Origin of the sequence: Granulicella tundricola MP5ACTX9 (genome assembly GCF_000178975.2) — a bacterium.
Taxonomy (GTDB): domain Bacteria; phylum Acidobacteriota; class Terriglobia; order Terriglobales; family Acidobacteriaceae; genus Edaphobacter; species Edaphobacter tundricola.
The window spans coordinates 3,557,418-3,672,217 of the sequence record NC_015064.1 but is presented as its reverse complement, the minus strand read 5'-3'; the positions used below and the strand labels follow the sequence as shown (position 1 = coordinate 3,672,217).

Sequence of the window (114,800 nt, the reverse complement as noted above, 5' to 3'; positions counted from 1 at the left end):
GCTCCATCCAGATAGCCCGAAAACATCTCTTTGGCCTGTGTGCAATCGAACGGCGTCATTTGGTCCTCTCTGCAAGGACGCGGCCCAAGCCGTCCTGGACCAGGATTTCTTTGAGTGCGGAGCGTCCGCGGGTGAGGCGGCTCTTTACCGTGCCGGCGGGAACTTCAAGGATCTCCGCAATCTCGTCATAGGAGAAGCCTTCCATCTCTCGCAGGACAACGACCGTGCGGAAGGCCTCCGGAAGTTTGCGGAGGGACTCTTCCACGCGGGCACGAAGCTGCGTGTTGACGGCCTGCTCGTAGGGCGAGCCGGCCTGATCGGCGAGGGTGGCGCTGAGGCAAAGGCCTTCGTCGAGATCTTCCTGGGAGCCGGAGGTCAAGGGAGCGTCAATGGTCAGCTCCTGCTTTTTATGGCGGGACCACCAGCGACGCTGGTTGGAGGCCTCATGCAGGGCGATGCGGTAGAGCCAGGTGCGGAGGCTGGCTTCACCATTGAAGGTGCGGATGCTGCGGAAGACCTTGATGAAGACTTCCTGGGTGATGTCGGCTGCGTCTGCTGGATCTTTGAGGCTGCGGGCGATGAGCGAGTAAAGCGGCTGCCCGTACTGGGCGATCAGAACGCCGAACGCCTCTTCAGAGCCTGACTTCAGGGCAGCGACCAGCGCTGCGTCCTCGGTCCTGACTCCTACTGCGCTCGCGAGATGATTCACCAGTGTGCCCGCCTGCATATCGGGTGCCCTTTACCTTATCTGTCGTGAAGACAACGTGCAACTGCGAACGGGCGAGACCGGAAAACTGGGGAAACTGCGCCGCCGGCGGCTGAGTGCTCGCTCACTCATGAAGACTTAGACACCGGGGAGCATCACGATGTTCCCCAAGTTGTAGAGGCTTAACATTGACGTAAAGTGGCCTGGTCCCGCAGAATAGAGGAAGTGGGCCTGTGGCGCAGCTGGGAGCGCGCTTCCATGGCATGGAAGAGGTCATCGGTTCGATCCCGATCAGGTCCACCAAACAACCCCTTATAAATCAAGCATATGCCGGGAGGCGTTCAGTCCCTCCTCTCAGTGACTTTGTGTCATTTTGTGTCACGCGCGTTGCAGGATTGCGCCGACCGTGTACGGCACCACCGGCCTTGGCCGGTTTTTTCCGCTTCAAACCCACGGTCCCACGCAATTCTTCATTGATCGAATTGATGGTGGACTGTACGCTTTCCGGAATCTCCTGCATATAGACATCGGTTGTTGTAGCCGTCCGTGAGTGACGCAGCACGCCTTGGACATCCTTCACCGTGCCTTTCTTCTGGGCCAGTGTCGCGATCGTTCTGCGAATGACCTGGAAGGTGAGCTTCGGCAAATTGAGGTCACGCGCAAGCTTGTGGAGCACTCGCTTGCGGTAGTTGCCGGTATCCATAAAGCCACCGTCTCGGTTCGCGAAGATGAACTCTTCAGGCGAAAGGTTTCGTGACTTTCTTTCCCCTTTCGCAAACTCATCCCTCGCTTGCTGTTCGCACTCCAGACGCCATGTCTCAAGGTCGTCAGCAAGCTCTTGCGGCAGGTGAATGACCGAGAGACTCTTCTTCGTCTTTCCCCAATCACGGATCTTGCCTTTGTAGACAGTCTCCGCAATGGTGAGCGTCGTTGCCGGATAGTCGAAACGCTTCCAGCGGAACGCAAATAGTTCGCTTGGGCGAAGTGCGTTCGTCATGTCGAGCTCAAGTATCAAACGATCCCTTAGCTTCAACTTCGAGAGCGCCAAGCGCAATTGATCCCAAGTCAACGTTGTCGTATCCGTGGGACGTAGTTGCGCCGGTACCTTGACCTTGCGTGCAGGGTCCTTCACAAGGAAGTCTTGATCGACTGCCTCAGCGAAGATGTCCCGGAGATAAGCACGCATTTGCAAGACGCGATCCTTGGAGCAGGTTGCGGCCAGCTTGTTGAGGTGAAGTTGCAAGCTGAACTTGTCGAAGTTGGCCAGCGGGATTTCGCCGAGAGGATCGACGAGGTCGAGCTGGATAAGGAGCTTCTTTGTTTCGGCTGTGTCTGGTTTCCAGACGGCCTCTTTGAGGGGGATGAACCGATTCGTCACGAACCAACCGAAGGTCACGGTACCGTCGTTCATGATTCGAGTTGGGGAACCGGTCTGGCCCAGTTGTTTTGTTATTTCGCGTTCCAGCGCGTGACGGGCTTCCGTCTTGTTCATCCTGGATTTCAGCCCGAGATTGACTGGAATACGAACGGACTTCTGCTCATTTGTGGCAGGATCGTTCACTACCTTGCGGTAATACCCGTACCACTGCTTGCCGCGAGTTGTGACATAACCACGTTGGTTGGTTACAGCCATGCTTTCCTCTTTTTTTGTGGCGGGAAAGAACAGGGCCTATCCTCATTTTATCGCCGCGTTCCGCGGGGATAAAGAGAATAGGCCTACCAATTCGCCACTCTGCAAGTTCATTGGCCGCGCCAGAGAGAATGCCTCCAGGCACTAACCTGTGCGCCTACGCATCGCACTCAAACGCTCGCGCTCGTCGATGAAGGCCTCGATGCCGCTATGCCGATAACGCAGCGTTCCATCGCCCATCCGAATCACCGGAAGGTATGGCTTCTTGCGAGAGGAGTGATCCCAAACCCAGTCCGTGCTCACGTGCAGACGCCCCGCCACTTCCTCCGCGGTAAGAAGAGGATCTGGATCGGTAGCGCGTGTAGGAGGTTTCCGTTCGGTGCGGCTCGACGGCGGCACCTCGAAGAGTTGATGTTGATCGTCTGCGGTCGACTGTTTCAGTAATGGCATCTCGGCCCCCATCGCTTGGTGTTTGGGTGAACGACGTGCGTTCTGTGACACCAGAGTGACGCGGCCTCTCGCTTGCGTCCAATACTTCTTGGTTATAGCGAATCGACGAAAAGTTATAGCGTGCCGAGGTCTTCCGAGCGAGAAACCCTTTTCGCTTGACTTGGTCACGCCCGCGTGACTTATTGACAGAGTTGGCTCACTTACAAAACTATGAATTTACTGACGCGTTTTGCACAGCTGCAGTTCTGGTTTTGGAAGCTCTTTTATCCCCAATCGGAGTGGTGCGGGCCATGTCTGAATCCGTTGAGCTTAGACACTTGAAGTACATCGTCGCCGTCGCTGAAACAGGCAACTTTACGCGAGCCGCACAGCGGCTCTATGTCTCCCAGCCTGCACTCAGCAAACAGATCAAGGACATCGAGGAGGAGATCGGCTTCCAGATCTTCCTGAGAACTCCAGACGGAGTATTCCCGACTCCAGTTGGACAGATGATCGTTGACTACGCTGTCGCCACTCTCTACGGACACAACTATGTTTTCAGAATGGCGAAGGAGATTTATCTCGGGAACGTACCCAATCTCAGAGTGGGCTTCTCTTCCTTCGTCAACGCCCGTCATCTCCACACTTTTCGGACCAGCTACGCACGCCATTTTCCAAAGTGCGTCCTTCAGCTTTCAGGCGGCGACACGGTGAACATCTTGCAGCGTGTCGAACGTGGAGATTTAGATTGTGCGATCTTGAATCTCCCAGTCGTCGGGTCGCACTGGCAGGTCGTCCCGCTAGCGAGTTCGCCTATCGTCGTATGTATGCGCACGGATGATCCGCTCACAGAAAAGAGTATTGTGACCGTCTCAGATCTCTCCGAGAGACTGACTGTCTTTCGCGATCCAGAGGGGCATCCCTCGGCGCACGCAAGGCTGACCCAGATGCTTACTGAAGCAGGGATTGCGCTTCATATTTCTTGCTCAGCCGCTACGCCGCACGACATCCAACTGCTCGTGCGCGATGGTTTTGGCCTAGCTCTGGTGAGCGAAGACACTCTTTTGGAATCGGACATAACAACGCGTCGAATCGCTGGGGTTTCGTGGACTTGTGACACCGCATTTGTCTATCAACCTGCTGCTGTGCATCCAGCGCTATCGTTCGTCGAGAAGTTCATTGTCGGTACTGGCAAGAGGCTTCTCAGGAAAGAAGTAATGTCTGAGCGTCCTCAGCTCTCTTTGAGCTTCGATCGCTCTGCCTAGTCGTCCGCTATAGCTAGAAGGAATAGCGATTCGAGCAATAGGTATTGGACTCTTCGAGAAGTCAGACTTAGCCTCCGATTCATGACGGCGAACGATAAGCCGTTCGGAGGGTTCGATGCCAATCTCAATCCAGCGTCAGTTCGCCCACCACAGGCCAACTCTGACACGTTTCAACAACCTTGTCCTTCGGGCACTGCGCTCAGCAGCGCCCTTCTTCCTCACGCTCTTCGTCGTAAGCGCCGCGCACGCACAAGGGACGATGGATTTCTCTGGGGCTCAAACGCTCATGGGGACGTTCAAGACCTTTGCGATGTACGCGGGTGCAGTGATCTGTCTTGGAGGTCTGATCTTCGCCGGTATCCGGATGATGAGCGGACGCTTTCAGGACGCTATCCCAGGACTCTTCGGTGCGCTATTCGGTGCCGGAGTACTCGGTTGGGGCGCCGGCTGGATTGGCTCTCTAACCGGACAGTCGATGTAGGAGGTGCATCGACTATGGCTCGCCGTGGAGAACCGTCACCAATCAACCAGGCGCTGAATCGGCCCCGAGCCAAGCTCGGATTGGACCTCTCAGCATGGATGGCGATCGTATTCGTCTGCGTGACGGTTTTCCTCGTCGGATTTCGACTCCTCGCCATGCTCGCGTTTCCAACGCTCGCAGTCTGCGCATGGCTGATTGTGCGCAAGCACCCGAAGATGTTCCAACTGTGGGGCCTGAGCCTCAACCAGAAGAGCTATTATGACCCGCGCAAAGACTGAACAACTTCAATCTGTTCCGTGGTTCGCGAAGGCGGGAGCCGCCTGCAGCATCTTGCCGCTCTCGCGTTTCGTCAGCGATCACATCTTCGCGATCAAGAGCGGAGGCTATGGCTGCCTGTTTGAGCTCACGGGGATGGACGAGGAGTGCCTTACCAATCAGGAACTTGATTCGCACCTGCGCACGATCGAAGGCGCACTTCGTTCCATGCCTGAAGGTGCGTGCCTCTATCAATACAGCCGGGTGATGTCGGGCTTCGTGATTCCGAAACAGGAAGAGTACCCGCACCTGATGACGCACGTTATGGTCAACGAGCGCATTCGATTCCTCGAACAGGAAGCGGGCTTCCGCCGAATGGACCTGCACTGGTGCCTCACCATTGAGCCGTCGAAGAGCCAGGGGTTCGAGCGAACACCCAAGCAACAGGAGTTCGCCACCACGCGAATGCTGGTCGAATTGGAGAAGACCGCGACACTGCTCGCCGGGAATCTCAGCAGCCTGCTCGGCCTGAAGCTGGTTACGAAGCAGGCTACATTTCAGTTCTTCAGCTATCTCTTCAATCTTGAAGACTGGGCGGAGCAAGACGTTCTTCGCGCCGACGAAGGGCTGGATCGTCAGATCGTCAAGAGCCCGGTGCATTGGGAGAGCGACCATCTGCGTATCGGCAAGCGATTTGTGCAGATGTTCTCGCTGAAGACAACACCGGAAGCGTCGCGTCCATGCCTGTTCTCCGATGTTGCGAAGCTCGATTGCGACAGCATCCTTTGCACGACGTGGCGACCCAAGTCCACGACGGCTGCACGTGGCGAAATCGACCGACAAGAGAAGTTCATTGAGTTCTTCAAAGTCGGCGTGCTGACTCGCGTTATGAGTGGCCGCGACGTTGCTTCGCTTGATCGCGGTGCGGGAGCCAAGGCAGCCAGCACACAAGTCGATGATCTCGGTGAGGTGATTAGGTCTCTCGATAAGAAGGCGCAGGGCGAGTATTCGCTTCGGCTGCTGGTCGCAGCACGGACGCGGAATGACCTGCTCGCCATCGCACCAGCCGTACACCGCGTCTTCGTCGAGTCGCGCTCGCAGGTCATGGAAGAGACGCTGGGCAATCTCTCCGCGTTCTATGCCATGTTCCCCGGCAATGCGAAGTTCAATGTCTTCCCGATGTGGCTGGCAGAAGACCACAACGCCCGCCTTGCATCGGTCTTCGCACCGAGTCTCGGCCATCCCCACTCGGAAGATCTCGACAAAGAATACCTCAACGTCTTTGAAACCCGCACGGGCACGCCATTCTTCCAGGATGCCTACGTCGATGGTGTCCGGGTGCAACTCATCATCGGGCCTACGGGCAGTGGCAAGTCGGTTCACGGCAACATGGCTATCGCGCACGAGCAGAAGTACAACGGCTTCACCTACATCTTTGACATCGGTGGCAGCTACGAAAGCGTGGTCGAGTTGTACGGCGGCAGGGTGGACAAGGTTGGAAAAGATGGACCGCGCGTCAACCCTTTCACGTTGGAGCCGACCGAAAGCAACATCCAGTTCTTGTACAGCTTCGTGAAGTTGCTGTTAGTGAACGGTGGAGCGGAGCTTGAGCCGGAGGACGACGATGTGATCCACAAGGCGGTGCAGGATATGTACCTGCTCGATGCCTGCAATCGCCGTCTCTCGAATCTTTATCTGCCGAAGCAGCTTGGCCGCTATCTGGCGAAGTGGATTGGTCGTGGCGTCTACGCCAACATCTTCGACAACGTCGAAGATGGCCTCTCGCTCTCACGCATTCAGTGTTTTGACTTCCAAGGGATCAACCAGCACTACGGCGATCTGATCGAGCCGCTGATGGTCTATCTGCTTCGCCGGATCAACGATGTGCTCTTCAACCCTGCCAATCTTGGCGTGCCGAAGCACATCCTGATCGAAGAGCTGTTCTCCAGCATGAAGAACAAGCAGCTTCTTGATGCTGCTCTCGCGTCCATCAAGACCGTCCGCAAGAACCTCGGCGGCGTGACGATGATCGGCCAGACCGCCGAAGACCTCGGTGCGAATGCCGATTCCATCGTCAATTCCTGCACCTCGTTCCTCTTCCTCAAAGATGCGACGTTCAACCGGAAGCGTTATGCCGAGCTGTTCAAGATGAATGAGCAGCAGCTCGCTCTCTTCGAGAGCTTGCAGGATCGCGAAGGTCTGTACATGAGGCGTGACGGCTTGACCAAGGTCATCCGCCTGAATCTCGACAAGCGTAGTTACGCCACGTTCTCCACCAAACCGAAGGATCGGGTACGCCGGTCCAAACTCATCGCCAAATACGGTCTTGCCGAGGGCATCGCTCGCTTTGCCCAGGGCGAGGTCGAGTAACCGCAGAAAGGACATTGCCGTGAAACCTCCTATCCCTCTTCTCGTCTCGACAGGTCTGTTGTTGGCCACAGTTCCGCTGCGGGCTGCTACGACCCCGCATCCGCTCCTTCCCAATGCTCCGAAGACCGTGACGGTTTCGGAGTCGCAGACTCCGCCAGTCATCCGGGCTGGTCTGCTCCAGTCCACACTGATCGTGTTGCCTGCCGAGGAGAAGGTCGCCAACGTCTTCGCCGGAGACACGGTCGATTGGGTGTTCGATGGCGGCCACGTTGCTTCCCGCTTCGTCAGCGTGAAGCCGAAGGTGGCGAACGGAACGACGGATGTCCACGTCGTCAGCGACCACGGCAACGAATACACGCTCCAGTTGCGCGAGGTGTCGAACGACGATGATCCGCACTTCGATTCCAAGGTGCTGATCGAGCCGACTGACAAGCCCGCCAAAGACAAGCTCGTCGAGCTGCCGGTCTTCGTACCCGCAGCGGAACTGGATAAGGCCAAGCAGGACGCTGCGGCTGCCAAGGCTGCACAGCTTGCGGAACTCAAAGCCGAAGAGACGAAGTCCGAGCAGTATCGGAGCCAATACCCCAGCTCACTCCACTTCGACTTCGCCTGGGATGAAAAGAAAGGCAAAGAGCTTGGCCTGCAACAGATCTGGCATGACGACAAGTTCACCTACCTGCGCGGGCAGTTTCAGGAAACTCCGGCCCTGTACGAGGTCAAGGAAGGTAAACCGTCGCTCATCAACTTTGACTTTGCGAACGGACTCTACACCGTTCCGAAGCAGTTGGAGAATGGCTATCTCGAAATCGGTAAGCAGAAGGTGGAGTTCCACCGGAACGGTGGAGGTCACTAGCCATGATGGAACCGAACGAAACGAAGTCCGTTGCTACCGTCCCTGAGCAGCCAGAGGCCAAGACTCCTCTGCGTAAGAGTATGCCCGTCGTGGTCGCTCTGGTTGTCATCGTGGGTCTGATCGGTATCGCGAACGTCTCCAGTCTCATGAGCGGCAACAAGAAGGTCGCGCCCCAGAGTGCGCTCACCATGAGCCCCACCACTCCCAACGCCCAGCAGGTGTCGAGCTTCGAGACGCAGCAGCAGAACCAGGCGAAGCACGATGCGGAGGAGTTGCAACGCCAGCAGGCACTCGCCAAAGCGATGCAAGAACTCCAGCAGGAGCAGTCCGTGCCCGGCCCTGAGTCGGCAGGAACTCCTCCGATGACGGCGGCACAACGGGAGCAGATATACGGCAGTAGTCCCAACGCGCCGCAGCAGACTTCGAATATGTCCGAAGCGCAGGCCGAGGCCAAGCAGAAACGACTTGCCGTTCAGAAGCAGGCACAGGACGCGCAGAATAGTGACACGGTCGCCATCGACTTCTCTCATGAGGGCGCATCTCCTCTGACAGCCGTCAAGGCCGCCGGCCTTCAGGCTACGGACAAGGAGTCCGGGGAGGAAATCGCGGGTAAGCCGCAGTCGAAAGAAGCTGCATCGACTGCGCCGGCGAAGAGTGATCCCATGTCGTCGTACAGCTTCGACCAGTACGACGGGGAGCTCTATCGCATCTTCGAAGGCACAGTTCTCGAAGGAGTCGTCACCAACCACATCGACGGTGGCCTCTCCGGCCCTATCCTCGTGATGCTGACGACGGACTACTACTCGCACGATCATCAGCAGTTGCTCATGCCCCAGGGCACGCGCCTGATCGGCTCCGTGCAAGCTGTCGGCAATGCCCAGCAGCGGAAGATGTTCGTAACCTTCCACCGTGCCGTTTGCCCGGATGGTTTCTCACTCGACTTCGACAAGTATGTCGGTCTTGACCAGATCGGTACGACAGGCCTTGCGACCAGGGTCGATCACGGCTACCTGATGGCTTTTGGCGCGGCGGCAGCTATCGGTGGACTCGGTGGCCTGGCACAGATTGGGAACAACGCCAGCATTCTCACGCCGTCGGCACAAATCCGTGAGGGTATCTCCGAGCAGTCAGCAGCCGAAGGCGAGCAGGTACTCAACCACTTCCTGAACCGTCTGCCGGTCATCACGCTGAAGGAAGGATCGCGTGCCCGTGTCTATATTGGCCGCGACATCCTGATTCCGTCTTACGCGGAACATCGCGTCAATCCCACGCTGTAGCGAAAGGAGGAGTCATGAAGCTCGCCCGCTCGTACCAACTGCTCGCCGTTGGAATTGCAGTGTGCCTGGGAGGAACGCTGTTCGTCGGCATGGGTGGCGCATCTTCACTGGCACGAGCAGGCGAGGCCTCGCTTGAGTTTGTCGGTAACCTCATCGAAAGCGGTCACGAACTGGCTCTTTCGGAACGCCTCGATCCGACGTATCCACACTGCTTCTGACAACCCACGATTTGGAGTGATTATGAAGATCCAACTCAAACATCCGCGCAGATGGCTCATCGGAGGAGCTCTCCTCCTGCTGACAGCTACTCCGAGCTTCGCGCTCTTCGGCATCGGTGACATCGTCTTTGACCCGACCAGCTACGCCAGTCTCGTCTCCCAACTGACGACGATCGAATCCCAGTACAAGATGCTCCAGAACAACATCGAGCACTTCAGCCTGAAGCAGCAGTGGCAAACCACGCTGACTGCGCTCAAAAACGTGAACGTCGCCAATATGTTTGGCGAGACGAATGGCATGACGGTCGCGTTCAACACCAATTCGTCGTCCGCATCGACGACGGCATGGAAGACAGCTACGACGCCGGTCAGCTCCAACGTCACAACCTACTTCTCCGGCCAGACTGTGGGAAGTCCGCAGATGTCGCAGCTTGCCATGGTTGAGATGTCCGACTCTATCTCGCCGGATTGCATCACGGCGGTTGGCGCATACCGCGCCGCCCGCACGCAGAATACAACAGCGAACAGCAGCCTGATGGCGAACCAGCTTGATGGCACCAGTACAACGAACAGCGAGGTCCAGCAGTTGAATCTGCTGAATGCTGCCGAAGCTCAGAAGATGAGCGAGATGCAGAACCAAGGCGCGATGCAGGCTTGCCTCGCGTCGCAGATGGCGGTTCAGAACATGGAGCGCCGGAACGCGGCTGCTACCGACCTCAATACCGCTGCCTTCGTCCAGCAGCAGCGCTCCACCAACGATGTGAGTGCCAGTAACGAAAGCAACACATGGCAGACCTATCTGCCGTAATGGAGACTCATGCTGAAACTCCTGAACACGAAGTTCCTCCTTGCAATCCTTGCGGCGCTGGCGGTGATCGCTGGCGCTGCGATCTACCAACGCCGTGAAGCGGAAAGGCGAAAACAGGCTGACATCGAGTTTCGTCAGCGTGTGGAAGCCGCTAAGAAGAAGCACAACGCCGCCGCCGGCAATGAAGGCAAGACCTGGACCACCTATATCCCCTAAACCAACCGGGAGATCACTATGAGCGTCGCCGTCCTCGCACAAGCATTACCGACCGCAAGTTCGGGTATGAACTGGCTCTACCAGTTCACGAATAACCTTACTAATCTGACCACGCAGAACGGCGGCGCATTAACGCAATTAGGCATCACGGAACTGAGTGCCATCGCATTCTTCCAGCTTGTCAGCATGGTGGTGAACTGGAATACGAGTGCGATGACGCTTCGCTTCCATACGCACCAGGTTCGCGCGGGGGACATGACGAACTTCCTCATGAAGCTGATTATCTGCAGCCTGCTTATCAACTACTGGGTGACCCCGTTCCCCGGAGCCAGCTTCGGGATCAATCATTTCTTTTCGTACATCGCTCAGGCGATGGTTGCCGCATTCGATCAGAACTCGCTCGACCAGTTGCTTCAGCTTCTCAAGACGGCTGGTGATGGCACGGCGATGCCGTCCTTCACCGCGCCGGTTCAGATCCTCTGCTATGTACTCGTCCAGATCATGCTTGGACTCGCATCGGCCATCCTGTTCGTTATCAATTGCAGTGCGTTCATCCTGTACGGCGTGACCGCGTTATTCGGTCCCGTCTTCGTACCGCTCCTCATGACGCAAACCTTTCGTGCGAAATTCTTTCACTTCCTCGATGTCCTCATCAGCTTCGCCATGATTCGAGCAGTGGCCGCCGCCTTCATCTACGTTTGGGCTGGGTTCATGAACGGCTTCCTGCAGCAGACCTTCAATGGCAACTATTCGATGGAAATGTGGATCGCGAATCTTATCCCTTGCTTGATGGTTTTCGTCGCGTTCATCATCAATATGTTGTTCATTCCGAGTATGACGCAGGCCATCTTTGGCGGAGCTGCTGGCATGGCTGACGGTGTAGTCAAAGTTGGCGGGACCATAGCGTCAATCGCGAAGGTAGCCGGAGGAGCGTGACCACATGTTGAGATTCGTACTTGATGTTCTTCTACTTCGGAATTTGATCCAGTCCCGCACTGCAAGGATGTTGTTTCTAATCTTCATCCTTGGTGCGCTGGTTGCCGGATGTATCTATGCCTTCGTCGTGTTTCAAGCCATCTCGGAAAGGAGCAACAGCTCTCATGTCAGCACATACCGCCCACATTGAATCGTCGCTTACGCCGGAGCAGGCATTACTCACTGACCGCATCGGCAACGAGGTCTATTCGTCTCACTACGCGGAGCGCAAAACGTACCGCTTCATCATCGGCTGCGGAGCCGTCCTTCTCTGCGGATCGATGTGGTTGAACCTCTCGCTCGCACATCGCCCTGTTGCGAATCGATATGTGCGTATTGATGAGATGGGCCGTGCGCAGGCGATCCAATACAGCGACCTGAATTACAGCCCGCGAGAGGGCGAAGTCCGCACCTATCTGACCGATTGGGCCAACTACCGCTTCACCATCAGTCGTGACCTGATTGCGAAGAAGTATCCGCTGAACTACTACTTCCTGTCGCAGCCCCTAGCGGCGCAGCTCATGGGCTCGGACAACCAGAGCCATCTGGTTTCTCAGGTCACGAGCGGGCAGGTCGAATCGAGTGACGTGCAAGTGCGGAATGTCACGATCACATCTATGTCGGAGGAGACCGTCCAGGGCGCGCGTGTGGACCGCGGAACGGCGCTCATCACGCTGGACAAGATCTACTCAGAGCACACATCCCACGAGCCGCGAACGGAACATTGGCTGCTGTCCGCGACCTACTACCTGAACCCGAAGCAGGTCAGCGACCAGGCGAAGATTTTTCCGCAGTATGAGTTCGTCAACCCGCTAGGATTGACCATTACCGAGTTCCACGAAAACCGTGTCTCGGTCGACATCCAGGCTCCCGGCACAACCGCTGCGAATCCCAACGCGATTGTGCAGCGGACAACAGGAGGGGCGCGATGAGCTTTCAGCTCATACTTCCGTTCTTTCCTGAGGAGCTTCGTGCTCTTTTGTTGGACCCGTCGATCTCGGACTTGATGATCAATGGGACGACGGGAGTGTTCGCGGATCGGGCTGGAGTGGTCGAGCACATCCCGCTCGCTTCGGAATACACGAACGATCGCCTGCAAGCGGCCATCGAGCGTGTTGCCCGCATCCTGGGGCAGGACCTCACAAGCCAGAATCCCATTCTTAACACGCGCTTGCCTGATGGCTCTCGCGTGGCTGTAGTTGGTTCGCCTTCGTCCATCAACGGCCCCACCCTTACCGTCCGCAAATTCAACCGCTGGTACACCACCGATGAGTTGGTTCAAGCTGGCAGCTTTCCATCCATTGTGCGTGATGATGTCGTGAACCTCATCCTCAAGCGGAAGAACGGCATCATCAGCGGCGGAACCGGTTCCGGCAAGTCCACGTTGATGAAGGCGCTACTCGACCATGTACCAATGTACGAACGTCTCGTAGTCATCGAGCAACCGGCGGAGTTGAAGGTGGCTCATCCCAATGCCGTTCGATGGGAGGCCGTCGCGGCGATTCCAGGCCAAGTCGCCATCTCTCCGAGCCAGCTCGTAGCCGCTGCTCTTCGCCATCGTCCTGACCGCATCATCATGGGCGAGATTCGGGATGAATCGGGCTATGACTTGCTGCAAGCCATGAACACCGGCCACGGCGGGACGATGGCGACTCTCCATGCAGATTCGGCCGTGGATGCCCTCGACAGGCTTGCAGACATGGCGCTGAGCGCCAGGACGAATTTGGACCAGACATTCGTCAGGTCACAGACCGGAAGAGCGGTCGACTTCGTTCTACATTGCGAGCGCGATCACAAGGGCCGCCGCCGCGTCCGGGAGCTGATTACCGTCTCCGGATACAGTCACGCCGAACAGCGTTTCCTGACGGAGGACATCTATCGTGCTGCCGACGCCTAGCGCAAAGACTTCCAGCTAGAGAACCAAACCCGAATCCGAGGTCACTCCAATGGTCTTTCAAGCGGCTCATGCAGCTGCACAGCCCAACTCGTTTCCAAAAGCGCCCAGCGTGGCATTCCGGGCTTGCCGGACGCAGCGGTATGGGTGCTCAATGCCGTCCCCGAAGGCGCTCCGTGCCATGGAGATGTCGGCTGGCATAGTGGGCATTCTGCGCGCCGGGAATCGGTTGAGTGACTTGGGTGCATTGGAGTTCCTTCCGTCCCGTATCCCGTCCTCTGCTCGGGTTCACGCTTCGGGGCCAAACCGGCGCCCTGCGGCTCGGCGTCGTTCTGCTTCGACTGCGTCGCCCCGGCGGGGTCTCGGTTCCTCCCAAAAGAAGTTTGAAAGCCGCAGCAAAGAACGCTGCTCAAACTTCTTTCGGGCCCCGCCAAGAAAGCACTCCTTGGCACTTGGGAGCCGGGCCCACTCGCTCGCTTCGCGAAGGGTGACCCGAGCAGCTTACGGGAATAAACACGAAACGGAGATCACCACCATGTACTCAAACAAAGTCACCCTCATCGGATTCCTCGGCAACGACGCAGAAGTTCGCACCAACAACGATCGCAGCCTCACCACTCTCTCGCTGGCAACCAAGAGCTCCTACAAGAAGGACGGCAAGTACATCGAGCACACCGAATGGCACCGTTGCGTTGTCTTCGGCAAGCTCGGAGAGTTTGCCGCCACGCTCAAGAAAGGCGCACACATCCTCGTAGAAGGCGAACTGCGCAGCCGCAAGTACGAGAGCACGAAGACCAACTCGGAGCAGACCACCTGGGAGATCCGGGTGGACTCGATTCTCAAGCTGGATCGCGCGGCCAAGGCCGCCGTGGAAGACAGCGAAGAAACCCTCGAGGAAGAGGCCGCATAGGCCCTTCCTCTTTTCCGGGAAGTCCGGCATCGAGCCGGACTTCTTCGGCTGCTAAAGCCCTTGTGATCGCACTCGCAATGAACTGACTGGAGGTGAAGCCCATGAACGAAGTCGCCAAAGACTTTCTCGTCCGTTGCTTCGCTCCGGACTCGACCATTGCTCTCCTGCTTCGCACGGAGAGCCCCGCAAAGACGCAGCAGCGTGTCGTCACGCTGGAGCAAGCACTCGGGCCTCGTTACCTTAGCTGGCTCGCTCATGAGAACCATGCAGGAGCCAACGTCTATGTCGCTGCCAATCCGCTTCGCTGTGGCAGTCGCCGCCGCACGAAGGAAAGCATCGATTCCGTCCGTCATCTGTATCTCGATATCGACGAAGACGGCGACGCCCGTCTTGCTGCGCTGCGGGCGTCGGATTCGGTGCCTCCGGCCACCGCTGTTCTTTCTACATCCCCACATAAGCACCAGGCCCTATGGCGCGTAGATGGGTTCAACTTCGAGCAGCAGGAAGCTGCTCTCAAGCAGCTCGCCATTGCCTTCGGCGGCGATCCTGCTTGTACCGACTGCAACCGGGTGCTTCGTATCCCCGGCTTTCTCAATCGGAAGTATTCTCCCGCTCACTGCGTGACGGTCGAATACGGCTCAGAGGCTATCTTGTCATCCGCAGACTTTCGTCTGCCAGATGTTCCCGCTGTGACCTCGCTCTCGCTTCGCAGTACCGCTCGGTCAGCCGCTTCGCATAAGGACACTCGTTCAGAGCAGGATTGGGCATGGATCAGCGCCCAGATTGCTCAGGGTAAGGACGCCGGCAAACTGACACACGAGCTGGCTTCGCGACGCCCGGACAAGCCCAATCCTCTTTACTACGCACAACGCACCGTGGACATGGCTTCTGCCCGCCAGTGGTTCCTTAAAGGTGCTCCTCTCGACGACGTAATCACGATGCTCTGTGATCGTCGTTGTTTCGAACTTCCTGCCGCGCTTTGCTCTGCTCGCACGCGGGAGATTGCGACCACTGCGCAACGCATGGCCGCACGTCACAACGTCGCCTAACTTCAACCACCAAGGAGAACGCAATGCCACTACTCGAAGTCGTACAAACCCGCCAGATCAGCGCTTCGGTTCGACTCACTGATTCCACCGCAACCCAGGTCGATCAATATGCCGCCTTCATCCGCGCTTCGGCGGACGATGTCGTCGAACAAGCACTCGCGTATGTGTTTTCTAAAGACCGCGACTTCCAGGATTTTCTGAAGACGCCTGATGCGCGGAAAATCACGCCCACTCTCCGCATCCGTAAACCGGCGGCCAATGAGGTAGCGGAAGCCGCTGGAAAGAAGCAGCCTTCCGCGGCCTCTTTGCCAGCACAAGCACCTGCATCTTTGGCGGGATCGAAGGCATGATCCCGCAGTTACATCTTTGGCAGAGCCACAACGGTGCTGCGCACCGGAACAAGATTGACACTCCATCCCTTCCAGGGTTTCGTAAACCGCGCAACAGCGAGCCTGTAGGCGACCTCGTTGCAAACAAGCAAGTTACATAAATCTAGTTGCTTATAGGAGACCGCAAGGCTCCTATAAGCAACTTCGGGGCAGACGACATGGAAACGGAAACCCAAGGTTCCCATATCAATTTAGAGACGCGGATTCGCCGGTCCAAAGGCAGGACCGGTCGGACGATCAGTGCCACAGCCAAGGTCACGCGCGACGAGCAGAACGAGATGGAAGCGGCGGCCATGCAAAGAGGTCAGAGCCTCAGCGAGTGGTGCCGTGAGGTGCTTCTAGCAGCGGCCAGAGGCGAGACCATCACGCCGATCTTTACTGAGATCGTGGCTATCCGTCAGCTCCTCAACTCAACTTTGCGGAACGTGGCCTGCGGCGAGGTGATGACACCGCAGGCGTTCCAGACCGAGTTGCAAGGCATTCGTTCCAGCAAGCACAAGGCCGCAGTTGAAGTCATGCAACAGTACGCCAGAACGGAGGTAGCACAATGAATAGCAATCAGCAGTGGGGTCGCAAAGAGACCATTGTTTGGCCGCCGCACGCTCCCGTCTATACCTTCAGCGCGTTGGCGTTGGGTGTTTTCGCAACGCTGTTTTTCGTGTGGCAGTTTCTCCGCTTTACGGAGACGCCGTTGCGCCGGACATATACCCCGACCTATATACAGTCGCTCATCGGTGCGACGTTCAAGCAGCATGGCAAGTATCGGCTGCTCTACGTTGGGGGCGGCAAAGCCGCGCCCCGTCTGGCGCTACCAGCCGACTTCGTTCCCGGCGAAACCAGGCTGCCCAACGGTGCTGTCTTTCCTGTTGAATTGTCCGAGGCAACACGGCAGCAGGGTTACACGGTTCTCTATAGAGGGCCGGAGAAGGACTACAACGATGCCGCGCTGAGCCGGTGGCTTCGCAGTGTGTATTTTGACGGGCAAGGGTTGCTCGATATCTATGCAACCTCGTTAGGGGAAGGTCTTCTTGTCCTGGTGATCGCTCTCGCGTTCGCCGGACGCGCGGATGTGAAACGGTTCCGCGAGTTGAAGTACGGACGCCATCTGAAGGGGCCGGTAATGGTTTCCCCGTCCGAGTTCAACAAGGCGCTGAAGGCCGATGGCTTGGCCATCGAGACTTCTAAAAAGCCGTGGTATCTCCGCAAGCCGATACAGCTCCGCATCCCCAAAAGCGCGGAAGCGAAGCACATTCAGATCATGGGCGACACCGGGACCGGCAAGTCGACACTGATAAAACAGCTCCTCCAGCAGGTTGCCGACAGGGGTGAAATCGCCATCGTCTATGACCCGGCAGGAGAGTTCACGGAGAGCTTTTACAAGGAGAGCCGAAAGGATCTGATCTTGAATCCGCTTGACGCACGGGCACCTTACTGGACACCGTCCAGCGAGCTACGGAATCCCGCCGAGGCGCGGACTATCGCGGCTTCCATGTACCAGCCACGAGAGGAAAAACGGGGCGAGTTCTTTACGGACACGCCGCAGAAGATCTTCGCCCATCTCCTGAAGTACAAGCCTTCGCCCGAAGAATTGGTTGCATGGATGTCGAATGAGGATGAGATCGACCGGCGTTTGAAAGGCACCGAGCTTGCGAACTTCGCACCCAAGGATGCGCCTCAGCAGCGGAGTGGTGTACTTGGCTCGCTCGGCCTTGTGGCCGACAGCTTGCGCCTTCTGCCCACTTTCGAAGAAGCCCAGGGCCGGGAGTGGTGCGCTACGGAATGGGCCGACAAACGTGAAGGCTGGATCTTCCTTACGTCCACGGAAGCCGAGCAGGAGGCGCTTCGTCCGTTGCACTCACTTTGGATCGACTTGCTGGTGTTGCGTCTCCTGACCAGGCCGAAGCCGGGACAGAAAAAGGTATGGCTGGTGATCGACGAGCTTGCCAGCCTCCAGCGTCTTCCGCAGTTCCATACCGCGCTGACCAAGGGCCGCAAGAGTGACAATCCCATCGTCTTTGGCTACCAGGGAAAAGCCCAGCTCGAAACCATCTACGGCCATCTTGCCGAGGTGATGCTCTCACAGCCGACGACGAAATTCATCCTCCGCACGGCTGAGCCGAACGCGGCGAAGTGGGCAGCGGAAATGATCGGCGAGGTCGAGATCGAGCGCGTCCGGGAGACGGTTGCAGACGGTAAGCGCCAGGGAAAGAGCTTCACCCTCGACAGGCAGATCGAGCCGCTGGTGATGAAGTCTGAGGTGGAAGGTCTGCCCGACCTCCATACCTTTGTGAAGATCAACAACTATGTCTCACGCTTTTCGTTTCCACCCATGAGCCTTCCCAAGATCGCAGAGGCTTTGGTTCCGCGCGTGATTCCCCAACACAAGATGTGGTTCAACCCGCTCGCGCCGGTACCCGCCGCAACCGTGGCAGGTTTACAGGCTCCACCATCGGTCGTGGAGCCTGCCATCAGCCCCGAGGCGACCGCGCCCCGCAATGGCGCTCCGATCAAAGAAGCCGAGGCCCTCGTTCCAAAGCTGGAGCTTCCCAAGGCCGTGGCTCCTTCGCCGCAAGTCCAAACTTCGTCCATCTCGCACAACCTGTAGGCTGCCATGCTCACCATCTCGAAAGCCATCAGCTCCGCCCAGGCGCAGACGTATCACAAACTGGAGTACACCAGTGATGCGCAGAGCTATTACAAACAGGACGAGACGGTAAAAGGAGAGTGGCAGGGCAAACTTGCCGCTTCCCTTGGCCTGTCTGGAGAGGTGGCACCGTTGGAGTTCTCCCGTCTGACCGAGGGTATACACCCGCAGACCGAGGCGCAGATGGTGCGGCACCGAGAAGGACAGGAATACACAAACGCGGATGGTTCGGTGACCAAACCCGTCCAGCACCGGGCCGGATGGGATGCGACCTTCTCCGCTCCCAAGTCCGTTTCACTCACTGCCCTCGTTGGCGGCGACGAGCGCGTGACAGAGGCACACCGAGCTGCCGTGACGACCGCCCTGGAGGAGTTAGAGAAGTACACGCATGCGCGGATCGGCGGCAACAACCCCGCCGAAGTGACCGGGAAGTTCGTCGCCGCAAAGTTTGAACATGACACCGCGCGGCCCGTAAACGGCTATGCCGCACCGCAGCTCCATACCCACGCCATCATCTTTAATGTCACGCAACGGGAAGATGGTTCCACCCGTGCCATCCAGGAACGGACATTCTTCGAGTCGCAGAACTATGCGACCGCCGTGTACCAATCGGTGCTGACGCACCAGCTCCGCAAGTTAGGCTACGAAATTGAGCCGGGACAGAGCGGTGCACCCCAGATTCTGGGCTTCACACAGGCATACCTTGACGCCTCCAGTCCCCGTTCTCGGCAGATCAAAGAACAGATGGAACGTGTCGGATTCCAGGGACCGGAGGCAGCGCAGATCGCCGCCCATGCCACCCGTGACCGGAAACAAACCCTCACGCCTGCCGAAGTGCTGGCGGCCCATAAGGAGATGGCTAAAGACTTCGGTGACCAGCCGGAACGTGTGGTCGCCGACGCGCGCGAACGCGCCTTGACCCAGGCTCAGGAAATTAGCGTGCAGCCGGATTCCCGTGGGGCGGTTGCCTTCGCAAAGGAGAAGGTTTTCGAGCGCGAGGCTGTGGCCGATGAGCGGCTTATTATGCGCGAGGCCCTACGTCGTGGGATGGGTGAGGTCAGCTTTTCCGATGTGCAGAGCGAGTTCCAGCGGAGACAGGCGGAAGGCGAGTTCCGTTCCGTCCAAGGTCAAAAGTATGCTTCCGGTCGCAGCTTCACGACCCCTGAGACGATTGCCGACGAGCGAGCAAACGTGCAGCATGTCCTTAACGGACAGGGCGCATCGGCTCCCATGCTGTCCACAGCCGCAGCAGAGCGGCAGGCCACGTCTCGCGATTTCCTGAATGAGGCGCAGCAGACTGCTATCCGCGAGGTGCTGACCAGCACCGACCGGATACACGGTTTCCAGGGGCTAGCCGGAACCGGGAAGACGAGCACGCTGGCCGCTATCCGCGAGGGTGCGGAGCAGGGTAACTATAAGGTCGAAGGCTTCGCCCCGACCTCGAAAGCCGCAGGCCAGCTACGCGAAGCTGGGATCGAGGCCAACACGCTTCAGAGCTTCCTTGCCCGGCAGAAGGCCCCCGATTCCAGCAGACATCTCTATATGCTGGACGAATCCAGTCTCGCCAGCACCAAACAGATGCGGGCCTTTCTCGAAAAGATACACCCGCAGGATCGTGTTCTGGTCATTGGCGACACGCGCCAGCATCAGGGCGTCGATGCAGGACGACCCTTCCAGCAGATGCAGGAGGCGGGGATGCAGACTTCCAAGCTCGACACGATCATGCGGCAGAAAGACCCGGAGTTGCTGCGTGCTGTGCAGCACCTTGCCACCAACGAGACAGAGATGGGGATCGCTCTGCTCACCCAGCAGGGCCGTGTCACCGAGCTTGCCAATGCTTCGGAGCGCATCGCCGCTATCGCGCGAGATTACGCCGCCAAGCCGGAGAACACACTTATCGTTTCCCCGGACAACCGTAGCCGCCAACAGATCAATGAGGCCGTACGCGGGGAGTTGTTGAAAGCCGGCAAGCTGGCCGAGGATGGTCGGCAGTTCCTCACTCTGTCCCATCGTTCGGATATGACCGGCCCCGACCGCACCTGGGCGGCGATGTACCGCCCCGGAGATGTCGTCCAGTACGAACGCGGCAGCAAAGCCGAGGGGATCGAGCGCGGTAGCTTCGGTGTGGTGCGGTCGAGCGATGCGGCTACGAACCGCTTAACCGTGGAACTTCCCAATGGCGTCAACGTCGAGTACGACCCCAAGCGGGTCTATGGCGTGAACGTCTATCGCGAGACCAGCCGGGAATTCGCCACCGGTGACCGGCTCCAGTTCTCGGCTATTTATAAGGATCTGGGGATTTCGAACCGCGACATGGGAACTATTACTAGAATGGAGCCGGACCGACTCACCGTACTCATGGATGGGAAGGAACAGCGTTCTGTCAGCTTCAATCCCATTGAGTTTCGGCAGTTTGACCACGGCTATGCTGTCACCTCCCACAGCTCTCAGGGACTTACCACAGATCGAGTGATCGCCAATATCGATACCGAATCCAGCCGCAGCCTCATCAACAACCGGCTCGCCTACGTCGCGATCTCCCGTGCCTCCGAAGACGCGAGGATTTATACGAACGACGCTGCAACGCTGGGCCAACGGCTCGCTACCGATGTGACCAAGACCGCCGCTCTCGACTTCACAGCCAAGCCCGAGCCGCGCGCAACGCAGGAGGCTTCGAAGGCCCGGACCGTCGCGGTGCATGAGTACAAGAACTCTGATTCGCGGCTCGCCGCTGTCGCCACTGAGTACGTGAGCCGCCCTGAGCGTTCCGTTATCGTGGCGCTTGACCGCGCGGAGCGCGAGCAGCTGACCCAGCTCGTTCGCGCCGACCTCTACGCCCAAGGCAAACTTGGCCGCGACGCTCAGGCTATTTCAGTTCTGATCGAGAAAGCGACGGGAAACAAGATGCGCGTCGACAGCTACCAGCCCGGCGAAAAAATCCAGTACAAGACCGGCAGCCCCGGTCTTAATGGCATCCCTCACGAAAGCCAGGCCACCGTAGTCTCCACGACCTCGCGCGGTAATCTTCTCTCCATTCGCTTTGATGCCACGCGGGAAGAGGTTTCCTACAATCCCGGACAACTCCGAACCGCAACGCGCGAGAGCCGTGTTTACCAAGAGGCAACACGCGAGGTAGCGGAAGGTGAGCGAGTCCGCTTCACTCGCTATGACAAGGACATGGGTGTGCGCTCCGGTGACCTTGGGACTGTCACCCGCATCGGCGAAGACCACGCCATGAGGGTAAAGATGGATTCCGGCAAGATCGCCGAAGTTCCTCCTGAAAAGGCACAGCACATCGACTACGGTTACGTCGTCGATTCTTTGAAGGACGTTCGCGCAGAACGTGTGATCGCAACTGGCGATGGACTCACCCAACAGGCGTTCCAAGCAGCGTCCTCCAAAGCGGATCTCGCTCTATACACCAGCCCGCCGCAGCAAGAATTCGCTTCTTCCAAGGAAATCGCAGTTACAGAATTCGCCCAGCCCACCAAGCAGCAGAATGATTTCGGAATCGGCTTCTAGTCTAAGGATTTCTTTCCAAAGAGGGGCTCTTCCATCAGATGCACGCTTAGGGACATTCTGCGATCCTGGTCGCATTCGAAAGCAACAGGACTTCCTGATCCCAACCTCCTCAATGAGCGCATTGGCGATTTCGCACTCATCGATATTGCAGATGACGAGAAGAGCGTTTCTCATTACGTACGGGTATGGACGGGGCCGTCTTCGGTAATGCGAACACCTCATCCGCACATTCTGAAGCGACCGGGTTAGGGAAGCCAAGGATAGCTCGTGTAACCAGCAGCGCCCCCGCCGTAGAAAGTCGTTGGATCGGGTTCATTCAACGCGGCTTGGAGCTGTAGCCGCCTTGGTAGATCCGGGTTGGCTAGAAAAGCCCGACCGTATGCGATAGCGTCGGCGCGACCCGTCCGCAAGGCTTCCGCACCCCTCGGTCCGTCGTAACCACCATTCACAACGTAGAGACCTTTCCAAAGCGCTCTCAGATGAGTTGACAGGACAACAGCCTCCTCGCCGCTTCCGGTGCTGTCCTGCGCCTGCTCCACGACGTGGAGGTAGCCAAGCCCAAAGTCGTTGAGCATTCCCGCTGCAACGGAGAAGGTGTCGAGTGGATTATCGTCGCGCATGTCGTTGAAGTCGACGGTCGGAGAGATTCGCACACCCACCCGCTTGCTGTCCCAGACTTCGAGCACCCGTTCGACTGCTTGCGTGAGAAAGCGCGCTCGATTAGAAGCGGGGCCTCCGTAATCATCGGTTCGACGGTTCGTTCCCGTGCGGAGGAATTGATCGATCAAATATCCATTCGCCGCGTGGATCTCGACCCCGTCGAATCCAGCTTGCTTCGCGTTGCTGGCGGCACGCCGGTAGTCCGACAAGATCTCTTCGATCCCACTAGCGGTCAAAGCCACTGGCTCGGACACCTGAGCGGAACCCGTGGCAATGTGCGTGTGCGCGTTAGCACGGATTGCCGACGGAGCAACGGGCTGAGCATTATTTGGCAACAAGGACGAATGAGAGATTCGGCCGACATGCCACAACTGAAGGAAGATTCGGCCTCCGCTATGGTGAACGGAATCGACGATTCGGCTCCACGCCCGCACTTGGTCTGTGGAATGAATCCCCGGAGTGTTGCTGTAGCCTTTGCCCATCGGAGAGATCTGCGTCGCCTCGGTCACGATGAGTCCAGCCGAAGCTCGCTGCGAATAATAGGTCGCCGCAAATTCGCTTGGCACGCCGTTGTCGTCCGCGCGGGTACGCGTAAGAGGGGCCATGAAGACGCGGTTTGCCAGGAGCAAAGAGCCTAAATGAACTGGTTCGAAGAGGGTAGCCATGATTGCTCCAGTTGTTCGACAACTTAGTAGTTTGCTGTGATGGACCGCAGATGCAGAACCACGGTCCGGTTCGAAACTCCTGCTCGGTTCCTGCGCCGTAGTCAAAGTGGCGCAGGAACCTTTACTGGAAGGACCACCCTTACTTCGTGACAGCGCGGGCAGCCTGTTCGATCACATCGACCACAACGTCCGGGTAGGTGATAGGGATGGCATGCGATGAGTTCAGCTCAATGACAGTAGAGTGGGCTCGGTCAGCCTCAAACTTGAACTCTTCCTGGGGAATGACGGGATCGAGCAGAGGCCTGATTTGCCAGCTTGGCTTGCTCGTCCATGCAGCCGATGTCAGTACGTCGCTGAGGGCTGCCGCTGCGATGGGACGTTGTGTGGCGATCATCAGGGCAAGCAAGTCCTGAGGCACGTCGGCCGCAAGGAGGTAGCCATACTTGTCGGCTTTGACAAGTACGTTTGTTCCGGTGATGCCGTCGGGCAAAGTGTAGGCGATCAGATCGACGGAAGAGGCGAAGTCGCCGCCGGGAAACCGTTCGAGACAATCGTTTGTAGATTCTCCGACACCGGGCATAGGGGACCCCGCGTAAATAAGGGCCTTGACCTTTGGGTCGTCCCCGGCCTGGGTGATGACAGCCCCGCCGTACGCGTGGGAGACAAGAATGACGGGCCCTTCGATCGTGTCGAGCAAGCTCTGCAGGTAGGCAACGTCGACAAACAAGCCCCGCAAGGGATTGGAGAAGACCTTGACCGGGAAACCGCCGCGCTGAAGCCCTTGGATCACGCCATGAGTCCAGAGTGAGGAGTCTTCGACAGCGCCGTGCACAAGCACGACTGTCGGCTTAGATGAGTTCTGTTCTTTTTGCTTTTGAGTGTCCATGATGAGTTGTTCTCCCTGGTATTGCTCAGTTGTGTTTTGCCTGCTGCAGAGGGACAAAGTGCTAACAATCGGTATCTGGGTAGCGATCCAACGGCGCTTCGTCTCACAACGAAGCACCGTCTCTGGACCTCACTTCTGGGCAACCACCCCGAGCCGATAAACTTTAGGAGCGACGGAGAACAGCTCCTCAGCCTTCTCCACGAGCTCCTGCCCCGCCTCGCCATTCAAATGAGCTTCGCGGGCAGCTTCATCGTCGAAGGTGTCGAAGACACGATAGACCCCAGCTTCACCTTCGACCTTGGCAGCATGCCAGGACAGCGTTCCAGGTTCTTTTCTCACCAGACTGGCCTCCTTCTCCAGAAACGCCTCGACTTCTGATTCCTTCCCCGGTTTAGCCTTCAACTCAACAAGCAATGCGAACTTTGCCATTTCGATATTCCTTTCTTGATCAGCGGTGTGGTTGATGGTTCCGTCAGAACGAGGCTCTAGGCTTCCGACTGAAATGCCGGATCGAGTTCCGTATGGGAGATGTGATCCAGGTAATTGCTCATCGTCTTGAGTGCGACCCCGATCAGAACCTCAAGCACCTGATCCTTTCGATATCCGGCGGCCAGAAAGTTATCCATGACCTGCTCGCTCACGTGTCCGCGTTCCGTGACGATCTCCTTGGTGAGCGCGACAAGCGCCTGTAGCTTCGGATCGGACACGGGCTCGTTTGCCCTCACCGCCGAAACGACCTCGGCCGGAGCATGCAAGAAGGCCTTCAGCACCGTGCTGTGCGCCGCGATGCAATAACCGCAGCGATTCTCAACGCTGGCGGAGAGCAGGATGATCTGGCGCTCCACTGCGTTAAGGCTGCCCTTGTCAAAGGCTTTCTCCAGCGCCATGTAGCCTTCGAGCAAGACCGGAGAGTTTGCGAACACTCCAAAGAGGTTCGGAATGAACTTGAAGGACTTCTGGACGTTTTCCAGGAGCGGACGAGACTTCTCGGGGGCGGTTTCAAGGTCAACGGGACTGAAGAGGGCGACTTGCGTATTCATGGTCGTAATCCTTTCGTAAAACAGAGCAAAGACAGACAGGTCTGTCTACAATGCAGGAATAGTATAGACAGACTGGTCTGTCTTCTGTCAACATGAATCTGATGAATTCGCAAAAACAATCCGAGCCGCGGGAGAGGATCCTTGAAGCTGCCGATCGCCTCTTCTACACAGAGGGGGTCCGAGCCACCGGGACCGAAAAGATCATGTCCGTCTCCGAGGTCGCAAAAGCGACCTTCTACCGGCATTTCCCGAGCAAAGATGACCTGGTGACCGCTTACCTTGAATATCGCGACCGATCCTTCTTTGAGTATCTCGATAGTCCTGCGCCCCCGGAAGACATCCATGAAGCCTTAGCCAGGATCGAACGCGTAGTCAATCGCGTCGACATCATCGGATGCCCGTTCCTTCGGATCGCATCCGAGTACCCAGATTTTGACCACCCCTTCCACCGGATAGCGGTCGAACACGAAAACAAGTTTCTTGCCTATCTCATCAATTTGCTGAAGCCCTACGCCTTCGACAAGAAAGTGGTGGCTGCTGCCTTGCTGAGCGTCGTTGATGGTGGCCTCACTACGAGAATGCTTTATGGGACTTCAAAGGAGGTTCCAATTCTCTCCCCGGCCGGGGCTGTCCTCAAGAGCTTTCAGGTCGCGCGAACCCAGCGCCGGGCCGGATAGATGCGCGAGCGCGATACGAGCCGGAGACACGAAAGCCACGACCCAACAACTTGGTAGAGTTGCCCACATGCAGGCCCTTGCCGGAGTCTGCCGCATTTGAGACGGATCGAATCTATCGCGCGGGGTAACGACAGTTCAGGAACTGCAATCTCCGCAGGTCACCCCATAGATTCTGAATCGAGAGGATAAAACCAATGGGAAACCGCTTCCATGAGCTTGCCTTCACTGACGTAGTCAAAGCGCACCAGCAGGAGCACGGCAGCCGTCGCCAGTATGAGCGTATGGCTCAAGGCGGTGCGACCGGCGGAAGCCTGGGCATCAGCGAAGAGACGTTCCTCTCGATGCGTGACAGCTTCTACATGGCCTCGGTGAGCGAGACCGGTTGGCCTTACATCCAGCATCGCGGCGGTGCGGCTGGCTTCGTCAAGGTTCTCGCGCCCGAGCTCATCGCCTTCGCGGACCTACGGGGTAACAAGCAGTACATCTCGCTAGGCAACCTGGAGCACGACGCGCGTGTAGCCCTGTTCTTTATGGACTACCCAAACCAGACGCGGCTGAAGATTCTCGGCCGCGTCGAGATTCACGAGAGCGACTCCGAATCAGCCACACTCATCAAGCGCCTCCGCCCCGCCGATCCGAAGGACATTCCGGAGCGCGCCATCCTCATACACGTCGAGGGCTTCGACTGGAACTGTCCTCAGCACATCACGCCGCGGTACACCGTTGAAGAGTTGCAGCCCGCTCTCCGCCCCTTGCAGGACCGCCTTGCCGCGCTCGAGGCTGAGAACGCAGGCCTTCGCGCCACGATCAAAACTGCCGCTGCGAGTAGAAACGTTTTGTAGTCCTTCGACGCCGCCTCGCATGTCGCTCAAGAGTTCAGTTCGTCTCAGGAGTGATGGGCGTCTATCATGGCGAGTGTCACTTAGAGCGATGCGAGGCGGGATTCGCTACAGTTCTGACAAGTCGGCTTACCGTCAGTTGATGATCGTTGATGAGAAGGGCGTTAATGAGATGGTCCGCCGCTTGATTCTCCCGTGTTACCAGGAGGATCGTAGAAGCAGGTTCGACAAGGAGGATCATCGCTATGCAGATACAGTCCGTTGGCATCGACCTGGGGAAGACGACCTTTCATCTTGTGGCATTGGGAGCGGCTGGCAAGCTGCTGGTGAAAAAAAAGTTTTCGAAGAAGCAGCTGTTGGCCTATACGGCCAACTTGCAGTCTTCCCTGATCGGTTTGGAAGCCTGCTCGGGAGCTCATTTCCTCGGCCGTGCCTTGCGGAGTCAGGGCCATGATGTTCGTCTGATCGCGGCGCAGTTTGTGAAGCCTTTCGTGAAGTCGAACAAGAACGACTTCGTTGATGCGGAAGCGATCGCTGAGGCGGTGGATCGCAAGAACATGCGCTTCGTCCCGATCAAGACAGATGACCAGCTGGATCTGCAGGCGATCCACCGTGTTCGTGACCGGCTGATCTCTCGACGGACGGCCGTGATCAACCAACTGCGCGCGTTCCTGCTTGAAAGAGGTCTGGTGTTTGCAAAGACGCCGGCGAAGCTCAAGGCTGCCATGGCCGACATCCTCGAGAACGCGGAAGCCGGCCTGACGCCATTGATGCGTAACCTGATCAACACGCTGTGGGATGAGTGGAAGACCGTCGAGCGGCAGGTCGAAGAACTCAATGACGAACTGGAGCGGATCTCCGCGGCAGATGCTGGCTGCACGCGCATCCGGCAGATCCCAGGCATCGGGCCGGTGGTTGCGACAGCCATCGTTGCTGCAATCGGCAACGGCGCTGCTTTCCGCAAGGGCCGCGAGTTCGCTGCGTGGCTGGGCGTTGTGCCGCGACAGTATTCGACTGGAGGCAAGGCGAAGCTGCTCGGCATCAGCAAGCGAGGCAACGTCTACCTGCGCAAGATCCTGATCCACGGCGCCCGAGCTGCCGTGCTGCGCATCCGGCGAGACCGTGCGCCCATCGGGGCCTGGCTAGACAAGCTGGACGCCAGGGCTCATAAGAACGTCGTCGTAGTCGCCATGGCCAACAAGCTCGCCCGTGTCGCCTGGGCGGTACTGTCGAGCGGCAACGAGTACAGGTCAACAACCGTGCCAGCCTGAGCAAGTGAGGAAAAGACGCCTTCGGCTTGGAAACGCTTCGCGTTCCCACTTTCCCTCACTCCGACGACGGATCTATAAACTTTCCCCACCGAAGTCTGCATAGGACAGCAAGGACGAAAGAACAGTCACAACGGCGTGTCTAAGAGCCTGATCCTGATAATGGTCTTCAACGACCGAGGCGTTTATAAGGCCACACACGCGCGCATCTCATCATGGCCAGGAGGAAGCATCTCCACTCAAAGGCCGAATACATTTGCGCAGACTTGTCTTCTCGCCCAAACTAACCCTTGCAGTCGCGCGGCGGACCATACATTATCGGGAGCGATCCTGCCCTGCTACTGGCGTCGCGTTCGGATGGTATTCTGCTTCTGTCGGAAGAGGCAGACTTGGTTTGGTAAGCCCAAGTCCTTTCGGAAACGAAATCTCTGGTCGTTTGCTTTCTGCAAATGATCCCCACGACGAACAACAGACGCTATGCGTCCATCTTGTTCGTCCGTGTGGTTCTGCAACCGACGAACCGCTCAGGTCGAACATCCTTAGGAGCGGTAATGCAAGACAATACCCAACACATATCTACGAGTGCCGTTGACGGAAAGAACATCGCCATTGTTGGAGGAGGACCTGGCGGGTTGACGCTGGCCCGACTGCTGCAACAGAGTGGCGCTAAGGTTGTGGTGTACGAGCGAGATCAAAGCCGCAGTGCACGCGTGCAGGGCAGCGCGTTAGACCTCCACGAAGGCTCCGGGCTGGCGGCACTAGAGGCTGCCGGTTTGATGGAAGCGTTCTGGGCCAACCACCGCCCTGATCTTGATCGACTTCGCCTTACCGACGCCAGAGGAACAGTTCTTCACGATCATGTTCGCCGCATGTCCGGTGATGGGAAGCGACCTGAGATTGAGCGCGGACCACTGCGCGATCTCTTGCTCGACTCGCTTCAGCCCGAGACGGTGCAATGGGATTGCAAGCTGGAGTATGCAGAGATGCGTGGTGACCAGGTACTCTTACGTTTCGCCGGCGGAAAGACGGCACTGGGCGACATCGCCATCGGAAGCGACGGTGCGAACTCTCGCCTGCGCAATCTGGTCACTCCGATCCAGCCGGAGTATGTAGGTGTATCGCTTGTGGAGGCGATGGTTCCTGCTGCAAAGCAAACCATACCGGAGTTGTGGAGTCTCCTCGGTGGGGCAGCGCTCATGGCTCTTGGAGGCGAAAGAACGATAGGCATGGGCACTAAGTCTGACGGTAGCGTGCTGGTGTACGCGGGATTGAAGACGAAAGACGATGTCTTGAGGGAGAGCCTTGAAGAGGCCACCAGCCCGGATAAGCGGGTCGCGTGGTTCCACGGCAACTTCGAGGGATGGAGTAAGTTATGGGAGCCTCTCTTCAGAGAGGCTGTATCAATGGTTTGGCGCCCGCTACTGACATGCCCATCCGATCAGCGTTGGGAGCCAAAGCCCAACGTCACATTAATCGGCGATGCGGCGCACGTCATGCCGCCCTACGCAGGAGAAGGCGTGAACATGGCGATGCTTGACGCGCTGGTGCTATCGAAGCTACTCCTTAGTGAAAGAAGTTCCTCTGAGGCGATTGCAAAGTACGAGGTACAGATGTTTGATCGGATGCGGCACATGACTGCGGACACGATGGCCAACACCGAGATGTTCTACGCGCCGGATGCTGCTGACCGTGTTGTAGCTCTGTTTCGGAGCTTTGCTCGCACTGAAGTCGTCCAACCTGCGCCGGAGGCCTAAGCAAACCCAGGGTAGAAATTTGGGACGTGTCTAGACGGATCGGTCCCTACAAGTCGGCTTGTCGTCAGCAATTCAGTCCCGCAAGACACTTGGCGAGTTTGGTAACACGCTCGGTCCCCCTTCCTGCACTTCTCCCCTTTACCGCCTGCGGCGCGCGCACTTCACACAAAAGTGTCTATTCAGACTGACCCGAATGGAAGTCGATTAGGAATGCGCATCCCTGGTCAGTTTGCGTCTGAACTCGGCATAGTCTGTCCGTGGCGGTTCTGCAGGGAAATCTACGTTACACATAAAGGGCGAATCTCGACCTTTCGCCTCCCACTCCGCTTTGAACGCTTAAAGAGGCTGAACATCCCCCTTTGCTGGTCAGCACGATGATCCGCGAAACAGGGCAGAGCCTCCTGAGGGCACCGATGACTTCAATGCCGCTGGCCTTTGGAAATCGGAGATCCATCAGTGTGACGTCGATTCAGGTATTGCACAGCTCGCATCCTCCATAATGCTGAGCGAAGGCGTCCCATTTGGGGATGCCCTCGAAGGCCGTGTTAATAAGATCGACCAGTTGTGTGGTTTCAGAAACGCGAAGTCTAACGGACGTGCTGAGCGAAGTTTCTTCGGAGTTCGGCTGCGGCTGGACACGGTAGTCCTTCATCTTCGGCAAACAGCCTCTCCATAGCAACTTCGAGTTGATGCAGCTTGGACATGCAAGACTCCGTGACCTACATCGCATGTTCGCCCTGTATTTGCCCAGCAAAGGCAAGTGTAGAGCGTTCTTCGCTCCGATGAAGTGTGACTGTATAGCGCGATTGCGAGGAATCCGCAGGCTCAAGCACGGAGTGCCGAGGCTTCCACGACCACTCTGGGGGCAGGAACGTTCGTACCCCAAAGTCGGCTACGGCAGGCTCTCAAATAAGTCGCGAGACTTTACCGAAAGTGCCTTCGCTAGCTTGACGATGTTCTCCAAGCCAACGTTCCGTTCGCCACGCTCAATGCCTCCGACGTAATTCCGGTGGAGACCCGCACGTTCCGCGAGTTCTTCCTGCGAATACCCGCGCTCTTCCCGTAGTGTCCGGATGGACTTTCCAAACAGGAACTTGGGAGAATGAGCAGGCACATATCCATGCTTCGTGCCTGACCACTATGAGTCTACACACGATGAGTGTGATATGCTCCGCTGGGGTCAGGATCACATGGAGTGCGAAACCATGATCGAGTGTAAGGAAGCTGCCGGCCGCATCGTCCGTTCGCTCAAGCTTTTCGAAGATGGGCCGTATGGACCGGAAATCGGTATTGAATTCGAAGACGGCAGCACGTTCACAGCGACGCTCCACGCCAGGCACGTTCTCGAAGGCAAACTTACCCGCGATGACGGAGGCGAACCCGTTATCTTGCACCAGTGTGTAACTCCACCAGTACGGTCAGCCTAGATCAACTTCGGCCGCGCAGCGTACGCGATTCATCGTACGCTCGCTTGCATGAGATCGACCACAAGTCGCGTAGTGGCTGGCGAAGTCATTCCATTCGGCATTCCGATCAATCGATGCGCCCTAGACGGACTAAGTCAAACCGCTCCAGCAACACGAATCAGTTGGGCGCCCGAAGCATGTAGGCCACAACAGTTCGGGCTCAATAGCGCAGGGGTATCAGACTGATTGACTTTGACAGGAACCCAAAGACAACGGTACTTAATCAGCCAACTTGAAAGGATAAGTAACGTCACCACGCGTGCAAATAGCCGTCGCGGTAGCTCAAGTTGACGGGCGTCTCGAACAGCCCTGAAAGCTTCTCTTCAGTGAGCATAACCTCCCTCGGGCCATCCGCGATCAAATGGCCCTCGCGCATCATCAATACGCGGTTGATCTCGGGAACGATATCCGCAATGTGGTGGGTCACAAGAATGATTCCCGTCCCCGTCTTGGCCAAATTCCGCATCGTCAGACGAAGCTCTGCTTGCGCTGCTAGATCAAGGGCGTTGGATGGTTCGTCGAGCAAGAGCACACGATCGCCTTCACTGGTGCCGCTCCCAACCAGCGCGCGCGCGATCACTACTCGCTTTTGCTGTCCGGCTGACAACTGCCCTAGTGGCCGGTCAGCCAGATAGGTTCCTCCTACATACTCCAACGCCTCTGCAGCTGCGGATCGCATGTCCGCTGTGACCGTAAGGTTTGGCCAGAGTGTGGATGACGAGAAGAAACCGGTCAGGACCACATCCATCGCTGACGTGTCCAACGCTGACTTTGGCGGAGTCTCACACGTAACGACACCAAGCCGGCGTCGTAGTTCTGCGACGTTCCAACGTGAAGGTCCGAAGATCTCCACGCTTGCACCCGGGAGTACGATCGGGTACAGTTCGCACGTCATCAATTTGATCAGCGTCGATTTGCCACATCCGTTCGGACCAAGAATCGCAATGTGTTCCCCGGGTGCGACACGCAGTGATATATCGTGCAGAACTATAGTCGCTCCGCGAGCGACTGACACATGTTCCAACTTGAGGAAGCTTTTGCTTGAAGTCACCGCGGCAATATCCTCCGGACGTCCTTATGAGTGTTTGCAAGGCGTCGTTGTGTCGGCGCTTACAAATGAGCCCTGCTCTGACCTGACTGAAAGCTCTGACTTGAAGTTGCGAGATCGTCGTCTTTGGTTTCTCGAATCCCGAGCAGTCCGAGAAAAGTCAGCGCCGCCGAAACCGAGAGATAATAGCCGACGTATCCGAGGCCATACGACTTGGCCAACCATGTGGCGCTGTACGGTGCAAGTGAAGCTCCCAAGATACCGGCAATGCTGAAAGCTAGAGAGCTACCCGTATAACGCAGGGACGTTGGAAAGATTTCGGAGATCACTGTTCCAAGCGGACCCCATGTCAGACCCATCAGAAAGAGCCCGATTCCCATCATCACAACGGTTCCACTGGTACCAGCAGTAAACAGCGGAGCCATGACGAATCCGAAACCACCGATGAGCAGCGTAACCCACATCATTACCCGACGCCGTCCGTGTTCTGCCAGTAACGCTGAAATCGGTATGCCTGCCGCGAAGAACAGGACATCGAACAACTGCATCAGAAGGAACTTACTACGGCTATAGCCGAGGGCCGTTGTTCCCCAGGACAAAGTGAAGATGGTCATGAGGTAGAAAAGAACGAACGTGGCGAGACACACGGTGATTCCAGCTAGAAGAGCTTTCCCATGCCTGCGAAACAAGGATGAAATCGGCAACCGTACCGGTTCCTTTTGCACCAGAGCTTCCTGGAATACTAGCGTTTCGGCGATCGTCAGCCTTACATAGAGACCGAGAAGTACCAAGACTGCGCTGGCCAAGAAGGGAAGGCGCCAGCCGAAGCCAAAGAATTGATCATTCGTGAGCCATCGCGAAAGCAGCAAAAACACTCCACCCGAGAGCAAGAAGCCCATCGGCGCGCCGAGTTGGGGAAACATGCCGTACCAGGCGCGCTTCTTGGCCGGCGCGTTCTCAATCGCCAACAGCACGGCACCACCCCACTCGCCACCCAGGCCGAGCCCTTGTCCAAAACGGCATAGCGCAAGGAGGAGTGACGCCAGAAAGCCAATCGAGCGATAGGTCGGCAACGCACCAATGGCGACGGTGGAGATTCCCATTGTGGAGAGCGCAACGACCAACGTTGTCTTGCGGCCAAAGCGATCGCCAAAGTGCCCAAAAATGGCTGCGCCAAGAGGCCGGGCCAAGAACGCAATCGCGAACGTAGCGAGCGAAGCTAGCATGGATGAAGCTGGGTCGTTTGCCGGAAAGAATAGCTTGGGAAACACGAGCACGGATGCCGTGCCATAAATGTAGAAATCAAAGAACTCGATCGTACTACCGATTAAGCTCGCGAATAAGATCTGACGTGGTGAGTTCGTCGACCTCCGCGATTGAATTTCACTCTTGAACATAGATGTCAGATGCGCTCGAACTCCGACCGGATCGACCACGAAACTCGTCACCGAAAGCTAGCCTTACGATTAGGCCCATTCCCAAAATCTTGTACCCGTTTCTCGTCCGTCGGAAACCATAAAGCTCTGTACTGATGCCGAGACCGATTCGCGAAGTCTCACTTTGTGAGGCGTGAACGCAGAGACTGTAGAGCCCCATAGGCGAGCAAAAACATGACGCAAGAGAAATTGCGCACCTCGTAGACGTGCCCCATCGCTTCATGGCTGTCCAGTTTCGGTTCTTTGGAATAGAGCAGGCCACAAGCTTTGCGTGGAAGGAGGGAGGCGCTTCGCTCCTCCCTGTCTCCAGCCGCTGAGCGTCTTCCACCACCCACCTCAGCGGGCCGTTCCCGCCCGCAACACCCACCCTCATAGGTCTTGTACGCTGACGCGCACGAATAAGGAAGCCAAACCTCGCTAAGGGGCTCTGCCCCGATCGCGCGGCGCAAGGGGTTTCCCCAGTCTTCCGCGCTGCGCTTGTGCAGACCTTCGCTGCGCTCGTCCTTTCCACTCCAGCTTCGCCTCCGTTCCAAGGATGGGAGAGACCCCTCCCCTTGCACCTTGCTACCCCCGCCTTCGCCAGGTGGCGTTCGGCATGTACATGCCGCGATTCAACGCGGACGTGCAACGGCAACAGCAACCGCAAAGGAGAGACACCATGACCGCCAACGCCATCGACAGCAAGAAGCCCACCACCAAACAGGAACTCATCGCCGCCAACGTCAAGCTCTTAATTGAGCAGTTGGAGGCAGGACACTCCGAAGCCCTTACCGACTACCTCACCGCCATGAGCCGTTTCCATAACTACAGCTTTGGGAATGTGCTGGAGATCGCGCGGCAGATGCCCACCGCCACCCGCGTGGCCGGATTTTGGGCATGGAAGAACCTTGGCCGCAGCGTCAACGCAGGAGCCAAGGGCATTCGCATTCTTGCCCCCATCGTCGGCGTTCGCCGCAAGAAGGCCGTGGAAGCGGAGAAGGACATCACCAAGCAGAACGAGCGTGTATTGGTGGATTTCCGGAACGCCTACGTCTTCGATATCTCGCAGACCAACGGCGTCGACCTCCCATCCATGCACGAGGTTTCCGGCGACCCCGGCGAGAACATTGAGCGCCTTGCCGCCTTTATCAAAGGCCAGGGCATTCAGTTGGTTTACAACCCGAAGATTGCCCCCGCGCTCGGCATGAGCTACGGCGGACGCATCGCCATCCTTCCCGGGCAAACTAAGGCCGAAGAATTCTCGACGCTGGTTCACGAAACCGCGCACGAAATGTTGCACAAGGCCGAACGCCGCACCGCCACCACCAAGACGGCGCGAGAGACGGAGGCCGAAGCCGTGGCCTTTGTCGTCGGCAAAGCCGTTGGACTGGTCAACGGAACCGCCTCCGCTGACTATATCCAGCTCTACCACGGCAACGCCTCGCTGTTGGCCGAGAGCTTGGAAGTCATCCAGCAGACCGCCAGCGTCATCCTCGGAGGCTTGGAGCCAGCCGTTGCCAGCGAGGAGACACCGCAGCAACAGGAGGAAGACCCGGAATTGCAGGAGGCTGCGTAATGGACACCATCCTCCGCATACTCAAGACCGCCGGAGGCTGGAACCACGGCCTCCACCTTCACATCGAGAACCCGCCCTTTATGGCTCTGGTAATCGAAGCCGGGGACGAGTCGGGGCCGTGCGGACTCCCCGCAATCTCTGTCTGCCACTACGGAGAACAGAACGGCGACGCCATGCTTTACCCGGAGATGTGTTTCGAGCTTGGACTCGCCGGGGGAGCGCACCTGAACCCTTACTACTGGCGCAATGACTACGTTGCCGTCGAGCAATGGAGCCGTTTCATTCAGTGCGGCATGTATGTCTACAACTCCGAACTCCACGACCAACACCAGAAGTTCGCCAAGCTGTGGGACAAGAACCTTCGAGAACAGCGCTTTCTAGAAGCCTTCGAGCGACAGCGCACCTAACCCAAGTTTCCCGCCTACGGAGCGGATACAGGGCAGCGTGTACGCTTCACGACCCCAACCCCCACAGCCCAAAGGAGAGCATTCCCATGCAAGACAGCAGCCCGTTCCAGTACATCGCCATCGACCAGCTTTTCGAGTCCAAGACCAATCCACGCCAGACCTTCGACCAGACCAAGTTGGAGGAACTTGCCGCCTCCATCAAGCACCATGGCCTGATTCAACCCATTGTCGTCAGACCCAAGGACAACGGGTTTGAAGTGGTCGCAGGGGCAAGGCGATACCGTGCCTCACTCTTAGCCGAGGAGTTCTCCGTTCCTGCACACATCAAGGAACTGAACGACGCCGAAGCGATCGAATGGCAGTTGGTCGAAAACTCGCAGCGCGTGGATGTTCACCCATATGAGGAGGCGCAGGGATTCCAGCGCTTGCTCGACGTTCCCGGCTACGACGTGGCCGCTCTTGTCGAGAAGTCCGGCAAGAGTGCAAGCCACATCTACGCACGGCTCAGCCTACTGCAACTCATCCCCAAGGTGGCCGAGGCGTTTGTGCAAGAGCGCATCACCGCCAGCCACGCCAACCTTATTGCTCGACTGCCGCAGGAGCATCAGGCCGATGCGTTCGAGAACTGCTGGCGCAAGGACTGGCAGGACAAGGAAGCGCACTTGCTCCCGGCGAAGCACCTGAGCGCATGGATTCAGAACAACCTCTATCTGAACCTTGCCGACGCACCGTTCGACCGCGAAGACCCGACCCTCAAACCCGAGGCCGGGGCTTGCGTCACCTGCCCACGCCGCAGCGGATTCAATACCAGCCTGTTTGCCGGCGTGCAGGGTGACCAGTGCCTGGACGGGGCGTGCTTTCAAGCCAAGGTGACGGCGCACATCGACCGCGAGGTTGCCACCCGTCCGGAGTTAGTGCAAATCGAAACCGCGTGGCGTTCCCCCAAGGAGCAGCGCTCAGGCACCCTCAACAAGAACCAGTACCGCGAACTTGCGGAACCGGATAACCCCGATGCTGAGCCGCCATGCCCGAACGCGAAGGCCGCCATCATCGTGTTCGGGAAGAACGTAGGCAGAACGGTCACTGTCTGCCTTGAGGACGAATGCGCAGTACATACCAACCACGCACACCACGCCGACGAAGACGTGGAACCGCCGCCCGTCATGGCCGAAGCGCCCGAAGAAGAGACGGAGGAAGAGGCTGCGCAACGGAAGGCCGAGCATGAACGCCAGATGGCGGAATACCACGCCGAGCAGGGGCGGAAGGAGGAAGAGCGCAAGGCCGAGTTTGAACGCCAGCAAAAGCAATACGAGGCCGACCAAGCCCGCCGCGAAAAACTGCGCAAGGCACGTCTCGCGACCTTCGAACGCATCGTCGAAGAGGCACCAGCAACCTTCAGCCCCGAACAGCAGCGAATGTTCCTTCGTCTGCTCGTCAACATCAACCCCTATGAGTTTCTCGAAGAGGTTGCGTCGCACTTCAGCGGCGAAGAGAACGAGGAGCGTTCGAAAGACCAGATCGTGTTGCATGCTCTTTCCAACACAGCCGACGGCAAGCTAAACGGCTTCGCCCTGCGCATCGTCCTTACCGAACACGTCGGCATTCCCCGCGAGAACGAACTCGACTTCCTCACCGAAGCCGAGAACGTCTTCGCTCCGAAGAAGCCGAAGGCCGTCAAGCCGAACAGAGCCCCGGCCAAGAAAGCCAAGCCCGTTGCCGTCAAAGCTGCGTCGAAGAACACCGATTCCGCCAAGAAAGCAGCGTAACGATTGCTCAACTCCGGCCCCGGATTCGTCCGGGGTCGTTCTCTCGTCTTTGTAAAAAGCGGCAGGGAGAACCCGCTTTGGTTTCTCCCTGCACCCTCATCCCGCTCTGTCTCCGGCCCTCGCTCGCCGGCTGCGCGGCAGGAGTCGAGTTCCTCCTCCTGCACCTTCCCCTTGATCTCTACTACCCGGAGGAACTGCTCATCGGCAAAGCAGGAGGGTCGGCGTGCGTATCACCGATGATCTGCTGAATTGGGTTACCTGCCACCTGCGGCAGAGAGGGCAGACGGTCTACGAGACGCAAGAGGCATAGCGTATAAGCCTCTCTACCGATCGACACATCAACATCCTGTTCCCGCTCTGCTGTATGAACCACCTGGTTACGCGCGTAATAGACCTTGCCAATCTCTTCAACGCATATGGCCCTGCGTGGGTGACCCTTCAAGAGCAGACCAGCCCTTCGCTTGAGACGCTCGCCACCGCCCGGAGCGTAGCTATCCGTGAGTAGGCTCTCCAATGCAACTGCCAACATCACTATGTCGTCGTCACCACTTGTGTATCGGAAAGACCTGCGGAAATAACGTAAGGACTGCATGATCTTCTTGAAGACCCTGTGCATCACTGTTTCCACAGAAGAAAGCACGTTCGATTGCCGGTAGCCCGCTTCAATAGCGTTGAGGGCCTTGCAAACCCGCTCCATGAGCGGTCTTCTGTGAACCCACGCCTTGAGGTTAATTCCAACATTCACGCTGCATAGCTCGGCGAGTTCGATAGTCCGAGCGTTCATGGGGATGCAGCGGCTCTCAAGTTTCTTTGCGCTGCCGGCCTTCGGCTCGAAGAGCAGGAAATGAAAAATGTCCTGAGTCTCCCAGTTGTTGTTTCTGGTGGAAGAAAAGAGCGTGTCAGCTTTCAGGACTGGAAAGCCCCCCTGAAGGGAAGCCAAACAGAACAAAAGCGAACTTGCCCTCTCCAGTTGCAGAATGATAAATCGGTGGTTCTCGTAGTAGTCATTCGAAAAAACGTGAGCCTTTACCGCCAAAAGTGTATTCCGCGTCAGCCACTTCGTCGGCCGGCTTCGCTCATAGTGCTCCATCGATTCGACGGGAATAGCCCGTTTGATTCCGAAGCTCTCGGCGGCCCGCTCAAGAAACTCAATCGTGCCTCCGAGAGAATTCGTTTGCGCTCTCGCGCAGACTTCTGCTTCGGTGACAAAGAACTCAAGACGCGCAGATGTAAACCGCTCCAAGAGGGCGATCCCCAAGAGACTGAATGAGTGCAGCGGGTAGAGGATCAGTCCTGGCTTGTGAATCCCGACAGTGCGAATGAGGGTAAGGGCCGATAAAACCGGGTCGACAACTTGAGGGTCTCGAATCCTGTCGTAAAAGATTTGGTCGAGTACTGAGCCCCCGATGAAAACCGAGTGTGCATAAAGCGTCTTGCGAAACCGCCAGCAGACTTCCTGAAGATGTTTCTCCACTCCGGCAAGAGAGGGAGGGTTATGGTCTTCAATCTCGAAGAACAGATCCTCCAGCGACCGGTATGGAGCCAACGCGGCGGACTTGCCTTTAAGGAACTGCAGCGATTTTCGGAAGGCTTTCGTCTCGATCGCCTTCTTCAACGTCTTGTTGTTGGGTAGCTTTACTGGCATGACGGGGATGTCTCCTTTCTGGTGACGAGGTCAGGCATGTCCCCGCACCTTATTGGCGATGTCAATGGCGTCCCTCGAAGGAGAGCTACCGAATAGACGCGCATACTCGCGGCTGAATTGCGTTGCGCTCTCATAGCCGACAGCGAATGCTGTAGAAGTCACATTCCCTTCACCGGCAATCAACATAGTCCGAGCGTGCAACAGCCGAACGCGCTTTTGATATTGGAGTGGACTTAGCGCCGTTACTGTCTTGAAATGACGATGGAACGCGGATGCACTCAGCGCGGCCATATCGGCAAGGGGTTTCACGCGGAGTGGCAGAGCGAAATTCTCTCTGATCCACTGAATGGCTAGACCGATCCTTGAGACCGTAGACTCGGGCGCCGCAATTTCCCGAAGCATCCAGCCCAGCGGCCCCTGTAAGACGCGGAAGAGAATCTCTCTCTCGTACGCCGGGGCTAACGCAGCAATCTCGGTCGGCTGGTCGAGGAGACGGAGCATCCGCAACCATGCATCCAGGAGCTCCGGTGTCACGGGAGCCACGGAGAAGCCGGAACTGCAGCGCCCTTCCGTTGCAGTTTTAGGCAGATCGCCGAGCAATTGAGCGAGACGAACGGGTTCAAGCGTGAGACTTACGGCAAGATAGGGCTCGCCATCTGCGGAGGGTTCAACCGCCCCCACCGCAGGCAGATCGACAGACATTACAAAGTATGTGGCCGGGTCATATCGGAAGCTTCGGTCTCCGACTGTCATCGTCTTATTCCCTGCAACAATGAGGTTGATCATCGGTTCGTAGACGGTGGCAAGACGATGTTCTGGAACCGCGCCTTTAACCATTGCAATGCGCGGAATCCCCGTTTCCGTTCGACGGTTCTCGGCTCGGGCAGCCAGCCTTCGCAGTTCGTTGAGCTGCATCTCCATAAATCCATCTTCTCGCATCGCGCACCGAGATTCCTCAACAAAGCAGGATTAGGCAGGTCTTAGGGAGGATTGTGCGAGCACCGAAGTGGTCCTGGCGGCTAACTTCCGTAAGAGGAAGCGAAGACAACAAAATGAGAATCGTCATCATCACCGGCGGAAGTCGTGGCATCGGAGCGGCAACAGCAATCGAGTGCGCTAAGCGAGGTTTGGGAGTCATCCTGACCTACAACGAGAACCAGGCAGCCGCTGAATCCGTCATCGAAAAGATCACCAAGGCCGAGGGAACTGCCCTGGCTCTAAAGCTAGATGTCGCCGAAAGTTCCACGTTTGGCTCGTTTCGTGATTCAGTTCGTGTCGCCTTGCAGTCGAAGTGGCAGCGAGACGACTTCGATTGCCTAGTCAACAATGCTGGCTATGGGGCGTTCAAGCCTATCGAAGCGGTGACAGAGGCGGACTTCATGGGATTGTTCAATGTCCACCTCAAAGGCCCGTTCTTTCTCACTCAGTCGCTCCTGCCACTCATGGCGGACAACGGAGACATCGTGAACGTGACGAGCGCGACCACGCGCGTTGCAACGGCTGGAGTGGCACCATATGCGAGTTTCAAGGGAGGTCTTGAGGTCCTGACTCGCTACATGGCAAAGGAGTTAGGTGCGCGCAGGATTCGCGCGAATGCAGTCTCTCCGGGGGCCATTCGAACCGATTTGGGTGGTGGTTTGAACGATGAGTTTGAGGCGATGCTTGCTGGACAAACCGCTCTGGGACGAGTTGGGGAGCCGCAGGATGTTGGCAGCGTCATCGCCAGTCTGCTAGCAGATGAAAATCGTTGGATTAATGGTCAGTCTATCGAGGTTGCAGGCGGCTACATGATCTAAGCCTGGCAGCGTTGCCCCCGCCATTGGAGGGGCAATGCTGCCCTAAGCCTCAAACGCTATGCGCTCTTTGCATCGATGAAAGTGAAGAGCGCGGCCAGCTTTCCTTGTTTAGCTACTCCGATGTCGATTCCGGTGATGCGTGTTGGCATCTCCTTGGGCGCAAAAGCCCAAGGAAGGCAAGCTACGCCATGTTGTGAACGTACGGGACCAGCCACGGAGAAGGTGATCCCGGAAAGCACTGGGCGAGCCACGCAATCGCTTTATCGATCTTCTCCGTTCCCTGATGTGCCGCCTCGGGATCGATAAAGATGGCATCCTCTGACCACAACTCAACGAGGAGAGCCCGACGAATCGCGCCGTCCTTCTCGTTTAAGATCTCAAGCAAATTGCGAACCAGAAGGTCTGTCACAACATCATTGCCATCAGCCATGTGGTCAAAGGCTCCTCTCGAGCAGGTACGTTCTAGGCGCTTTCCTTCGGGAAGTCTGTGAAGATGCTCAGTTCCTTCCACTCTTTCGCCGCTTCCATCTTCGCCAGATCGTTCTTTTCGATGGCATTGTAGGCGTCGCTTCCAACTATGAGGCGGAAGGGAGGATTCTGTTCTGACGCGATCTTCAAGAGAGCAGCGGCGGCGCGCTTGGGATCTCCGGGTTGTTTGCCATTGAAATCGCGTTGGAAGCGGGCCGTCTTGCCGACCGTTTCGTCGTACTCAGGTCGCCCTTCTTGAAGACTTGTGGAGGCGCCAGCAAAATCCGTCCGGAATCCGCCTGGCTCGACAAGCGTGACCTTTACGCCAAACGGCGCAACTTCCTTTGCCAGGGTCTCAGAGAACCCCTCCACGCCCCACTTCGCAGCAGCGTAGGGAGCACGACCGATTGGTCCCATGCGTCCAGCGATCGAGGTCACTTGGATAAAATGCCCGCTCTTCTGTTCGCGGAAGTGCGGGAGTGCAGCCTTTGACAAAATGATCGTCCCAAACAGATTCGTCTCAATCTGCTCTCGAAACTCGGCCAAGCTCGTGTCTTCAACAGGCGCGACATTGCCGTAGCCCGCATTGTTCACCAGAACATCGAGGCGACCGAATTTGGCAATCGTGCTCTGTACCGCTTCGTATGCTTGTGCTTCGTTGGTCACGTCCAAGGCAATGGGCAGCACATTTTCACCGTAAGTTTTCTGCAGGTCTTCGAGATCACTCACCTTTCGCGCAGTAGCCGCCACCTTGTGACCTGCTTCAAGAGCAGCGATTGCAAATTCTCGTCCGAGACCGCGGGAACTTCCTGTAATAAGCCATACCTGTGACATATCGTTCGTACGCCTCTATCCGTCGCGCTTGCACTTGCCAGCGACATCGTTATCGCTTGAATTCACCTTCGAACGCTATCTGCTCGAGAGGCAGGCGATCATTCGGGTGTTCCAGCTTTCTTAGGCCCTCGGGAAGTTTCTCTGGGTCACTCAGCCGGCCGATTGCATAAGCCGCCTCAACTTTGAAACCTTGTGGAACGTTGAGTTCCGTCATCGCCCGCTCCCGGTCGATGCCTCCCATTCCATGCGCGAACCAACCAAGTTTGCGTGCTTGCAATGCCATGTAGCCCGAAGCTGTACCGGCGTCGAATGAATGAGTGACGGAGGGGCTATCGGTTTCCGCCCCCGGCATTCTCATGATCGAGTTGGATACAAAGAAGACAAGCGCCGAAGCATCTTTCGCCCAGAGTTGATTGAAAGTGACGAGTAGATCGAGATGTTTGGCCCAGGCCGGGGTGTCCCGAAGAGCGTAGATGAATCGCCAGGGTTGGATGTTGTAGCAAGACGCCGCCCAACGCGCGGCATCCAGCATGGTGAGCAGTTCAGCCTCGGCGATTGCTTCCCCGGTGAAGGAGCGTGGTGACCAGCGGTCCAAGAACATTGGATCGATTGGGTACTCTGTGCTGCGTCCGTTTTCGGCGGTCATCTTCACTCCTGACATCCTGTTGCTGAGATTGGGCCGACAATTCCTAGGCCCGACAGACAAGTAGGCTTGCGTTGTTGCGCCTACTTGCTGGAGGTCACGACGGTCAATTCCAAGCTGCCTGCTTTGCCTGCGTACTCCATTGCGGGTTCCAGGTCGGGCAACGAAAAGACTCTTGGTTGGATTGGGTTCAGGTCCAGTTGGCCGGATCGGACCAACGACAGAAGGGGCAAGTACGCCCCTTGAGGGTGCATGAAGTTTCCGATGATCTCCCAGTTGTTGAACATCATCTGGAGGTAATTGATGGGAATCGGAACGGCGCTGCTCCCCATGAGCACGATGCGCCCCCAGCGATAGAGCGAACCAAGTGCCGCCAGCGTGGAATTAGGATCCTTGGCGTTTCCAACTTGATCGAAGGCTAAATGGGCGCCTCCGTTGGCGGCGCTTCGCAAAGCCTCAGTGTCCTTCGTCACATCGCCAGTGAGGACAACGGGAATCACTCGTTCGCCGCCAGCTTTGGCTAGCTTATCGAGCGTTTCCTTGCTGCGGCCGGCCGCGACCACGCGACTCGCGCCCATTGCAAGGGCGACGAGAGTTGCGGCGCTTCCGTAAGCACCACTGGCGCCGTTCACCACCACCGTCTCACCCGCTTGGAGTCTTCCCCGCGTCAAGCCTCCAAACGGAACGATGCAGCGGGTAATGGCGGTGAGTTGAGGGAAGTCATAATGGTCAAGACCGTTGATCGGAGTAACAACCTGAGCGGGTAGAAGAACGTACTCAGCCAGTGTCCCGTCCTTCCAAGAACTCTGGAGTGCATCTCCAATGCCTCCCGGGGAAGTTACTCCGATGAGAACCTGTCCGGGCTCGGGTACGTTCTCTCGTGCGACAAGGTGACTCGACGTCACGACTCGCTGGCCCTTCTTGAGGTGCCACACATCAGCACCGACAGCCTCAACCGTTCCGATAGCATTGCCACCCGGGGTGAAATCTTCTGGGGCACGATAGGCCGGCAGCTTGCCCTCCACGTAAGGCTTCAGATAGGACATCAGAGCTTGCGACTGGACACGAACCAGCACGCTTCCGGGGCGAACCTCCGGAATAGGAACATCAACGAAACTGAGTTTGTCGCCAAGGCGGTCAATCTTCCACGACTTCATCAGGCGTTCTCCTTCTTCTTGGCTGGCTCGAAATATTCGACAACCAGCCCATCGGGATGACGGGCCGTAAAGTTTCTCCCGCCCGTTACGGTCTGCGGTTCGTGAAGAATCTTCGCCCCGTTCGTTTTGAGCCAGCTAAAGCTTTCATCGAGCGAATCGACGTAGTAGACAGCGTTCACAAGGCGGAGCTCGTCGAGCATCTTTTGATCGGCAGCAAGGATAAGAACGCCCCCGACCTTTGCCGCCTCTACGTTCGTCTCGGCGATGTGCACTCGTCGCTCGCATTGAACACCTAGAAGGACTTGATAAAACTGAATCGCTGTCTCCCACTGGTTTCGCTCGGTGTAGATACGTATCGCTTGCTGCAGAATCCGCATTACATGCTCCTATCAGATGACCGGTCTAGTGTGGCTCCATCTCACTGAGACCACTTTGTTGATCATGATGCTAGCAACGAGGCACCATTCGGAATGCTTCGCTAGACCAGCGAAAAGCCACCATCGACTATCAGGTTTTCGGCGTTCACGAAGCTGCTCTCGTCGGAACCCAGAAACAGTACGGCCTTGGCGATTTCCTCGGGCTGTCCTGTACGTCCCGCCGGTGTCTTTGCTGAGGATTGCGCGGCATATTCTTTGATCTGATCGTCGTTCATGCCCAGTCCGTTATAGCCAGGGGTGATCACGACACCCGGGCTGATCGCGTTGACCCTTATCTTTCGGGACTTGAGATCGTTAGCCCATCCACGAGCGAAATTCCGCACAGCGGCCTTCGATGCGGAGTACATGCTGAAGGCTTCCATGCCTTTGCTCTCGGTAATGGATGAGTTCAGGATGATCGAACCGCCGTCGTTCATGATCGGCAACAGCTTTTGAACTGTGAAGACAACTCCCTTCACGTTCGTGTCGAAGATCTGGTAGTAGTGCTCTTCTGTTACATCTGCAATGGGAAGCACTGTTCCTGCACCCGCATTCGCAAAGAGAATGTCCAGCTTGACCTTCTGCGCCGTCAGTTCAGCAGCGAGGCGGGTGAGGTCGGCAATCTTAGATACGTCCCCTTGGATGCCAACACCAAGTGGGCCGATCTCATTGAGAGCACTGGTGAGAGCTTCCTGCCGACGTCCCGTAATGAAGACCTTCGCACCCTCCTGCGCCATCAGCTTGGCCGTTGCGAGTCCGATTCCGCTATTGCCGCCTGTAATCAAAGCCGTTTTACCACTGAGTCGTCCCATGTTCATTCCTTTCGATCGTCCGAAATCCTAACTGTGCTCTCTATGGATGAACGGCGCTTCCCGGTAGCGTGTCCAAACTTCCGCTTTTCAGCGTTCCGCGTCCAGCGGGCGGTTGATGGTCCTGAGAAAGGATGTGGCGGCGATCAAGCAGGGTAGGAGCCACCGAAGCGTAGTGAGACTGCTGGCGCTGACGCCGGTATTCGGTAGGGGTGGTGCGCGTGAGCCGCCTGAAGATCCTGGCGAAGTGTTGTTGAGTTTGAAATCCGCATTCGGCAGCGATATCGATAATGGGAGACTCTGATTCTTCGAGGAGAGTCTTCGCCTTACAGATTCGGAGCCGCAACAAGTACTGGTGAGGTGACGTACCAGTGGAACATTTGAATCGCTGCGAGAAGTACGCGGCACTCAAGCCTGCCTCGCGGGCTAATTCGGAGAGTGTGAGGTTACGGCTCAAGCGATCGCCGATGAAGGCGAGTACACGGCGGAATTGCGATGGAGAGAGGCCGTCTTCTGCTAGCTGAGCGGGAGGAACGCAAGCTGTAGCGACCGTTGCTTCTTCACTGGTTTCGTCGGTAATGAATGATTCGGCGCGGGGGTCGAGAAGGCGAATGCGTACACGTTTTCCATCCTGCTCGACCCAAGCCGGTCCTGGAAGCAGAGCGTTCGCGCCGGCGCGATGCACCATTGCAAGCCGCGACGGTCTGCGCGAGGCGTCGTGTATCAGGAAGAGCTTGCTCTTCTGGGCCGGCACAATGGAATTGGCGACCTGGTGATGTCTGCATTCGGCCATGCCTACCTCACTTCTGAGCTCACCGTTCCCCGTGGGAATCAACGGCTCTTATGTGAAGGTAGGCTTCATGCGGTTTGTCTAAAACCACACAAACTTGAGGAATTGCCTATAGATTTCTATAGGTTTGACCAGGTCAATCTCACTCTCCGCGGATCAGGCGAACGAAACGAACCCAGATCGAAGGTCGTGCGCTCTCTAGAAGAGAAGAACGGGGCACGCGGAGCAGCACCTCTGTGCCATCTCCGGGTGAAGCCTTGAATGTCAGATCAGCACTTAGGAAGCGTGCTCGTTCTCGCATCCCTGCTAAGCCAAAATGTCCGAGACGCCCCTCTTTGACGAACTCGGACGCTATACCAGCGCCATCATCTTTTACTCGGAGTTCGAATGCTTCTCCGTATGTCATGACGACATCGAGACGTTTGCCTTTGGAGTGTAAACAAGCGTTCGTAATCGCTTCGTACGCGATGCGATAGACCTCCTCACGCACGCACACGGACATCGCGGCAGGTTCACCATCTACGTTCAGAGCGGTAACGATCTTGCTCGACAACGCACAATCGTCCAGCGCATCTTGAATGAGAGTCTCAAGCGATTGCTGTTCGATAACGGGCGTCCGGAGAGACCGGAGTGCAGTCCTACCTTCCTCCATAGCATTTCCGAGCCAAGTCGATAACATCTGCACGCGGGGCTGTGCTTGATCGTGCTCGGACATCTGCACCAGTGCCGCATCCGCAAGCATCTTGCTCCCTTGAATCGTTTGCAGGAGCGTGTCATGGATATCGCGGGCAATTCTCGTCCGTTCAGCCAGTCGCTCATCATAGCGTGCCTGCGCTTCCCGGCGGATCTGACGACTTCTGAGTCGATACGCGAGGAGGATGACCAGCGAACCCAATGCAGCACAAACCGCAAGGAACGTTTTGGTCTGATACCAAGCGGGAAGGATGGTGAAAGAAAACTGGGCCTCCTTACGGCTCCAGTTCCCGTCTGCATCTCCGCTCACCACGCGGAAGGTGTAGTCTCCGGGACGCAGATCCGTATAGAACGCATCTCGTAACTTCGTCGAATCCTGCCACTCCTTATCGTGACCGTCGAGTCGACAACGAAACCTCACTCGCTCCGGTATCGCCAAAGCTGGGGCCGTGTATCTCAGGTCGACGTCACGCGTGAGGGCCGGCAATTTCATCCCGGAAACTGCTTCCTGTTCAACGTGCCGAGCCACAATAGCGTCGATCTCTGCGTTCGGTGCTGCTGCCACAAGCTGTGCGTGGCTGGGATCAATCTCCTGAACATCTGTCCCGTTCGCGAACCAGAGCCACCCGTCAGTCGATCGCGTTACGCGGGGAGCAAAATCCGCCCCATTGGGAAGGGCACCGTCGAAGATATCGAAGAGGTGCGATCGTACGCTGTATCGCGAATCAGATTCGAATTTTGAGAGTTCCGAGTTCGCAATCGTTACCAGGCCGCACTCGGAATACACCCAAAGATTTTCTGACTTGTCGAAGACGACCGAAAAGACGTGGTTGCAAGGCAATCCGTTCGATTTGTCGAGAAACCGAGAGTCTTGGCGGTTAAAGAGTTCAACGCCGCTGGACGTGCTGGCCCATTTAGAGCCATCTTTCGCGAAAGCGAAGGAAGTTCTCTGAATCTTTGTTTTGGGAGTCCATGTCTCGATGGAACCTTGCTGAAAGTGGATGAGAGGCGATCCATGCTTCCCACCATCAATGAAGAGTCCACCGGCCGGATCAGCAACGATGGCGTAAGGGTCAAATCTCAGAGGCTGAACTTGGAGCTGCCGCGACGTGGGAGAGAGGCGAAGGAGCACATATGGCCGTCTGCTAGCCAGCACCCACACATTATGTTCTGTATCTTCTTGGATCGAGACCACAGCGCCGGTTGCATGCCCTTCACTGTCAAGAACGCGCGTGAACCGACCCTTGTCAAAGACATAAAGGTCGGCATCGACTCCGACCCAGAGACGCGCCGCATGGTCTTCAAGAAGTGCTGTCACACGCTGTCCGGGTAGACCCGTCTTAGGAAAATAGTTGAAGGCCTTGCCATTGCGCAACGTGCTCAAGCTGCCCTTATTTCCGACCCAGACACCGCCTTGAGACGCGGCTGCAACCGAATGGACAGAGTCGCTACCCAAACCCTCCGTTGTCGAAAATGTCTTCACGAAGAGATTCCGAAATCGGTCCAAACCCTTCTTCGTTCCGACCCAGACATCTCCTTCGTTGTCCTCGAACAGGCTGGAGATGGTGTTACCACTCAGGCCGTCGCTCTCTCCAAAGTGGTCGATCCCGTCCTGTCTTATCCGGAAGAGTCCTTTATCGGAGGTGCCGACCCAAGCCGTTCCATCGCGGTCGACCAGTGTGGAGGTTACGCTCCAAGCGCTGCTCGATACGGGTTCGCTGTAGGCATCATGCCAGATGCCGTCCTTGAGGCTCTGCAAGCCGAGCCCCGACCCCGCCCTTGTGATGCCCACGAGGATGCTACCGTCCGCGCGAGGCGTGAGCGACTCGATCCCATTGGAGGTTTCCGCGGCGCTCAGTTCTGGATGAGGGTACTCTTGAAACACTCCCGAGTGACCACGGAGGAGACGGCTCCCGCTTGCGACCCACAAATCCCCTCTCGCGTCTGCTGCGAGAGCCTCTGCGTAGGGCAGCGTCACGCCGTCAGCAGCAGTTAGGCAATGAAACTTACTTCCCACAACTTCGCAGAGCGGCCCCGAGTTGGACCGCGAGCGCGTGAACCAGATCGTTCCGTGTACATCCTGACGGATGTTATTGACGTGCACATCGGGACCTTGGAGCTTCTCAACCTGACCACTACGCATGTGGAACAGGGATTGCCCCGTTCCGAACCAAAGACTTCCATCCTGAGCGGCTTGGAGCGCAAGAATGCTTCCACTCCCCACATGGACAAAACGAACGCCATCGTATTTGAGAAGGCCATTATCGGTCGCAATCCAGAGAAAGCCATCCGCTGTTTGCGTTACATCATTCACGGCACCATTGAAGGCGCCGTCGCGGATACGCCATGCTGTGTGCCCTAATTGCGAAAGCTGTGCGTCAGACTCAAGGGCCCTGCTCGTGACACCACCCGCAAGCAGGAGGGCCACCGCAATGAACTGAAGACTCTTCTTCACCGGCATTCAGATCTCCAATAGGCCACGCCGAAGCGCGATCATCACCGCGTGTGTACGATCATTCGCCTGCAATTTCTGCGAGATGTTCTTGATGTGAAAATTTACCGTCGCTTCGGCAATCTTTAGGTCAGAGGCTATCTGCTTGTTTCGCCGTCCATCGCGTATGAGCTTGAGCACATCAAGCTCACGATCCGTGAGCTTCTCATCACCAAAGCGCTCGGCCATTCGGGCCGCGAACTCATGTGGCACGTGTTTCGTTCCGCTGTAAACCGAACGAATCGTGACGACAAGTTCTTGCATGGGGAGACTTTTCAAGACATAGGCAGAGGCGCCCCCGCGCATCGCGCGGCGCACGTCGGCATCGTCCTCAGAGGTCGTCAGGATGATGACGCGTGCGTCCGGATTCAGCTGCCGTATTTCTGCCAAAGTCGCGAATCCGTCTGTTCCAGGGAGTCGCAGATCCAAGAGCGTTATGTCCGGCGCATGGCGTCTGTACTGCTCCAGTGCCTCAACCGCGTTGGAAGCAACTGTGGCAAGCTCCATGTCTGGTTGAAGGCTGAGCACCGCACGAAGGCCCTCGCGGAAGACCGGATGATCTTCTACGCTGAGAATTCGAATTCGGGGCATCTCGTCCATAGCAAGGTATTGGTTCAGCGTTACTTGCGTCGCATTCTCAGTTTATCGCCCGTTGAAAGACTCAGTAGCATCACGCTTGCATTTTCAAAGTTCTTGCCACCAACTCGTTGGACACCTGCCAGAGACGACTTGCCATGGCTGTATCAGACAAATATTTGCTGCCCTCGGCGATCTGGCAATCTTCCCAGTATTTGCCAGAAATCTGTTCGACGACGGGGCTTGCAACCAGCATGGATTGTGTTGCGGCACCTTGCTCCGGCGACTTGAAGAACAGTTGAGCGACAGAAAGAACCAGAGACAGGGGGAACGTCAAGTTTCGGTTGAGATCCGTGCCTTTGACCGCCCCAGGATGGAGCGAGTTCACCGCGATGCCGCGATCGCCTAGCCTGCGAGCCAGTTCGGTGGCGAAAATCGCTAGTGCAAGTTTGGACTGGCCGTAGAACTTCGAAGCGCTATAGTGCGTGTGACCATCGAGGTCGTCGAAGAGAATTCCATCCTTGGGGGCTTGATTCTTGCTGGCGCTACTGCTGACGACCACAACTCGGCCTGAATGGTCAGGAAGCTTCGGGACAAGGCGGTTAATCAAGTGGAAATGGGATAGGTAATTAACTAGAAATTGCATCTCGACCGATCCGCGCGTTTGCACGGTCGAGGCCCCTGTAATTCCTGCATTTGCCACAATCGCATCAACCTTTTCGTAGCGTTCAGCGATAGTATTTGCAGCACGTTCGACGGATCGGAGATCCGACTGATCGCAGGCAATAGCGGCAGCGGGACTTTTGAGCCGGGCACAGGCCCTTTGAGCGCTGTCGAGCGATCGAGCAACTCCTATGATACGAGCGCCCCGCGCGCTGAGCGCTCGTATCGTCTCGAGCCCGATACCCCCGCTACAGCCAGTTACGAGAATCGTCCGATCAGACAAATCCAGATTGGCAAGCACCACGTCGGCGGTCGACTTGGAGTCAAATGGGGTCTTGGTCATAGCAACCTCCTGCGGTCAGATATGGTTAGCGAGCTCTGTGCAGATCCGTAGTCCTGATGTCTATCTGCGCCGATCAGTATGATGACTGCCCACGCTGTTTGTTTGATGGCCACGAGGTTCTTCGAACGCGAAGTGGTGTGAGCTCGAAACAAACAGAAGGTCGAGTACCTCTCTTTATACATGTGACGCTGTTCGTGACGAGGACGCGTGCATAAACCTTTGGTTTCGTTTGTGTAGCAATCAGAGGGACTTTGACACGAGAACGTGTCTGAAGTGCCTAGATTGTGTCCAAAACTACCGCTAAGGTTGCGCACGCGTGCTTAAGCACCTTCTGTGTGACTAGAGCCGTGCTAGCGTAGCGCAAGATGCAAACAGAGCGCCAAAGGATTGCAAGAGGTCCTTGCGCTGGAGCCACCATGCTGAATCCTGAATCATCAGAAAACGAAGTGATGTTTCGTTCATTCAAAGACGCCCTGCCCAGCCGGCGCGAGATGATTGTCGGCGCCGTTGCTGCAGTGGTTGGACTTCGTTACGCGAAAGGCGAAACCCGGTGAAAAACAAACTCACACTCGTTGTACGTTTCCGGATTCCCGAGTCTCAAAAGGCAGAGTTCTTCTCGAAGATCCGCGAGGTCTTCACTCACATTGTGGAGGAGAACACCTTCATCGAAGCCTCTCTGGTGCAGGACATGCGGGACCCTGAAAGCATCCTCAATTACGAGGTCTGGGACGAGACGCCTGATTCCTTCATGAAGGGTCAAATGACAAAGTCCTACCGCGCAGCATTCGAGAAGATGATTGTCGATCTCAAGATCGAGCGGACCCCCGCTTGGTATTCAACGATTGACGACTGGAAGCGTGCGTAGGCTGCGGGGTTCTCATGAGCAACAGAACTCGAGTGATGTGGAACGGAACAGTCCGGGCTCTTCCGTTCAAGGAGCAGGTCGAGGCGGCGGCTATCGCCGGGTGTTCGGCAATTGCCGTCACACCTTCGGATTACAACAAGTGGGTCGGCGCCAGTCTCAGTACCCGGGATTTGTTGAAGATCGCGTCCGATGGCGGCGTGAAGATCACGCATTTAGATCCGTTTGTTCGCTGGACTGCGGACTGGAAACCCCATCTTGAGGGGATGGACTTTCCCATCGACATCGTCGGATTCGATGAGGACGACTTTTTTCGGATGGCAGAAGCGTTAGAGGTTGACTCGTTTACCGCTTGGAGCGGTTTCTCAGCCAATCGGTACTCGCTTCCCGAGATTGAGGACGCATTCGGATCTGTGTGTGTCCGAGCTGCCAAGAGCGGCCTTCGCTGCGACCTTGAGTTCATCCCGGTCTTCGGCGTTAGCTCGCTGAAGATGGCTTGGGACATTCTTCAGCAGGTAAAGGCAGACAACGCTGGTATTGTTTTCGACTTCTGGCATTACATGCGCAGCGGTCCCAATGAGGAATTACTTCGCAGCATACCCGGGGACAAGATCACGGCTGTGCAGTTGTGTGATGCGACGGCTGAAGTGCCTAAAGGAATGTCGCTTGCTTACGACGGCCTCAATCATCGCCTCACACCAGGTGATGGCGATTTTCCGATTGCTGCACTTGTTGAAACCCTGTATCAGATCGGTGGACTCAACAATGTGGGTGTCGAAGTATTCTCGCCTAAATATGACAAGTTGAGCGCCGAGCAGGTAGGCGAGATTACCCGCACCGTATTTGAGCAGTTCTTGCCCTAGCTGTCCGAACGGACGGCTCAGCCAAGCATCATGCCCCTGGAAGACCACATGGCTGACTTTGACTGAACTTTGGTAATTCGGTCAGGCAAGGTTGTCGTTTAAAGTCCACAGGCGTCTCGTTGTCTCGGGACCGACTATGTATGGACAGAGGCTCACGCATTCTGATGTTTCTGCGGGATAGGGAGATGTGCACGTTCCTTCGATGTTTTATCTGTTCGTTGCTTGAAGGTGGCCCTCAATAAGGTCGGCGAGTCGGCACGCGAGCAACAGCGGATCGAGCGATTCCTTCGAACCAAAACCGAGCTTCTGGACACGTTCAATGAGCCAAATCCCACTAGAACAAGAGAGGTCGCAGCCGGCGGCCTGGGGATCTAATGCAAACAGTTCTTAATAGCCTTCCTGCACAGGAAGGCGTTCGTTTAATCGAGCCGGGCGAAGGAAAGCCCTTTGATCTGGGCCCAGTCCACTTCCAGTGGAAGGTCCGTGGTGAGGATAGTGCTCACGCCTACACGATATTCGAGCTCCATCTGGCCCCCGGTGGCGGCGTTGATCTACACAGTCACGCCTCTCCCGAAAGCTTCTATGTGCTCGAAGGGGAAATGACCTTCTTCCGCATAGTCGATGGGACGCAGGAAGCCTTTGTGTGCGGTCCAGGGTCGACGATCGTTATCCCTCCCAATGCGCTCCACGCCCTCTTCAACAAAAGCGCTGGCGCTTGCCGGTTGCTGGACGTTTCGACGGTTTCTCACCAGGACTTCTTCGATGAGGTACAGGCGGCTGATCGGAACGAGAGCTTCGCGTCCCTTGAACCGAAAGTTGCGGGAGTTCGCTTGTCAGAGATCGCTCGCAGGAACGAGATGTACCTCGCTCCGTACGACGTCAACACAAAGAAGGAGATCGATTAGATGACTGCGCTTGAAGACACCCTAAGAGCATTTGAACGAGCGGCCACGCTTGATTCGACGGTCGCATATATGGGCAGCCTGATGACGTTCCTTGCAAAGGCCTCTGAGACCGATGGCCGCTTTGCTTTGATGGAGTACTACACCAAGCCTGGCAACGAGCCGCCACCACACATCCATGATCGAGAACATGAGATGTACTTCGTGCTGGAGGGCTCCATGCGTTTCTATTGCGAGGACAAGACGATGGATATCAACGCAGGGGACGTAGTTTTTCTTCCTCAGGGAAAGGCGCACGCTTTCAACTGCCTTTCTCCTCAAGTACGCACCTTGATCCTTGTGGCAGCCTCGGGAGAAGGCTCGGTGGGGCTCGACAGTTATTTTCTGACGATGGGTGAGGAGCCGCAGAGCATGTCACTCCCAGATCACGCGTTGACATACGTGGAAGAAACACCCGAGCGGGCCATCAAGGCCTGTAACGACAATGGAATTTATGTGATGTCTGAGGATGAAACAAGGAAGGCGTTGCCCCAGTATCCGGGCTTCGGCGCACCGGTGCGATGAGGGATGACCATGACGGAACAAAACGAAGTTTCTGAGATTGAGCGACTAGAGAACGTCCGCTACGCAGCGATGTTGAGCCAGGATGTGGAAGCACTCGATGTGCTCTTGCATGATCGCCTGTTACACGTGCATTCCACGGGCAATCAGCACACGAAGATGGCATATCTCAGCGGATTAAAGAACCGGGATTGGGAGTACCACCAGATCGACCGTTCTCAACAGAACATCATCCTGCAACGGGATACCGCACTTGTTTTCAATCATCTTTTTCTTCGTTTGGAATTGAAGGGTAAGGCGATTCAACTCCATAACCAAGCGCTTTCGGTATGGATTCGAGAGAAGGGCGCGTGGCAACTCATCGCAATGCACTCGGGTTTAGAGCCGTCCGAAACAAGATGACCATCGACATACAGCGAAAGAAGCACTGAGGAGTTTCTACGATGCCAACCTTACTTGATCCCATACGAATCGGCGATCTCGAACTTCCGAACCGCGTTCTTATGGCTCCTATGACTCGACTGCGCGCGAGCGTTCAGAACATACCCACCCGTCTCATGACGGAGTACTACACCCAGCGAGCGTCTGCAGGTCTCATCATTGCGGAGGCGACACCGGTCGCGCCTATGGCTCTTGGCTACGCACAGGTCGCCGGAATCTGGTCAGAAGAGCAGATCAAAGCGTGGCAGGATGTCACATCCTCCGTTCATCAACATGGCGGGCGCATTTTCTTGCAACTGTGGCATGTCGGAAGAATTTCGGATCCGATGTTCCTACACGGCGCTCTTCCGGTCGCCCCCTCCTCCATCGCTGCAGCTGGTCATGTTTCCCTCGTTCGCCCGGAGAAAGCTTTCGTCACACCGCGAGCCTTGGAGACGGAAGAAGTCTATGGAGTTGTGGAAGAGTTTCGGCTTGCAGCAATGAATGCTCAACGAGCCGGCTTCGATGGGGTAGAGATCCATGCAGCAACCGGATACCTCGTCGATCAGTTTCTAGAGTCCGGGACGAATCATCGCTCGGACGACTTCGGCGGCACACTCGAAAATCGAGCTCGTCTTTTGCTTCTCATCGTCGACGCATGCACTTCGGTGTGGGGCTCTGGCCGTGTCGGGGTGCGGGTTTCTCCCCGAGGTGATCGCCACGACGTGTCCGATGCCAACCCTGCGGAAACGTTCAAGTATGTGGCCAGAGAATGTGGGCGACTCAAGCTGGCGTACCTACACGCCCGTGAGTTCCGCGCCGCCGACTCACTCGGCCCTGACTTGAAGCGCGACTTCGGCGGAGTCTTCATTGCCAACGAGAATTTCACATTCGGATCAGCGAACGAAGCTCTTGCGCGAGGAGAGGCAGACGCCGTGTCTTTCGCGAGGTTGTTCATCTCGAATCCGGATTTGCCAAAGCGGTTTGCAAACGGTGCAGTTCTCAGCTCAGCTGACCCTGCGACTTTTTACGCTCATGGAAGCGAAGGGTACGTGGATCACCCTGCAATGTAACAAGCAACTCGCAGTTCGACGGGATTATCGAACCAAACCCGATCTTCTAGACACACCAAACCAAGCCGAGATCGATAGAACCATAAGGGGGTTGAGGAAGCGGAGCACCCGAGATAAGTGCGTCCTAGTCGAATACCCCTTAGTAAAGAGAGAGTCTCAGCGAACGCTCTGAGGCTGCGCGATCTGCACCCCGCGAGAAAGAGGCACCATCATGTCAAACACTGAGAAGCAGCAAGGTCCCACCGCGTACTCCCGCGAGGTAGGAGTCGATTCCACCATCAAGTACATGGGCCAGGTCATTACCACTTTGGCGAAGGCTACCGAAACGAATGGACGATTTTCTCTGATGGAGGTGAAAGTGCGGCCTGGTCTAGAGCCGCCCGTGCATATCCATGAGCGCGAACATGAACTGTTCTTCGTGATTGAAGGTTCGGTTCGCTTTTACACGCCCGAGAAGACCTTTGATGTACATGCCGGTGGGGTCGGATTTCTCCCGCAGGGTAAAGCCCACACATTTGCCTGTCTCACCGACGAACTGCGCGCCCTCATTTTGGTTGGAGCCACCGGCGTAGAGACGGTCGGCATGGACGGCTACCTGCTGCAGATGGGTGAGGCGGCCCGAGACATGGATGTTCCCGACCCATCAACGATCGCACCAATCGAGGATCCTACCGAGGTCATTAAGGCCGGAGCTGCTTGGGGCATCCGCTTTTTGTCTCCTGAAGAAACGAAGGCCGCGCTACCGGAATATCCCGGCTTCGGCGTTCGAGTCTCCTAAGCCGTCCAATAAAGGAGTTTTCTATGACAGAACAGAAGGAGTTCGTACTCGCTGGCGTTGTGATGAAGCAGCAGCTTTCGGGTGCGGATACTAACGGATCGTTCTCTCTCTTCGAGAATCGCAGCGGCGGGCAATCGAAGACGCCAATCCACGTGCATGCAGACGATGATGAAACTCTCTTCATCATCGAAGGTGAGATGAAAGCGATCATCGCGGGCAATGAACAGACGATCAAGGCTGGTGAGTCAATCTTCTTGCCTCGTGGCATACCTCACCAGCTCATAAATTCGAGCGGACATCCTTCGCATTACATGTTGCTTTGCACACCCAGCGGCTTCGAAGGGTTCCTAGCGGAAGGTGGTCATCTGAAGGGGCCTGACGAAGTGGTGGGCCCACCCACGCCAGAAGATATCGAGCGCCTCAAGACAGCTGCCCCGAAGTTTGGCATCACGCTACTTCCAGGTTGGTAGCTCGAGCTATCGAAGTTGAGGCACTTGAGCTTGGACGTCCGAAAGGTTGCGTCTAGCGAGGGTCGTTCACCAATGTTCTTCGGTGGGCGACCCTCGTTTTTTCCCGCTAACGACTTCACACTCTCAACACGGCCCCACCCAAGGAATCGAGTGGGACATAACCTCTTCTAGCCTCCGAATCGTCGGTCTCGGCGTCCGGAACATTCATCCCAACCACGCACTGACGGACAATTCCCTGAGGACCTTGAAGGGCTTCGATCTCGATTCGAGGCCCTTGATCTGTTGGAGTGCTCGTACAAAATCGAAGCCCTCGACCTCAGCTACTACATGGTGCTCGTATGTTTCCGAAATTATGGACACGTACGAGAACCTTTGGATAAGCGGTAAGGTCCCACTGCGAATCACATTGCGTAACGCGAGAAACATAAGCACGGGACGAAAGAGTCCCCACGAAATCTCACAGCACTCATAGAGGTCGCCATGAACCGCCGTGTATTTGCCTCCACCGGAATAGGCGCAGCACTGACTGCGGTGTTGCCTCGCGCTGCGGATTCACAGGCTAAAGGCGCGCCAAGTCCTGTCGATCTAGACAGGAACCTTCCCAGCAGCCGGCCAAGTCCTACAGCTTGCTCGACTATGCCCGAAATTCCAGACCTCCCATCTGATGTTTTGTCACAAAAGCTCTTGCCAGGGTTTAGGCGGCAAAGGATTCATACGTCCGGGGCAGAGATCAATGTTCTTACGAGGGGCACTGGCCAGCCGCTATTGCTGATTCACGGCCATCCGGAAACCCATCTGACTTGGCGTAAAATCGCACCGGCGCTAGCTGAGGAATACACCGTTGTCCTTCCCGATCTCCGCGGCTACGGAGACTCAAGCAAGCCGGGATACAGTCCCAATCACAGCGACTACTCATTTAGGGCAATGGCACTCGATCAGGTCGAGGTCATGAAGCAGCTGGGGCACGAGCGTTTTATGGTGGCCGGCCACGATCGCGGAGGGCGAGTAGCGCACCGACTCTGTTTGGATCACCCGGAGGTGGTCGAGAAGGTCGCTCTGCTTGACATCGCTCCGACGCTCACCATGTACGAGCATACTAATAAGGAGTTCGCGACCAAGTATGTTTGGTGGTTCCTGCAGATTCAACCCTCTCCGATGCCGGAGCATCTCATCGGGCTCGACTCCGCCTTCTATCTCAGAGACCACCTCGCAGTGCAAGGGAAGACTCCGGGTTGCATTTCGCCTGAGGTTATGGCGGAGTACATCCGATGCTACTGCTGCCTTGGAACCATTCGAGCCGTGTGCGAAGACTATCGTGCAGCGGCGGGAATCGATCTAGGGAGCCTCTGCGCAGGCGGCCGATTTGACGATGTCGGTGTGTGACTTGAGTCGGCGGCCAAGTTTTTCTGCGGTTGGGCCGTGCTTTGCTTGTTCTGGCTGGGGTTTGTGCGGAGTCGAAGACTCATAGCCCGTCTCCCGGCGCTAGGCGGCGGTTCCCGCCAGGTGCTTGCGGTGGAGGTAGAGGTTGATGAGGGCGAAGTTGGCGCATAGCCGGTGATGGTTCTTGGCGATGCCTCTGTAGCGTACCTTGTCGAAGCCGAAGACGCGCTTCAGGATACGGAAGACGTGTTCTACTTTCGCTCTTACTTTTGATTTCGTCGTATTCTTCTTCTTTGCCGCTTCATCGACATAGTTCTTGAACCTGGTTCGCTTGCAGGTCATGTCCTGGGCCTTGGGCGCGGCCTGCCGGATGGCCTTGGTCTGGCCTTGATAGCCGCCGTCGCCCCACACCTTGCGCTCCTCCCCATGTAGCAGATCCGGCAGCATGTGTACGTCGGAGACGTTGGCCGCCGACGTTGCCACTGAGTGCACGTGACCTTCTTTTGCATCAACGCCGATGTGCGCCTTCAGTCCGAAGTACCACTGCTTGCCCTTACGAGTCTGACGCATCGCCGGATCACGCTCTTTCTTCTCGTTCTTGGTCGAAGAAGGCGCATGAATAATGGTCGCATCCACGATCGTGCCGGTCTCGATGCGGATGCCCCTGGCCGCCAGATGCAGGTTCACCGCGTCGAGCATGGCACCGCCAAGGTCATGCTTTTCGAGCAGGTGGCGGAAGCGCAGCACTGTCGTTTCATCCGGTGCCGGAGCCACGCCCAGGTCAACACCAGCGAACCGCCGCAGCGTGAAGGACTCATAAAACGCCTCTTCGACGCCGGGGTCGGACAAGTTGAACCACTGTTGCATAAAGTACGTCCGAAGCATGATCGCAAGCCCGACAGGACGACGGCCGTTGCCGGCCTTCGGGTAGTGCGGTTCGACCAGAGCCTGTAACTCGGGCCACGGAACAACCACTTCCATCTCATCCAAAAACAGCTCCCGCCGAGACTTCCGCCCATACTTCTCAAAGATCGACTGGGACGCAAACGTCTGCTGCTTCATCGCCATCCACCCCTAACCATCAGATTAATCCATCAGGCCGCGGACGCAGAACTTGTGCAGAGTTTCCCTAGAGCACGACCGCGAAGATGATAGCAACAATAACTTCATTCAAGCCCCTCTTCTTGCGCTATGGGGAGGCAAGGGCACAGTGGGGCACTTGTGGGACGTGCTAGCCACTTGGCGAGCCAAGAGCAATAGCAGTGTTTCCGGCAAACCATTGCCGTGTGGTCATCTGCTTCCCGAGGAAGATCCCGATGGAGTACTCAATGCCCTCCGTGACTTCTATCGTGCATGAGAACGGCATTGGGCTTAATGCTGGCAACTCTTATCTTCCTGTCTGATACAAGTGCAGCGCAAATGGGAGGAACAAGTCGAAGCGCCTGGTTCAGCTACTTCGGCGATCAGCCCATTTCTACCCATTGGGCAATTCATGCGGAGGGCTCCTGCAGAAGAACATTCGACTTATCTCAGTTTGAGCAAGTTGAGCTCAGGCCTGGGTTGACCCTCCTCGAAAACCGTTCCCATCAAAGCCTGGTCGCCTACACGTTTTTTCGGACCCATGCCACAGACGATGGGAGCTTTGGCCCAACACCCGCCGACCAACGTCAGGTTGAAAAGCGGCTCTTCGAGCAACATCAGATCGCGCTACGATTGCGCAACCGCGAAGGCTCCGTTCCGGAACTCATTCAGCGGTTCCGCATAGAGCAACGTTGGAGAGCGACGGGGCCGAATGGCGGCGAATTTGAACCCACTGCCTTTAGTCAACGAGCACGCTATCGGTTAACGGCAAAGATCCCGTTCAGCAACTCTACTTCGACAGGGCACTACTTCGTTGCCTATAACGAGGTCTATACGAATGCCAGTCTCAAGCGTGATCTGCTGAATGCAGATGTGACCTACGGTGCGCTCGGGACGCGTATGGGCCGGGACTGGGCGCTAGAGGTCGGCTATCAATTTCGGTTTGCTCCGACCTCTTTGGGAGTCACTGGTCCCCAAGATCACTCGCTACAGGTCTACCTGCTCTCAACGGCTCCCTTCCGTCATAGAAGACATTGAGTCGATGCATTCTCGGCATTTCGGATATCCGAATGTATAGACCCATTCCTACATCTTTGGACACGCGAGGTGCGCAGACTGCGCCATCTCATAGAGCAATCAATAGCCTCTTGTCTCGCGAAAGCTTTTTGCGAGCATCTTCAGTAGGACAGGCACAACAGGGAGCTCATCATGCCGGGGAAGCAGTCTAAGGCTAAGCGTTCACACCTAAGCGGTGAGTTGTCTGCATTCTCTTCTTTACTGGAGCATCTCCAGCTTGCTCATCATTTCAAGGGCGACGCCACGATGGTCGGGGATGATCCCATCATTCGCTCTCCTCATAAACTTGGCGAAGCCTCAGCTACCGCGCAATTGCTGATTGGCGCTGCAGGTGCAGCCATCTGGGCCGCCAAGACGGGGCAGTCCACAGACATTGAAATAGGCGTCTTTGATGCGCTGCACTTCCTTCACCCGACCCACTATGTCAGCCAGGCTGGACACCCAATCAACGTCGGGGCTGAATTCGTTGAGACGAATGGAATCTTCCAGTGCAAAGATGGTCGGCACGTGATGATCGAAGCTGGACCACCGTACCCCAAACTCTTGAAGGGGTATCTCGACTTCTTCGATTGCGGCAATAACAAGAAGTCGATCGCACGCGAGATCGACAAATGGAATGCAAAGGATCTCGAAGACGCGCTTGCCGTTGCCGGCTTGCCCTGCTGCCGTGCTTTTGGTCGCGAGGAGTGGCTGAAGACGGAGCAGGGCGCGCTTCTGAGCAAGGTCCCGGTCATCGAGATCGAAAAGATAGCGGACGGAGACCCAATCCCATTCTCTGGAGCTGCGTCTCCCTTAGAGAACATCCAAGTCTTGGACTTTACGCACGTCTTGGCTGGACCCAGGAGCACTCGCTCTCTCGCAGAGTATGGCGCGGAGGTGCTCCACGTGAGTGCTCCGGCTTATCCCGACACTCTTGCGCAGCACCTCGGGGTAGACGTTGGAAAACGGTGCGCCTATTTAGACCTCCGCAATCCAGACGAACTTGCGACGATGCACAGACTCGCCTCGCAGGCAGATGTGTTCGCAACAACGTACCGCAATGCAGTGAATAGGAAGTTTGGCCTCACGCCACAGGAGTTGGCATCAAGGAGCGAGCGCGGCATCGTCTGCATGACTGCAAACGCATATGGCCATAGTGGCCCTTGGACTGACCGCCCCGGGTTCGATCAGAATGGCCAAGTCGCTTCTGGTTTCGCAGTGCGCGAAGGCGGAGACGGCCCACCTAGGTTCTCGCCAGTATTTTACCTCGCAGACCTGATGACAGGCTATTTCGCTGCCGCGGGCACGATGGCGGCGCTGCTTCGCCGATCAATTGAGGGTGGGTCATACAACGTCAAGCTGTCTCTTTCGAGAAGCGCGATGTGGGTTCAAGAGCTAGGATTGCTACCACTCGACGAGCAAGCGAATGTGCCGAGCGAAGACAAGCACCCGCCGACGTTGACCACAATCGACACGGTTTACGGGCCGCTCTCTTTCCTTGCCTCGCCCATCCGATTCTCCAACCTGAGTCTTCCATCGGCATTCCAGCTGGAGCCCTACGGAGCCAGCGCACCAGCATGGCTTCGTGGCGTTGCCGCGATTTGAGGCGTTTCGCTTCGTCTGTCTCAGAAGTTCCCCAACGATCACCTGAGGACCGTCAGCCAGTGACAAGAAGAAAAGAAGAAGAAATCCCCCGTGCTACTTGGACACTTTCGGTTCTATACGGTAAGTGGAAGCTAAAGGTCCTTGTCGAGATGCGAGATCGGCCCGTCAGGATCAGTGAGCTTCAGCGAAATGTCGCGGGCGCGACGAAGAAGATGCTGATCGACACCCTACATGCACTCGAAGCAGACGGGATCGTTGAGCGCAAAGAGTTCGAAGCTGCAGTCCGGCACGTCGAGTACGGAATCATGCCGTCACTCCGAGAACCAACGTGCTAGCTGATCGATATGTTGGCTGATTGGTCTCGCCTCATGGAGCATCGAGGTCCTGGGCATAGTGATTCGGACGAGGATGAACTGATGGACACCAGCGCAGCCGAAACCGACCCTAAAGGCACCTAGATCCGTCGAAGGGCAGCAGTATGAAGTTCCCTTCCTTTTCCGACGAAGAATCAGCAACGAACGAGAGGAGAGTGTCGAGATGTCAATGGTCGAAGATACGCAGGTCGTGGACGGACATTTCAAGCCAGGGGATGTCCTTGAGGAGGGTCGGTGGCGAATCGAGTTCGACTCGATGGGGCAGGTGAAGGTGCCAGCAGATCGCCTGTGGGGAGCTCAAACACAGCGTTCTCTGATTCACTTCTCTATCGGAAATGACCACATGCCCGTCGAGGTTTATCACGCTTACGGGTATGTCAAGAAGGCCGCTGCGATTGTGAACGAGCGTCTTGGCCTGCTTCCGAAAGAAAAGTCGGACTTGATCGTGAAGAGCGCCGACGAAGTGATCGAAGGCAAGCTCGACGCGAACTTTCCGCTCTACGTGTGGCAAACCGGAAGCGGCACACAGAGCAACATGAATGTGAACGAGGTCATCTCCAATCGCTCCATTCAACTTGCGAATGGGACGGTAGGTGCTCAGGATCCCGTACACCCAAACGACCATGTGAATATGTCGCAGAGTTCCAATGACACTTTTCCTACCGCGATGCATATCGCAGCGGTGAAAGAACTCAAAGAAATCCTGATCCCAAAGGTCAGCGCGCTTCTGACCGCGATCGAAAACAAAGCCAACCAGTGGCAGCACATCGTAAAGATCGGACGAACGCACCTGGAGGACGCTACGCCTCTCACCGTCGGGCAGGAATGGTCCGGTTATGTTGTGCAGATCCGTTCGGCGCTAAAACGAATTGAAGCAGCATTGCCAGGACTCTATCAACTTGCAGCAGGCGGAACGGCTGTTGGAACGGGAATCAATACTCCGGAGCACTTCGGGACGAAGATTGCAGCCGAGATTGCGGAACTTACTGGATACCCGTTCATCACAGCTCCAAACAAGTTTGAGGCCCAAGGCTCGCTCGACGGGATGGTTGCCGCCCATGCAGCGCTCCGGGGACTTGCAGTTCCGCTGATGAAAATTGCAAACGATATGCGCTGGCTCGCTTCTGGCCCTCGCTGCGGGATTGCGGAGCTACTCCTTCCTGCCAATGAGCCCGGATCGTCGATCATGCCCGGCAAAGTCAACCCGACCCAATGCGAAGCGATCGTGATGATTTGCATTCAAGTAATTGGCGACGATACAGCGGTGGCGTTCGCAGGCTCTCAAGGCAACTTCGAGTTGAATGCAATGCGCCCGATTATCATCAACAACTTCCTTCACTCCGCGAGAATTTTGGCCGACGGAAGCGAGAAGCTCCGCGTATTTTCGGTCGAAGGCACCGAGGTCAACGAAAAGAAAGTGAGTGAGTACGTCCAAAACTCGCTCATGTTGGGTACCGCTCTGAGCCCCGTGATCGGTTATGACAACGCATCGAAAATCGCCCACACCGCTCAAGATGATGGCACCACATTGCGCGAAGCTGCGATCAAGACAGGTCTGATCGATGCGAAGAAATTCGATGAGGTGGTCAAACCGCACACCATGGTCGGCAACACCACATTGAACTTCGGCGTCTAGCTCGAACCCCTTAAAACCGCCTTCTCGCAAGTCAACCTCAACTCGATCCTCAGGAGAAAAACTATGAATAGCTTGACCGGCATTGCACTACTGGAAGATCCCAAAGAAAACCGCGGCACCGCATTCAATCAGGCCGAGCGCGAAGAGAAAGGCCTGGTCGGCCTCCTGCCCCCGGTAGTTGAGACACTGGAAAACCAAGTAAAGCGGTGCCTCTACCAACTCAGCAAGAAAAACAACGACTTGGAGCAGTACATCTATTTGGCCCAGTTGGCGGATGATAACCAAACCCTGTTCTTCGCAGTGCTGGCGACGGATCCTGCTCGCTTTCTGAAGATTGTCTACGATCCCACGGTCGGCACGGCGTGTCTTGAGTTTGGGCACATCTACCGCAAGCCGAACGGGATGTACCTCTCCATGGATCAACGAGGCAAGTTGAAAGAAGTACTGAAAAATTGGCCCGTGGGAGATGTGCGAGTGATATGCGTGTCCACAGGCGGACGCATCCTCGGATTGGGCGACCTCGGGACAAACGGTATGGGGATCCCAATTGGGAAGTTGCAACTTTACACTGCTTGCGCTGCGGTGCAACCCGATGTCCTGCTTCCTGTTCTGCTCGATTGCGGAACTGACAACGAGAAGTTGCTGAACGATCCCTTGTACCTGGGCCTGAAGCAAAAGCGACCGACCACGGACGAGCTCGATGCCTTTGTTCAGGAGTTCGTTGATGCTGTGCAAGAGCGGTTTCCGAAATGCTGCATTCATTTTGAAGACTGGAAGGGCACGGACGCCCTGCGCTTGCTGGCTCGCTATGTCACTGAAATCAGCTGCTACAACGATGACATTCAGGGTACGGGTAGTGTGACCGTCGCTGGACTGTACAACGCCATGAAAATCTCGAAGGGAGATCTCAAGGACCAGCGGGTTCTGTTCTTTGGCGCTGGTTCAGCCGGCATCGGGATCGCGAATATGATCGCGTCCGCAATGAAGCTCGAAGGGCTCAGTGAGAGGGAAGCACGAGAACGGATCTCGTTATTCGATGTGAACGGGCTCTTGGAACCATCTCGGAAGGACCTCTCACCAGATCAGTTGCCCTATGCGCATCCGGCTCAACCAACGAAAGATCTGGTCGCGGCGATCAATGAGCTGAAGCCGACAATTCTGATCGGCGTCAGCACCGTGGGTGGAACGTTTACGCAACAGGTGATCGAGGCGATGTCGAAGCTCAATGAGCGTCCCGTGATCTTCGCGCTGTCCAATCCCACCGAGCACGCTGAATGCACGGCAGAGGACGCATACAAGTTCTCGAAGGGGAAGGCTATCTACGCAGCAGGTGTCCAATTTGATCCCGTCACGATCGATGGCAAGACTTACGAACCCAGCCAGGCGAACAACTTCTACATCTTCCCGGCTGTTGGCATGGCTATCGTAGCTACTGAGGCAGAGCATGTTCCCGATGAGATCTTCATCGCTGCCGCAAAGGCGACCGCGGATCAGGTGACAGACGAGCAACTTGCCAAGGGAATTCTCTTCCCGGAGCAGGCGGACGTGCAGAAGGTTTCACACGTGACCGCTGTGAAGTCTGCGGAGAAAATCTTCGAACTCGGCCTTGCACGGATCGATAAGCCAGAATCAGTCGACACACTCGTCACGTCGCTTGAGTACAAGCCCATCTACAGCGAGTAATGGGCTGAACCGCCGCGCTCAGACTTTGAAGGAGGTCCTTGATTTCGCCCAATCTTGAAGCGCCTGGAGAGCAGGGCGTAGGGCCAAGCCATCTTTTGTCAGACCGTACTCCACCTTCGGAGGGACAACGGGGTAGACCTTACGGAAGATCACCCCGTCGTCCTCTAAATTTCTCAATTGCTGTATGAGCATCTTCTGCGAGATTCCATTGATAGCTCGTTGCAGGTCAGAGAACCGGAGAACCGGTGCAGTGAAGAGGTGGTAGATGATGAGGGTCTTCCATCGGCCGTCAAGAACGTGAAGCGCATCTTCGAGTTCTTGCGCGGAACACGCACGAGAAAGTGCCGCATCTTTAGCTTTCATGGTTACCTTTTGGTGAGTATTACACCTTTTAGTAAGTTCTTGTGCTTTGTATACCAAAAACCTAATCTTATCAGTGACGGGTGGCCACCCTGTAAGTGATGCGGTGCTCAGACTCGCTTGTCGTCTGGACTCAACCGATTCTCAAATCCATCAACAGGAAGGAATCACCACAATGGAAAACACCAAGAACACCGAACTTCTTCTTCAGCAGCTTTTGGATCGTCAAGAGATTCAAGACACCATCTCGCGTTACTCGCAGGGACAAGACGCTCACCAAGGCGAGGATTCCAACATCTTGGAACAATGGGATAACACCTTCGCCAAGGACGGCACGGTCGACTACAGCGCCGCAGGCGGAACGAAGGGTTCCTACCGTGACCTCGCCAAGTGGATGCGCGGAGATGGGGCGACGCCTGGCAGCATGAGCGGCTTCTCCAACTGGCAGCACATGTTGAGTCTGCCGATCGTGACACTCACTGGGGACACCGCGAAGGCGCGAACCGACTTCTTCGCGACACACCGCGGCAAGAAGGAGAACAATTTCAACGTTCACTACAATGCCTCGGGCGCCTTCCATGATGAACTCGTTCGCACTCCCGAAGGCTGGCGCATTCAATTCCGTCGCCTAGAGGTCTACTTCGGCGATCCTTTGCAGATCGCAAAGCTGGGCTAAGGTTTCCACTTTGGTGCTTCAGCTCCTCCACGGGAGGAGCTGAAGTACTTCCTCGATGGCTGCGAATGCCTTACCTCACTCGGAAGGTTGGCGATGGCTGTGGAGAGTAAGTGTAGCTGGCCGCGCGTGAAGCCTCTATACGAAGTGGCCTAGCGTGGAAACGTGGGACAACGGAAGTCCAGACTACATTCGCATCACCAAACGTCCGGTTCCTCTCCTGAACGGTGGACTCAGTTCCGATCTCCTCGCCCGCCACCACCAGATATCGAATGTGGGATCAGATGAAATCACGTTATTAGCCGGATAAAAAAGCGTGGAATGAGATTCTCTTGATGGGCGCAGCGCTGGACGCGCCTATATCCCAAGGACCCGATAAAGCGCCGTTTCAATCGAGATAGCGGTAGCCACAACTTCTGTATAGGCTGTCGACAAACTGCAAGCCCTAAACCATTCTCTGTTCGTGCGCGGAAAGTTAATCTAGCTCAAGGCTCACATTCTGAAGAGAGGCGAAGTCCAATCGATGGCCCGGAACAACGAATTGGCGAGTCCCAAAAGTTTGTGTCGCGTCAATCCGGCTGGCCGGGCGGCCTGCAGCTGAAACGAAACACACAGCCGCAACTATTTAGGATCCAGTACGGGACTGGCTGCAGAGGAATTTATGATCGCGATGTCGTTCACTTTGAAAGATAATTTTAGCCGGCCCTGGAGTTTGGCCGCTGCGTTATTGTTTCTGATGTCGAGCGTCCCAGCGGCCACTCAGACGCCCGGGATCGGACAGAAGCCGTATCTCGGATGGAGCAGTTCCAGTCAGCAATCTCTTTCAAGCAGCTTCCTGACGCAGGCCAACATCGCGGCGCAATCAGATGCCCTCCAATCTTCCGGTTTGGGCATTCATGGGTTCACCTACATCAATATCGACTCCGGGTGGCAAGGAAGCTTTGACTCGAATGGACGCCCCCTTCCTGATACGTCTCGATTCCCTGATATTCAGGCGTTAATCAGGCACATCCATTCAAATGGGCAGCAAGTAGGTATCACATGGAGTCCAGGAGTGCCGCAGGCTGCCGTCTCATCGAACGCGCAGATCCTCGATACTACGTACCACCTCAAGGACATTCTGGCCGTCCCATACGCCATCGGGAACACCCTTTCTCCACCCAGTGGGACCACGTCGAGTTCAAATACTCCAGTCGGCAATCAGGCCCAAACCTCCACGTCGCTCGTTTCGAGCCGATGTGTCTCGACTACGAATTGCGTGGCCTCTGTCGCAACTTCGTCTCTGCCCGACTACAAAATCGACTACACAAGATCCGGTGCACAAGAATACGTCTCCTCAATCTTGAGTTTGTTTGCCGCGTGGGGCGTGGACGCGGTTGTGCTCGATGGCGTCGGACCCTCGACCCTCAATCAGTCTGTCGACAATCAGGCTGATGTGGCCGCCTGGGGCACGGCGATCACCCAGAACGGTCGACCGATATGGTTTACGGTCTCATCTGCTCTGGATCAGGATTATCTGCCAACTTGGGAGCGTTATGCCAACGCTCGTCGTATCGCAGGCAACCTTGAATGCGCGGGCAGCTGCCCCACGATCACCAACTGGCCACTGAGTTCCCAGAAGCTTTATGACCTGGTGTCTTGGCAGAATACGGCAGGTCCTCTGACGGGGTGGAACGATCTTGGTCCCTTAGTTATAGGAGACTCCGCTACGGGCGGACTAAGTCCCGCGGAACAGGAGTCCCTAATCACCTTTTGGGCGATGGCAAACGCGCCCATGTACCTAGGTGGCGACCTGATCGCCTTGGACCAAGTAAGCCGACAGCGACTCACCAATGACGAAGTGCTCGCAGTGGACCAATCCGGACGGCCTGCCGCATAAGTAGTCGGGGGCATGACACCGGTGTGGGTCGCCAAGCAAGACGACGGTAGCTTTAACGTCGCCCTGTTCAACTTGAATGCGTTTCCGACCCCCGTCTCAATCGATTGGAATACGATCGGCTTCCTGACGTCCCCAAACGTCCGAGACCTTTGGTCTCACACCGATCTTGGGGGCTTTGACCAAGGCTTCAGGACAGTTGTATTGGGGCACAGCGCACGCCTCTTGAAAGTTGAATCCAAGGGAGTTGTCGCGCCTGCAGGCACAGCGCGCTATGAGGCAGAATTCGGCCTCGCGCAAGGCTCCACGCAGTTCTTAGCGTGTAAGCCTTGTTCGGATGGCAACAAAGTCGTGAAGCTCGGACTAGGCATCGAAAATACCTTGACTCTCAACAACATCTATACCGAAAGGGCTGGTATCTACCGCGTCGAGATAGACCCGGTAGCCAGCGGAAGCAGTGATCTGATCTTCCAAGTCAACGATGGAGAACCCCAGGCGCTTAAGGTAAGCGGAGGGAGTGCCAATCAGCCGTCAAGCTCCTTCCTTCCCCTTGAGCTAAAGACGGGCTACAACTCAATTCGATTCGGCAATGCCTCAGGCGTTGCACCCGATCTGGACCGTATCTCGGTTGGGAGCGGCAGCCTTGTGGGCTCGCCATCTTCCAGGTCCTATGAAGCGGAGTTGGCGCGATTGTCAGGAACTGAAACCGCATCTTCCTGCCTGATGTGCTCCGGCGGAGCTCAAGTCTCAAGCATTGAGCAGAATGATGAGAACGCCGTGACCTTCCCAAACGTCAATGCACCGTCAGGCGGAGTCTATGAGCTTGAGATTGATTTTGTAACTGCCAGCCAGCATTCGGTGTTATTGACCATCAATGGCGGTAAAGAGATCAACATCGATCTAAACGGATCGAGTAAGGTTACGCCATCGACCACCGTGGTCCCAGTCGTTTTGAAGGATGGTAAGAACGAACTTCGGTTCACAAGCCACGACTTCGATGCACCAGCTTTAGACCGGATTGCCGTGCCCCCCCCTATTGGGTCGAGTAGCCTGGTCGCTTCACTGGTGGGGAAAAATGGGCCAGAGAACGATCGAGTGTGGACGCTGCAGATCGTCAACTCTGGGTACCAGACTGCATTGAATCCACAGATCAATATTCTTGCCCGCACACAATCAAGCGGAAAAGAAACCTGCCAACCGAAAGTGCTCAGTGCACTGCCTTTGATGGCCGGGTCGATCCCCCAGCATGGACAACTGACAGTCCCGGTACACCTCGATTTTTCAAAGTGTTCCGACGACGCTCAATTCAACACTCTCATCGTCTATTCCGCGAACAATGGTGCGATCGTGGCTGACTCCGCTGGTGTCTCTGTGCCACAGTGATCTACATCACCCGGCCAAGATAGCGGGATGACTCAGCTTGAGCCGTTATGTACTCTGAAGACTACGTTGATGCAGGGACTCTCCTGCCGACCGCAAGCATCAACACGCGCGCGCCGATCAATGCACAGAGTGAAGTCGTCTGCGTATCCGGACCGCTGCATCCATGCGATCGAAATCTGTCGATCAAGTTGTGGCACAGTCGTGTCTCCTGGGCGCAGACCGTCATGCGTGAGAGCTTCTCCCGTAATCATCCGTCTATTGCACGTACATCCGCTCGGATGCGCCTTCACGCATTACCTTCCTAGGCTGGATGACGGTGTCAGTTGAACAGCGCCTCTCCAGGTTGGGTGAAAGAGCGCGATGAAGTCTAGCGACAGGGTTGTTCGCGATCGATCCGCGATTGCTTTACTCGACTCTACTCAAGAAGTGAGCGAGGTGTGAAGAGCTCAGAGATTCGGAACAAGCAAAAGTGTCGTTATGCGTGGCAAGAGTACGTAACATAGGAATCGCAAAACCTACGCGGCGCACACGGCTCTCAGGATCAACACCTCCTAGGATCAAGCGCTGCACCCGCTAAGCGGTGCCGACTTGTCTTCGCTTCCATACCTTGAAGAAGTGCCGAATCCCTCTTTCGAGCGCGTATGGATCGACAAAGAGTACATAGGCAGAAAGCATGTCCCACTGGAACATCGGGATGTTAAGTGCGTATTCCAGCGTGAGATGGAAGAGTATGCCTATGGTCAACAGAGAGACACGGAAACGCTTAAGCCAAATCAAGAGCGGAAATGCAAGTTCGAAAACGAGAACGGACCAACTCTCGATGTGAACGGCTGCGCTGTTGTGAAATAGGCTTGGAACTGGGAACCGCTGGAGTTCCCGAAGATGCCAGACATAGAAAAGTGCTGTCCCGCTTCGCCAAGGTTCGCCTTTGATCTTCCATAGGAAAGACGAAAGATAGATGAGGACCAGCTGATACTGGATCAGTCGTTGAGCCCAAGGTTTGATGGTAATCGGTCGTAATATGTGGCGTCGCTTCCGAATCAGCGCGTCCACAGACCACACCATACCCGAAGGACAGAAGACGAGGAAGAAGGCGGCGGCTCGCAGGAAGGTGTCCCCTCCGTGCAAGATGAGCGGCATGCGCTGGTTGAGGGCATTGAGCGCGAGGAACACGATAGCGCTGCTAAGCCTGGAGCAAAATCCAAGAACCAAAGCGAGTGAAGCGGACAGAAAGATCCAGAAGCAGAGGCGGACCCATCCATCATCGTTCGGCAAGAGGTCAAAGGCATTCAGTCGGAATCCGCTTTCCGCCTTGTGAATTGTCTCTGGGCTTACCCAGCCATGCATGCCGAACCACGCCATCCAGTCTCGGTGGAGCAATAGCAGAGTGGTGGCAACGCAAGTGCCGAATAGGATTCGGTATGCAGCGAGCGGATAGGGCGAAATGGGTTGAAAGAAGAAAGCGTCGGCTTTCCGGCGGAGATCCTGCATTTTCACTGTAAATCCTCAGGCTGCACGGAAAGCTCGCCCAACACCGTTGGTACGGCATGCTCGTCTTCACCCAGGAGTCCATGATTTGGATCGATGGCCGACTCGAACTTCACCAACACCACCCTGTCCGGGGGGTCCATCGGAGTTCCGGATCGGCGTGCTACATAGCGCCCGACATCCGGCCATAGTCCGTTACAATCCCCGCAAACCACACTCTCCTCAAACTTCCTAAAGCGTTCCATGCGGTAGCGATCCGCATACGACAAGTCTTCCATTCGAGGAAACTGATAGACCTCTGTTTTGCCTCGCAAGGTCACCACGACGGCTTTCATAAATTGCTCTGCCGATTTCGGGTTGGGAGCGAACGTATTCCAGGTTTCGTTCATACCAATTGCGAGCATGTACGGACTCACATAGACCCGTATTCTCTCGACCCAGTTGCCGCTCATGGGTAGGGCAAAGAGCGTCATGACGCAGAGGTGGAAAGCCACAAATAATGATGTGGCTAACTTCGTAGCGGGTCGAATCATAAGCTGTTGCCCCCGGGTTTACTGGCTAGTGTTCGAGATCTACCCCTGATAGCTATTGAAGCGACGGCGACCTGTCTTGTTCGGCACTCGGGAGAGATGTCACGCTGGGATGAGCTGTTCAAGTTCAGCACCGGCCATGAACCTCGGACGGTTTTGGAGCCAAGCAGCAGGGAGAAGTGTCCATAGAGCGTCTGTTCGAGAAGTCCTTTGCTTTGAGACGAGCACGGCTTGGCAGCTGGATCGTCTAGCCACATCGAAGCCGTAAAGCTCGCGCAAGAGCTGTTTCCTATGGACGTCTGGCTATCAGTAGGAGCGTGCCCAATCTTCCTGCGATGTATCTGTTTCTATTCCGAATGTAGAGAAGGAGCCACAGAGGATTCAGAGCAAGCAGCAGAAACTGGGGCCAACCGCAACTGCAAACGTGGATTCGGCCAGCGGACATTGGCTCCAAGAGAGCCAAGGGAGAAGCGAGGTGCACTTGGCGTCAGGAATGGGATCCGATCTACACTGCCACGCTTGTTCCAATCTCTCGGGGTTCTTGCAGATGTATGGACACGGTCCCGCAGCATTGAGCACGCATCCTCCTTCTTGCGGCGTTCCAATCGCGGTAGCAGCAGATGAGCCGAAGGCAGGCTTAAGGTTGTGTCAGCTGGCGTAGAGCCCGAAGGAGGTACGCATGTGTGAGATCGTCATCATCGTCGTGGCAGCGGCCTATCTGCTGCCAGGATGCACCAGAACGGCTGGCTACGGGTTGAGCCTGTCCGAGATCGGATCGGTGTTTCTAGGGAAGCAGAATGCCTATCCTCGCAGGGCAAACAACGGCCGCCGCGCCGTTAGGAGAGTTGTGGAACATCAAGCTAAACAGATTTGCGCAGCGATCTCTGTCATGTTGTTCGGTTGCACAGACCCCGATCATCACCTGTGCACGTGCCGCATGACCGTCATTATTGGCAGCGCGCGAATCTGAAGTGAATGTCAACGTGCGGCACCCGGCTGATCGGTGCGGTCGCATGTAAGTGCTGCTACGCAGTGGATAACAGAACAGTTCTACCGAGAGAGGACGAAGTGACACGATAATGAAGAAACAAGACTTTGCTGCAGAAGTAGAGGCAAACCAGACCGCGCTGGCGCGGGCGGTATTCCATGTCGCTTGGCGGTGAAGATCGTTCTCTTTGGCGAAGGCCTCGGAGGACGCTGTCCGACGCCCTGCCAAGACTGCGGCCGGGGCCGTTGTGAGGTGGTTTCCGAGTACCTCCATGACCTCGTGGCGCATGTCGCTTTGGGCAGGCTGCACCCACTATCGAGAGCTTTAGTCGCGGTAGACGACGAGCCATTAGGCTCTGATTATTGTGCGGCAACATCCTGCATCACCTGTCTTTCGGAGTCGGGAAACTCTTAGTTAGCATGCGGCAAACGCCAGTCCGTCAGCTAAATCGTTTCGCAAAGCTTTATCCGGCAGGGAATGATCGAGCAGCTTTGCCTATACCTGCAACGCATAGAGCGCGCTCTTGATTTGTCAGCTCCTAGCTTCTCGAACGGCGAGCCGGCCTTCGAGTCCGCGAGCGCGGGTGACGGGAGTCTTGCTAGCACCTTCGGCAGAAGGTGGACACCGATCGTCGAGCGAGTGCGATCGGCGGAGATGCTGAGCCGCTTTGTAAAAGCATCTTGGTCCGTAGCTTATGTAAGCTACGACCAAGGATCCAACGAACCAGCCATTCATTGAAGCGTGCTGCGACGCTTAACCAAGTCATTTGTCTTGCTGATTAAGGAATGCTTTCGCTCGACTGACTTCGGGTCGGCCTGACGCGTGTCCATCGTCGGTGAGGCGCAGTAGCGAGCCATAGAAAGTGCGAGCCTCGTCCAGATGACCAACCTCTGCTGCAGCTCGGGCTGCGCCAGCTAGGCCGTTGAAACGATTAGGACTCAAATGCAAGGCGATCTTATATTCATTCAAGGCCTCAGCAGGGCGCCCATCTGCAAGCAGCATGTCTGCATACATCTCGCGCGCCGGGATGTCCACTTCGGCTTGGCCTACCCGATCCTGCTCGTCAGCCGATGCCGAGAGCTGCGCAAGAGCTTCCGCATCGCGATGATGCGCGTAGTCTTGCCATGCCTTCATCGTCAGGAACGTTGCATGGATCTCCGCCGAGATCGGCGACCCCTCAGCGGCGACGGCCTTGTAGATCGATTGCGCATTCGCGAGGGCCTGATCAGCCGCGCTGGCATCGCGCAGATGGCCCGCAGCAATGGCCTGAGCCCAGAAAAGAAAATATCGCGAGGACACCAGTGGATGCGCTGGTTCGGCAATCGCCAGCACGTCATTCCACTCGTGGCGCTCCAGATGGTAGATGGAGGGAAATTCAACCTGCATGTAAGAGGTGAACAGGTACATCCCGTCATTCTGGATTCCCGGTATCGCTGCCAGATGCCGAATCATCGGGCTGACATCCTGAACAATCTCTCGTGCATGCGTGTCGTCGCCCTCTTGCAGATAGGCATAAAGCAAGAACTCATACGCGTGCATCTCATGGGAGACTCCATCGAGGTGCTCTTTCGCGGCCAGTTCAGAAGCTCGTACTGAAGCGCGATTGACCGCGATGTCTTCCTTCCACATACCGAGCCGCGCGAAAATATGGCCAGGCATGTGGAGGGCATGTGCCGATGCGGGAGCGATTGCCGCATACTTCTCGGCAGCGGGCAGCGCCTCCCGGGCAAGTTGAGGGTTATCGCAGGTATGAATGATGTAGTGTGCGAATCCGGGGTGGTCGGGGTGTGCTTTGAATCCCGGCATTAGTACGGCCAAGGCCTCGCGATCGGAAGCAATTGGATCCTTTGGATCCAGGGAGGCCGCTGCCGAGAGACCCAGACCGTAAAAAGCAAACGCTTCCACGTCGCTCGGATCCGCTGTGTGAAGTTCGCCCATAGCGTCCGCATATTTGCGGACAGCGACAACGTTTTGCGTGGGGTCCGAATGCAAATAATCGCGTAATGCGGCGATGTAGCGGCGTTCACGGTCGGTCTTGGGGTCAAGCGATGCCGCTTTGTCAATCTCTTCGATACCAGCCTTCCGCCTTTCCTCGGGCATGCCGTCCCAAAACGGGCGCCATTCGGTCATAGCAAGACCCCATTGTGCCATGGCGCAGGAGGGATCCGAGGAGGCTACAGCAGCAAACTGCTTCCGAGCCTCTTCGTACCAGAAGGAGTGAAGCATAGCGACACCACGTTCAAACGGAATCTGAACATGCGCGCTGCATGAGATCGGAAAGTGAACCGTACCGACTTTCACTAGAGCTTCTTGCGAAATGCCTTCGCCGCTATGGTGGTGCTGCTGCTGTGCCAGCGAAACACATGGAATAGCGGCGATGCAAGCGTACAGTGCAAGGGATCGGATCGTCATTCAGCTACCGCCCTTGCTTTCCTTGCGCCATACGTTTGATCAATTACCGCTCGAATACCTGAACTCATGCTGCTTTCTCCCCTTACTTGTTAGGACTAGCCGTAGGAACACTTAGGCCAGCAGAATATTCACATCACCTTCAGAAGTGAACCGGAAAACTTCGAGCGGTCGGACCTTGATACGTGCGTGCTAGCGAAGCTACAAACACGTCTTTATCAAATGCGACTGCAGGTTCTCGAGATACCCTGGAAGTGGGTTCGGGCTCACCAGAACGATGGTCATGATATCCGCAGTTGTTGCGACCATGAGCGTTTGCGTGTTCTCGTCGCCGCTATTGACTACCGGGATCAACGATCGCAGCCGAACTTGTCCGAACTGGGTAGGTTCCTCGAAAGTTCCAAAGTTGGAAATCATCAGGTCGTGGGTGTGAGCGCTTGCAAGAGCTACGGCTTCCTCAACAGTCCGCTGACTCGCTAGAAAGTCATGAAGAGGCTGGAGGTTTGCCAAGAGACCGGCTCGTGTTCGAACTTCTTTTACCCCCGTACTGACGGAGCGAGCGATGTCCCAAAATTCAGGCGGCCGCAGCAGGTTAAAGACAAATCGCTTTTGCCCGAAAACGATACCCTCGGCTTGTTCTCGATGGAACAGGGGGCGAACATTCACCGGTACAACGCATGTCACGTTGTTCTTCATCCACGGCTCTCCTATGGCCCGTCCTACCGAGAGGGCGGATGCCATGATCACTCCGTTTGCGGTGGTGTCATGCTCGCGAGCTCGCACCACTATCGCTCTCGTAAGCTCAGTGGAGAGCTCGATTCGCCCTATCTGGGGTACGTCTGAAGTAACAGAAGCTGACTTCACATCTGAGGGGGCGGTTCTGGACTCGGTACTCCCGTCGTTTCGAGGTAGGAAGTCGGAACCTACATCAAGACCGACGAGCATATCCACAGAAGGGCTCTGCTCTTGTGTGGAGGGTTCATTGTTAGTCGTAAGAAATGAGAGAGTGTCTCGGATCAGGTTCATCAAACCGATGCCATCGAAGAAGGCGTGGTGCCCGGAGAATATGGCTGCGGCCCTGTTTGCTCCGAGAAGCAGTGTCACGCGCAGAGGGGGCCCGCCGCCGTCCCCGAAACCCGTCTTCATAACTTCCCTGCACTCCGTCAAAATGTCTGACGTCGGTGTCAGTGGCCGGTGATGCAAGGGGATACCTTCGGCCTCAGCTTTGCAAAAGAAGGGCCGAACGCCGTCCGATGCCTTAACGCGCGTGGAGAGGACATCGTACTTCATTTCTAACAACCGCAGCGCGTGCTGCCAATCCGCTAGAGTGGTTGAGCCTTCAACCTCGGCGCAGACGATTGCCATACGAGTTGAATGCTGCTCAAGCAGCCAAACGTATTCCTCCATGCACCCCAAGAGGCGCACCGGAATAGAATTCTTCGATGAGTTCTTTTTCACTGTTTACCGTTTGTGAGTGAGAAGTTCGCACTCTGTCTTTCTAGATTCCTGTATTGCCACTTCAATCGCCTCAGCGGCCGCGTGTAGATCGGCAATTTCGGAGGCGGTGAGCCGCAACTGCGAACTCACTTGCCAACCTGTAAGTCGCACTTCAAGAGGAACTCCGCAGACTCCCTTAATACCTTGGAACTGACCATGCAGTTGCACTTGACCGTGCACTCGACGCCCATCTGCCATAAGCGCAGCGCCGAGAATCTCTAGAGTCGCGTTTGCGGTAGCGTTTGGAGTTGAATGTATTTGTGAATGCGTGATGAACGGCTCGAGCATGATTCGGGTACTAGGTGATACGTGCTCCATGACTTCATAAGCTGCCGCGAGCTGGTGGTCGGCCAGAAGGCTTTCGAGTGTGTCTCGAGTTCGATTGACCTCGCTTCGCGTGTCGCTGTTCTCGAAGCGTTCTATGAGTGCAGCTAGCCGCGATGCGGTCTCCGGCTCGTCCAGAGTCAGATGAACGGAACTCCACAAGGGAACCATTGCCTGGCCATGTTCACCTAGAACACTGGCCCTCACCTTGGAACGATGCACTCCAATTTGGGACGCAATCGCCCGAGCAAAGCGCAACGAATCTTGTTGCGCTCCGATTCCGATGACTCGCTGCGGTTCCATGTGCGCTGCAAAGATCCCGACCGCTAACTCAACAGGATTGCTGACAATTAGGAATAAGGCGTTGGGAACAGTTCGGCTTAGCTTCGCAGCTAAAGACTGGAAGAGCGGCTGATTGGATGCGGCGAGGTCTCGCCGTGTCCGACGCGAAGGGGAAATGGTGTAGCCGGCAGCGATGATAACAACATCAGCCTTTAAGTCTCCGATCGATTCGCAAACTGATATACGAATCGCAGACTCGTCGAAGGCATCTAGCAGATCCATGCGGATCGCAAAGAGTCGTCCGCTGCTTTCCGGTGTGCCACGACCGAGGAGAACTACTTCGTCACCTGCCTGCAGAGTCGAACTCTTCAGCAGGTGCATGAGTAGGGCGGAACCGACGGCTCCCCCGGCCCCGACGATCGCTATGCTGAGTGCCAACCCACTCCTCCTTTTCTTCAATGCGTGCTCACTGCCTAATGAGAATGCATGCCTCGACTTGATGCGTGCACAAAGGTGTTTCTTCGTGTCTGTTCCTGCTCAAGGCTGTCCGATGGGACCTTAGGATCTCGTCGTCATTAACTTCGCGTCGGTTTCAAGCAAGGGATTTGCAAGGTTCTGAACGGCTTGGACCCCGTACCCATCCTTCACGGTTCCGATGGCGCTTACCTCCGGCATGATTCCGTCATCTAGCAACGAATCGAGATTCTCCAGCGCGAGCTCGACGCTCCTATAGGTCGAAGAAAGTCGCGGGATCTCCACGTCGCGTTTCGAAGTCCTCTGGCGGACGACATCGACGCTAATGTAGCGAATCTTACGGCCGTGCATTTTCATCGCGTCAGCAATGTGATCCCAGCCGCGGGCGGTCTCCGCCGAGCAGCCTCTTACCGGATTTGATAGAAGTCCTCAACCAGCAAAACGCAATCGCAACATCTCGAACACCCCGCGCCACCCGACGTTCCCAAAGTTCAAAGGGCTAGGTGCGAAGCAAGTTGATGGCTCGCGGATCACCCAAATCTTTCCCGCCTGAGACGAGGACAATGCTTTTCCGCATGTGTTCCCACATTTTTCGTCTAGGCGCTTCAAAACACCACATCGGGGTAGTCGCCACTCGCTTCGTAGAGGTGATACATAGCTCGCTTTGCGGAGCATCTGGATGTATCAAAACGCAGTGACGATCTTCCTCTGTGGGAGGAGGTGTCCTCCCTGTCTCTAGCCGCTGACGCGTCCTCCGCCACCCTCCTCAGCGGGCCGTTCCCGCCCGCAACGCCCACCCTGACATGTCTTGTGCGCTGGCGCGCACGGATGCGGTAACCAAACCTCGCTAAGGGGCTCTGCCCCAATCGCGCGGCGCAAGGGGTTTCCCCAGTCTTCCGCGCTGCGCTTGTGCAGACCTTCGCTCCGCTCGTCCTTTCCGTTCCGCCTTTGGCTCCCCTCCAAGGATGGGAGATACCCCTCCCCTTGCGCCTTGCTACCCCCGCCTTCGCCAGGTGGCGTTCGGCATGTACATGCCGCGTTTCAACGCGGACCTGCAACGGCAACAGCAACCGCAAAGGAGAGACACCATGACCACCACCGCCATCGACAGCAAGAAGCCCACCACCAAGCAGGAACTCATCGCCGCCAACGTCAAGCTCTTGAATGAGCAGTTAGAGGCAGGACACTCCGAAGCCCTCACCGATTACCTCACCGCCATGAGCCGTTTCCACAGCTACAGCTTCGGCAACGTTCTGGAGATCGCGCGGCAGATGCCTACCGCGACACGCGTGGCTGGTTTCTGGGCATGGAAAAACCTTGGCCGCAGCGTCAACGCAGGAGCCAAGGGCATCCGCATTCTTGCCCCCATCGTCGGCGTTCGCCGCAAGAAGGGCGAGGAAGCCCAGAAGGACATCACCAAACAGAATGAGCGTGTACTGGTTGGATTCCGTAATGCATACGTCTTCGATATCTCGCAGACCAACGGTGTTGACCTTCCGGCGATGCACGAAGTTTCTGGCGACCCCGGCGAGAACATTGAGCGCCTTGCCGCTTTCATCAAGGGCCAGGGCATCCAGCTTGTCTACAACCCGAAGATTGCCCCCGCGCTCGGCATGAGCTACGGCGGACGCATCGCCATTCTTCCCGGACAGAGCAAGGCCGAAGAGTTTTCGACCCTCGTTCACGAAACCGCGCATGAGATGTTGCATAAGGCCGAACGTCGCACCGCGACCACCAAGACCGTGCGAGAGACAGAGGCCGAAGCCGTGGCCTTTGTGGTCGGCAAAGCCGTTGGCCTCGTGAACAGAACCGCTTCCGCTGACTACATCCAGCTTTACCACGGCAACGCCTCGCTCTTGGCCGAGAGCTTGGAAGTCATTCAGCAGACCGCCAGCGTCATCCTTGGGGCTTTGGAACCAGCCGTAGCCAGCGAGGAGACACCACAGCAGCAGGAGGAAGAGCCGGAACTGCAGGAGGCTGCGTGATGGACACCATCCTTCGCATCCTCAAAACAGCCGGAGGCTGGAACCACGGCCTCCATCTGCACATCGAGAACCCGCCCTATATGGCCTTAGTCATTGAAGCCGTGGACGAGTCCGGACCGTGCGGTCTCCCCGCACTCTCTGTTTGCCACTACGGGGAACAGAACGGCGACGCGATGCGTGACCCCGAGATGTGTTTCGAGCTCGGACTCGCCGGGGGAGCGCACCTTAACCCCTACTACTGGCGCAATGACTACGTTGCCGTCGAGCAATGGAGTCGTTTCATTCAGTGCGGCATGTATGTCCACAACTCTGAACTCCACGACCAGCACGAGAAGTTCGCCAAGCTTTGGAACAAGAACCTTCGAGAACAGCGCTTTTTAGAAGCTTTCGAGCGGCAGCGCCCCTAACCCAAGTTTCCCGCCTACGGAGCGGATACAGGGCAGCGTGTGCGCTTCACGACCCCAACCTAAACAGCCCAAAGGAGGGCACCCTCATGCAAGACAGCAGCCCGTTTCAATACATCGCCATCGACCAGATTTTCGAGTCCAAGACCAACCCACGCCAGACGTTCGACCAAGTCAAGTTGGAGGAGCTTGCGGCCTCCATCAAACATCACGGCCTGATTCAGCCCATCGTCGTTCGCCCCAAGGAAAACGGCTTTGAAGTGGTCGCTGGAGCAAGGCGTTACCGCACCTCGCTCTTGGCTGAGGAGTTCTCCGTTCCCGCCCACATCAAGGAGCTGAACGACGCCGAGGCCGTCGAGTGGCAATTGGTCGAGAACTCGCAGCGTGTCGACATTCACCCGTACGAGGAGGCGCAGGGCTTTCAACGATTGCTCGACGTTCCGGGCTACGACGTGGCTGCTCTTGTCGAGAAGTCGGGCAAGAGTACGAGTCACATCTATGCGAGGCTCAGTCTCTTGCAACTCATTCCCAAGGTGGCCGAGGCGTTCGTGGAGGAGCGCATCACCGCCAGCCATGCCAACCTCATCGCCCGTCTACCGCAGGAGCATCAGGCCGATGCGTTCGAGAACTGCTGGCGCAAAGACTGGCAGGACAAGGAAGCGCACCTGCTTCCAGCCAAACACCTCAGCGCGTGGATTCAGTCCAATCTCTACCTCAACCTTGCGGAAGCACCGTTTGACCGCGAAGACACGACCCTGAAACCAGAGGCCGGGGCTTGCGTCGCCTGTCCCCGTGGCAGCGGCTTCAACACGAGTCTATTTGCGGACGTGCAGGGTGACCAGTGTTTGGATGGTGCCTGCTTTCAAGCCAAGGTGACAGCGCACATCGACCGCGAAGTTGCAGCGCGGCCTGAGTTAGTGCAGATCGAAACCGCGTGGCGCTCTTCCAAGGAACAGCGCCCCGGCACCCTCAACAAGAATCAGTACCGCGAACTTGCGGAACCGGATAACCCGGACACGGAGCCGCCATGCCCAAGCGCGAAGGCTGCCATCATCGTGTTTGGCAAGAACGTTGGGCGCACGGTCACGGTCTGCCTTGACGCCGAATGCCCAGTGCATACCAACCAAGCGCACCACACCGAAGAAGAAGACGTGGAGCCGCCCCCGGTCATGGCAGAAGCGCCGGAACAGGAGACGGAGGAAGAAGCCGCACAGAGAAAGGCCGAACACGAACAGCGCATGGCGGAATACAAGGCAGAACAACAGCGCAAGGAAGACGAGCGCAAGGCCGAGTTCGAACGTCAACAGAAGGAGTACGAAGCCGAGCAAGCCCGCCGCGAGAAACTGCGCAAGGCGCGGGCTGCGACCTTCGAGCGCATCGTTGAGACCGCGCCAACGTCTTTCAGCCAGGAACAGCTTCGTCTGTTCTTGCGTCTGATCGTCGAAAACATGGCTTATCAACTCCACGAAGAGGTCGCTCACCACTTCGCAAGCGGAGAGGAGGACACGGAACAGGGTGACGATGAGGTCGTGCTGGCCGCGCTCGCCAACACGGCGGACGACAAGCTCATTAGCTTCGCCCTGCGTCTTGTCCTAGCGGACAACCTTGAAATTCCTCGCGAAGGTCAAAACGACACACTGAGCGAAGCCGAAGCCCTCTTCGCTCCCAAGCCAGCCAAGCCGAAGAAGACGCCGTCTTCGCCCTCTTCGCTGGTCAAGGCATCGGCCATGAAGTCAGTCAAAGTCAAGAAATCCGCCGAGTCTCAAAGAGCAGCGTAGTTTCCAAATATTGCGGCCTCGGATTCGTCCGAGGCCGCTTTGTGTTTACGCGTAAATTGCGCTGGGAGACACCCCTTCGGTTTCTCCCAGACTCTCTTCCCGCTGTGACCGGCCCCGTTCGCCGGCTGCGCGGCAGGAAGACGTTCCCCCTTCCTGCACGATCCCCCTTTGCTGCCTGCGGCGCTTGAAAGTGCAAGAGCGCGTCTAATCGCCTCTTCACTCACGACTGCTCTCATCAGAGTGGCGGTTGGCCCTGCACCCTGGCGATGTTCTCGCTTGGTTACAGCACAAAGTACCAGTTAGAAAAATTCAGCGGGTGCGGAATCATACTCAGCACCTCAATCTCGACCAGTGCAGACAGTCGCAGCATCGCCCGAACCCGAGCCTCGTGCCCCTCCGGCTCACCGCACTTGCAGGATGTCCCTATGTCGTGACGCTGCAAGTCTTGGCCGATGAACTCGAAGACATGCCCGGCGTGTACGTTCATGACATCTTCGTCTGCCGTCATCGGATGCTCGATCACAAGCTCTTTGTCCCGATGCAGCCAAACGCCATGATACGGATACTCGATATCGCATACCTTGTCATGCCCAAATTGCGCGAAGGTGAAGAGCAGTTCGTCGGTGCCAAGGTTCGGCCATCGCAGCGGAATGTTATGCCCCGGATCATGCAAGATCCTTTGCGCGCGAGGTGACAGAGTGAGCTTCGTCGCATTTGCGACGTTTCCAGAAATGGAGGAAATCTCATCTATCAGCTCGAAGTTCCAGGCTGGCCACATCTGCATCGGCTTCGCTTCGGATAAAGTGCGGTCGGACCACTTGTGATCGAACTCGTCTTTGTCGGTGCGGGCCGTGTACTCCGGCACAGGTAGAGCACGCATCCCAAAGTCGATCTTGAGCTTCTTTTCTGAGCGTGGCTCCTCTTCTTTGCGCATCCACTCATCCGGTATCTCCACAAAGGGGATATCCGTCAACCGTGCATATCCTTTGTCCTCAGCCGGTGGCGGAAAGAGTTGCTGCATCGAGAGAGCCGATTGAAAATGACCACAATCAACCGTGATCGTCGCCGCCCAGAAGTCATTCGGATCAGGCAGTAGCGGCGCTCTATCTGACATCAGCCAAGCTTTCTGTCTCGCCGGACGTAGAAATGGCTCCAGGTTTGAGATGTCGAACAGCCGCTGATTCGCGATCAACTCGTCAGCATTCGGAATGGCAAACAGGAGTACGTAGCCGAGCCCTTCCGTACGGCGTTCGTACGAGGACTGATCGAGGGTGCGGAGAGGGGCGCCTGCGTAGATAACACGGCGCGGTCGGAGCGTACTCGTGGCAAACCACGCGGCAACGCCCATATCCGAAGTCAGATCAATGTAATGCGTTTGCACGCTGTAATGCTGAAGCACAGCCCGCCGGAATGGCACGTTGCGAATGGAAACCGAGTCATGTCCGAGGATGCCGCCGATAATGGCACCCAACCCCTGCTCCACATCAGGCTGATAGCGTGCTTTCGGTCGAGAGAGTCCAGACCGCACGGTCGGATAACAAGTCGTCTGCCCCCGGAAAAGGAGCATCTCTTCGGGATGTTCCTTGCGGAATCCCTCGACCAGAGTTTCGAGCTCCGCGAGCGTACTCACATGGCCGAGGAGATTCCGCATCGGTGCCAAGGTTTCTGCAGCGTTCTCACCCGCTTCCATGGAAGGGTTTGATAAATCGGATTTTGCCATCGGGATTGTCTCCGCTCGACCGTATCTTAGGATACGGCGAGCGAGTGCTGATACGCCGCATACTAGCTGTTGACGAATACAGATCGCGCACGCCGCCCGTTATGATGGCACGAGCACAACGGCGGCATTGGAGGTTTACCTTGGTCGATATCACCTCTTCACTCTGGACCGATTTCCTCGGACAAATTCGAGAAGCAAAGAACCAACTGGGAGCTCCCGAGACGCTCTGGTATCGCGGTCACCCCAACTCGAAGTTCTATTTGCTTGCAAGCCTTCTGAGATACAAGAACGGCCTGGATAAAGAGCAACAGCTCTTCGGCGATTTCAAACGATTTTCAGATCGCATCCTTCGACGGAAAGAAAGTGACTGGGAGACGCTCTTCGACATGCAGCACTATGGCGTGCCTACCAGGCTGCTCGATTGGTCGGAAACGTTCGGCGTCGCGCTCTTCTTTGCGGCTACCTACAATCAGAGCCACCATCCGTCGGCTGACGCTGCGATCTATCTGCTTGATCCCATTGCGCTCAACCGCTTGAGCGGTATATCGAGCATTTACCACGTGCCGCGAGATGAGGCCAAGTTCGATTACCGTAAGATCTATTGGGACCACAACCCGTTTGCGCCGATTGCGCCCATTGCAATCGAGCCACTCTTCAGTAACGACCGGATGCTTGCGCAACGAGGGATGTTCACGGTACATCACGACAAGATCGACCCCCTTGAAGATGCCTTCCCCACCGCTATCAAGAAGGTAGTGATTCCGAATGCACTCATTCCTGCTTGTCTTGAGTTTTTAGAACTCTCCAATCTCAACATGTTCTCTGTATTTCCCGACTTAGCAGGGCTTGCAGACTATCTCGCAAACACGTCTGGACTCGAACGCTGATCGACCAGATTCCGAGATGACTGGCCTTTACGAGAACCAACAGGACTACCCGCGGACCAGGATCGCCCATGACAGACAACCCTTACGCTCGATGGCTCCAGACTGATTTTGAACTTTGCAACCCCGTGGTCCCAGGGGATGAGCTCAGCGAGATTCAGGGACAGGTGATCCTCAGAGTTCATCAGGTAATGGGAAGCGGCCCCAAGCCCACCATGTATATGGATTTGGAGCAGCTCCAGGTCGTCGATTACCTCGCCTTCGAAGGGCTCAGTAAAGCGCAACGAGAGTTCATTGCTGGATTGCATGCGGCCGAACCGATCCGGCCGGAAGAGATGATCTTCTTGGCGTTGCGATCTTTGTTCCAGTACAGTTGGCCGGCGCCTACGAGCAATAACGACATCCGCTTTGCCGCCTCGTACGACCACGTTCTTCACCAAGTTCTTGTGCAAACAGCGCTCGACCTGGCGAAGCAATTTTCCTCGCCGACAGCACTTCTGCCGTACTGGGGACGGTTAGCGTTCCTGAGGGTGATGGGTGACCTGCCGTCAGAGCACGTTTCACGGTTCGGGCTTGACCGTGTCGCCTGCACGCTGGTGAAGAAGGCGAAGTTCAATGCGACCACCTTCGCTTTGGAGAATGATCCCGTCATTGGCATGAACTATGCGCTCGAACCGATCCTGAAGCATTTGAACCGGTACTTGATGCACTACCAATCGACGCGAGAGATGGCGGGACCGAACCGCCTGAGCCGGGCTTGGGAAGGGATCGCGCCGATCGTCTTGCACTTCTGGTCGGAGATATCCGCTACGAAGCTCTTGCAGTCCTCTTTGATTCTTTTTGAGGACAAGGTCGGCACGATGGTTCATTGGTTCACCAACGATCAAGTGGATTTCGTCCTGATGCACGAGCTTGGTCACGTCGCTCTCGCTCACCCTCAAAGACTCCAAGCGGAACGGAAAGCTGGACGGGACGTGTCAGTGCTTCGGCACGAGTTTGAATTCGCGGCGGATTCCTTTGCCCTCGGATTGATGCGCTCGAAGTTGGTCAAGCGGGTTCGTAGCGTTACCGACAGCTCTCGAACCGATCCAGCAGAAAGTCAGGTCGAGCACGTTGTAGAGTCCCTTCACGACTACCAGCGGGCGCTCGGCTCCGTGTACCTGCTGTTCCTCTACATGGATTTCATTCAACGCGCCGGGGAGCTGCTGCGGGATCGGCTCGGCACGCAGCTCAACATTCGCTCGCAGATGGACACACATCCGAGAGCTCAGGCCCGGCTTGAGCGCTTGGAACTGATGAATCTTGGCGAGTATCTCTACACCAGTCCGATCGAACGGTATGCACGGGAGTTCCTTGATGCCGTCCTGGAGTACGCAACCACGCTAAGCGATGAGGAGCTTCTCGCCAGCGTGACGCGCAATAGCGGCTAAGAAGCGCTGGAGCGTGATCGTCGTTTGAATGATGAATAAAATGCAGAGCTCATGTACACCGCATCCACGAGATATTCGCTATCTTTCTGGCGGATCAGCGGGATAGCGGCCTGACGGAACGGCGTGAACAGAGGATCGGCATGGAGCGCCTGCCAGTTCTTCTCTGCCGTCGCCCTGTCTGAATGATCGAGCAAGTACACAAAGGTGTCTCGCCGTGCAGGATCTTCGGATTTCGGAGTCCAGTATCCGACCACCTTCAGGCCGTGTTTGTCCTGTAATCCTGAGACGCCCTCGAAGACAGATTCAAGATTCTGCACTTTGCCGGGAACTGCGTGGTACACCATGATTTCGTAAAGATGTGCTACGAGCGCAACCTGGGCATCACCCCCAATTTCTTCCCCTTGATTGCTCGTTCGCCGGATGTTTCGAGCGCTGAAGCCAACATGCACGCGATCCTCGGCAAGAGCCTCGGCCACGACACCCGCGAACGCATCCAGCTAATTGGACTGACGCCGTTGCCCATCTTGCCCATGAAAGCGGCATGACGGAGTTGAAGGCGCGACAGTTCGCCGAGGATTGGATTTCGCGGGTGCAAGGATCGTTGATCCTTCATGCGGCGACAGGCGATTGCAAGCCGTTCGAGCGCGCGATGAGCGTTCTAACCGACCTCACGAAGCCTTCGAAGCGAGATTGAGTTTTGTAACAGACTCGTTCCTCCTTCCTGCACCATTCCCCTTTTTTGCGGTCTGCGGGGTACCTCAATGACGAGAGCGGCTTTTCTCGTTACTAATCCCATCTATTCCGCTTCAGCGACTGCTCAATGTGTGCATTGGCCTGAAGTCGTCAATTGAGGAGTGGGGCGAGAGCCAAAATCATGTTTTGGACCTCTGCAGGAGTTGGGTGGGGGTCGGGGTGCTAAAGAATTCTTGAAGCGAACAGAATCACTGCATTATAGAACTACACTTTTGGTGCGAGGGTGTGCTAGCCGGTGCCGGGGCGCGTGACAACTTGGCGCAAAAGACCTAGGAACTCTTAACCGGTCGGTGCGGAATGTGACCAGTTTAGAGATACGTAACTTGGATCTTCGTGATCCCGAGAAAAGAGCGCCCGTCACAATGCGAATCGCTTCTATGTGCTTCACATGTAGTATCTGAAGGACGTTAGAGGCTCTTCGTCACCTTTCTGACCGAACTCCGACATAATGCCACCGACTTTCCGTGCAAACGCGAGCGTAACTGGAGTTCCCCCAGTGATGCCTGCCGTGTTCCAGTTCATGCGACTGAGCGCCAATATATCTCTCGCAGAGACACTCAAATCTTGAGGAAGATCGCTTCGGAGTTCTGCCGGTGCCGGAATGTGAGGTCCTGGATATGTACCCAGCTCTGGCATGTAACCGGTGGTAAAGATATAGCTTTTCGAGTTATTGACCCTGCAGAAGGTGCCGCGGTTTGGCGGATATGAGCCGAACCTGACGAGACGAAACTGTGTAGGCATCCAATTGATTAGCTCGACAACCGGAACACTCGAAAGCGCGTCCCGGAAACCCTGACTCTCGGCGGCACTGAACATTGAAGTCTTATGGAGCACCACACGTAATGGAATTCCGCCTGTTCGGTCTCGATATTCGTCAAGGATGTTCACGGCCAATTGTGCCGCCTGCTCACTACTAAGGTGAACTTCACGGCCCTGCTCATCAGACCAATCAACGCTACCCCCTCTCAATGCAAAACCCTCTCCTTGATTTGAGAAAGCCTGTGCGATGCTTGAGTGGACTAGATGACGTTTGGTCGTCTGAAGATGATGAAAGCTCACTCCGACGAAGCATGTTTCCGGACCGTTAGCCCTAAGCCGCCAAGGAATGCCGCCCGCTTTGTAATACAAACCGACGCAACTGTTCCACGCTCGCGTCGCGGGGCCTTGACCACTGGCTCCATCGAGAACAAGGCCATTAGTCGCAAGCTGAACTGGGACTCGCGAGCGCATTGCACGCGCCTTCAGCGCGCGTCGGAAGTCCCTTCGTAAGAGGTCTTCTGGCTGCTCTTCGATAGCTTCAGCTTCAAAGAGGGCTAATTGATTGTCCACCTTTCGCTTGCGTAAAGCCTTTGCGGCTGTACGATCCTCCTCCGTCAGCGAGTTTTCAATGGACCAGCACTTCGCAATCAGATCATCCGGGATACAGCAGAAAATCACATCCGGGCGAGTAGCTTCCGACTCTGCAAGCCTCTTTATTCCGGTTGAAAAGACATCGAGGACAGTCTCGAACCGAAGCTTCGGATCTACGAGTGCAAGAGCTACATCCAAGTCCGAATTAGACCCTTCGAATGCAACAGTCAGGTGCGATGCGGTAATCAAGTCAGCTCTGAAGATTGCAGAGAAGCCTGGGAACGACGGGTACTGGGTACGGCTATTGTCAGCGTCTAGCGCGCCCTTACACCTCTCAAGCCATAAAGCCGTACGGTCAACCATCTCTCTGGGGCCAACTAAGCCCACTAGAATTTTCTCGCTCCGCGCAGCTCCAAATCGAAGGTCAAAAGGGCCGGCTTCTCTCAAGCCGCTTCGTGGATCAGTAAAGTCGCCTGGACTGCCAAACTCAAGCAAAGGAGGCGGTAATTCAGTCAGCTCAATCTTGATAGACATCCGACGCCCCCTCTTCCTGGCTTTCCGCGAGCTCGATCAACTCACTATCTAATTCCTGCATATCCTGCTCACTCACCTCGCCAAAATCCTCTATATCCGCGGGGAGAGCAGCGTCAGTCGTGGTCACAGTGGGCAGCCGGGACGAGAGCGTGATCGATGCGGACCGCATGAACTCTTCCAACCCTCCGTTCTTCCTCGTGCTGATTCGTCCCTGTGATTCGATCCTCCGCTCACCGAAGTTTCCAGGGTTCAAGTCGAAATATGCATTTTCTCCACCGGAGATGGTGCGGCTCCAAAAGGTTAGGTCATTGTGTACGGCATTGTTGTAGTCGCGTGATGCGCGCTTCGTTGATAACCGGTTGACTCTTTCTGGAGCCAACAGCTTTTTCTTTCCGTCAGATGTGAACACATAACCTGGCTCTATCAGCAAACCGATGATGTCTCCTAACCATTCGAAGCGATAGCTCACTGATTGATGTTCCCAATAGGTTACGACTCCGGTGCGCGACGATACTCTTGGCTTGACGACCGTGCGTGTAGCTCGCTTCAGGCGGGCTTGGTAATTCATGGTCACGCTACCGTCTTCAGAGCGTGGAAAATAAGCTCGCTTTCTTTTCTTGTCTGTTATGAGTCCCAATTCATAAAAATGCCGCTCGAGGGTGAGGTTAAGAAGCCATATCAGGCGGCGATCGCCGTCCTCCAACGAAACGAACTCCTCAAACGAGATTTCTTCCATCGTTCCTTTGTCGATCACATGCCGAAGCGGATTGTGACGGCTGTCCAATTCATAGAAGCTATAAATCTTGTCCCCCAAGAATAGAAACGGGGGAAGATTCTGATCTGGAAGCTCAGCCCATATTTGACTGATATTTTTGCAGGTGCTGGTTGCGTGGAACAACTCGGCCGGCGTTTCAGTTACCTCTAGAATGTTGCTAGCATACCGGCTTGATGTGAGGACTAAAGGTGACGCTGTCCCTGTGATTTCGTCTACGGCCTCAGGCCGACAAAAGATTTCGACTATGAAGCTGCTATTGTCGTCATTCGCGCCAAAACGGATCTCGCCACCGTTTTCGCGAATAGCTTTATAAACATCTGCTAGACCTGAGCCGCGTTTGTCCATAACGCCGCCCCCATAAAACAGATCGGCTAGCACCGGATTGCGGTAACCCTTGATGCCTCTAGCGCCCCGTTTAATCTCTTCTTCTATGGATTCATTCTCTACACTTCGGCGCACTTCTTCGACGAGCCCACCAGGATTAGTAATGCGTATGCGAGTAGGCTCGACGTCAATCTCCACTAGTTCGTCGCGCCCGTAGTCTCGGTGAACTAGAGCATTGACCACGATCTCTTTCAAAGAGAGGGGCGGATAGGGCATGACGTTCTCGGAGAATTCGCCCTTCAAACGGAAGGGGCGATTGAACGCGCTGAGGATGTCATTGACTTGGTCGTATTGAGACCACAGATTCCCTTCGATCAGTCTTTCGACTGACTCTTCAGTCTCACCGCCGGAAGCTATCTCATCCCTTACATCATTCCCAACGCGAGCTAACCACTTTGCTGTCCCACGAACCGTCAACTTGATCTTGCCAGGATGAACGATGTCCTGCGGATGCTTGCCAAAGAGTAGATAGCCAGCTTTGGTTATGCAGGTTCGATGCTCATTGTCGAATGCAGCGAGATTGAGATTATGCAGCTGCTCCGTGAGCCATACCCGCTCAGGATGGACAGGGAAACGGATTCTGAGTGTTTCACAATACCTTGAGATCCTCGCGGTGACGGTCGACCATTCAAGCTTTTCCGTTTGCTGGGGCGTCAGCATTTCAGTTTCAAACGACTGAGTTTGGCCAGAACCCACAGCTGAGCGGGCAGTCTCTCGAAAGGACTCAGCGTTCTCATGCAACTTCCACAGATCGCGTGAAAACAGTTCGTCGAATCCATCGATTTCAACCTGCGTGAAGTTGGAACCAATTGTTTTTGCAAAGTCATCTACTAATGTCGGCAAACTCTGCCTTGTCTCAGACTTGACAGTGCACCAAAACACTCCATGGCAGAAATTATTGGTAGCGGTCGCGTGCTGGAGCAGGAGATGCTGCATAACCGAAGCTTCCGCCCCCCGGTAGCCCACAACGATCAATGGATGGTCTTGCAGCAGAGGAAGCAGACGATCCACAAGCTGAGGATCCAATTTCTGTACTTCTTCAACCAAATTCTGATCCGTGTAATGGTCGATAGACCCGTGAAGGTAGACGAGTTGCGGATTTTGGGGGATGGTGGAGAACTTCACGAGATCAGCGGGAATCTGAATGGAAGTCAAGTAGTGCGGTCGACCCTTTATGGTCTGCATCCGTGGCAGGATGGAATCGAAATTTGTCGTAAGAACCGTCTGGATCGTCCCTAGATGAAGGAACTCGACCAGCTTTTCATAACCTGGACTCGGGTCAACCTGCGGCCTTACAAGTTGTTGAAAGAACTCTTTTCTACGGCTCTTCCGTACATTTGGTGAAGGATGGTTTAGTTGGGGCGGCTGCTCTTGGCCGCCCTGTTCAGGCGGTGTGAAGCACTCTGAGTCTGAGCAGGTCGAAGCCGGCTCTGCCATACATCTGGCGCTTGATGAGCTTGAGCCGATGGACGTGGCCTTCCACCTGGCCCTGGCTCCACGGGAGCTTGAGAGCCGCTTCAACCGCATCTCGATCTCTGGTCAGGTGGCTGGCGAAGCCGGCCAGTGCCGTTGTCTTCGCAGCCTCGAACCACGGTGTGAGGGCTGGAAGATCTCGCTGCGTGATGAGTCGGAAGAACTCCTTGGCCAGCTTGGCCGCGACAGACACCTCGGGTGAAGCCTGGTAGACCTGTTCAAGATAAGTCTGAGCGGAGGGCGTTTCCTTCAGGATGTGCCAGACCGTCTGCCGGACTGAGATACGTGGTGCAGCTCTGTGTGGAGCGGCTGCTGCCGAGGTCGGTTGATAGCCACGCCGGCAGCGAAGCCAGCGTCTCACGATGTTAAGTTGACCCGTGAAGCCTCGTTCCCGCAGTTCGCGCCACAGCCGGGACACGTTCCTGCAGCCCTGCTCAAGCCGTCGGTCGAGGTACTCGGCATAAGGATCGACGATGCCTGGACGTGGGCTCCGTTGCGCTTCGGGGAACGTCTCGGTTCTGAGGAACTTGCGTACGGTGCGATGATCGAGTCCCAGCTGTCGGCCGATCGCAGCATGGGACGCTCCTGTCTGGCCCAGCCGATGCACCTCTTCGTAGCGGCTGAAGCGACGCTCCCGGTTGCGGAGGCTGGCCCGTAACTCCCACGGCGGAACCGAAGGTTGCGGAGATGTGACGACGCCTGGAACCTCCCCCATGCTGCTTCTCGCTGCTTATGTGAGCAGTCGATGATGCGGACTGAGCGCGTTTTTCAGTGCTTCGCTCAGGTTCCGCAACAGGTGCCAGCGATCCGCCACCTGTACGGCTCCAGGCGCGGCCAACCGTGTGGCTTGAGCGTAAATACCGCCTCGGTCCCGGCTCACGATCTCACTGCCAGGATGCTCCCGAAGCCACTCAGCGACAGTTCCAGCCTCCCGGTCCGGCAGCAGATCGATCACCCTACGGCTCTCCAGATCGCACAGGATAGTGCCGTAGCGATGGCCTTTTCGCCACGCCCAGTCATCGATACCGAGTACACGCGGAGCCACGACCGGCGCACATCGGGCGCGACAACGAAGCTGCCGCAGTAAGGTGGAGCCACTGACCAGCAGGCCGAGACGACGGGCCAGCCGAGCTCCGGCCTGACCGCCGATCATAACCGTGATCCAGTCCAGAGCTTCACAAGAACGCAGCGTCCGCCGACTATAGCGGAGCACGGTGCCGGAAAGCGGTTCGGTAAAAATGCGCCGGCGGCAAGTCTCGACAACACAGAAGAACTTGCGGGTCTGAAGCAGGATCGAGACCGGAATACCTTCCCACGGCAGATCGCCCAGCCTGCGTAGATACCGGCTGTGAACCCGCCGCGAAGCCGTACCGCAGACAGGGCAGCAAGAGAAAGGGCGAGAGGTTCGAAGCTCAACCTCAATCAACCCAGTCCTGGGCCGCAAACAAACCAATTCAACTTCAGAAGTGCTCGGTAGCAGCGTCCCTCGAACCATCCGGAACCTCCAGCGTGCTACCTCCTTGCTACGCCTGCAAAGAGCCGCTGGAAAGAATCACCAAATGTACGGAAGAGCCTTTTCTACTTTGTCGTGGCCGCAGCAGATGTTCGATTACGCGGGGATAATTGTCCGCTGGATCGAGCCGTTTGTCGTACCAGTTCTTCTCTTCAAGCCACGGGACCCAGTCACTCCGATGAAGCGGATGTTCCTCTGTCCACCCGTGCTCTCGTCGATACGCCCAACGGGCTGCTCTTTCAACAACACCACTCGCGAGGGGAATACCGGAACGTAGTGAAGCCCCAGCGCCTAACAATAGGATCGGGCTCGGCTCCCCGATCAAGGTGCTATACAGCTGTCCGACGGTTCCCACCGCGATCGTGCTTTGCATCGGTGATTCGACGCCTCCGACAGTTAAAACCTCTATTTCGCTATTTCTTCACCATCATACCTTTCCCGAGCATTCGATTGGCTGTGCATATCTGAGGGCAATTCCTAGGTGCTCTCATCTGCGAAGACCTGCCTTATTGCGGATGGCGCGAAGAACCCGGAAGGAATGCCGCCATCCGGGAGATAGAGATATTCTCGGTGGTGACGCTGCCGGAAGCTACGGCCCGACCTGCGCCCCGGTATCCGCGTGTACGGTCGAGGCGATGGAGGTGGAATCGAGGTTCTTTCGCCCGCCCCTTCCCCCAGATTCCGGGGGCGGTAGTCGGTGTTGGTGCGCCAGCGGTCGAAGACGGTGGCGTCAATGGTTTCGTTGATGATGGTGCGGACGGCCTCGCCGTGTCGAGTGGGTCGGCGGCATGTGTTGCGTTAGTTGTCATGTAGAAAGCTGAGGCCACCATGAAGGACACCCCAGACGGCAGTTTGGAATGTTTTTGTTTCACTGGTTCCGATGAGTCGGCTCAACGAAAGCGGACTATTGAAGGTGCCTAAGGTGTTGGCTCTGTCCAATCGACTTGATTGGCCTCGGATCTCACTTCGATGAACCATCGTAGTTCCAGCAAGAATTGAAGTGGAACTAGCGATCTCAGCGTTTAGATAGAGGCGGGCATCCCGTAGCGAGAAAGCTCCACCGATCCGTCTGGGGAAAGCGTGACCTGCAGGACTTGATTCGTGAGAGTTGCGTGCTCTTCGAGATTGAACAGAACCAGATCGAATAAGCGCTTCTGACTCTCCATGTTTAGGCCGCCCGGAGCGTCAATACAGATAAGTCCAGCGTGAAGCGAAATATTCGCATAGACCCCCTGGCTACCAGGCTTCTTGGCAGGTCCGCGAAAGTCGACTCCATTGTTCGTGATGAACGTCCAGTCGCCATCAAGAATCGCAGCCTTCAGCTCCCAGTCTTTCCGCCCCGTGAGGCCAAGATAATTGACGTGTGAGCACACGAATCCCTTGTCATTAGCCTGCCCAATCAAACTCGGGCTGAGGTTCTCATCGATAAGCAGTTTCTGCACGACTTAATCCTCCTATACGGAGGTCTCTCGAAGATGTTTCTTCGAGACGGAAATCCTGCGTGATTCTGGCAGAGATCTCCGCTTTGGCCGGCCTCGGAGAGGCCGCGCCTTTGCATAGACTTGTGCCAGCTTGAATTGTTCTTCCGAGAGGCGTGGATAGAGATCCTTGAGCTCTACGCTGGTTGTATCAGCCTCAATAAGGCTGGCCACGTCATAAACCGGGATTCGAGTCCCGCGAATCACCGGCGTACCGGAAAGAATCTCTGGGTCCTCGATGACCATATCCTGAGCCCTTCCAAGTTCATTGAGGCGACCGTTTACTTCATCCCAAAGGCCTTGAAATCCGACCTCGATTGCTCTCGACTCTTGGAGTTTACAGGTGCGTAATTCAACCCAGGTAGGGCATCGGCTTGACCCTTCCGAAATCAACCGCTGCCGGGCAGCGGACGTCAGCAGATCAGCCGTCTCAAACCAGAAGGCAATCCAGAGACAAGCATCTCGACTTACGGTTCGAGTCGCAGTAGTTCGATAGAGGCTGATTGGGAGAATTTTGCGATCAATGGCGCGGTTCACGTCATCGACCGACACTCCCGCGACTACTGCAGCTTCATTTGTGGTCAGAATTTCCAAAGTCGAATCCATTGGCGATCAACCCTCACCATGATCATAATCCTTCTCAGCGTTGAGTATAATTAATGATGTCGTGGTTTAGAGAAGCTGAACGTGTGAAGGTCCGACCGCGCGGTCTTCGACGTGACGTTCACAAACCTGTGAGCTGGCCCGCCACGACCCAGCTCACGGCCCAAAAGTTTGTGTCAAAGACCGCCCAGAGGGCCGGTTGTACCGGTTTTGCCGGTTTATAACTGCTTTCCCGTCAATAACTTAGCTTTTGCGCGTCTCCATGGCATGGAAGAGGTCATCGGTTCGATCCCGATCAGGTCCACCAATCAATCTTCCGTAATAGCCCCTCCAGACAACTTTTAGCCCATGTTGCCAGTTTTACGGCCAATGACGGATTTGTGCGCTTTGGATTCTTCTCCGGAGAGACGTCCAGCCTGGCTACGGCTGCGTCCGGCTTCGTGATTCTCCTTTTCCTCGTCCCCACGATGCAAGCCAAGCACCGGGAAGTGGGATCAGCGGGTCCATTTACTCATGTCTCGCAAAGTCGTTGCATAGCGACACGATCTGGTCGGAAGCCGTTTCAAAGGGCATGAGCCGACTCCCCTGCCTGCACCCTTTTGTCGATCAGCAGGAATCGGTCAGGCGCCCGCCAGGAAATAGGACGGGGCTAAGCTGCCATGCTCCTGCGATAGGCCCGTGTCTGGGCAGCAAGCGCCCAAGAACGGCTCTGTACCCTAGGTCGAGGGTCCGAAAGCCCGGCGGCGATCAGGGTTGATTTAAAGGGTTTGGGCTTCCCACTCGAGGGGAATTTCGCTGTGGCGGCGACAAAGGTGAGCCCGGCATCATGCTTTCCGCTCAGGATAGCCTCAACATGCTGAGGCGCAGGTGCCACGCAGCGGAAAACCTTCTGCGCGTAGGACCTTTCGATGCGGTACTCTGTGGCCAACTGATTGAGCTCGGAGACTTCACCTGCTGCAATTCGGTCCGCCCACTCTCGCGCCAACGCGACTGCTCGGGTCAGTGAAGATACAGGTTCCGTCTCAGCAGAGTGTCTCCCAGTAATGACAAGCCGGACCTGTTGTCCCCGTCGCCTCATCTCGAAGGGAACCTTCAAGGTGATGGGCTCCATTGAGACTGGACCACTTGGTGAGTCCAATAGATCCGCTTCAAGGCTGGCACGTTCTATCTCGATGCTCAACTCGCAGTCTGCAACAACGATTCAGCGTAAGAGGGAGCGCGTCAGAATCCGAGATGCCGATGTGGCAAGATCCGAGATTCGTAAACCCTTCTCCTGGGCAGACGACAGCAGTCGCTGGGTGTCGCGAATGAGCAGCTTTCTAAAGTGCTCTGAGAGCTGGAGTGGATTTTCAAGCAATTCTCGGAGAGCTTCAACAACAGCCCGCTCCAACTCGAGCGCGGGAAGACGCGCTGCTGCGGCGCCTGAGGCTACGTCGGCATCAGCAAAATAATAGGAGTAGCGCCGGTTTCCCTTCGTAGCGTGAGTCGGTGCTAACCGGCGATCATCCGGGAGAGACAGCAGACCTCTCAAGAAGCGTTGTGAGTCTGAGCTTGGGCGGCCCTTGTTTTTCGGCTCGTGGGACTTCATCATGGCTCTGACCGCATCCTAAGTTCCCCGATCAACGATGGCCTCGTGCAGCCCATCATGCACCTTGTCCTTGTGGATGAGCTTGCCTATATAGATGGGACTTGCTAAGAGGTAGTACAGACCGCCGCGGGAAAAGACCACTCCGCCCGAGGTCACACCCTTTCGGCTCGTCCACCGTTTACTTCGGACGCCGGAAGCCCTAAGAACTTTAGCCAGATCGAGAACCGAGCCGAGCCGCAGGTACTGTCTGAAGATTTCCCTCACTTGCTCAGCCTCCTCAGGATTAATGATCAATTCGCGCTGGCCGAGGTCATAGCCAAGCGGCACCTTACCGCTCATCCAGATGCCCTTCTTCTTCGAAGCGGCCACCTTGTCGCGGATACGTTCCCCGGTGACCTCCCGCTCAAATTGAGCGAAGGATAGCAGCACGTTGAGAGTCAAGCGTCCCATGGAGCTGGTGGTATTGAACTGCTGGGTGACGGAGACAAAGCTGATTCCCTTGCTGTCGAAAGCTTCCACAATCTTCGCGAAGTCAGCTAGTGATCGGGTGAGTCGGTCACCTTGTAGACGACCACTGTATCTACTTGGCCGGCGGCGATGGCAGCGAGAAGCCTCTTCATCCCAGGCCGCTCCATGTTGCCGCCTGAGAACCCTCCGTCGTCGTACATGATTGAGATTGCTGTCCAGCCCTCGTGCAGTTGGCTCAGGATGTAGGCCTCAAAGGCTCCCCGCTGGGCGTCCAGAGACTTAAAGGACATGTCCAGGCCCTCCTCTGAGGACTTACGGGTGTAGATGGCGCAGCGCTTGGGCGACGGGTTCATTTCGCCTCCCTCAGCTTCGTCCCGAAGAAGACTGGCCCCGACCAGCGGCTGCCGGTGATTAGGTTGGCAATCGGCGACAGGCGCTTGTACATGAGACCTTCGTACCGGTACCCGTCGGGCGTGATCGTCACCTCGTATGTTGTTCCCCTTCACGCGCGAACGATGCGCGTATCCGCTTTGAATCGGGAGCTTGCCTTACCGGACTGCCGGTTGTCGGGTTTAAGGCTCCTCAGCACCTTTGCGAATTGCCTCTCACTCTCACTTCGAAGGCCTCCATAGGCACGCTCTTGAATCTTGTAAGCGAGCACCGGTCGCATCATTGAGGGCCTGAGCCTCAGGCTGGCTGGCGCCCCAATCTGCTGAAGCCATAGCTTGCGTAGCTGTTTGCTGTTCGCTCCGGCAGTCCTATTGAGCACGTCTGGAGCAACCGTTACCTGCTACGTTCCGTACAACAGTGCTGTCCTGGTCAAACCGTTCTGACCTAGCCACTCGTGGGTGATTTCACTACTGCCCGTTGGGCGATGTAAGACAGCTTCATGCACACCTTTGTTCAAGCTCCCTAGGCAAATATGAAGACTGACCCACCGCGATCAATCCGCCTGGCAGGAAGACGTCTCTATTTCGAACTCGAAACCTTGTCGTAGAATATTGCCATTCAGGTACGACAGAAGGCGGACAGCGTTGACCCTCAGGAATCTGGCACGTTGCAGTGTGTTGCTTGTGTACATCATGTCGGCGGGCGCGCACGCCCAAAGCCCTGCTCCGCAGTCGCCGCAACTTCCGGAAGACAAGTACCTCTGGCTCGAAGACGTCTCCAGCGCCCGCTCCATGGATTGGGTCAACGCTGAAAACACTCGCTCCTCCAGCCACTTCGAGGCCGACCCGCGCTTCGCCGCCGACTACGCCGACGCCCTGCGCGTGCTTGACGATCCGGACAAGCTGGCCATGCCCGGACTCAAGGGCGACGTGGTCTACAACAACTGGCGCGACAAGGATCATCCGCGCGGTCTCTTCCGCCGGACGTCGCTGGCCGACTACTTGACCCCCACGCCGCACTGGCAACCGGTCCTCGATGTCGACGCGCTGAACAAAGCTGAAAGCGCCAAATGGGTGCCGCGCGGCGTAACCTGCCTCTACCCCGGTGACCAGGTCTGCCTCGCCGGCCTCTCGAACGGCGGCGAAGACGCAGTCACCGAACGCGAGTTCGACCTGAAGGCCGCGAAGTTCGTCGATGGTGGCTTCGTTCTGCCGCACAGCAAGCAGAGCGTCAGCTGGCAGGACAAGGACACGCTCCTGGTCGCACGGGAGTGGGGTCCCGGCACGCTCACCAACTCCGGCTATCCCTTCGTGGTGAAGCGCTGGAAGCGCGGCACGCCCCTGGAGTCGGCGGCAGAGATCTTCCGCGGCCAGCCAACCGACGAGGTCGGCTCCTCGGCTCGCGTGATGCATGACGCCTCCGGCCACCGGTTGGTGGTCTTTCACCGCGGCGTCACCTTCTTCACCAACCAGACCTTCGTGGAGACCCCCGGAGGCCTCAAGCAGTTGGCCATCCCTCCCAAGGCGGGCCTCGGCGGCATGATCGACGGCCAAGTGCTCATCGACACGCACGAGGACTGGACGACTGACACAGGCGCTGTCATCAAGGCTGGCTCCCTCGCCGCCGTAAAGCTGGAAGACTTGTTGCGCGACCCCGCCCACCTGAAGCCTGAGATCGTCTTCACACCCTCGGCAAAGGAGTTCATGGAGGGTGCAGCACCCACGCCCCATCACCTCCTGCTCACCACGCTGGATAATGTCCAGGGCCGCGCCTACCTGTACAGCCACGGCCCTGCGGGTTGGACGCACACACGGCTCGCGGTACCGGAAAACTCCTCGGTCGGCGTCGTCTCCACGGATGAGACCAGCAGCCGCTTCGTGCTCTCGGTCACCAGCTTTCTCACGCCTACAACGCTCTACCTCGGCGATGCCGCCACCGGTTCGCTCAAGTCCATCAAGACTGCACCCGCACGCTTCGACGCCAGCCGCGACACCGTCGAGCAGCTCTTCGCCACCTCGAAGGACGGCACCCGCGTGCCTTACTTCGTCGTGCACCCCAAAGATATGAAGCTGGACGGCTCCAATCCCACCGTGCTGACGGCCTACGGCGGCTTCGAGGTTTCGGAGACCCCGAGCTATAGCGCGATTACGGGTAAGCTCTGGTTGGAAAAGGGCGGGGTCTTCGTACTGGCCAACATCCGCGGCGGCGGCGAATTCGGCCCCGCCTGGCATGAAGCCGGCCTCAAAACCAAACGCCAGGTCATCTACGACGACTTCGCCGCGGTCGGCGAGGACCTCATCCGCCGCAAGATCACCTCCACGCCGCACTTGGGCATCCAGGGCGGTTCGAACGGCGGCCTGCTCATGGGCGTGGAGATGACAGAGCGGCCCGATCTCTGGGGAGCAGTCATCATCGAGGTCCCGCTGCTCGACATGATGCGCATCGAAAAGATCGCCGCCGGCGCCAGCTGGTCCGGCGAGTACGGTTCCGTCTCGCACCCCGACGAGCTGGCCTTCTGGCTCGCGCACTCCCCCTACAATCAGCTGAAACCCGGCGTAAAGTACCCCGAACCCTTCATCTGGACGACCACCAAAGACGACCGCGTCGGCCCCCAGCACGCCCGCAAGTTCGCCGCGAAGATGGCTGAATTTCATGAGCCTTTTTACTTCTATGAGGTGATCGAGGGTGGCCACGGGAGCGGTGCGGACTCCAAGCAGACAGCGCACACGGATGCGATGAATTTTGTGTATCTGAAGGAAAAATTAATGAAGTAACGAGGCTCAAGGCTGCCAAGGGTTGAGCGAGGTCACATGAAGTCTGGGAAGTCGCCGGGGTCGCACTGCAACCCATTCATTGTTGGCTTTTGCTGTTGAGGAACTGGCAAATAGGGTGCAGATTCGCTGCTAACTTCCCTGTTAGCAGGGTCATCAACCAGAGAGAGGTTCAATATGAACTGCTTCCTCCCCTACAAACCAATGAGAGCGAACCTGAGCTGCCCCTCTACGGGAATCGTTTGGTGTCGGTTGAACGGTACGTTGAAGCGGTAGGCGTCGATGGCAGATGCGTATGGCATTCCTGTCACACATCAGAACTGCCTAGAGCAGGCATTCAAGCAGCTTGGGAATGATCGGAGATGCATGATCAGCAGGCCACATCAAAGCCAGTTGAACCTGGAGCCGACTATTGCGAATCGGTTTCAACACGACGCCTTTACGAGGCAGCGCTTGGATCGCGGCTGGAAGGATGGAGATTCCAAAGCCGGCTGAAACAATGCCGAGGGCGGTTTGTGCAGTCGAAACTTCCTGGATATGGAGAGGTTGGAAACCTGAATCGGCACACTCTGCCAGGACTGCGTGGTACAGAACCTCTGCCACTTCTGGAGCGGGAAGGACGAATCTTTCCTTGGCAAGCTCCTTGACCGCAATTGAGTCTCGGGCTGCGAGCGGGTGAGACTCAGGAAGAGCAATGACCAGTGGCTCCGGTGTGAGTTCATGATGAGAAAACTCATCGTCAGGCAGCGTGTACATGATCGCCACGTCTAGTTCGCCTTGTCGAAGCGCTTTGCGCTGCGCAGACGTACCCATCTCCCGGAGCGCAACCTCGATCTCTGGATACTTATTGCCAAGTTGCTTGAGCAGGTGAGGGATGACGGTGAGGCCGGCAGTGCTCTGGAACCCAATGACGACCTTGCCAACCTCTCCTCGGACAGCTCGTTGAGCCGCGAGTTGTGCGCCCAGGAACACGCGAAGGCTGTGTTCCGCCTCACGCTCGAAGACGCGCCCAGCTTCTGTAAGTGAGATTCGTCTTCCTTTGCGCTCGAAGAGTTCAACTCCCAACTCCTGCTCTAACTGCTGCATGTTCTGAGTCAAAGCGGGCTGAGCGATATGAAGGCGTTCAGCAGCGCGCGTGATGTGAAGTGTGCGTGCGACCTCAAGAAAGTAGCGGAGATGCCGATTCTCAATCATGTAGGGCCCTCATAGGCGGATTCAGGCATTTTCTCCATTGAACAGCCATTCCACTTTTGATTCTAGGTATGTTGTCGACGATGCATCAATAAAAATGATGATAAACACCATTAGATAGTATTGGAACCAATGATTCGCCACATGATCTAAAGGGATGTGCGGCAAATGAATAACAATTCCGGCGGGTTCACCGAAACACAGCATGAGTCGAGAGCCATCGGTGCCACCCTGCTGGCCTTCACTTTGGCTACCGGGATGGAGCAGTGGACTGGAAATGGGCTTAGTGTCACGCTGACGGATCTTACGGGGACGCTAGGTTCCTCCGCCGATGAGGCAAGCTGGGCGATCACACTCTACGGAACCGCCTTTGCTGTCTCTGTCGCGCTCACGCACCGTCTGGCGAACTTGCTCGGCAATCGCAGGCTCATGAGCTTTGCGTGCCTCCTGTATGCAGTCACCTCCCTCGGTTGCGCGGAGAGCTCCACGCTTGCCCCATTCCTCTGCTTCCGCGTGCTGCAAGGCTTCGCCGGCGGGGTGTTCCTGGCCAGGACATTGGTCTTCATCACGCACCAATACGAGCGGAAGGACCGCGCAGGCAGTCTTCGGCTTTACGGCGCTGGTTTCTTCTTCATCGGTCGGCTCTTAGCGCCGATCCTGTCTGGATGGTTCGCCGATGTCCTGAGCTGGCGGCTCTTATTCGTTGCCAATGTACCGGTGATGCTTCTTGCGGCTTGGCTGTTTCATCGCTACGCCGCTCCGTATTGGAGTGATGACATTGAGGAGCAACGCGCGGACATTCTCGGCATCGCTCTCCTGCTCGTGGGAATCTGCTCCCTGCAGACGGTCTTGAGCCGCGGTGAGATCGATGACTGGTTCGGCTCGAACAGGATAATCTTGCTCACGACCATTGGCGTCGCCTGCAACCTCCTCTTTGTCGCCTGGCAGTTTGCACCGCGCAATCGCGGACCCTTGTTGCACCTCGCCCAACTCCGTGACCGTGGACTCTTCTCGGCCGCGGTCCTTGGCGCCGTGCTTGGGATGCTGCTGGGTGGCAGCCTGTATGTGTTGCCTCAGTACCTGCGGCGAGTTGAATCGCACTCAGCGTTGCAGACCGGCGAACTCATGTCGATCAGCGGAGTTGCGGGAATCGCGATGCTCCTGATCGTGCCCCAATTAGCCAAAGTGATTATGAAGGTCGGCGGAAAGGCCGTAATGGCATTCGCCCTCTTCGTCCAGATGCTCTCCATGGCGTGGCTCGGCTACATCATCACCGGCGATACCCCCGACCGCAATCTCTGGATTCCGTTGGTCCTGAATGGCATCTTCGTTGGCATCTCTGTTCCCAGCCTTGCGCTGGCCGCGTTTATCCGGATGGAGGACAAGCATGCCTCCAGCGCTCGCGCGATCTACTATGGCGCCCGCCAGCTTGGTGCTTCTCTGGGCGTCACCGCGGTGGTTGTTCTGATCGATCGCAGGGCCACTCTTCATTCCTCGAGACTGATCGAAAGTCTTTTCAGTCGCGATCTTTCGATCCTTGGCGTGACGATCGATCCAAACAACGCTCGCCGAGTAGCAGGGATCATCACAAAGCAAAGTCTGGTCCTGACCTTCGCCGACGTCTTCTATGCCATGGCCGCGTTGGCCGCGGCGATGCTACTGTTTCTACCGCTACTGCCATCGCTTGAAGCCACCTCTCCCGCAAAGGTAGATCCAGAAGGCGCAGCTTCTTTGAAGCCTTTCAGCGGGCACGTTATTGAGTCATCCCTATGAAAAATAAATTACTGCTAAATCAAATTGCCCTGCTGGGGGCCGCCCTCGTCTTCCTTGCGCCAGTGATTGATGCACAGAGTACGAGCAGCAACAGCCCACTCTCAAACAGCATCGCTACGCCACGTCCCTTTGACCCCGGTACAAACACGACGAACCCGAGTGCCTTGGCTGTCCAAGCGCAAAATCCTTACCTCGGCAGCGTCGCCACCCGACCGCTTACTCTAGGCGTGCTTCCGCTCTCGCTCACCGAGGTCGTTGATCTTGGCCTGAAGGCAAACCTGGGCCTGATCGATACGGAGCAGGAACACGCGCAGTCGCGCGCGGCAAGAATGCGTGCCCTGTCGGTGCTGCTCCCACAACTGAACGCCGAGCTCATCGGAGCTTTCAGGGATTTCCCGCTGAACACCATCGGTGCTCAGAAGCTTGGTCTTCCCAACATGATCGGGAACTTCAACTATCAGACTGCCGACATCTCTCTTCAGCAGAAGGTTCTGGACATCTCCGCGCTTCACGAAGTCAAGGCTTCTCATGCCGAGGAGCAGGTAAGCGAAGCGTCTTTAGCGGATGCAAGAAATATCGTTGTGCTTGCTTCGACGAGCGCCTACCTGCAAGTGCTTGCAAGCCAGTCGAGGGTGCAGGAAGCGCAGGCCGAGCAGGCGTCGTCCCAGGCGCTGGAATCGTTGCTCAAGGATCGGGTGAAGCGCGAGGTTTCTCCGGAGATCGATGCGATTCGCGCAACCGTGACGAGAGAGAGTGCAGAACAGCGCTTGGCTCTCGCTCAGGTGCGGCTTGAAAAAGACAAGCTCGGGTTGACCCGCATCATCGGTCTACCCGTGGAGCAGGAGTTCACCTTGACCACCGACCTCGGCTTCACGAAGGCACCTCAGCAGGATCTCGATACGCTCGTTCAAGAGGCAACCGCCTCAAGGCAGGACCTGAAGGCCGCTGCCGCCCGCGTGGAGTATTCAAAGCAGCTTGTCAAAGCGCAGACTGCGAAGCGTCTTCCCGAACTTGAGATCAAGGCGAACGGCGGAGAAACGGGCGTCAACTTCGGACATGCCTACGGAACCTACGAAGTGGCCGGCCGCCTGAGCGTGCCGATCTTCACCGGCCGCCGCATCGAAGCGGATGTGCTGACCGCTGAAGCCACTCTTCATCGCCGTGAAGCTGAGTATCAGGATCTACAGCAGCGCACCCGGTACGACGTGCGCTCTGCCGTGCTCGACCTTCGGGCGGCCGATACTAGCGTAGAGGTCGCGAAGACAAACCTGCACTTGGCCAAGGAAGGTCTTCGCCAGGCAAAGGATCGTTTCGAGGCTGGCGTTTCGAATAGCCTTGAGCTCATCCAGGCCCAGCAGGCCGTTGCCAGCGCGGAAGACAACGATATCGCAAGCGTCTACGCACACAATCTCGCAAAGCTCCTCCTGGTTCGTTCCACGGGAACCGCGGAGCGCGATTACACCACTTACTTGGGAGTCCAGTAGCCATGTCCGACATCAATTCCAATCACAGCCGCATCTCGGTATCGCTCACCGTCGTCGCGCTCCTCATCCTGCTTTGTGGAGGAGCCTTCCTGTGGTCACGCGATCACGGCTCCGTCTCTACCGATGACGCACAGGTTGATGGCCACGTTCACCCCATCAACGCCCGCGTGGGAGGCACCGTCGTCTGGGTGAATCCTGATATCGACGACACAAAATTCGTCAAGGCAGGCACGGTGCTGGCGCATCTCGATACGAACGACTACCAGCCTGCGATCGACCGCCTTGAAGGCGATGTGCAGGCGCAACAGGCGCAGTTGCAGACCGCTGAACTTGCGGTGCCGATCACCCAGACGACAAGCTCCAGCAAGCTCGCATCCGCGCACGACTCAGAGGCTGAAGCCGAGGCGGAGCTTGCCAGCGCAAAGGCCGGCGTCCGCGCTGCCTCGGCCCAGGTCCAGCAGGCGGAGGCGAGCTCCCGCCGTGCGGAGAACGATCGCGCCCGCTACGAGCAACTCGTCAACTCGCATGAGATCTCACGCTCTGAGTACGACACACGCATGACCGACGCGAACGTCACAGCGGCGCAACTCTCAGCCGCCCAGGCGAACCTGCAGGCGGCCGATCAGAAGGTACAGGCCGCGGAACAGCATATCGCCGAGCGCAAACAGGATGTGCTCTCTGCCGCGACAGCCCCGGAGCTCGTAGCCACCGCCCGCAGCAGCGTAGAGCGCGTCTCGGGCGAGCTGAAGAAGTCGAAAGCCGCATTGCACGACGCACAGTTGAACCTTGGCTACACCGACATCATCGCTCCCGTCAGTGGAATCGTCGGACGCCGCAGCATTGAAACAGGTCAGAGAATCGCCCCGGGCCAACTACTTCTCAACATCGTTCCCACCGACGACATCTGGGTTACTGCAAACTACAAGGAGACACAGCTGCGCCACGTCCAACCCGGCGCGCCCGTGACGATCCACATCGATACCTACGGCAGTGATATTCAGGGCTCGGTAGAAAGCATCGGCGGTGCAACCGGCTCGAAGTACGCCCTGATCGCACCGGATAACGCCACGGGAAACTACGTCAAGGTCGTCCAGCGGATTCCAGTCCGCATCCGTCTCAAGACTGTACTCGCCGATGGCCGCCCTCTTCTTCCAGGCATGTCAGTTGAAACCAGCGTGAGGTAAGCGCGGCGTCCCATCGTTACCGATCGATCTCCCAGGGCCTCATCGTATGTTCGTGCCGTTCCATATCGACCCGCGCACCCTTGAACGCAACGCCCTCCAGCTCCAAGCGCGCCCGTTGCTCATCAGCGCCGGCCCCGCGCAGCTTGATCTCCCCACCCGCGCCAAGGATGCGATGCCAAGGCAACTGATCGGCCGGACCCGTCCGTAGCAGCTTCGCCACTGAGCGATGGTAGCGCGGGTAACCGGCCGCCGCAGCGACCCCGCCATAGGTGCTCACCTTGCCCGGGGGAATCGAGAGGATCATATGACGAAACGCAAGATCGCGTTGCTCGTTCTTGCGGAGCGAATCCCTCAACAGGCTACGCTTTACTCGCTCAACGGTGAACTGATCGAACACCTGCCCCTTCGCCATCTCGCATCTCCTACCTACACGTTACGTGCCGCAGAACGTGTAACGAACCTGCTCCTGCGGTTGAGCGGGCGTGGTGTACTTCGTCAGTTCCGGACGATCCTCAAACGGGTGGCACACAGCCTCGAGCAGACCTTCAAAGAGCGTAAAGTCTTCCTGCCCGGCAGCGGCCTCCAGAGCCTGCTCCACCAGATGGTTCCTGGGAACGATCGCCGGATTCGCGTGCCGCATAGCCGCAACGCGCTCCGCAGCCCCCGGTTGTTCCCGCAAGCGAGACCGCCATTGCGCCGCCCAGACATCGTAAGCCTCGGGAACAGCGAACAAAACACGCACCGCCCCATCAGCCTCAGCATCGAGCGCCGCATCACAAAGCCGCCGGAAGGTCAGCGTGAAGTCAGCCTCATTGGCCGCCATGCGCTCCAGCAGGTCCAGCGCCAGGGCAGCATCGCCCTCCTGCTCCATGGACAAGCCAAGCTTGCGGCCCAATCCAGCCATGCGAGACGCCTCAAATTGCGGCTGAAAGCCCGCAAGAGCCTCCTTCGCTGAAGCAAGTCCCGCTTCTTCGCCCCCTTGCTCTTCCACAATCAACGGAAGCAAACTCTCCGCCAGCCGAGTCAAATTCCACAGCATCGCACGGGGCTGGTTGTCGTAGGCGTAGCGGCTCTGCTGGTCGATCGAGCTGAAGACCTTCTCCGGATGGTAAGCCTCGAGAAACGCGCACGGGCCGTAGTCGATCGTCTCGCCGGAGATGGACGTGTTGTCCGTGTTCATCACGCCGTGGATGAAACCCAACATCATCCACTGCGCCACCAGGCGCGCCTGACGGCCGATCACACCCGTCAGCAGTGCAAGATAAGGCCCCGCTGTTTCAGCAGCTTCCGGGTAGTGCCGAGCAATGGCATAGTCGGCCAGCTTGCGGACCGAGTCCGTATCGCCCCGCGCGGCAAAGTACTGGAAGGTCCCCACGCGCAGATGGCTCGCAGCCACCCGGGTCAGCACCCCTCCCGGCATGAATCCCTCGCGCATCACCTCTTCGCCGCTCATCACCGCCGCCAGAGCCCGCGTCGTGGGTACGCCCATGGCTGCCATGGCCTCACTGACGATGTACTCGCGCAGCACCGGCCCCAGTGCGGCTCGCCCATCGCCTCGCCGGGAAAAGGGTGTCGGCCCTGAGCCCTTGAGCTGAATGTCATAGCGCTTGCCGTCGCGACCCATCACCTCGCCCAGCAGGTTGGCGCGGCCGTCGCCCAGTTGAGGAACGAAGTGCCCAAACTGGTGGCCTGCATACGCCATAGCCAGGGGTTCAGAGCCCTGGGCCACCCGGTTCCCAGCCAGGATCGCAACTCCTTCGGGGCTCGCCAGCGCATTCGGATCGAGCCCCAGCTTCACCGCCAGTTCCACGTTCAGCTTCACCAGGCGCGGAGCGGCGACAGGCGTAGGATTCAACCTCGCATAGAAGTGCTCGGGAAGGCGCGCGTAGGTATTCTCAAAGCCAAAATGCACAGGCAGCGGAGCCGCGGCTTCTGTCGGCAGTACTTTACGGAGGACGTTCAGCGGGTTCATAGCCATTGGATGTAATCCTATGGCTTTAGCTTCGAATCAGGGCTGCGCCGGAGTGATCGGCGGCGCACCGTGAGTCACATGACGCAGCAGAAACTCTTGGAACAAGGTGCCGAAGGATCCATACGCCACTCCCAGCAGCGTGTCGGACACCGTCACCTGGACCGCGTGCTGATCGCTCCGCGGATAATACGTTCCAGCGATGAACGCCGCACCCAGATTGCCCAGGACATTTGAGTAGTTGGGCTGAAAGTGGCCGTTATCGCCCTTACAGATCACCGTCGTGGAGATCGCATACAGCGCCCGAGTCACGATGCGGCCATGCCCACGGTAAAAGTAGCGGGGGTCCTGATGGAAGATCGAAGGGAAAAACGCCGAACCCAGAAACGTAGCGCTCAACCGGTTGCCATACGTCGCCGCATACCGCTGCGCATAGCCTGAAATGCCGGGGCCGTAGCCGGAAAAGTCGCCCTGCGCCTGCTCGATGCCCGCCGTCACGCCGGTCGTCATAAAGGTCAGCGGATCTGTGCTCACCACAAACGCAAGCTTGAACTTCTGCTTGCGCGTCAGTGGAGCGGCGTTTGAAACATAGCTGACATAGAAATTCGGCAGAATTCCCAGGATGCGCTGATGCTCTTCCGCGCTGATCTGCTGCTCCGCCAGATCTTCTTGCGTGATCGCGTTGACGGACGCGGTAATCTCCTCTACTCCTAGCTCCACCGTTGGCAACGCCAGTGCGTCATCCGCGTGCAGGATAATGTCCTCAACCTTCCACTGCGAAAAGCCCGGCGCTGAGATCCTCAGCATGTACTTTCCGGGCGGAACCGCAACAAAGCTGAAGCTTCCGCTGGCGTCCGAGGTCGCGGAACGTGTGACCTTGGTCTCCGTCTCTTCAAGCACAATTTGCGCGGTGGAGATCAACGCCTGGTCAGTATCGGTCACGGTTCCGGTCAGTCCGGCGCTGCCGGAAAGCGAGGCTTGCTGAACTGCGGATGGTGCAGCCGGAAGACTCTGGCCGGGCGCTGCCGGAGCAGGCTGCTGTGCGGATAAGCCCGCGGCGGAAACACACAGAAGACCCGCAACCCACAGATTCAAGCCACGATGGGCTGGAACCCTCTTCATCCATTGACGATCGATAGACACAGGATCCCGCAAAGACTTACTCCAGAATGGCACCGATAAAGTAGAACGGCCGCGTACAAGGCCGTAACTTGAGAGTAACCGCAGGCGTCACTTGTGGGAAGAAGACTTATGGGGGAGTTTCCCGAACGGTAAAAGCAGGAGCATCACATCAAACGAAGAAGCCCAACCGCAGGGCTGGGCTTTCCTTCAGAACTCCATCAGGCCTATTGGCGGCGTGCAACCTTCACAGCATCACCGGCGCGGGTTTTGACGGTGTCGTCGTCCTCTTCGAGCTCGTCGTTATCTTCATCTTCTTCCTCGTCGTCCTCATCTTCATCGTCCTCAAAGTCGTCTTCATCTTCTTCGTCGTCCTCATCTTCCAGGTCGTCGTCTTCCAGATCTTCGTCATCCTCGTCTTCGTCGTCCTCATCCAGATCATCGTCTTCGAGGTCGTCATCCTCATCCAGATCGTCCGTCTTCGGAGCGACGTCGAGGTTTTCGCTGCTCGCATGATCGGTCGGGTCGGCAGGCGCACCGGGCCGCTCAAAGCCCGCCGTTACATCCTGCCCCACCTTGCGGAAGTCGTCCTGAAACTCGGTGTCGTTTACAAAAGCCATGGTGATCTCCTCTACTTCTTCTTGACGGGTTGGATGCGTCTGAAGGCGACAGGTTAGCCGATGAAAATCCAATTAACCCGCAATTCAAGGTGGGCCCAGAGAAGGAAGAACACGAACGATGAGGGGGATGGTGCGCCCGAGAAGATTCGAACTTCTGACCTACAGCTTCGGAGGCTGCCGCTCTATCCAGCTGAGCTACGGGCGCGTAGCCTTATCGTAGCACCGCTGCTGCACGCAATCCACCCGTCCATTTGACAAGGTTCTCGCCCGCAGTCGAGCATCATGACGTAAGTGTCCCAAATACGTCTCAAGTGTGTCCCAGTTACGTCTCAAATGTGTTCCAGACTGCATGGGTCCACCCACTCCGAAAGCGAGATCAAATGTCCCTCCGCACGATCCTTAGCTCCGCTGCCCTTCTCACAACCCTCGCCCTTGCGCCGGCCGGCTTCGCCCAGGACGGCCAGATGGCCGGCATGCAGATGGCTCCCGAGTCTGGCAAGACCATGCCCAGCCCGCCCCAGACCGCAACGGTCACCCTAGCCGGCCAGACCCTCACCATCAAGTACAACTCGCCTCACATGAGGAATCGCCAGATCTTCGGCGGACTTGTTCCCTACGACCAGGTCTGGCGCACCGGCGCGAACCCGGCAACGACCCTGATCACGCCCGTCGCCCTCCATATCGGCAGCCTCCTCGTCCCCGCCGGGACCTACACCATCTACACCCTGCCGAGCCGCAAGAAATGGATGCTCATCGTCAACAAGCAGAACGGTCAGTGGGGCACGGAGTACAAACAGGAGATGGATCTCGGCCGCGTGGAGTTGAAGGAAAAATCCATCGCGGAGCCCCAGGAGGTCATGAGCATCTCGTTTGACGACATCAAGCGCGACTCCGCCGAACTCCACATCCGCTGGGCCACGACGGACGAATCAGTCAAGATCACTACACCTTAAATCCATAGGCGCGGCTGCCACCCAGGAAGCCGCGCCTTCAAAAAAAGTGCCCCTCAAGTTGGTCTTAAGCCTATAAGAATGAGTATTTTAGGCCTGTTTGGCCATAAAAGTGCGCGTGCAAGTCTGAACCTAAGTCTCATGTTTTGAAGACTTTACCCCATAACCATGGGGGGTAGGGAGGTACTTGCCCGGCCTACTTCTTCCCAAAATCGCATAGGCCGTGAGCGCCTTCAACGGCCCATCCGAGTACCAGCTATACCCATTGCGCCGCTCCAGGGAAAGCTCGTTCACGTCGTCATGGAGGCTCTTGTCCCGGTCTCCAAAGATCGGTTTACCCGTCTCGATGGAGTAGTAGCGCGCCCAGATCGGCCCACTCCCCGCATGAGCGACCAGATGCCGGCCCTCGGCATCCCTCCGGGACCCCGTCCACTCCTGCCCGTATACCTCCACCGACTTCAGCCAATCCACTCCATTCCTCACCGCAGCCCGTATCGCCGGGGAGGGGTGGGGCAGCCCCATCAGATAAATCAGAATATCCGCGCTCTCGCCGGTCGCAAGCGCAGGGGGCTCGTAGTTCCGGCCCGATTCAGGAGCCAGCGTCAGCGGGTCCTGCTGCTGCGGCCATCCCGTCCGTTTCCCATGCACCACAATCTGGGTCGTCACAATGCACTGCAGGGCACGCTGCATCGCCTCTGCCGATCGGTGCCGCAACTCTGCAGGGACGAAGGCATAGTCGCCCATGCCGCTCGTTGCCTGCGTCAGAAGATCCGCAGTTTCGGTGACGGCATTGTCGTTATAGGTGATCGCATCATGGTAGCCGCCCTCAAGAGGCCAGACCTGGGGCCACCCCCCATTAGGAAACTGCGCCGCCAGCAGGTATCGCAGTCCACGCAGGAAGCTCTTCCGATAGCTCTCCCCCTCCGTCCTTGTCTGTCCCGCAACGCGCGCCAAAAATCGCAACTCCGTATTGGTGGCGTCGTTGTCCAGAGTGCCGACGTAGTTCCAGTTCGGATCCTTCGGCGTGTCGAAGTCCGCTTCACTCGGATGACGAGACAAGTTGTCCGGCGCATAGCTCTGTCCAGGCTGGCGTAGCGTCCCTGCCATATCCATGTTCTTGCTCCACCCTCCGGCCGGAGTCTGGAAGCTCACAATCACATCCGCGATATGCCGAGCCTCAGCCGTTCCATACCAGGCAGCCTCGCGATCCAGCGGCATAGAGTGGGCCGACGAGCTCTCCTTCGGGAGGTCAGGCACCGCCATCCCCGGCTTCCGCTCACCAGCCAGAGCCGCCCGGTCGGCGGCACGCTGCTCCTCAGAGCGCTTCAAATAGTCCAGCCAGACCTTCTGCTGGCCCGCCGGAAGCTGCAGAATACGAGCTCTCGTAATGTCCAGAGCCGGCTTGTTCGTGCCGATCACCGACGCAAAGCCCGCAACACTTCCGCAGGCAAGCGCGATGGAGAGTCCAGCACGAAGCAAAGCCTTGCTCATCCGATTACCACTCCTTCGCGGCGGTATCCGGCTGAACGGGCTCCTTTGCGACGGGGGCCTTCCAACGCAGGATAGGCTTGCGCGCCGCTGTGGTCTCATCCAGGCGCTGCAGCCGGGTGGTATGGGGCGCGGTCTTGACCAGCTCCGGGTTCTCGGCGGCCTCCTGGGCGATCTGCTTGAGTGCGTCGATGAGAAGGTCAAGCTCCTCGCGGGATTCGCTCTCGGTGGGCTCGATCATCATGGCGCCGGAGACGACGAGCGGGAAGCTGACGGTGTAGGCGTGGAAGCCGTAGTCGATGAGACGCTTGCCCATGTCGCCGGTCTTGACGCCGTTCTTGGCCTGCAGTTTATCGCTGAAGACAACCTCATGAAGCGACGGGCGCTTGAACGGCAGCTCGAAGGTGTCGAGGAGCTTGGCGCGGATGTAGTTGGCGTTGAGGACGGCGTCCTCGGTCGTCTGGCGGAGGCCGTCGGGGCCGTTGGCGAGGATATACGCCAAGGCGCGGACAAACATGCCGAAGTTCCCGTAGAACATGCGGACGCGGCCTACGGACTGCGGGCGGTCGAACTGCAGGGTGAGCGAGCCGTCAGGTTTGGTCTCGACCGTGGGCTTCGGAAGGAAGGGCTCGAGGATCTTCTTGACGGCTACGGGGCCGCTGCCCGGGCCACCGCCGCCGTGCGGGGTAGAGAAGGTTTTGTGCAGGTTGAGGTGCATGACGTCTACGCCGAAGTCGCCGGGGCGGGTCTTGCCGACGAGTGCGTTCATGTTGGCTCCATCCATGTAGAGGAGGGCGCCTTTAGCGTGGAGGATATCGGCGATCTTGTGAATGTCCGACTCGAAGACGCCGATGGTGCTGGGGTTGGTGAGCATGAGGGCAGCGGTGTCTTCGTCGACCATGCGCTCCAGCTCTTCGAGATCGACCATGCCCTGGGCGTTGGATTTCAGGTTGGCTACTTCGTATCCGACGACCGCTGCGGTGGCGGGGTTTGTCCCGTGAGCGCTATCAGGGACGATGATCTTCTTGCGGGCGTTGCCTTTGGACTCATGGTAGGCGCGGACCATGAGGATGCCGGTGAACTCGCCGTGCGCGCCGGCGGCGGGCTGGAGGGTGATGGCGTCCATGCCGGTGATCTCGAGGAGGGCTTCCTCGAGGGTCTTCATGATCTGGAGGCAGCCCTGCGAGAGGGATTCGGGCTGGTACGGATGGGCTTCGGCGATACCTTCAAGCCGTGCGACAGCTTCGTTGACGCGGCCGTTGTACTTCATCGTGCATGAGCCGAGGGGGTACATGCCCAGGTCGATCGCATAGTTCCAAGTCGAGAGACGCGTGAAGTGGCGGATGATCTCGATCTCGCTCAGTTCGGGCATGACGCCAAGGTCGGTGCGCAGCGCGGGGCCGAGCAGCTTCTTGGCATCAATCGCCGGCACGTCCAACTCGGCCAGGCGATAGGCTTTCTTGCCGGGTGAGGACTTCTCGAAGATCAAGCCTTCGTTCTGGTTGACGTGGGTGGTGACTTTGCGAGGGGTGCCTACGAACTTCGTGTCTGACATGAGGTGATCCTTTACAGAGCTTCTGCGACTGATTCTGCGGTCTTGTCTAAGCTGGCCTCTAATGCGACGAGCCCAACGATCAGGCCGGTGACGAGCGATGTGCGCAAGGCCATGCGGGTGCCGGTCTTCGCCTTCGAGACCCAGATCATGCCTGGGACAAGTGCCAGTCCGATCAGCGCGACCATACCAATCTGTTCAAATTCCATGTTGATTCCGGATGACTCGGGCATTGCTTAAAACTCCTGTGCATCTACTGCTTGGCCTGTCTCTGAGAAGCTGCCGGACTCTGGGCCATCCACGTCTTCTTCGCGCAGCGAAAGTCCGAAGACGACTCCATTGGCGAGTTCGATCGTGAGTGAATCGCCTTCTTCCAACGAGGCCTCCACAACCTCTTCGTTGATCTGGGCGCAGAGGGCGTTGCGGTACTCGGGCTCTCCGTATGCCACGGAAAAGTCAGGGAGCAGGACGTGAGGCCAGTCGTAAAGGGTCAAGCACGGGGTGCCGAAGCGGAGCTCGAGGAAGTCTTCGACGAAGGCCACGGATTTCAGTTCGGTGCCGACGATGGCTGAGATATCCATCGCCTAACCTTTGGCCGCGAGGGCGGGCTCATCGATGGTGATGAGAGCCTCTGCAGCGGCATCCATGTCTGTACGTTTGGTGACCTCTGTGGCGCACCAGAGGGAAGCTCCTGGGCCTAATTCCGGGTACCACTTCTCAAGCGGCAGACCGCCGATGATCTTCTTCTCTAACAGCGCCACGTTGGCTGCTTCCGCTCCCTGCTTCAGGTCGAGGACGAACTCGTGGAAACGAGGCGCTCCGTCGAAGAGAACCTTCCCTTTATCTGAAAGGACCGAGCGGAGGTAGTCAGCTTTGGCGAGGTTGTGTTCGCCCAGCTCTTTCATGCCCTCTTTGCCGTAGATAGTGAGATAGATGGTCGTCATAAGGGCGACGAGGGCCTGGTTGGTGCAGATGTTGGAGGTGGCCTTCTCGCGGCGGATGTGCTGCTCGCGGGTGGAGAGGGTGAGGACGTAGCCGCGCTTGCCGTTGGCGTCCTTGGTTTCGCCGATGAGGCGGCCGGGCATCTGGCGGAGGAACTTCTCTTTGCAGGCGATGACACCGCAGTAAGGGCCGCCATAGCCGAGGGCTACGCCGAAGCTTTGGGCTTCGAGGGAGACGATGTCAGCCTCTGCGGGTGGTCTGACGATGCCGAGGGAGACGGCCTCGGCGATGGAGACGATGAGCAACGCACCTTTGCTGTGGGCGAGTTCTGCGATGGCGGCAACGTCTTCAATGGTGCCGAAGAAGTTGGGGGACTGGATGAGGACGCAGGCGGTGTCGGGCGTGATGGCGGCTTCAAGGGCGGCCATGTCGACGCGGCCATTGGAGGCGTAGGAGACCTCCGTGAGGGGGATTTCCTGGTGGGTGGCGTAGGTCTGGATGACCTCGCGGTACTCCGGGTGGACGGTGCGGGCGATGA

General features: G+C 56.9%; 105 protein-coding genes, 2 tRNA genes and 2 pseudogenes (2 of these 109 cut by a window edge). 56 read left to right on the top strand and 53 right to left on the bottom strand.

From position 1 onward, the window contains the following. Positions 1 to 59: the start of an anti-sigma factor family protein gene (locus tag ACIX9_RS15930; protein WP_013581518.1), read on the bottom strand. 625 nt of this gene lie to the left of the window's left edge; 59 of the gene's 684 nt are visible here — the first part of the coding sequence; it begins with the start codon at positions 57 to 59; the stop codon falls past the left edge of the window. Then, positions 56 to 727, bottom strand: a complete 672-nt coding sequence (locus ACIX9_RS15925; RefSeq protein WP_013581517.1) for an RNA polymerase sigma factor — start codon at positions 725 to 727, stop codon at positions 56 to 58. Before ACIX9_RS15925 ends, ACIX9_RS15930 begins: the two co-directional genes overlap by 4 nt. A gap of 206 nt (positions 728 to 933) precedes the next feature. Here ACIX9_RS15925 and ACIX9_RS15920 point away from each other — a divergent pair. Continuing rightward, positions 934 to 1,009 (top strand) — tRNA-Ala (locus tag ACIX9_RS15920). 16 nt (positions 1,010 to 1,025) lie between these two features. On the opposite strand, the gene ACIX9_RS15915 is transcribed toward ACIX9_RS15920, so the two are convergent. Beyond that, positions 1,026 to 2,339 (bottom strand): site-specific integrase, encoded by a 1,314-nt coding sequence (locus tag ACIX9_RS15915; protein WP_013581516.1) that lies wholly within the window; start codon positions 2,337 to 2,339, stop codon positions 1,026 to 1,028. A gap of 141 nt (positions 2,340 to 2,480) precedes the next feature. Further along, on the bottom strand, positions 2,481 to 2,786 hold the full coding sequence (locus tag ACIX9_RS15910; protein WP_157477613.1) for a helix-turn-helix transcriptional regulator: 306 nt from the start codon (positions 2,784 to 2,786) through the stop codon (positions 2,481 to 2,483). Positions 2,787 to 3,076: 290 nt separating this feature from the next. Between ACIX9_RS15910 and ACIX9_RS15905 the strand changes: the two genes are divergently transcribed. The 18 genes from ACIX9_RS15905 to mobF all read left to right on the top strand — a co-directional run bounded on the left by ACIX9_RS15905 (position 3,077) and on the right by mobF (position 21,891). Then, a complete protein-coding gene (locus ACIX9_RS15905; RefSeq protein WP_013581515.1) occupies positions 3,077 to 4,030 on the top strand; it encodes a LysR family transcriptional regulator in 954 nt (317 codons plus the stop codon). A 115-nt stretch (positions 4,031 to 4,145) separates the two neighbouring features. Continuing rightward, complete coding sequence (locus ACIX9_RS15900) at positions 4,146 to 4,511, top strand: hypothetical protein (protein WP_013581514.1); 366 nt, start codon at positions 4,146 to 4,148, stop codon at positions 4,509 to 4,511. Between the two features lie 14 nt (positions 4,512 to 4,525). Then, complete coding sequence (locus ACIX9_RS15895; protein WP_013581513.1) at positions 4,526 to 4,789, top strand: VirB3 family type IV secretion system protein; 264 nt, start codon at positions 4,526 to 4,528, stop codon at positions 4,787 to 4,789. Further along, positions 4,770 to 7,136 (top strand): VirB4 family type IV secretion system protein, encoded by a 2,367-nt coding sequence (locus ACIX9_RS15890; RefSeq protein WP_013581512.1) that lies wholly within the window; start codon positions 4,770 to 4,772, stop codon positions 7,134 to 7,136. Before ACIX9_RS15895 ends, ACIX9_RS15890 begins: the two co-directional genes overlap by 20 nt. 19 nt (positions 7,137 to 7,155) lie before the next feature. Next, the gene (locus ACIX9_RS15885; protein ID WP_013581511.1) at positions 7,156 to 7,989 is read left to right on the top strand and encodes a TrbG/VirB9 family P-type conjugative transfer protein; all 834 of its coding nucleotides are present in this window, start codon (positions 7,156 to 7,158) and stop codon (positions 7,987 to 7,989) included. Positions 7,990 to 7,991: 2 nt separating this feature from the next. Further along, complete coding sequence (locus ACIX9_RS15880) at positions 7,992 to 9,266, top strand: TrbI/VirB10 family protein (protein WP_013581510.1); 1,275 nt, start codon at positions 7,992 to 7,994, stop codon at positions 9,264 to 9,266. A gap of 14 nt (positions 9,267 to 9,280) precedes the next feature. After that, positions 9,281 to 9,484 carry a hypothetical protein gene (locus ACIX9_RS15875; protein WP_013581509.1) on the top strand — a complete coding sequence of 68 codons (204 nt, stop codon included), beginning with the start codon at positions 9,281 to 9,283 and terminating at the stop codon, positions 9,482 to 9,484. A 22-nt stretch (positions 9,485 to 9,506) separates the two neighbouring features. Beyond that, on the top strand, positions 9,507 to 10,292 hold the full coding sequence (locus ACIX9_RS15870; RefSeq protein WP_013581508.1) for a hypothetical protein: 786 nt from the start codon (positions 9,507 to 9,509) through the stop codon (positions 10,290 to 10,292). A 9-nt stretch (positions 10,293 to 10,301) separates the two neighbouring features. Then, the gene (locus ACIX9_RS15865; RefSeq protein WP_013581507.1) at positions 10,302 to 10,508 is read left to right on the top strand and encodes a hypothetical protein; all 207 of its coding nucleotides are present in this window, start codon (positions 10,302 to 10,304) and stop codon (positions 10,506 to 10,508) included. 18 nt (positions 10,509 to 10,526) lie between these two features. Then, positions 10,527 to 11,444 carry a type IV secretion system protein gene (locus ACIX9_RS15860; protein ID WP_013581506.1) on the top strand — a complete coding sequence of 306 codons (918 nt, stop codon included), beginning with the start codon at positions 10,527 to 10,529 and terminating at the stop codon, positions 11,442 to 11,444. Positions 11,445 to 11,608: 164 nt separating this feature from the next. Further along, on the top strand, positions 11,609 to 12,415 hold the full coding sequence (locus ACIX9_RS15855; protein ID WP_013581504.1) for a VirB8/TrbF family protein: 807 nt from the start codon (positions 11,609 to 11,611) through the stop codon (positions 12,413 to 12,415). Beyond that, positions 12,412 to 13,380: a CpaF family protein gene (locus ACIX9_RS15850; protein ID WP_013581503.1), complete on the top strand. Its 969-nt coding sequence runs from the start codon at positions 12,412 to 12,414 to the stop codon at positions 13,378 to 13,380. Before ACIX9_RS15855 ends, ACIX9_RS15850 begins: the two co-directional genes overlap by 4 nt. A 532-nt stretch (positions 13,381 to 13,912) precedes the next feature. Continuing rightward, positions 13,913 to 14,287 (top strand): single-stranded DNA-binding protein, encoded by a 375-nt coding sequence (locus tag ACIX9_RS15845; RefSeq protein ID WP_013581502.1) that lies wholly within the window; start codon positions 13,913 to 13,915, stop codon positions 14,285 to 14,287. Positions 14,288 to 14,388: 101 nt separating this feature from the next. Next, complete coding sequence (locus ACIX9_RS15840; protein WP_013581501.1) at positions 14,389 to 15,336, top strand: RepB family DNA primase; 948 nt, start codon at positions 14,389 to 14,391, stop codon at positions 15,334 to 15,336. A 23-nt stretch (positions 15,337 to 15,359) separates the two neighbouring features. Then, on the top strand, positions 15,360 to 15,686 hold the full coding sequence (locus tag ACIX9_RS15835; RefSeq protein WP_013581500.1) for a hypothetical protein: 327 nt from the start codon (positions 15,360 to 15,362) through the stop codon (positions 15,684 to 15,686). 197 nt (positions 15,687 to 15,883) lie between these two features. Continuing rightward, positions 15,884 to 16,276 carry a hypothetical protein gene (locus ACIX9_RS15830; RefSeq protein ID WP_013581499.1) on the top strand — a complete coding sequence of 131 codons (393 nt, stop codon included), beginning with the start codon at positions 15,884 to 15,886 and terminating at the stop codon, positions 16,274 to 16,276. Further along, positions 16,273 to 18,330, top strand: a complete 2,058-nt coding sequence (locus ACIX9_RS15825) for a type IV secretion system DNA-binding domain-containing protein (RefSeq protein WP_013581498.1) — start codon at positions 16,273 to 16,275, stop codon at positions 18,328 to 18,330. Before ACIX9_RS15830 ends, ACIX9_RS15825 begins: the two co-directional genes overlap by 4 nt. A 6-nt stretch (positions 18,331 to 18,336) precedes the next feature. After that, entirely contained in the window at positions 18,337 to 21,891 is a 3,555-nt protein-coding gene (mobF, locus tag ACIX9_RS15820; protein WP_013581497.1) for a MobF family relaxase, read from the top strand. 245 nt (positions 21,892 to 22,136) lie between these two features. On the opposite strand, the gene ACIX9_RS15815 is transcribed toward mobF, so the two are convergent. The 4 genes from ACIX9_RS15815 to ACIX9_RS15800 all read right to left on the bottom strand — a co-directional run bounded on the left by ACIX9_RS15815 (position 22,137) and on the right by ACIX9_RS15800 (position 25,142). After that, positions 22,137 to 23,216 (bottom strand): alkene reductase, encoded by a 1,080-nt coding sequence (locus ACIX9_RS15815; RefSeq protein ID WP_013581496.1) that lies wholly within the window; start codon positions 23,214 to 23,216, stop codon positions 22,137 to 22,139. 139 nt (positions 23,217 to 23,355) lie between these two features. Next, positions 23,356 to 24,102, bottom strand: coding sequence for an alpha/beta fold hydrolase (locus tag ACIX9_RS15810; RefSeq protein ID WP_013581495.1), 747 nt, complete (start codon positions 24,100 to 24,102; stop codon positions 23,356 to 23,358). 129 nt (positions 24,103 to 24,231) lie between these two features. Continuing rightward, positions 24,232 to 24,531 carry a putative quinol monooxygenase gene (locus tag ACIX9_RS15805; RefSeq protein WP_013581494.1) on the bottom strand — a complete coding sequence of 100 codons (300 nt, stop codon included), beginning with the start codon at positions 24,529 to 24,531 and terminating at the stop codon, positions 24,232 to 24,234. Positions 24,532 to 24,587: 56 nt separating this feature from the next. Next, positions 24,588 to 25,142 carry a carboxymuconolactone decarboxylase family protein gene (locus ACIX9_RS15800; protein WP_013581493.1) on the bottom strand — a complete coding sequence of 185 codons (555 nt, stop codon included), beginning with the start codon at positions 25,140 to 25,142 and terminating at the stop codon, positions 24,588 to 24,590. A gap of 92 nt (positions 25,143 to 25,234) precedes the next feature. On the opposite strand from ACIX9_RS15800, the gene ACIX9_RS15795 reads away from it, so the two are divergent. The 4 genes from ACIX9_RS15795 (at position 25,235) to ACIX9_RS15780 (ending at position 29,680) form a co-directional block, all read left to right on the top strand. Further along, the gene (locus ACIX9_RS15795; protein ID WP_013581492.1) at positions 25,235 to 25,819 is read left to right on the top strand and encodes a TetR/AcrR family transcriptional regulator; all 585 of its coding nucleotides are present in this window, start codon (positions 25,235 to 25,237) and stop codon (positions 25,817 to 25,819) included. A gap of 194 nt (positions 25,820 to 26,013) precedes the next feature. Next, positions 26,014 to 26,661: a pyridoxamine 5'-phosphate oxidase family protein gene (locus ACIX9_RS15790; protein WP_013581491.1), complete on the top strand. Its 648-nt coding sequence runs from the start codon at positions 26,014 to 26,016 to the stop codon at positions 26,659 to 26,661. A 242-nt stretch (positions 26,662 to 26,903) separates the two neighbouring features. Continuing rightward, positions 26,904 to 27,929, top strand: a complete 1,026-nt coding sequence (locus ACIX9_RS15785) for an IS110 family RNA-guided transposase (protein ID WP_013578785.1) — start codon at positions 26,904 to 26,906, stop codon at positions 27,927 to 27,929. Between the two features lie 548 nt (positions 27,930 to 28,477). After that, positions 28,478 to 29,680, top strand: coding sequence for an FAD-dependent oxidoreductase (locus ACIX9_RS15780; RefSeq protein WP_013581490.1), 1,203 nt, complete (start codon positions 28,478 to 28,480; stop codon positions 29,678 to 29,680). A gap of 892 nt (positions 29,681 to 30,572) precedes the next feature. Here the strand turns inward: ACIX9_RS15780 and ACIX9_RS24890 are convergent. The 3 genes from ACIX9_RS24890 to ACIX9_RS15760 form a co-directional block, all read right to left on the bottom strand. After that, positions 30,573 to 30,794 carry a helix-turn-helix domain-containing protein gene (locus ACIX9_RS24890; protein WP_013581488.1) on the bottom strand — a complete coding sequence of 74 codons (222 nt, stop codon included), beginning with the start codon at positions 30,792 to 30,794 and terminating at the stop codon, positions 30,573 to 30,575. A gap of 602 nt (positions 30,795 to 31,396) precedes the next feature. Further along, positions 31,397 to 32,161, bottom strand: a complete 765-nt coding sequence (locus ACIX9_RS15765; protein WP_232298873.1) for an ABC transporter ATP-binding protein — start codon at positions 32,159 to 32,161, stop codon at positions 31,397 to 31,399. Positions 32,162 to 32,256: 95 nt separating this feature from the next. After that, positions 32,257 to 33,591 carry an MFS transporter gene (locus tag ACIX9_RS15760; RefSeq protein WP_013581485.1) on the bottom strand — a complete coding sequence of 445 codons (1,335 nt, stop codon included), beginning with the start codon at positions 33,589 to 33,591 and terminating at the stop codon, positions 32,257 to 32,259. Positions 33,592 to 34,288: 697 nt separating this feature from the next. Between ACIX9_RS15760 and ACIX9_RS15755 the strand changes: the two genes are divergently transcribed. The 3 genes from ACIX9_RS15755 (at position 34,289) to ACIX9_RS15745 (ending at position 37,358) form a co-directional block, all read left to right on the top strand. Then, on the top strand, positions 34,289 to 35,185 hold the full coding sequence (locus ACIX9_RS15755) for an ArdC family protein (protein WP_013581484.1): 897 nt from the start codon (positions 34,289 to 34,291) through the stop codon (positions 35,183 to 35,185). Further along, the gene (locus ACIX9_RS15750) at positions 35,185 to 35,592 is read left to right on the top strand and encodes a DUF6908 domain-containing protein (protein WP_013581483.1); all 408 of its coding nucleotides are present in this window, start codon (positions 35,185 to 35,187) and stop codon (positions 35,590 to 35,592) included. The genes ACIX9_RS15755 and ACIX9_RS15750 overlap by 1 nt, the downstream gene beginning before the upstream one ends. A gap of 86 nt (positions 35,593 to 35,678) precedes the next feature. Next, a complete protein-coding gene (locus tag ACIX9_RS15745) occupies positions 35,679 to 37,358 on the top strand; it encodes a ParB/RepB/Spo0J family partition protein (RefSeq protein ID WP_013581482.1) in 1,680 nt (559 codons plus the stop codon). Between the two features lie 181 nt (positions 37,359 to 37,539). On the opposite strand, the gene ACIX9_RS15740 is transcribed toward ACIX9_RS15745, so the two are convergent. Both ACIX9_RS15740 and ACIX9_RS15735 read right to left on the bottom strand, forming a co-directional pair. Then, complete coding sequence (locus ACIX9_RS15740) at positions 37,540 to 39,003, bottom strand: hypothetical protein (RefSeq protein WP_013581481.1); 1,464 nt, start codon at positions 39,001 to 39,003, stop codon at positions 37,540 to 37,542. Between the two features lie 30 nt (positions 39,004 to 39,033). Then, positions 39,034 to 39,924: an AraC family transcriptional regulator gene (locus ACIX9_RS15735; RefSeq protein ID WP_041597867.1), complete on the bottom strand. Its 891-nt coding sequence runs from the start codon at positions 39,922 to 39,924 to the stop codon at positions 39,034 to 39,036. A gap of 131 nt (positions 39,925 to 40,055) precedes the next feature. Here ACIX9_RS15735 and ACIX9_RS15730 point away from each other — a divergent pair, with 131 nt between their 5' ends. Further along, positions 40,056 to 40,799 carry an SDR family NAD(P)-dependent oxidoreductase gene (locus ACIX9_RS15730; protein WP_013581479.1) on the top strand — a complete coding sequence of 248 codons (744 nt, stop codon included), beginning with the start codon at positions 40,056 to 40,058 and terminating at the stop codon, positions 40,797 to 40,799. A 181-nt stretch (positions 40,800 to 40,980) separates the two neighbouring features. Here the strand turns inward: ACIX9_RS15730 and ACIX9_RS15725 are convergent, their stop codons facing one another. The 10 genes from ACIX9_RS15725 to ACIX9_RS15680 form a co-directional block, all read right to left on the bottom strand. Continuing rightward, complete coding sequence (locus tag ACIX9_RS15725; RefSeq protein ID WP_041597154.1) at positions 40,981 to 41,229, bottom strand: nuclear transport factor 2 family protein; 249 nt, start codon at positions 41,227 to 41,229, stop codon at positions 40,981 to 40,983. Positions 41,230 to 41,261: 32 nt separating this feature from the next. Beyond that, a complete protein-coding gene (locus ACIX9_RS15720; protein WP_013581478.1) occupies positions 41,262 to 42,101 on the bottom strand; it encodes an oxidoreductase in 840 nt (279 codons plus the stop codon). Between the two features lie 49 nt (positions 42,102 to 42,150). Further along, complete coding sequence (locus tag ACIX9_RS15715; RefSeq protein WP_013581477.1) at positions 42,151 to 42,747, bottom strand: nitroreductase family protein; 597 nt, start codon at positions 42,745 to 42,747, stop codon at positions 42,151 to 42,153. A gap of 80 nt (positions 42,748 to 42,827) precedes the next feature. Then, positions 42,828 to 43,901 (bottom strand): quinone oxidoreductase family protein, encoded by a 1,074-nt coding sequence (locus ACIX9_RS15710; RefSeq protein ID WP_013581476.1) that lies wholly within the window; start codon positions 43,899 to 43,901, stop codon positions 42,828 to 42,830. Next, positions 43,901 to 44,278, bottom strand: coding sequence for a VOC family protein (locus tag ACIX9_RS15705; RefSeq protein WP_013581475.1), 378 nt, complete (start codon positions 44,276 to 44,278; stop codon positions 43,901 to 43,903). The genes ACIX9_RS15710 and ACIX9_RS15705 overlap by 1 nt, the downstream gene beginning before the upstream one ends. A gap of 101 nt (positions 44,279 to 44,379) precedes the next feature. After that, a complete protein-coding gene (locus tag ACIX9_RS15700) occupies positions 44,380 to 45,129 on the bottom strand; it encodes an SDR family oxidoreductase (protein WP_013581474.1) in 750 nt (249 codons plus the stop codon). 40 nt (positions 45,130 to 45,169) lie between these two features. Continuing rightward, positions 45,170 to 45,919 (bottom strand): helix-turn-helix domain-containing protein, encoded by a 750-nt coding sequence (locus ACIX9_RS24000; protein ID WP_013581473.1) that lies wholly within the window; start codon positions 45,917 to 45,919, stop codon positions 45,170 to 45,172. Positions 45,920 to 46,058: 139 nt separating this feature from the next. Continuing rightward, entirely contained in the window at positions 46,059 to 49,070 is a 3,012-nt protein-coding gene (locus tag ACIX9_RS15690) for a sensor histidine kinase (protein WP_013581472.1), read from the bottom strand. Next, on the bottom strand, positions 49,071 to 49,700 hold the full coding sequence (locus ACIX9_RS15685) for a response regulator (RefSeq protein WP_013581471.1): 630 nt from the start codon (positions 49,698 to 49,700) through the stop codon (positions 49,071 to 49,073). A 70-nt stretch (positions 49,701 to 49,770) separates the two neighbouring features. After that, positions 49,771 to 50,682: an SDR family NAD(P)-dependent oxidoreductase gene (locus ACIX9_RS15680; RefSeq protein WP_013581470.1), complete on the bottom strand. Its 912-nt coding sequence runs from the start codon at positions 50,680 to 50,682 to the stop codon at positions 49,771 to 49,773. Between the two features lie 416 nt (positions 50,683 to 51,098). On the opposite strand from ACIX9_RS15680, the gene ACIX9_RS25925 reads away from it, so the two are divergent. From ACIX9_RS25925 to ACIX9_RS15630, 10 genes are all read left to right on the top strand, one after another. After that, entirely contained in the window at positions 51,099 to 51,236 is a 138-nt protein-coding gene (locus ACIX9_RS25925; RefSeq protein WP_013581469.1) for a hypothetical protein, read from the top strand. Further along, positions 51,233 to 51,547: an antibiotic biosynthesis monooxygenase family protein gene (locus tag ACIX9_RS15675; protein WP_013581468.1), complete on the top strand. Its 315-nt coding sequence runs from the start codon at positions 51,233 to 51,235 to the stop codon at positions 51,545 to 51,547. The genes ACIX9_RS25925 and ACIX9_RS15675 overlap by 4 nt, the downstream gene beginning before the upstream one ends. Before the next feature lie 14 nt (positions 51,548 to 51,561). Continuing rightward, positions 51,562 to 52,407 carry a sugar phosphate isomerase/epimerase family protein gene (locus tag ACIX9_RS15670; protein ID WP_013581467.1) on the top strand — a complete coding sequence of 282 codons (846 nt, stop codon included), beginning with the start codon at positions 51,562 to 51,564 and terminating at the stop codon, positions 52,405 to 52,407. A 374-nt stretch (positions 52,408 to 52,781) separates the two neighbouring features. After that, positions 52,782 to 53,312 carry a cupin domain-containing protein gene (locus ACIX9_RS23995; RefSeq protein WP_013581466.1) on the top strand — a complete coding sequence of 177 codons (531 nt, stop codon included), beginning with the start codon at positions 52,782 to 52,784 and terminating at the stop codon, positions 53,310 to 53,312. Continuing rightward, positions 53,313 to 53,873 (top strand): cupin domain-containing protein, encoded by a 561-nt coding sequence (locus tag ACIX9_RS23990; protein ID WP_013581465.1) that lies wholly within the window; start codon positions 53,313 to 53,315, stop codon positions 53,871 to 53,873. A 3-nt stretch (positions 53,874 to 53,876) separates the two neighbouring features. Then, a complete protein-coding gene (locus ACIX9_RS15655; RefSeq protein ID WP_041597153.1) occupies positions 53,877 to 54,272 on the top strand; it encodes a nuclear transport factor 2 family protein in 396 nt (131 codons plus the stop codon). Positions 54,273 to 54,313: 41 nt separating this feature from the next. Further along, the gene (locus ACIX9_RS15650) at positions 54,314 to 55,363 is read left to right on the top strand and encodes an alkene reductase (RefSeq protein WP_013581463.1); all 1,050 of its coding nucleotides are present in this window, start codon (positions 54,314 to 54,316) and stop codon (positions 55,361 to 55,363) included. 211 nt (positions 55,364 to 55,574) lie between these two features. Then, positions 55,575 to 56,141, top strand: a complete 567-nt coding sequence (locus tag ACIX9_RS23985; RefSeq protein ID WP_013581462.1) for a cupin domain-containing protein — start codon at positions 55,575 to 55,577, stop codon at positions 56,139 to 56,141. Positions 56,142 to 56,164: 23 nt separating this feature from the next. After that, on the top strand, positions 56,165 to 56,611 hold the full coding sequence (locus ACIX9_RS15640; RefSeq protein ID WP_013581461.1) for a cupin domain-containing protein: 447 nt from the start codon (positions 56,165 to 56,167) through the stop codon (positions 56,609 to 56,611). A gap of 480 nt (positions 56,612 to 57,091) precedes the next feature. Next, positions 57,092 to 57,994: an alpha/beta fold hydrolase gene (locus tag ACIX9_RS15630; RefSeq protein WP_332308606.1), complete on the top strand. Its 903-nt coding sequence runs from the start codon at positions 57,092 to 57,094 to the stop codon at positions 57,992 to 57,994. 99 nt (positions 57,995 to 58,093) lie between these two features. Here the strand turns inward: ACIX9_RS15630 and ACIX9_RS15625 are convergent, their stop codons facing one another. Continuing rightward, positions 58,094 to 59,053, bottom strand: coding sequence for an IS5 family transposase (locus ACIX9_RS15625; protein WP_041597230.1), 960 nt, complete (start codon positions 59,051 to 59,053; stop codon positions 58,094 to 58,096). Positions 59,054 to 59,344: 291 nt separating this feature from the next. Between ACIX9_RS15625 and ACIX9_RS15620 the strand changes: the two genes are divergently transcribed. The 5 genes from ACIX9_RS15620 to ACIX9_RS15600 all read left to right on the top strand — a co-directional run bounded on the left by ACIX9_RS15620 (position 59,345) and on the right by ACIX9_RS15600 (position 65,425). Further along, positions 59,345 to 60,109 carry a DUF2490 domain-containing protein gene (locus ACIX9_RS15620; RefSeq protein WP_083808464.1) on the top strand — a complete coding sequence of 255 codons (765 nt, stop codon included), beginning with the start codon at positions 59,345 to 59,347 and terminating at the stop codon, positions 60,107 to 60,109. Positions 60,110 to 60,280: 171 nt separating this feature from the next. Then, a complete protein-coding gene (locus ACIX9_RS15615) occupies positions 60,281 to 61,732 on the top strand; it encodes a CoA transferase (RefSeq protein WP_013581459.1) in 1,452 nt (483 codons plus the stop codon). After that, entirely contained in the window at positions 61,705 to 62,067 is a 363-nt protein-coding gene (locus tag ACIX9_RS27760) for a winged helix-turn-helix transcriptional regulator (protein ID WP_083808463.1), read from the top strand. Before ACIX9_RS15615 ends, ACIX9_RS27760 begins: the two co-directional genes overlap by 28 nt. Before the next feature lie 202 nt (positions 62,068 to 62,269). Continuing rightward, positions 62,270 to 63,742 carry a class II fumarate hydratase gene (gene fumC / locus ACIX9_RS15605; RefSeq protein WP_013581458.1) on the top strand — a complete coding sequence of 491 codons (1,473 nt, stop codon included), beginning with the start codon at positions 62,270 to 62,272 and terminating at the stop codon, positions 63,740 to 63,742. Positions 63,743 to 63,805: 63 nt separating this feature from the next. After that, positions 63,806 to 65,425: an NAD-dependent malic enzyme gene (locus tag ACIX9_RS15600; protein WP_013581457.1), complete on the top strand. Its 1,620-nt coding sequence runs from the start codon at positions 63,806 to 63,808 to the stop codon at positions 65,423 to 65,425. 18 nt (positions 65,426 to 65,443) lie between these two features. Here the strand turns inward: ACIX9_RS15600 and ACIX9_RS15595 are convergent, their stop codons facing one another. After that, positions 65,444 to 65,788 carry a winged helix-turn-helix transcriptional regulator gene (locus tag ACIX9_RS15595; protein ID WP_013581456.1) on the bottom strand — a complete coding sequence of 115 codons (345 nt, stop codon included), beginning with the start codon at positions 65,786 to 65,788 and terminating at the stop codon, positions 65,444 to 65,446. A 172-nt stretch (positions 65,789 to 65,960) separates the two neighbouring features. On the opposite strand from ACIX9_RS15595, the gene ACIX9_RS15590 reads away from it, so the two are divergent. The 3 genes from ACIX9_RS15590 (at position 65,961) to ACIX9_RS15585 (ending at position 69,717) form a co-directional block, all read left to right on the top strand. Continuing rightward, positions 65,961 to 66,461 carry a nuclear transport factor 2 family protein gene (locus ACIX9_RS15590; RefSeq protein WP_013581455.1) on the top strand — a complete coding sequence of 167 codons (501 nt, stop codon included), beginning with the start codon at positions 65,961 to 65,963 and terminating at the stop codon, positions 66,459 to 66,461. Positions 66,462 to 67,119: 658 nt separating this feature from the next. Further along, positions 67,120 to 68,337, top strand: a complete 1,218-nt coding sequence (locus ACIX9_RS23980; protein ID WP_049789332.1) for a glycoside hydrolase family 27 protein — start codon at positions 67,120 to 67,122, stop codon at positions 68,335 to 68,337. A gap of 12 nt (positions 68,338 to 68,349) precedes the next feature. Further along, the gene (locus tag ACIX9_RS15585; protein WP_049789330.1) at positions 68,350 to 69,717 is read left to right on the top strand and encodes a CBM35 domain-containing protein; all 1,368 of its coding nucleotides are present in this window, start codon (positions 68,350 to 68,352) and stop codon (positions 69,715 to 69,717) included. Between the two features lie 573 nt (positions 69,718 to 70,290). Here ACIX9_RS15585 and ACIX9_RS15580 read toward each other — a convergent pair. Together ACIX9_RS15580 and ACIX9_RS15575 are read right to left on the bottom strand one after the other, a co-directional pair. Then, positions 70,291 to 71,208 (bottom strand): HTTM domain-containing protein, encoded by a 918-nt coding sequence (locus tag ACIX9_RS15580; protein ID WP_013581454.1) that lies wholly within the window; start codon positions 71,206 to 71,208, stop codon positions 70,291 to 70,293. Between the two features lie 2 nt (positions 71,209 to 71,210). Then, a complete protein-coding gene (locus ACIX9_RS15575; RefSeq protein ID WP_198152107.1) occupies positions 71,211 to 71,678 on the bottom strand; it encodes a hypothetical protein in 468 nt (155 codons plus the stop codon). Positions 71,679 to 72,414: 736 nt separating this feature from the next. Here ACIX9_RS15575 and ACIX9_RS15570 point away from each other — a divergent pair. Further along, positions 72,415 to 72,705, top strand: a complete 291-nt coding sequence (locus ACIX9_RS15570; protein ID WP_013581452.1) for a hypothetical protein — start codon at positions 72,415 to 72,417, stop codon at positions 72,703 to 72,705. A 780-nt stretch (positions 72,706 to 73,485) separates the two neighbouring features. Here ACIX9_RS15570 and ACIX9_RS15560 read toward each other — a convergent pair. The 4 genes from ACIX9_RS15560 to ACIX9_RS15545 form a co-directional block, all read right to left on the bottom strand. Next, a complete protein-coding gene (locus ACIX9_RS15560) occupies positions 73,486 to 75,135 on the bottom strand; it encodes a tetratricopeptide repeat protein (protein WP_013581451.1) in 1,650 nt (549 codons plus the stop codon). A 198-nt stretch (positions 75,136 to 75,333) separates the two neighbouring features. Then, a complete protein-coding gene (locus tag ACIX9_RS25920; protein WP_157477609.1) occupies positions 75,334 to 75,828 on the bottom strand; it encodes a hypothetical protein in 495 nt (164 codons plus the stop codon). A gap of 765 nt (positions 75,829 to 76,593) precedes the next feature. Beyond that, entirely contained in the window at positions 76,594 to 77,673 is a 1,080-nt protein-coding gene (locus ACIX9_RS15550) for a malate dehydrogenase (RefSeq protein WP_013581449.1), read from the bottom strand. Positions 77,674 to 77,793: 120 nt separating this feature from the next. Then, complete coding sequence (locus ACIX9_RS15545; RefSeq protein ID WP_041597148.1) at positions 77,794 to 78,066, bottom strand: hypothetical protein; 273 nt, start codon at positions 78,064 to 78,066, stop codon at positions 77,794 to 77,796. A 731-nt stretch (positions 78,067 to 78,797) separates the two neighbouring features. Here ACIX9_RS15545 and ACIX9_RS15540 point away from each other — a divergent pair. The 3 genes from ACIX9_RS15540 (at position 78,798) to ACIX9_RS15530 (ending at position 81,876) form a co-directional block, all read left to right on the top strand. After that, complete coding sequence (locus tag ACIX9_RS15540) at positions 78,798 to 79,694, top strand: ArdC family protein (RefSeq protein WP_013581447.1); 897 nt, start codon at positions 78,798 to 78,800, stop codon at positions 79,692 to 79,694. Continuing rightward, entirely contained in the window at positions 79,694 to 80,101 is a 408-nt protein-coding gene (locus ACIX9_RS15535; RefSeq protein ID WP_013581446.1) for a DUF6908 domain-containing protein, read from the top strand. The genes ACIX9_RS15540 and ACIX9_RS15535 overlap by 1 nt, the downstream gene beginning before the upstream one ends. A gap of 86 nt (positions 80,102 to 80,187) precedes the next feature. After that, a complete protein-coding gene (locus ACIX9_RS15530) occupies positions 80,188 to 81,876 on the top strand; it encodes a ParB/RepB/Spo0J family partition protein (RefSeq protein WP_013581445.1) in 1,689 nt (562 codons plus the stop codon). 280 nt (positions 81,877 to 82,156) lie between these two features. On the opposite strand, the gene ACIX9_RS15525 is transcribed toward ACIX9_RS15530, so the two are convergent. Beyond that, positions 82,157 to 83,596, bottom strand: a complete 1,440-nt coding sequence (locus ACIX9_RS15525; RefSeq protein WP_013581444.1) for an FRG domain-containing protein — start codon at positions 83,594 to 83,596, stop codon at positions 82,157 to 82,159. Between the two features lie 140 nt (positions 83,597 to 83,736). On the opposite strand from ACIX9_RS15525, the gene ACIX9_RS15520 reads away from it, so the two are divergent. Then, complete coding sequence (locus ACIX9_RS15520) at positions 83,737 to 84,483, top strand: FRG domain-containing protein (protein ID WP_013581443.1); 747 nt, start codon at positions 83,737 to 83,739, stop codon at positions 84,481 to 84,483. 68 nt (positions 84,484 to 84,551) lie between these two features. Further along, the gene (locus ACIX9_RS15515) at positions 84,552 to 85,910 is read left to right on the top strand and encodes a M48 family metalloprotease (protein WP_013581442.1); all 1,359 of its coding nucleotides are present in this window, start codon (positions 84,552 to 84,554) and stop codon (positions 85,908 to 85,910) included. Here the strand turns inward: ACIX9_RS15515 and ACIX9_RS15510 are convergent. The 10 genes and pseudogenes from ACIX9_RS15510 to ACIX9_RS27755 all read right to left on the bottom strand — a co-directional run bounded on the left by ACIX9_RS15510 (position 85,907) and on the right by ACIX9_RS27755 (position 97,598). Further along, on the bottom strand, positions 85,907 to 86,386 hold the full coding sequence (locus tag ACIX9_RS15510; protein WP_157477607.1) for an NIPSNAP family protein: 480 nt from the start codon (positions 86,384 to 86,386) through the stop codon (positions 85,907 to 85,909). The genes ACIX9_RS15515 and ACIX9_RS15510 overlap by 4 nt on opposite strands. A gap of 661 nt (positions 86,387 to 87,047) precedes the next feature. Beyond that, positions 87,048 to 88,547, bottom strand: a complete 1,500-nt coding sequence (locus ACIX9_RS15500) for an argonaute/piwi family protein (protein WP_013581438.1) — start codon at positions 88,545 to 88,547, stop codon at positions 87,048 to 87,050. Beyond that, positions 88,531 to 91,143 (bottom strand): ATP-binding protein, encoded by a 2,613-nt coding sequence (locus ACIX9_RS15495; protein WP_083808461.1) that lies wholly within the window; start codon positions 91,141 to 91,143, stop codon positions 88,531 to 88,533. Before ACIX9_RS15495 ends, ACIX9_RS15500 begins: the two co-directional genes overlap by 17 nt. Beyond that, positions 91,091 to 91,894, bottom strand: coding sequence for a transposase (locus ACIX9_RS27025; protein ID WP_232298732.1), 804 nt, complete (start codon positions 91,892 to 91,894; stop codon positions 91,091 to 91,093). Before ACIX9_RS27025 ends, ACIX9_RS15495 begins: the two co-directional genes overlap by 53 nt. Before the next feature lie 15 nt (positions 91,895 to 91,909). After that, positions 91,910 to 92,605, bottom strand: a complete 696-nt coding sequence (locus ACIX9_RS27020; protein ID WP_232298731.1) for an ISL3 family transposase — start codon at positions 92,603 to 92,605, stop codon at positions 91,910 to 91,912. 1,109 nt (positions 92,606 to 93,714) lie between these two features. Next, complete coding sequence (locus ACIX9_RS15480) at positions 93,715 to 94,134, bottom strand: DUF5615 family PIN-like protein (protein ID WP_013581436.1); 420 nt, start codon at positions 94,132 to 94,134, stop codon at positions 93,715 to 93,717. 12 nt (positions 94,135 to 94,146) lie between these two features. Further along, on the bottom strand, positions 94,147 to 94,764 hold the full coding sequence (locus ACIX9_RS24880) for a DUF433 domain-containing protein (protein WP_157477605.1): 618 nt from the start codon (positions 94,762 to 94,764) through the stop codon (positions 94,147 to 94,149). Positions 94,765 to 96,379: 1,615 nt separating this feature from the next. After that, entirely contained in the window at positions 96,380 to 96,700 is a 321-nt protein-coding gene (locus ACIX9_RS27015; protein ID WP_232298872.1) for a recombinase family protein, read from the bottom strand. 63 nt (positions 96,701 to 96,763) lie between these two features. Further along, positions 96,764 to 97,119 (bottom strand): annotated as a pseudogene (locus ACIX9_RS27010) (recombinase family protein); the annotation flags it as partial. Between the two features lie 59 nt (positions 97,120 to 97,178). Further along, a pseudogene (locus ACIX9_RS27755) lies at positions 97,179 to 97,598 on the bottom strand (DUF2924 domain-containing protein). Positions 97,599 to 97,863: 265 nt separating this feature from the next. Between ACIX9_RS27755 and ACIX9_RS15455 the strand changes: the two are divergent. Beyond that, entirely contained in the window at positions 97,864 to 99,993 is a 2,130-nt protein-coding gene (locus ACIX9_RS15455; protein ID WP_013581434.1) for a prolyl oligopeptidase family serine peptidase, read from the top strand. Positions 99,994 to 100,314: 321 nt separating this feature from the next. Here ACIX9_RS15455 and ACIX9_RS15450 read toward each other — a convergent pair whose 3' ends face one another. Further along, complete coding sequence (locus tag ACIX9_RS15450; RefSeq protein WP_013581433.1) at positions 100,315 to 101,184, bottom strand: LysR family transcriptional regulator; 870 nt, start codon at positions 101,182 to 101,184, stop codon at positions 100,315 to 100,317. Positions 101,185 to 101,349: 165 nt separating this feature from the next. On the opposite strand from ACIX9_RS15450, the gene ACIX9_RS15445 reads away from it, so the two are divergent. Genes ACIX9_RS15445 through ACIX9_RS15435 form a run of 3 tightly spaced genes read left to right on the top strand, consistent with a single transcriptional unit; the run spans position 101,350 to position 105,622 of the window. Beyond that, positions 101,350 to 102,954: an MFS transporter gene (locus ACIX9_RS15445; RefSeq protein ID WP_013581432.1), complete on the top strand. Its 1,605-nt coding sequence runs from the start codon at positions 101,350 to 101,352 to the stop codon at positions 102,952 to 102,954. Then, positions 102,951 to 104,438 (top strand): TolC family protein, encoded by a 1,488-nt coding sequence (locus tag ACIX9_RS15440; RefSeq protein ID WP_013581431.1) that lies wholly within the window; start codon positions 102,951 to 102,953, stop codon positions 104,436 to 104,438. Before ACIX9_RS15445 ends, ACIX9_RS15440 begins: the two co-directional genes overlap by 4 nt. Positions 104,439 to 104,440: 2 nt before the next feature. Further along, positions 104,441 to 105,622, top strand: coding sequence for an HlyD family secretion protein (locus tag ACIX9_RS15435; RefSeq protein ID WP_013581430.1), 1,182 nt, complete (start codon positions 104,441 to 104,443; stop codon positions 105,620 to 105,622). Between the two features lie 16 nt (positions 105,623 to 105,638). On the opposite strand, the gene ACIX9_RS15430 is transcribed toward ACIX9_RS15435, so the two are convergent. The 5 genes from ACIX9_RS15430 to ACIX9_RS15410 all read right to left on the bottom strand — a co-directional run bounded on the left by ACIX9_RS15430 (position 105,639) and on the right by ACIX9_RS15410 (position 109,535). Then, positions 105,639 to 106,034 carry an MGMT family protein gene (locus ACIX9_RS15430; protein WP_013581429.1) on the bottom strand — a complete coding sequence of 132 codons (396 nt, stop codon included), beginning with the start codon at positions 106,032 to 106,034 and terminating at the stop codon, positions 105,639 to 105,641. 21 nt (positions 106,035 to 106,055) lie between these two features. Next, entirely contained in the window at positions 106,056 to 107,600 is a 1,545-nt protein-coding gene (locus ACIX9_RS15425) for a protein adenylyltransferase SelO (protein ID WP_013581428.1), read from the bottom strand. Between the two features lie 30 nt (positions 107,601 to 107,630). Continuing rightward, complete coding sequence (locus ACIX9_RS15420; protein ID WP_083808459.1) at positions 107,631 to 108,713, bottom strand: carboxypeptidase-like regulatory domain-containing protein; 1,083 nt, start codon at positions 108,711 to 108,713, stop codon at positions 107,631 to 107,633. Between the two features lie 224 nt (positions 108,714 to 108,937). Then, a complete protein-coding gene (locus ACIX9_RS25915; RefSeq protein ID WP_013581426.1) occupies positions 108,938 to 109,330 on the bottom strand; it encodes a hypothetical protein in 393 nt (130 codons plus the stop codon). A 128-nt stretch (positions 109,331 to 109,458) separates the two neighbouring features. Beyond that, positions 109,459 to 109,535, bottom strand: a tRNA-Arg gene (locus ACIX9_RS15410). 175 nt (positions 109,536 to 109,710) lie between these two features. Here ACIX9_RS15410 and ACIX9_RS15405 point away from each other — a divergent pair. Then, entirely contained in the window at positions 109,711 to 110,283 is a 573-nt protein-coding gene (locus ACIX9_RS15405) for a DUF2911 domain-containing protein (RefSeq protein ID WP_013581425.1), read from the top strand. Positions 110,284 to 110,412: 129 nt separating this feature from the next. Here the strand turns inward: ACIX9_RS15405 and pelA are convergent, their stop codons facing one another. The 5 genes in view from pelA to gcvPA are tightly spaced (at most 11 nt apart) and all read right to left on the bottom strand, a layout consistent with a single transcriptional unit that may run on beyond the window. Then, a complete protein-coding gene (pelA, locus tag ACIX9_RS15400) occupies positions 110,413 to 111,771 on the bottom strand; it encodes a pectate lyase (protein ID WP_013581424.1) in 1,359 nt (452 codons plus the stop codon). A gap of 4 nt (positions 111,772 to 111,775) precedes the next feature. Next, entirely contained in the window at positions 111,776 to 113,323 is a 1,548-nt protein-coding gene (gene gcvPB / locus ACIX9_RS15395; protein ID WP_013581423.1) for an aminomethyl-transferring glycine dehydrogenase subunit GcvPB, read from the bottom strand. An 11-nt stretch (positions 113,324 to 113,334) separates the two neighbouring features. Next, positions 113,335 to 113,553, bottom strand: coding sequence for a hypothetical protein (locus ACIX9_RS15390; protein WP_013581422.1), 219 nt, complete (start codon positions 113,551 to 113,553; stop codon positions 113,335 to 113,337). Positions 113,554 to 113,556: 3 nt separating this feature from the next. Next, positions 113,557 to 113,901 carry a hypothetical protein gene (locus ACIX9_RS15385; protein ID WP_013581421.1) on the bottom strand — a complete coding sequence of 115 codons (345 nt, stop codon included), beginning with the start codon at positions 113,899 to 113,901 and terminating at the stop codon, positions 113,557 to 113,559. A gap of 3 nt (positions 113,902 to 113,904) precedes the next feature. Next, positions 113,905 to 114,800, bottom strand: the 3' portion of a protein-coding gene (gene gcvPA / locus ACIX9_RS15380; protein WP_013581420.1) for an aminomethyl-transferring glycine dehydrogenase subunit GcvPA. The gene runs 463 nt beyond the window's last position; 896 of the gene's 1,359 nt are visible here — the last part of the coding sequence; its start codon lies beyond the right edge, outside the window; the stop codon is at positions 113,905 to 113,907.

Coding starts and splice junctions, on each gene's coding strand:
- mobF (WP_013581497.1), top strand. CDS start 18,337: ATGCTCACCATCTCGAAAGCCATCAGCTCCGCCCAGGCGCAGACGTAT.
- ACIX9_RS15850 (WP_013581503.1), top strand. CDS start 12,412: ATGAGCTTTCAGCTCATACTTCCGTTCTTTCCTGAGGAGCTTCGTGCT.
- ACIX9_RS15600 (WP_013581457.1), top strand. CDS start 63,806: ATGAATAGCTTGACCGGCATTGCACTACTGGAAGATCCCAAAGAAAAC.
- ACIX9_RS15650 (WP_013581463.1), top strand. CDS start 54,314: ATGCCAACCTTACTTGATCCCATACGAATCGGCGATCTCGAACTTCCG.
- ACIX9_RS15910 (WP_157477613.1), bottom strand. CDS start 2,786: ATGCCATTACTGAAACAGTCGACCGCAGACGATCAACATCAACTCTTC.
- ACIX9_RS15720 (WP_013581478.1), bottom strand. CDS start 42,101: ATGTCACAGGTATGGCTTATTACAGGAAGTTCCCGCGGTCTCGGACGA.
- ACIX9_RS15795 (WP_013581492.1), top strand. CDS start 25,235: ATGAATCTGATGAATTCGCAAAAACAATCCGAGCCGCGGGAGAGGATC.
- ACIX9_RS15570 (WP_013581452.1), top strand. CDS start 72,415: ATGTGTGAGATCGTCATCATCGTCGTGGCAGCGGCCTATCTGCTGCCA.
- ACIX9_RS25925 (WP_013581469.1), top strand. CDS start 51,099: ATGCTGAATCCTGAATCATCAGAAAACGAAGTGATGTTTCGTTCATTC.
- ACIX9_RS15580 (WP_013581454.1), bottom strand. CDS start 71,208: ATGCAGGATCTCCGCCGGAAAGCCGACGCTTTCTTCTTTCAACCCATT.
- ACIX9_RS15735 (WP_041597867.1), bottom strand. CDS start 39,924: ATGGAGATGCAGCTCAACGAACTGCGAAGGCTGGCTGCCCGAGCCGAG.
- ACIX9_RS15825 (WP_013581498.1), top strand. CDS start 16,273: ATGAATAGCAATCAGCAGTGGGGTCGCAAAGAGACCATTGTTTGGCCG.
- ACIX9_RS15575 (WP_198152107.1), bottom strand. CDS start 71,678: ATGACGCTCTTTGCCCTACCCATGAGCGGCAACTGGGTCGAGAGAATA.
- ACIX9_RS15625 (WP_041597230.1), bottom strand. CDS start 59,053: ATGAAGCAGCAGACGTTTGCGTCCCAGTCGATCTTTGAGAAGTATGGG.
- ACIX9_RS15440 (WP_013581431.1), top strand. CDS start 102,951: ATGAAAAATAAATTACTGCTAAATCAAATTGCCCTGCTGGGGGCCGCC.
- ACIX9_RS15525 (WP_013581444.1), bottom strand. CDS start 83,596: ATGGCAAAATCCGATTTATCAAACCCTTCCATGGAAGCGGGTGAGAAC.
- ACIX9_RS15845 (WP_013581502.1), top strand. CDS start 13,913: ATGTACTCAAACAAAGTCACCCTCATCGGATTCCTCGGCAACGACGCA.
- ACIX9_RS15830 (WP_013581499.1), top strand. CDS start 15,884: ATGGAAACGGAAACCCAAGGTTCCCATATCAATTTAGAGACGCGGATT.
- fumC (WP_013581458.1), top strand. CDS start 62,270: ATGTCAATGGTCGAAGATACGCAGGTCGTGGACGGACATTTCAAGCCA.
- ACIX9_RS27015 (WP_232298872.1), bottom strand. CDS start 96,700: ATGAGCGGTAAGGTGCCGCTTGGCTATGACCTCGGCCAGCGCGAATTG.
- ACIX9_RS27025 (WP_232298732.1), bottom strand. CDS start 91,894: ATGGGGGAGGTTCCAGGCGTCGTCACATCTCCGCAACCTTCGGTTCCG.
- ACIX9_RS15895 (WP_013581513.1), top strand. CDS start 4,526: ATGGCTCGCCGTGGAGAACCGTCACCAATCAACCAGGCGCTGAATCGG.
- ACIX9_RS15715 (WP_013581477.1), bottom strand. CDS start 42,747: ATGACCGCCGAAAACGGACGCAGCACAGAGTACCCAATCGATCCAATG.
- ACIX9_RS15905 (WP_013581515.1), top strand. CDS start 3,077: ATGTCTGAATCCGTTGAGCTTAGACACTTGAAGTACATCGTCGCCGTC.
- ACIX9_RS15445 (WP_013581432.1), top strand. CDS start 101,350: ATGAATAACAATTCCGGCGGGTTCACCGAAACACAGCATGAGTCGAGA.
- gcvPB (WP_013581423.1), bottom strand. CDS start 113,323: ATGTCAGACACGAAGTTCGTAGGCACCCCTCGCAAAGTCACCACCCAC.
- ACIX9_RS15785 (WP_013578785.1), top strand. CDS start 26,904: ATGCAGATACAGTCCGTTGGCATCGACCTGGGGAAGACGACCTTTCAT.
- ACIX9_RS15790 (WP_013581491.1), top strand. CDS start 26,014: ATGGGAAACCGCTTCCATGAGCTTGCCTTCACTGACGTAGTCAAAGCG.
- ACIX9_RS15390 (WP_013581422.1), bottom strand. CDS start 113,553: ATGCCCGAGTCATCCGGAATCAACATGGAATTTGAACAGATTGGTATG.
- ACIX9_RS15530 (WP_013581445.1), top strand. CDS start 80,188: ATGCAAGACAGCAGCCCGTTTCAATACATCGCCATCGACCAGATTTTC.
- ACIX9_RS15805 (WP_013581494.1), bottom strand. CDS start 24,531: ATGGCAAAGTTCGCATTGCTTGTTGAGTTGAAGGCTAAACCGGGGAAG.
- ACIX9_RS15640 (WP_013581461.1), top strand. CDS start 56,165: ATGACAGAACAGAAGGAGTTCGTACTCGCTGGCGTTGTGATGAAGCAG.
- ACIX9_RS15705 (WP_013581475.1), bottom strand. CDS start 44,278: ATGCGGATTCTGCAGCAAGCGATACGTATCTACACCGAGCGAAACCAG.
- ACIX9_RS15435 (WP_013581430.1), top strand. CDS start 104,441: ATGTCCGACATCAATTCCAATCACAGCCGCATCTCGGTATCGCTCACC.
- ACIX9_RS15560 (WP_013581451.1), bottom strand. CDS start 75,135: ATGACGATCCGATCCCTTGCACTGTACGCTTGCATCGCCGCTATTCCA.
- ACIX9_RS15780 (WP_013581490.1), top strand. CDS start 28,478: ATGCAAGACAATACCCAACACATATCTACGAGTGCCGTTGACGGAAAG.
- ACIX9_RS15855 (WP_013581504.1), top strand. CDS start 11,609: ATGTCAGCACATACCGCCCACATTGAATCGTCGCTTACGCCGGAGCAG.
- ACIX9_RS15595 (WP_013581456.1), bottom strand. CDS start 65,788: ATGAAAGCTAAAGATGCGGCACTTTCTCGTGCGTGTTCCGCGCAAGAA.
- ACIX9_RS15690 (WP_013581472.1), bottom strand. CDS start 49,070: ATGCCGGTGAAGAAGAGTCTTCAGTTCATTGCGGTGGCCCTCCTGCTT.
- ACIX9_RS15815 (WP_013581496.1), bottom strand. CDS start 23,216: ATGGCTACCCTCTTCGAACCAGTTCATTTAGGCTCTTTGCTCCTGGCA.
- ACIX9_RS15655 (WP_041597153.1), top strand. CDS start 53,877: ATGACCATGACGGAACAAAACGAAGTTTCTGAGATTGAGCGACTAGAG.
- ACIX9_RS15420 (WP_083808459.1), bottom strand. CDS start 108,713: ATGAAGAGGGTTCCAGCCCATCGTGGCTTGAATCTGTGGGTTGCGGGT.
- ACIX9_RS24000 (WP_013581473.1), bottom strand. CDS start 45,919: ATGGCCGAATGCAGACATCACCAGGTCGCCAATTCCATTGTGCCGGCC.
- ACIX9_RS15385 (WP_013581421.1), bottom strand. CDS start 113,901: ATGGATATCTCAGCCATCGTCGGCACCGAACTGAAATCCGTGGCCTTC.
- ACIX9_RS15620 (WP_083808464.1), top strand. CDS start 59,345: ATGAGAACGGCATTGGGCTTAATGCTGGCAACTCTTATCTTCCTGTCT.
- ACIX9_RS27760 (WP_083808463.1), top strand. CDS start 61,705: ATGGCTTCGTGGCGTTGCCGCGATTTGAGGCGTTTCGCTTCGTCTGTC.
- ACIX9_RS15430 (WP_013581429.1), bottom strand. CDS start 106,034: ATGGCGAAGGGGCAGGTGTTCGATCAGTTCACCGTTGAGCGAGTAAAG.
- ACIX9_RS15890 (WP_013581512.1), top strand. CDS start 4,770: ATGACCCGCGCAAAGACTGAACAACTTCAATCTGTTCCGTGGTTCGCG.
- ACIX9_RS15915 (WP_013581516.1), bottom strand. CDS start 2,339: ATGGCTGTAACCAACCAACGTGGTTATGTCACAACTCGCGGCAAGCAG.
- ACIX9_RS15875 (WP_013581509.1), top strand. CDS start 9,281: ATGAAGCTCGCCCGCTCGTACCAACTGCTCGCCGTTGGAATTGCAGTG.
- ACIX9_RS15725 (WP_041597154.1), bottom strand. CDS start 41,229: ATGGCTGATGGCAATGATGTTGTGACAGACCTTCTGGTTCGCAATTTG.
- ACIX9_RS23980 (WP_049789332.1), top strand. CDS start 67,120: ATGATCGCGATGTCGTTCACTTTGAAAGATAATTTTAGCCGGCCCTGG.
- ACIX9_RS15730 (WP_013581479.1), top strand. CDS start 40,056: ATGAGAATCGTCATCATCACCGGCGGAAGTCGTGGCATCGGAGCGGCA.
- ACIX9_RS15680 (WP_013581470.1), bottom strand. CDS start 50,682: ATGACCAAGACCCCATTTGACTCCAAGTCGACCGCCGACGTGGTGCTT.
- ACIX9_RS15590 (WP_013581455.1), top strand. CDS start 65,961: ATGGAAAACACCAAGAACACCGAACTTCTTCTTCAGCAGCTTTTGGAT.
- ACIX9_RS15545 (WP_041597148.1), bottom strand. CDS start 78,066: ATGAAAATGCACGGCCGTAAGATTCGCTACATTAGCGTCGATGTCGTC.
- ACIX9_RS15745 (WP_013581482.1), top strand. CDS start 35,679: ATGCAAGACAGCAGCCCGTTCCAGTACATCGCCATCGACCAGCTTTTC.
- ACIX9_RS23995 (WP_013581466.1), top strand. CDS start 52,782: ATGCAAACAGTTCTTAATAGCCTTCCTGCACAGGAAGGCGTTCGTTTA.
- ACIX9_RS15540 (WP_013581447.1), top strand. CDS start 78,798: ATGACCACCACCGCCATCGACAGCAAGAAGCCCACCACCAAGCAGGAA.
- ACIX9_RS25920 (WP_157477609.1), bottom strand. CDS start 75,828: ATGAAGAACAACGTGACATGCGTTGTACCGGTGAATGTTCGCCCCCTG.
- ACIX9_RS15495 (WP_083808461.1), bottom strand. CDS start 91,143: ATGGCAGAGCCGGCTTCGACCTGCTCAGACTCAGAGTGCTTCACACCG.
- ACIX9_RS15405 (WP_013581425.1), top strand. CDS start 109,711: ATGTCCCTCCGCACGATCCTTAGCTCCGCTGCCCTTCTCACAACCCTC.
- ACIX9_RS25915 (WP_013581426.1), bottom strand. CDS start 109,330: ATGGCTTTTGTAAACGACACCGAGTTTCAGGACGACTTCCGCAAGGTG.
- ACIX9_RS15685 (WP_013581471.1), bottom strand. CDS start 49,700: ATGGACGAGATGCCCCGAATTCGAATTCTCAGCGTAGAAGATCATCCG.
- ACIX9_RS15710 (WP_013581476.1), bottom strand. CDS start 43,901: ATGAAGTCGTGGAAGATTGACCGCCTTGGCGACAAACTCAGTTTCGTT.
- pelA (WP_013581424.1), bottom strand. CDS start 111,771: ATGAGCAAGGCTTTGCTTCGTGCTGGACTCTCCATCGCGCTTGCCTGC.
- ACIX9_RS15835 (WP_013581500.1), top strand. CDS start 15,360: ATGCCACTACTCGAAGTCGTACAAACCCGCCAGATCAGCGCTTCGGTT.
- ACIX9_RS15880 (WP_013581510.1), top strand. CDS start 7,992: ATGATGGAACCGAACGAAACGAAGTCCGTTGCTACCGTCCCTGAGCAG.
- ACIX9_RS15450 (WP_013581433.1), bottom strand. CDS start 101,184: ATGATTGAGAATCGGCATCTCCGCTACTTTCTTGAGGTCGCACGCACA.
- ACIX9_RS15925 (WP_013581517.1), bottom strand. CDS start 727: ATGCAGGCGGGCACACTGGTGAATCATCTCGCGAGCGCAGTAGGAGTC.
- ACIX9_RS15840 (WP_013581501.1), top strand. CDS start 14,389: ATGAACGAAGTCGCCAAAGACTTTCTCGTCCGTTGCTTCGCTCCGGAC.
- ACIX9_RS15615 (WP_013581459.1), top strand. CDS start 60,281: ATGCCGGGGAAGCAGTCTAAGGCTAAGCGTTCACACCTAAGCGGTGAG.
- ACIX9_RS15535 (WP_013581446.1), top strand. CDS start 79,694: ATGGACACCATCCTTCGCATCCTCAAAACAGCCGGAGGCTGGAACCAC.
- ACIX9_RS15700 (WP_013581474.1), bottom strand. CDS start 45,129: ATGGGACGACTCAGTGGTAAAACGGCTTTGATTACAGGCGGCAATAGC.
- ACIX9_RS23985 (WP_013581462.1), top strand. CDS start 55,575: ATGTCAAACACTGAGAAGCAGCAAGGTCCCACCGCGTACTCCCGCGAG.
- ACIX9_RS15870 (WP_013581508.1), top strand. CDS start 9,507: ATGAAGATCCAACTCAAACATCCGCGCAGATGGCTCATCGGAGGAGCT.
- ACIX9_RS15740 (WP_013581481.1), bottom strand. CDS start 39,003: ATGCCAGTAAAGCTACCCAACAACAAGACGTTGAAGAAGGCGATCGAG.
- ACIX9_RS15515 (WP_013581442.1), top strand. CDS start 84,552: ATGACAGACAACCCTTACGCTCGATGGCTCCAGACTGATTTTGAACTT.
- ACIX9_RS15500 (WP_013581438.1), bottom strand. CDS start 88,547: ATGTCTATCAAGATTGAGCTGACTGAATTACCGCCTCCTTTGCTTGAG.
- ACIX9_RS15760 (WP_013581485.1), bottom strand. CDS start 33,591: ATGTTCAAGAGTGAAATTCAATCGCGGAGGTCGACGAACTCACCACGT.
- ACIX9_RS15860 (WP_013581506.1), top strand. CDS start 10,527: ATGAGCGTCGCCGTCCTCGCACAAGCATTACCGACCGCAAGTTCGGGT.
- ACIX9_RS15800 (WP_013581493.1), bottom strand. CDS start 25,142: ATGAATACGCAAGTCGCCCTCTTCAGTCCCGTTGACCTTGAAACCGCC.
- ACIX9_RS15750 (WP_013581483.1), top strand. CDS start 35,185: ATGGACACCATCCTCCGCATACTCAAGACCGCCGGAGGCTGGAACCAC.
- ACIX9_RS15425 (WP_013581428.1), bottom strand. CDS start 107,600: ATGGCTATGAACCCGCTGAACGTCCTCCGTAAAGTACTGCCGACAGAA.
- ACIX9_RS15755 (WP_013581484.1), top strand. CDS start 34,289: ATGACCGCCAACGCCATCGACAGCAAGAAGCCCACCACCAAACAGGAA.
- ACIX9_RS15670 (WP_013581467.1), top strand. CDS start 51,562: ATGAGCAACAGAACTCGAGTGATGTGGAACGGAACAGTCCGGGCTCTT.
- ACIX9_RS15585 (WP_049789330.1), top strand. CDS start 68,350: ATGACACCGGTGTGGGTCGCCAAGCAAGACGACGGTAGCTTTAACGTC.
- ACIX9_RS15865 (WP_013581507.1), top strand. CDS start 10,302: ATGCTGAAACTCCTGAACACGAAGTTCCTCCTTGCAATCCTTGCGGCG.
- ACIX9_RS15810 (WP_013581495.1), bottom strand. CDS start 24,102: ATGGACACTCAAAAGCAAAAAGAACAGAACTCATCTAAGCCGACAGTC.
- ACIX9_RS23990 (WP_013581465.1), top strand. CDS start 53,313: ATGACTGCGCTTGAAGACACCCTAAGAGCATTTGAACGAGCGGCCACG.
- ACIX9_RS15900 (WP_013581514.1), top strand. CDS start 4,146: ATGCCAATCTCAATCCAGCGTCAGTTCGCCCACCACAGGCCAACTCTG.
- ACIX9_RS15630 (WP_332308606.1), top strand. CDS start 57,092: ATGAACCGCCGTGTATTTGCCTCCACCGGAATAGGCGCAGCACTGACT.